Raw genomic sequence first — 95640 nt, 5'->3', positions numbered from 1 at the left:
TAAGCTATTCAGAAGACTTGAAACACCACTATCAGATCTATCAACTCTTACTTTTTCACTTTCAGAACAAAGACCCTGAGAAATTTTTCGGACTCATTGAGGACAATCTGAAGCAGGTTCATCCTATTTTTCAGACTGTCTTTAAAACCTTTCTAAAGAACAAAGAGAAAATCATCAACTCTCTTCAATTACCTTATTCCAACGCAAAATTGGAGGCGACCAATAATCTCATCAAACTTATCAAACGAAGCGCCTTTGGACTTTCGGAACTTTGAAAACTTCAAAAAAAGGATTTTTATAGCTCTGAACATCAAAAAAGAAAAGACAAAATTTGTCCTTTCTCGATCCTAGCTTACTTCAACCCACTATAGTTGACAAAGAGCCATTATTTTACAAAGTCAAGCAAAGCCAAGAAGCTTTCTGCTTCAAGTGACGCACCACCTACAAGGGCACCGTCAACGTCTGGACAAGCCATGTATTCTGCAACGTTTTCAGGTTTCACTGAACCACCGTATTGAACACGAACTTTGTCAGCAACTTCTTGACCGAAGTCAGCAGCTACAACGTCACGAACCACTTTACACATTTTTTGTGCATCGTCTTGTGAAGCTGATTTACCAGTACCGATAGCCCAGATTGGCTCATAAGCGATAACTGAGGCAGCAACTTGTTCAGCAGTCAATCCAGCCAATGCAGCAGATACTTGGGCACCTACAAACTCAGCTGCTTTTCCAGCTTCGTAAGTTTCAAGTGACTCACCACAACAGATGATTGGAACCATACCGTTTGCAAAGATTGCTTTTGCTTTTTTGTTGATATCTTCGTCTGTTTCATGGAAGTAGTCACGGCGTTCTGAGTGACCAATAACAACGTAGTCAGTACCGATTTCTTTCAAAACTTGTGGGCTAGTTTCACCAGTGAAAGCACCAGCATTTTCAAAGTAACAGTTTTGAGCAGCAACTTTAAGGTTTGAACCTTTAGCTGCAGCAAGAACAGTTGTCAAATCAACTGCAGGAGCTGCGATACCTGCTTCAACAAGATCTGATGAAGGAAGTTTTGATGCTACAGCTTCAACGAATGCTTTTGCTTCTTCTGGGTTTTTGTTCATTTTCCAGTTACCAGCGATAAATGGTTTACGTGACATTTCACATACCTCTTTTTTCATTTTATTTTCTATTTATTTTATCACAATTATACACAGCTTGCAAATCTTACTCGGATTTCAAGCCTGCTTACATGGATTAATCCTTCCATAGATCCATGGCATTTTTGAAATCTGCCGATACCTGTGTCAACTGAGGATTACTTGCTTCTCTTTCTGCCCGCTTAGCCTCCACTTGAGCCACACTTTTGATACCTTCATGGCGCCAGTTTCTCAAAATCGCCTGGATGTACTTCCAGTTTGGTTTTCCATTCAAAACAGCTTCACGAAGAGCTTCCTTAATCAAGTCAGCACTGGTCCCATCTTCCTTTAGTGTCTTGGTCAAATCCTCAATCTCAAAAGGAGTCAACAAGCGCCCTAATTCCTGCTGGAAGATTTCCACCAAATCCTTGAGCTGATTTTGAGATGTTAGCTGGTCTGAACTCGAATGAGCTGCTCCAAGCAGGTCATCCAAACGTTCCAATGCCAAACTAGCATCAAAAAGCAATTCAATTTCACCATTTAATTCAATCGTTCGATACTGAAGCAGTCCCCTCTCTGTCAAATTGGAAATAGCCTGATTGACATCCGAAATTTCCTTGCCAATCCTTTCAGCAATCTGGCTTGGTGACATTTCTTCCAAACCCGTCGTATTTTGCAAATAGAAAAATTGCCAGACTAGAAAATCATCGCTAGAAGGAAAGAGTTCCTTAAAATGCAAGAGCAGGGCACTCGGTAAAACCAAGTTCCCTGATTTAAAAGCGTCTAAATATGTCATAATTCCTCTTATAAATAACCAAATGCAGATACATCATCTTCTATTTTTCTCCAGTCAAAAGGCGTTTCTTGATAGACCGCATAATTCACCCAGTTACTGAAAAAGAGGGCTGCTGATGAAGACCAACAAAGACAAGGAGTCTGATTGACATCATCATCCTTAAAGTAATTTTCTGGAATATGTGGGTCTAAACCTGCATCACGATCCCTAAAATACTCTTTTGCCAAGGTATCTCGGTCATATTCCAAATGCCCAAAACTATAAATTTCTCGTAAATCACGACTGGCCAAAATCGAAACCCCAACCTGAGGACCCTCTGATAAAATCTCAAGATTGGTTTTGTTTAAAATCTCATCCTTAGAAATCTCCGTATGTCGAGAATGAGGGGATACATAGCTATCGTCAAATCCTCTAAAGAGAAGGTGCCCCTCCTTTAAAGTATCCTGAGGATAGATACCCGATAACTTACTGTCCATTTGACGTTTTTCCACCCCATAGCGCAGATAAAGTCCAGCCTGAGCACCCCAACAGATATGAAGGGTAGAATAAACATGGGTCTTGGACCACTCAATCACCTGACTGAATTCCTCCCAATAGTCCACTTCCTCAAATGATAAATGCTCAACCGGAGCGCCTGTGATAATCATCCCATCAAAATACTCATCCTTGACTTCAGGAAAGGTTTTATAAAAGGTCTCCATGTGTTCTGAACGAGTTGTTTTAGAACGATGGCTTTCCATATAGAGAAAATCAATATCTAGTTGCAGAGGCGTATTGGCCAAATGACGTAGCAACTGGGTCTCTGTAACCATTTTCTGTGGCATGAGATTTAAAATTAAAATTTTTAAGGGACGGATATCTTGATGGGCAGCACGTTGATCGTCCATGACAAAGATGTTCTCTGTACGTAAAATCTCAACAGCTGGCAATTTTTTATCAATTCGAATCGGCATAGCCCTCTCCTAACTGTATACTTTCAGAAATAATTGCATGTATTTGAAATCAAATCCCAAACACTTAGTCCTTTTATTATACTGCAAGAAGATATAGTTTTCAATTATACTTTTTCTCTAACTAGCTATAGTCTATTTTTATATCCTAATGTAGAGAAAACAGTCCTAGGGACTGTTTTTCATTAATAATGCATCAAAACTTTGTAGTCGTAGTCACCGATTTTTTCACGACCGTTCAATTCATCCAATTCAACAAGGAAGGCACAACCTGCCACAACACCGCCAAGTTTCTCAATCATCTCGATGGTTGCCTTAACAGTTCCACCTGTTGCCAAAAGGTCATCTACGATAAGAACACGTTGACCTGGCTTGATGGCATCCGCGTGCATAGTCAAGGTATCAACACCATACTCTTTTTCATAGTCAGCAGAAATGACTTCGCGTGGTAATTTACCTGGCTTACGAACAGGCGCAAAACCAATTCCTAACTCAAAGGCAACTGGACAACCCACGATAAAGCCACGAGCCTCAGGCCCTACAACCATGTCAATTTTCTTGTCAGTAGCATACTGAACAATTTCACGAACAGCGTAGCTATAAGCGTTTCCATCAGCCATCAAAGGACTGATATCACGGAAGGTAATACCCTCCTTTGGATAATTTTCAATTGTTGCAATGTAATCTTTTAAGTTCATCTTTTTCTTTCTTTCAAAGTTTTTACTCTCTATTATAGCATATTTTCTCCAAAAGAAGAAAGCAAAACTCCATTTCCTTTTTCAAATCAAGAGCAAAATAGCTCAGTTCTTCCTTCTTTGGTTGCAAAACCAAGCAAAAAACGAGCACTTTCGCACTCGTTCTCTGGTATAAACTACTGATTAAAGTGAGTTTACGTCAACTTTGATACCAACACCTTGAGTAGTTGTGATAGTCAAGTTTGTTACGTAAGTTCCCTTAGCTGTAGCTGGTTTTGCTTTTTGGATTGTTTCGTTGAAAGCTTTGAAGTTTTCAACCAATTTTTCAGCTTCAAATGATACTTTACCGATGATTGCTTGAACGTTACCTGCACGGTCAGCACGGTAAGTAATTTTACCACCTTTAGACTCTTCAACTGCTTTAGCAACATCCATAGTTACAGTACCAGTTTTAGGGTTTGGCATCAAGTTACGTGGTCCAAGGACACGTCCAAGACGTCCAACAAGAGCCATCATGTCAGGTGTAGCGATAACTACGTCGAAGTCCAACCAACCGTCGTTGATTTTAGCAACAAGGTCATCTTCACCAACAAAATCTGCACCAGCAGCTTTTGCTTCTTCAGCTTTTGCACCACGTGCGAAAACAAGAACGCGTGAAGTTTTACCAGTACCGTTTGGCAATACCATTGCTCCACGGATTTGTTGGTCAGCTTTTTTAACGTCGATGTTCAAGTTGTAAGCAACTTCTACAGTTGCGTCAAATTTTGCAAAGTTAGTTTCTTTTGCAAGTGCTACAGCTTCTTCTACGCTGTATGCTTTTGTGCTGTCGATTTTCTCAAGAGCAGCACGAAGTTGTTTGCTTTTTTTAGCCATTTTCTATTCTCCTTGTAAGTGGTTCAATCGATTTTCATCTCCCACGTCACTTCTCGAAATGATGAAGTCTTGCGGGTTTTCAGTCTATTAGATTCTTTTCCTACTTTGTTAAGCTCCCTTGCTGTACCCAAGTACAAGCTTCAGTCACTTGCCTAGTAAGAAAAGCAACTAATAGACTGCTGTGAGATTTTCTACTGTGTTATTGATTAGTCAACAACAGTGAATCCCATAGAACGAGCAGTACCTTCGATCATACGCATTGCAGACTCTACGTTTGCTGCGTTCAAATCTGGCATCTTAGTTTCTGCAATTTCTTGTACTTGTGCACGAGTAACTGTAGCAACTTTAGTTTTGTTAGGTGTACCTGATCCTTTTTCAACACCTGCAGCTTTTTTCAAAAGAACAGCAGCTGGTGGTGTTTTTGTAACGAAAGTAAATGATTTGTCTTCGTAAACTGAGATAACAACTGGAATGATCATACCAGCTTGGTCAGCAGTACGAGCGTTGAACTCTTTTGTGAATCCCATGATGTTGATACCAGCTTGACCAAGAGCAGGTCCAACTGGTGGAGCTGGTGTAGCTTTACCAGCAGGGATTTGCAATTTTACAAGTTTTTCGACTTTTTTAGCCATTTTTAAATCCTCCTTTGTGGTTTTGGCGGTAATTTAGAGTTTTTTACCTCCCACAAGTATGCTTTACACATACTCATCTATTATACACTATTTATCTAGAATTGCAAGAGAAAAGTTTATTTTTATACTCAATGAAAATCAAAGAGCAAACTAAAAAGCTAGCCGCAGGCTGCTCAAAGTACAGCTTTGAGATTGCAGATAAAACTGACGAAGTCAGCTCAAAGCACTGCTTTGAGGTTGCGGATAGAACTGACAAAGTCAGTAACCATACCTGTGGCAAGGCGACGCTGACGTGGTTTGAAGAGATTTTCGAAGAGTATTAATCGACGTAATCTCCGCCTTCAAATCCATAGTATTCTTCCAAACTGAGACCACTCTCAGCAATTTCTTTTGCTTCTTTTCCGACATAACGAAGATGCCATTCTTCAGCCATATAGCCGGTTTCTTTTTCCTTACCTTTGAGATAACGGACAACAAAGCCATAATCAGCCGCATGATCCAAAAGCCATTGAGCTGCTTTTTCTTCTGTCACCAATTCTCCATTTGTGCTAATCACATCAAAGGCTAAACCTGTTTGGTGTTCGCTATAGCCAGGACGGGCAGAGTAACGGTCAGCTGCTGCCTTCCCATCTTGGTTGACATAATCTTGATAGAGCTTGGTCTGAGTTTCATAACTTCTAAAACCACTGTACTGATCGCTAATCGGGAAACCTGCCTCTTGCATTGCTTTGATAAGTTTGACCAACTCTGCCTTGGCTGTTGGATTTTCCCCTGGATTATAGTCTTTAGACAAGGGATAGTGTTTATTTGCTACGACGATTTCATCGTATTTCCCTTGGATGCTGTAGTAGTCTCCTTTGTTGACCACTTCTGCTTTTTTCTGGGTAGCTTCTTGAGACTTACTTCCGACTGTTCCATCAGCTTTAGCAGTTTGCTCTGTCTTAGCTGCGCCATCTTCATTTTTTGCTTTTTCTTGTGAACAAGCTGCTAGACTCAAGGCTAGCAAGGCTGTCAAGACAAGGTATCTTTTTTTCATTTCTACTCCTTTATTTCTAATAGGTTATCTACTTCTGACAATAAACATTTAATTAGTTTTTTAATCTCATCCGTTTTTGCTTGGTAGGGTTCTGCTGTCATTTCTTCAAAGGGAACCCACCAGACTGGTCCACGTCCCTTGAGACCGTGACCATTCATATCACCTCTTCGTCTAGGAAACAGATGCCAGTGAAGATGGGCATCGCCATTTCCTAGCTGTTCGATATTCATTTTCTCAGCAGCAAAAGCCTTAGCAATTGCCTCTTGGACTATACTCATTTCCTCTAGAAAACGGATTCTAGTTTCCTTCTCTAAATGATGCAATTCGGTGACATGTTCCTTGGCTAGAAAGAGACTATAGCCTGCAAAATACTGGTGATCTCCAATCACAAGATAGCCTGTTTCCAACTCTTTAACAAAATAGGGATTTTCTCTCTTCTTGATGAGCTCAATTCTCTGGCAAATCAAACACATATTAGTCTACCAATGCACTCTTAAGATAAGCATCAACCATACGTTCCGTTGCGACCACCGAGTCAATATGAGTACGCTCATAAGAATGACTAGACTCGATACCAGCACCTAGAAGGGCGTGTTTGACTTCTGCACCTGCAGACATGGCCGCTGAAGCATCCGAACCATAAAATGGATAGATATCCAGCTTAAATGGAATATCTTGCCCTTTAGCCAAAGCAACCAAATGTTGACGGAAGTCATAGTGATACGGTCCAGAAGCATCCTTGACACAGATAGACACTGTATATTCGTCTGTTTGCTGGTCATCACCCATAGCTCCCATGTCCACAGCCAGATATTCTACTACCTGAGCAGGGATATTAGAGTTAGCTCCATGCCCCACTTCTTCAAAAACTGAAAAAGCAAAATGGGTTGTTACAGGCAACTCAATCTTCTCTTCCATATAAATACGAAGCAGATTAAGCAAAATCGCTGCGCTGACCTTATCGTCCAAGTGACGAGACTTGATAAAACCTGTCTCTGTCACGACGGTTCGTGGATCAAAGCTGATAAAATCACCGACCTCAATGCCAAGAGCACGAGTTTCTTTTTCACTGGTTACTTTTGCATCCAAACGCACTTCCATATTGTCTTGCGTGCGTTCTGCAGTTCCTGCATCCTTGTAGACATGGCAAGAGGTTTGGTGGATGAGGATGGTTCCGGATACTTTTTCACCTGTGCTAGCCACATGAACGGTACAGTTTTCTCCTTCAATCATGTTCCAAGGAAAACCACCGATACGGTCCATTTTGAGACGACCGTCTGGTTTGACAGCACGGACAATGGCACCCAGCGTATCCACATGGGCAGTCACATAGCGATGCTCCTCATCATTTTGACCTTTGATGGTCACATTGACACCACCCTTGGCTGTGCGAACTGGCTGATAACCAAAACCTTCTAGAGTTTTGACTAAATAGTCCGAAATCTCCCGAGTAAAGCCAGTTGGCGATGCGATGGCTGTCAGTTCTTTGATATATTCTACTGTTTGATTCATTTCTTCACCTCTTTTGCTACCTATTATAACACATTTATCCTCGGATAAAAAAAGAAAATCACTCCTGTAGACTTGGCTACAAAAGTGATTTTAATGATTATTCCATTTCAAAAACATCGCTTTCTTGCTTGTTTGGTAGAACCAATGAGAGCAGGATTCCGACAATAGCTGGCACCAACCATGGGAGAGATGCCTTAGCAAAAGGAAGAGCGTTGACAAGATTTGCAAGAAACTCAACCTTAAACGAGCTTCCTAATACGCTTGCAATGGCAATAGCTGTAACCACAGTAATTGTCAATTGCATACCTGGTTTTGAAAGAGCCACAAATTTGTTGACAATGACAATCATAACGATGGCAATCGTGATTGGGTACAAGACAACCAATACTGGAATGGAGTACTTGATAATCGCATCAAGTCCCAAATTGGCAATAGCAAATCCAATCAAGGTAAAGGCTGTCGCATAAACCTTGTAACTGATTTGTGGGAAGCGTTCATTAAAGAACTCAGCTGTTGACACAATCAGACCAACTGTTGTTGTGAAGCAGGTTACGGTAACCATAGCTGCGAGGAAGAGTTGAGCTGTTGAACCAAAGATTTCTTGAGTAGCTTGTGACAAGATGTAAACACCTGGTGTTCCACCCTTCATCGCCTCAGCTGGTACTGGGAAATGATTTCCAAGGAAACCTAAACCGATGTAAAGAGCGCTGAAAGCAAGAGCTACAACTATACCAACCACCCAAATAGTTGAGATGTATTCTTTCTTGCTTGAGAATCCAAGTTGTTTCAAGGTTTGAACTGCAATCACACTAAAGGCAACTGAAGCAAGAGCATCCAAGGTATTATATCCTTCTAGGAAACCTGTCCCAAAGGCAGAAGCTTGATAAGCAGCTGAAGCTGTTTGAGGACTTGTTCCACCGTATTTGATAGCTCCTAAAACTACCAAGATAACGATCAAAATCGCAAAGATTGGCGTTAAAATACGGCCGATACGATCCAAGATTTTTGATGGATTAAGCGAAATCAGATACGCTGCTGCAAAGTAAAGCACCGTAAAGACAATCAAGCCAAGCCCTTTATTGGCATCCGACAAAAGAGGACTAATCCCTACTTCGTAAGCTGTTGTAGCAGTACGTGGAATAGCAAAGAATGGACCGATTGACAAGTAAAGAACCGAGAGGTAAAGAGTCGCAAACCAAGGTGCTATCTTTGTTGAAATCTCGTAGATATATCCTTTAGGATTTAGCGTTCCAATAATAAGAGTCAAGACGGCGATACCGACACCTGAAAAGACAAAACCTGCGATGGCAGGAAGAAAATGTTCTCCAGACAGAGCACCTAGAGAAGGCGGAAAAATCAAGTTCCCCGCACCAAAAAATATTCCAAACAGGAGTAAACCTGTTAGGGCACCTTTTTTAGCCATAAAAATCTCCTTCATATTTATAAAATACTGACCTAGTATATCATGAATAGGAGTATGAAAAAAGTTTCACGAAGTAAATATTGAATGTTTTCAATATTCTTAAAAATGTGAATTATCTAAAAATAAAATTCTCCTACATAGTCCAAACCAAGTAGGAGAAATGCAAACTTTTAAAGTTCTTCAAAGGCCGTCATACCACCTTGGACATTGATAACCTCATAACCTTGTTCTGATAGGAATTGGCAAGCACGCGCCGATCTCATTCCAGATTTACAAATAACATAATGTAACTTGTCCTTGTCCAACTGATCATAGATATCGGCCAATTGACTCAGAGGAAGATTCTGAGCACCTTCTAAATGAAGAGCTTCAAACTCATCCTCTTCTCTCACGTCCACTAAAGAAAGTTGCTCATTTTGGTAAAGCTGGTAAAATGCGTCAAAGGTAATTTCTTTCATTCTTTTTCTCCTAAAATAGTTTTAATTCTTTTTTTCAAATCTGGCATCACTTCTGATTCAAACCAAGGATTTTTAGCCATCCAGATTTGATTTCGCGGTGAGGGGTGTACCAGTGGAAAATAGGTTGGCAGATAGTTCTGGTAATGTTTTACCCGTTCTGTCACCTTGCCACTGATTTTCTCCTGTAAATAGTAGGCTTGGGCATACTGGCCAATTAAGAGAGTTAATTGGATATCGGGCAACTCTTGCAAGAGTTGCGGATGCCATTTTTCGGCAAAGCCTTTACGAGGTGGAAGGTCGCCAGACTTGCCATGTCCTGGAAAGTAAAAATCCATTGGCAAAACTGCAAAATAACCTGAATTGTAAAAGGTATCTTCATCCACACCTAGCCAGTCTCGCAAGCGATCGCCACTTTTGTCCTTCCAGTAAAGGCCTGCTTCTTGGGTTTTAAGACCAGGCGCTTGACCGATGATATTGATGCGAGCAGTCTTTGGCGCTGCAAAGAGAGGCTCAATGCCACGCTCTGTATAGCTGGCATTCTGTGGATCCACCATGATGGCTTGCTTGATTCTTTCGATTTGAGACATCTGTTTTCCCTCCAAAAAGAAGTCTAAGCATACAATCTCAGACTTCTATCGTTTTATTTGATCAATTCGTAAATAGCTTCGGCATAGATCGCTGCTGCTCGGAAGAGATCATCCAAGGCGATAAATTCATTAGCTTGGTGCATGGTATCAATTGAGTCTGGGAACATGGCACCATAGGCAACTCCGCGTTCGAGCAAACGACCAAAGGTACCGCCACCAATGACTTGCTCGTGACCTTTCAGTCCAGTTTGTTTTTCATAGACATTCAACAAAGTTTGCACAAGTGGATCTTTCATTGGCACATAGTGAGGGGTATGACCGTGTTCAGAAAGGCTAACAGAAGCAACTGGCAAGTTTTCAAGGATTGACTTGATTTGCTCTGGGCTTGTTCCTTTTGGATAACGGAAGTTAAGGGCAATGGTATTGTCAGCACTTGTTTCATCAAAGCGGAAGACACCGGCATTCATAGAAAGGGCACCCATCTTTTCATCTACATGAGCAACCTTGAGATTTTCACCCTCATGGTCGTTCAAGAGAATCTTACCAGCGATGTCAAGGTAGTCTTTGGCTGGACCAGCAAAGTCAAACTGGCTAAGGAAGAGGGCTAGGTAAGTCGCACCATTGATACCTGAAGCAGGCATAGCACCGTGGGCAGATTTACCAATTACAGTTACCTTGTACTGACCGTTTTCTTCTTGGATTTCTCCTCTAAGTTTGTGCTCTGCAACAAAGGCATCTAATTTCGCTTGCAAGTCAGCCAAATCACCAGAAACAACTGCTGTTGCTGACTCAGGAACCATATTTTCACGCAAACCACCTGTGAAACGGTGAAGACGGGCAGCACCTGCATTTTCACCTGCAAAGTGGAGATATTCAGTGATGTTTCCTTTTTCGCCATTGATGATCGGGAACTCAGCATCAGGAGAGAAACCAAAATCTGGTTTTGCAAGTCCTACGTGCTCGAAATAGTAGTCCATATCTGCCCAACCTGATTCTTCATCTGTTCCAACGATGAAGCGAACTTTTTTAGAAGTTGGAAGGCCCAATTCTTTGATGATTTTCAAGCCATAGTAACAAGCTGTTGTAGGTCCCTTATCATCAGAAGCTCCACGCGCATAAAGGCGACCATCTTTGATAGTTGGTGTGTATGGGTCTGTATCCCAACCGCTACCAGCAGGCACTACGTCCATATGGGCAAAGATTCCGAGAATTTCTTCTCCATCACCAAATTCAAAATGTCCTGCATAGTTATCAACATTTTTAGTTGGGTAGCCATCACGGTCTGCGATTTCAAGGAATTTCTCCAAGGCTTTTACCGGCCCAGGTCCAAATGGATGCTGGGCATCAACCTTGCTATCATCACGTTCAGAGTTGATTTCTAAAAGGCTAAACAAGTCAGCCAAGAGGTCTTCTTTGCGTTTTTCTACTTCTGCTGTAAAATCAATTGCTGTCATTTTTTCTTCCTATCTTTTTTCGATAATTTCATCTACTGGCAAGCGATAGCTTGGTTCTAATTTTTCGTCTGTGTAACCCACGGTAATCAAGAGTTCTGGGCGGAAACGGTCTTCGATATCCAAAACTTCATTGGCTTTTGATTTATCAAATCCAAGGATAATGTTTGATCCAATTCCTTGGTCTGTCAGAGCCAAAACCAAGTTCATAGCAACCAAACCTGCATTAAGGGCTAGGTAGTCACTGATCTGCTGTTCATTGTAACGAGCAAATTCCGCAGGCAGATTTTTCATGAAAAATTGAAGTTGTTCTTCTGAGAAATTATTAGCTCCGCCAATACGGGCAATCTTGCGGGCACGTTTAGCTAGGTCTGTATCGGTAAACAAGGCAATGGTTACAGGTGCTGATGATACCTGCTCAAAGTTCGAACCATAAGCCAATTTTGCTAGTTCAGCATTTTTCTTACGAACTACCACAAATTTCCAAGGCTGGCTGTTGTGGGCACTTGGAGCCAAGGTTGCAATTTCGATAGCCGTACGCACATCTTTTGGATCAACTGGCTTATCAGCGAAATGCTTAGTCGCATGACGTTTTTTGTTTAATTCAAGAAATTTCATAATCGATTTCCTTTTCTAATTCTACTACTTCCATTCTACCATATTTTGAAAGAGCTTGCAGAGATTTTCCATAGAATCATGCCGAACCAACTTTCCTCTGTTTTCTTCTTTCAAATAGCTCCATGTTCCTAACATCAATCTAAACGTATCCATTCTGCTATCTTACAAATTAATGTAAAGAGGATATTATTCGTTATTCATTCTTTTTAAAGAAAGGGAAAATAAAGTTTTTATAAAACCCCAATGTAGCTACAGATAAAAACAAACAAGCAAACACAATAATTGCAACAGATAACCACGGTGATAATGGAATTTTTTGTCCTGCTGTATCAGTAATTCTTTCCAAATGAAAATTTCTAAGAACCAAATAAAGACAATAGCTGTTCAATAAACTTGCCACATAACCGATCAAAACCAGGGATTTTAAGTTTGTAAATATCCATATACCTAATAAGGGAAGAATTATTATCAACAAGGGAATACCCCAGAAAATAAATGTCAAAAGAAGAAACGCTAGACCATTCCACAACCAGAGACAATAAAGAAGACATAGATAAGAGACGATATAGACTGTTCCTAATATTTCATTGCTTATTTTCATCACGATCATTCCATTCTATCATAAATGGTTCCGCCACTTGAGCCAATTCCCCTTCTTCCTGCGGGTTCAACTTTCTTTGCACAGCTTCTGCGACTGTTCTTGGTACTCCAACTTCGACAATCTCATCCACACTGACTTCCTTGATTTTAGTGAGAGACTTGAAATGCTTCATGAGATTCTGCTTGCGTTTAGGTCCCAGCCCTTCAATTCCATCCAGTTGTGATGAAAAAGAATTTTTTGAGCGCAGTTGGCGGTGGAAAGTAATAGCAAAGCGGTGCACCTCATCTTGAATGCGTTGGAGGAGGAAAAATTCCTGAGAATTGCGAGACAACTCCACTACCTCAAGCGGATCTCCAAAGAGCAATTCATGGGTTTGGTGCTTGTCATTCTTTTGCAGACCTGCAATGGGAATATCCAAGCCTAGCTCTTCTTGGATGACTTGCTTTGCGATATTAACCTGACCTTGTCCTCCATCAATAACGATTAAGTCAGGCGGTATCAAACCATCTCGTTGGACTCGTCCATAACGTCTGCGAATAACCTCTCGCATACTTGCGTAGTCATCTGGCCCAACAACTGTTTTTATCTTGTACTTGCGGTAATCCTTCTTGCTCGGTTTGCCGTTAACAAAGACCACCATGGCAGAAACAGGGCTGGTTCCCATGATATTGGAGTTATCGAAGGACTCGATACGAACTGGAGTCGGAATTTGTAGAAGTCGTCCCAGATTTTCAATAGCCCCTTGTGTCTTTTCAACTGATTTCTCTAACAGACTAAACTTCTGCTCTAGACTAACACGCGCATTCTTTATAGCCAAATTGACCAGTTGCTTTTTCTCTCCACGCTGGGGTTTGACAATCTTGGTATCCACCAAGGCTTTGACTGCTTCTTGATCAATATCCTGCGGAATCAGTACCTCATTGGGAACTAGATGAGATTTTTCTTGATAGAATTGTCCCACATAGGTCAAGAAGTCCTCATCCGGATCATTGTAGTAGGGAAAGAGATTGACATCTCGCTCGATGAGCTTGCCCTGACGGACAAAGAAGACCTGGACGCACATCCAGCCCTTATCCACATAGTAGCCAAAGACATCCCGATTTTGGAGATCCTTGGCCATGACCCGTTGCTTGGTTCGAAGCGTTCCAATGGCCTGAATCAGGTCACGATATTCCGCTGCACGTTCAAATTCCATTGTCTGGGCTGCAGATGCCATTTTACCTTTAAGGTCATCGATGATTTTGTCATCCTGTCCTTTTAAGAAATCAGAGACCTCCTGAGCCATGGACTTGAAATAGTCCTCATCCTTCTTACAGATGGTATGGGCCATACATTGACCGATATGGTAGTAAAAACAGACCTTAGAGGGCGGATTGGTGCACTTACGAAAAGGAAAAATCCGATCCAGCAGTCGTTTGATTTCATTGGCTGCCCCCACATCTGGATAGGGTCCAAAGTAGAGACCTCCGTCTTTTTTGACCTGACGGGTGATAATCAAACGAGGATAGCGTTCATTGGTGATTTTGATGAAAGGATAAGACTTATCATCCTTGAGCATGATATTGTACTTGGGCTTATTTTCCTTGATCAGGTTGATTTCTAGGAGAAGTGCCTCGATATTTGACTCCGTAACAATAAATTCAAAATCTACAATTTCAGACACCAATGCCTCTGTTTTGGTATCATGACTCCCACGGAAATAAGACCTCACGCGGTTGCGCAGATTTTTAGCCTTTCCTACATAGATAATGGTGCCGTTTTTATCCTTGTGAATGTAGCAACCAGGGCTGGTCGGCAAGAGCTCTAGTTTTGATTTAATCAAGTTATTCATAGTTCCATTATAGCAAAAAAGTAGGGAAAGATTGTTCCCTACTCACTAGTCTCATATATTTTTCGGAGATTTGCAACATCCTCTTCCTGAATACCATAATAAGAACCTGCTGGCTGCATGACTGACACTTCATTCGTATGCTCCAAACCAATGGCATGTCCTAACTCATGCTCTGCCGTATGCAAGATGCGATCATAGGTATAGCCATAGTTTGGATTGGATAAATAATAATGATTCAAGCGAACTGTTACAGACAAGAATTGCCCCGTTAAGAGATTGGTCTGACTTTCCGCTTCTCCTGCCACAGGAGTGCCTCCATCATTCATCTCCGTAGCTATGATATCTGCCCTGCTGGACTCAGTCACGATTTCAAAGTTAAAAGCACCCGTTTGATTCCAATTCTGAATCGCTTCTACATAGGCCTCTTGAAAACGTGAATCCATCTGGGGATCCAGGTAAATACGAGCAGAAGCCTGCGGCCACCTTCCTTCAGAGTGTTGGTGGCTATCTGTCTGGTTTAACTTAGTCAGTTGCCCTGTTTTTTCCCATTGGTCGATACTTTGTTGACCAATTTTGACTGATCGCTCTGCTTGCTTTAGCGCTCCTTGCAAATCCCCGTTTAGATACCAGAGAAGTCCAAAAGCAAGAGCACATAAGAGTACAACTATCCAAACCAGGCGCCAAAACAAACGCCACACAAAAGAAAAGAAAGCCCCTATCAAACGAAAAATCCAGCGCATGTCTCTCCACCTTTCTAGCAAATAAAGACTATTTTACTAAAACAAGCAAAAAGAAAGCTAAATACTGACTTTTTCATCTTAACGTCCTAATATTTTTTTGAATAACTGGATAGCTTTGTATTTTAAAGGCGATGGATGATAACGGAAAGTACCTGCTTTACGTACAATGTAGCCATTAAAATTTTGTTTAAAACGCAAAACACCATCACTTCCATCAAAAAGCCCTTGAATGCCTAGGAAGTTGTATTTAGGTATTCCACGTTTTATGCTTTCCAACATAATATATTTTTGAAGCAGTGCAGGGGCATAGAATTTATTAAATTCAGTGTAGGAGCCACTAAAGAGGTAAGTCGTTTCCTGAGGCATATAAACAAATAAACTCCCAGCTAAAACAATATCTTCTTCTCCATATTTTTCAATCAATTTACGTGCCTCTACCTTACGGACATCAAAGGTCTCCAATTGTCGAGATAGTTCCCTTAACTCTTTTTTCTTTTTTGCCGAATCTGGATACTTCTCAAGCAAAGATAATAGCGCATCCTTTTGTTTTATTAATTGACTTTGCCTGTTTATTAAATTTGTTAAATACTCTGAAAAATTGAGTATCGCAATCATAAACTCAGCTTGTTCTCCAAAAGCATCATAAAAATGCTCATAGTATTCTAAACTTTTATCACTATATTCTCTACGTTCAGAGGTTTCTTTTGTTATATTCTTAAAAATTGATAGCTCTTCACGTTTTAACTTTTTCAAACGAATACCAAAGGTTTCAGCCTTTTTCACCAAAGGTTTCCCTTTTTTACTAAAACTTTTAAGCAAATTCTTTTCAGTTAATTCAGTCAGGTCCTTATAATATAACCAATCTGGTTCTCCACCTGGATACCCAGTCATCAAACCATCAAATTGAAAACCCAAATCAGTCAAATCTTGAATAATAGTTTTTTTCTCAGCATCTATTGGATTACCTTGGCTATCAAAAGTTTGATAAGTTTCATAAGGTTTTACAAGCAACTCTAATACACCATTTTGCTTGGCATATTCTTTTAACTCCGCATAAAAAACTGGAAGGGCATCTTGTTGAGTATAGATCGGTCCCGAATTGAGCTCCATGTGCAGACCACCCAGCATGGGCAAGCTATAAACCAGGGCTGCAACTTGAATTTCTCCTTCTTGTTTCAAAGCAAGATAAACAATTCGAGCCCCTCTTTTTTCTAACAAGTCCCCCATCTGGACTGATTGCATAAAAGAACGAGAAGAAACCTGATCAGAATAAGCCTGAAATTCTTCTTTTGTTAGTGTAATTAGTGCCATATACTTACTTTCTATGTTTTTTTCTTAATGTTTTACGGAAATCAAGAGCAAGTCTTAACAGAGGATAAAGAAAATGGGTAGGCAGTGTAAATTCACCCAAGTATTCTTCAATTGTTGGATTAAATTTTTCCTTAAAATGATAAAGTCCACCATTGAGAGAGTTTTCAACACCACCTAAATTTTGCCACACCATACCTCGCTCAAATGCATAGCGAGCCGTTTCATACCAAGTTAAAACTGATGCATTGTAACGTTTAAAATCATCATCCATACCAGCATATAGATTGACAGAGGTATTACCAAATTCCAAACTCAAAGTAGCGGCTAAAGGAATGTTTGATTTTCCCATATTCATATATCTCTGTAAGAAATCTATTTCCTCTTCTAAACGTTCTTTTTCTTTTATATTTTCTTGAACTTTTGAAGGTTTGGTTGCATCATTAAATTTTTCTGCAACTGCTCTATTTTTTTCTAACTGTTCTTCTAACTCTCTCAAACGTTTAGAAACATCCAAACTCGTTAGCGTGATATAGGAATCTTCTTTGAAGTTATCTAATAATTTTTTATAATAAGCTTCGTTTCTTAAATGGATCTCTTTTCGCTTCTCAGTTTTTTTCATCAGCTCCGAAAATGAATTTAATAGTTCCAGTCCACCATATTGAATCTCAAGCCCTTTGTTTCGTGCTGTTCGGATAGCTTGCTTCGTTGATTTAGAAAGTTTATCTTCTTCAAAATTTTCCTTGTATATTTTCGCCTGAATACGAGGTTGAATGGTTCTCCCATTTCCTCCGTTTTTCCTGACCACCTTGCCCCCATTTGTTGCAAACAATCAATAATAGCCAGATTTTCAGGAAATTCTGTTTTTTCCTGATTGATTAAACTTTGAGATAGACAAATGCTTGGATCAAAAGTCACAAAAACCGCTCTCTTACTGCGAGCATAGGACTTAATGGACTGAATGACAAAACTCAAGAGTTCTGTATCCCTGTAATCCAATATAGGTCCTCTTGGAATGTAAAACATTTTATAGCCTAGCGGAAGAGTTCTAATCAAAATACTAGCTGTCGCCAGTAACTTTTCTCCCCTGTAGACACCAAACTTCTCATGTTGCCAATCAGACTTAACTGCTTCCCAAGCACTACTTTGTAATATATTGACTAATTCGTGTTCTTTGACAAACTGATCATATTCTAACGTGGGAATGCCAATTTGATAACGGTACATTTCCTATTTTCTCCAGTATTTTATTACTATTCTACTACTTTCGTTTGAAAAGTCTAGTGAAAACTTATTTTATTTTAGTTCTACTACCCTACGCCAAAGTTCAAACTAAATCAATCTCTCTTCTAATTTGAAATCAATTGGTAGGGTTGCTAAGAACCGTTCCAATTGTTTTTCCCAATAATACCATTCGTGAGTTCCAGCGCTATGGCTATAGGTCACATCAAATCCCAGCTTTTTGAGATTTTTCACTGCTAGATTATTGGCTTCGTACAAGAAATCCTGCTCGCCACACCAAGCCCACAGCTTAGTCTTTTTGTCCGATTTTTTAGCCAGACTTTCTAGAGAATAAGGACTAGTTGTCCAGTCTTTAATCTCTCCAAATATACCTCTCCAGTAAGCTGGAGTTCCCAAATCTTGACGCTCAGGAGAAAAATCTTGAAAGCTGAGGGCACCTGAAAAACTAGCTGCATGAGAAAAACGATTTGTAGCGAGAGCCAGTTTAAAGCAGCCGTAACCTCCCATAGAGAGGCCAGCGATAAAGGTCTTTTCACGCTTACTGGTCATGTTAGGGAAGAAGCGTTTCAGAACCTGTGGTGATTCCTCTGCTAGTGCTGTGTAATAGTCAAAACCATATTGGGTATCGGTGTACCAACCGTTGCTGGTATTGGGCATAACGACGATGAGATTAGTCCCTCGAAGCAAGCGTTCTACATTGGTCCGCTTAAGCCAACTATTATGATTACCAGACATTCCGTGCAAGAGGTACAAGACGGGAATATCTGTACAATCTGGTTCTTCCACTCGATTAGCATCAGGATAGAGGACATTAACCCCCCACTCCATATCCAAGACTTGTGAGTAATACTCAATTTTCATTACTGCCATAATTTTTTCCTCTATGTTTCTATAAGAAAAAGCCAAAACTCGGCTTTCTCTCTACTTATTTCAACGATTATTTTGCTTCCATGACTACTGGTAAAATAGCTGGACGACGCTTGGTTTGATCAAAGAGGTACTTGGTCAGATTATCACGAACCTTCCCTTTAAGATCTGCCCAGTCAAAGTCATCTCCTTGAAGATAGTCTTCTACCGTTTGGTTAATCAATTCTGAACTTTCACGGAGAATATCGCGACTCTTCTTGAGATAAACAAATCCACGAGTATGAACACGGGCCTTGGCCACAATTTTCTTTTCACGACGGTTAACGGTAATTGCTACGATGAAAATACCGTCTTCTGACAAGACCTTACGGTCACGAAGGACCACATTCCCAATATCACCAATGGCATTTCCGTCAATCAAGACATCGCCTGCCGAAACTGCGCCAGCTGGGACAAAGTCCCCATGCTCATAAGCCATGCTTGTTCCCTTCTTAGGGATGAAAATGCGTTCCGGCAACATCCCAACTGCCATAGCAGCCTTAGCATGGGCATCCAATTCACGGTATTCGCCTTGAATTGGGAATAGATACTTAGGTTGCAAGAGATTGATCATCAACTGCAAATCACGCGCATTCCCGTGACCTGACACTCTCAAGCTTTGATTGATCAGTTTGACAACCCCACCAGCTTGGTAAATCATGTTTTCCACACGCGCCATGACTGCTTCTTTGGCGATAGACGGAGTCGTTACGATATAAACTAGGTCACCGTCCTTAATTTCCACATAACGGTGGCGACCAATCGACATCTTACGCAGACCGTTGATGGGCTCACCCATACGACCTGTCTCAAGGATAATCAACTCATGGTCTTCAAAGCGAGACATATCTTTTGGCTTAATCAAAAGACTCTCGTTAGCTAGAGATAATTTCTTGAGACGAATAGCAGTGCGGACGATATTTTCAATATCAAATCCTGTCAAGACCACACGACGACCTGTTACATCCGCAGCGTCAAACACCTGCTGAATACGAGAGAGGTTGCTGGCTACTGCTGCAACAATGATACGACCATCCCAGTCCGCTATAGTTTGGGTAATTTCATCCCCAACTTCACTTTCGCTAGCCACTTGAATATTACTGTCCGCATTGGCTGAATCGCTAAGAAGGGCTAGAACTCCATCACGACCGATTTCTGCCAAGCGAGCGAAGTCTGTCGCATAGGATTCACTAGCTGTCTGGTCAAATTTGAAGTCACCTGTATAAACGATACTACCTTCAGCTGTCTTCAAGACAACACCCAGACTTTCTGGGATAGAGTGGGTCGTGCGGAAGAAGGACACCACAGTCCCTCCAAAATCAATCTCCGTATTCTCATCAATGACATGGAAATCATTGAATTTCTTAACTGTGTCATTTCCTTTGACAAAAAGTTTTGCCAACTCAATGGTCAACTCAGAGCCAAATACAGGTACCTTGGCTTCAGCCAAGAGATAAGGCAGAGCACCAATGGCATCCGCATGCCCGTGAGTCAAGAAGACCCCTGCGATACGGTCGCTATTTTCAAAAAGGTAGTCCATATTGGGAATGACCACATCCACTCCTAGTTGTTCATTTTCAGGGTATTTTAGACCTGCATCCAAAACGAAAATAGACCCATCGATTTCAGCGATATACATATTTTTCCCATTTTCACGCACACCACCAAGTGTTGTTAAACTGATATTACTCATTTTTCCTCCGAAAGCTTAATTTATCTTGATTATAGGGTTGCTTGCCCTCTTATTCTAAAAGCACTATAACTTTTAGCCGAATCTTTTCCTACCATTATACCATTTTTTTGATGATTTTCAAAATGAAGATTTGTTTTCAAAAAAGAGCTGGTTGCCCAACTCTTTCCTATCTGCTATTCTTTTTCCATTAAAAAGTCATAAATTTCTTGCACGGTACCCAGCGCCATCATTTCTTGGACTTTGACGGTTTGTTTAAGATTTTGGTAAATCTGACTTTCTCCGATTTCCCGCTTTGGTGCCTCTTTATTGACGGTCATGACCCCATCTTTGATGGTCACAAAGCCTAGTTCTTCAAATACTTGAATCATCTTGACCAGCAAGATTTGTTGAATATTGAGATAAGCAGCTAAATCCTTCAGCTTATAGCGAATATCAAACTCTGGAAACTGGTAGATGGTCTTGTACAATTTGGCAAACTGCTCTCTAATCCCATAACCTGTTAGATAGTAGGCCTTGTCAATGTCATTTTTAAAATAAACAGCAGAAAAATTTTGTTCTTGAAAAATAGTCTTCAGCTGAGTAATATCCTCAGGAATGGTTTTTACGACCACAGCATCACTATTTACTAGATTTGGCAGTTCTCCAGCAAAATCCAAGACTGGAACTCCTTCTGGCAAGATTGCATTTTTCCCACGAATGTTAAAGAGTTGAACACCCTCCACACGCGCATCCACCATCATCAATTGGAGGGCAGTTTGACCATTCCATTGGTTGACAGACAATTTGACTGCCAGCTCTAGATTCTTGGTTTGAGAAAACTCTGTCGCCCATCTACCTTGGCCAAAGGCTACCACTTCAAAACTCGCCTCACCTTTGGATATTTTCAACTTGAGATGGGCATTGCCCGCCCCCATAGTACGGGCACTTTCGACTTGAAAATCCTTGATATAAAAGACAGGTTTCTGATTGTCCATGCCAAAAGGTGCCAAACGGTCAAAACTTTTGACCGTTTCCAAGTTAAGTGTCTCCAAATCCAGCTCTTCATCTAGATTTAACCTGTTCTTGCCAGCAGCATCTGCGCCTTTTTCACGGACATAATCTTCCAAGACCTGAGATAAATCTGAAAGTTTCTCAACTTCCAGCGTCATGCCAGCTGCGCCAGCATGGCCTCCGAAAGCGATAAAAAGGTCTCGATGAGGATCCAGGGCTTCAAAAATATCCACTGCTTCCACACTACGAGCACTACCCTTAGCACGACTGTCCTCTATATTAAGAACAATGACTGTCTGCCCCAATTCTTCCAACAAACGACCAGCCACGATCCCTAGAACCCCAGGATTCCAGCCTTCCTTGGCCAAGACTTGGACCTTCTTCTCAGGGTCCGCCATAGTCTTAGCTTCTTCATAGATAGACTGGACGATTTCCTTGCGCTCTTCATTTTTCTGATGAATCATAAGGGCGATCTCGTGCGCTTCCTCATCATCAAACCCAGTCAGCAAATCAATGGCAGGATTAGGATCATCCAAACGCCCCAAGGCATTCAAACGAGGGGCAATCTGAAAACCAACCGTTTCTTCTGTTACTTCGTTGGCAGCAATCCCAGCCATATCCAGCATTTCTTGCAGACCAATTCGTTGAGTATGCCCCAGCATTTCTAGACCATACTGAACCAAGATACGGTTTTCATCCGTCAAACTCACCATATCCGCAATAGTTCCGATAGCGACCAAATCAAGCAGTTCCACTTGTACTTCTTCTAACAGGGCACAAGCCAACTTGAAAGCCACTCCGCAACCAGCCAAATATTTGAAAGGATAGTCCGCATCTGGATGCTCAGGATGGACAATAGCATAGGCATCTGGTAAGGTTTCAGGCATGGAATGGTGGTCAGTCACAATGACATCTACTCCCATAGATTGGGCCAATTCAATAGCCTCGTGACCCGCAACTCCATTATCCACCGTCACAATCAAGGAGATTCCTTCTTGCTCTATAAAGTATTTGTAAACACTAGCATTAGGCCCATAGCCATCAGTAAAACGATTAGGCAAGTAAACACGGCACTCAGCGCCAAGCTGTTCCAAACTTTCCTTCACAATCGAAGCCGAAGTCATACCATCCGCATCGTAATCTCCATAGATGAGAATATTTTCCCCTTCTTCAATGGCCTGCCGAATCCGCTCCACTGCCTTGTCCATATCATGGAGCAGATAAGGGTCGTGCAAGTCCTCCAAGGAAGGTTCCAAAAACTTTTTCAGACTTTCTTGGTCTTGAATCCCTCTCTCAAATAATAACCGAGCCACCTCAGGACCCAGTCCAGCCTTCTTGGCTATCTTTGTAAAATCCGCATCTTCTACCTGCGGGGCAAACTGCCATTCATAAGTAGGTGTTATCAAAAAGACATCCACTCTTTCTAAGAATTCTATTGCTTCATTATAACATGATTTAGGCTTTTTCTCTATCCTGATTGCTTTTTTATAAGATTTTAGTGAATTTTTTCAGATATGATTTGACAAGACAAATCTTTTGGTGTAGAATCATGTAATAAAATCTAACACAAAGGAAATTCCTTACCAGCAGGAATGTCGCAAGGATTTACCTCTGCCCAAATCCTCTACCACATCATTCTCCCACAAGCCATCCGCAAAATGTTGCCAGCCATCATTTCTCAGTTTGTGACCGTGATTAAGGATACCAGTCTCCTCTACTCTGTTATTGCCCTACAAGAACTCTTTGGAACCAGCCAAATTCTCATGGGCCGTTATTTCGAACCAGAGCAGGTCTTCAGTTTGTATATCCTGATTGCCCTCATCTACTTCAGCTTTAACCTAGCCATTTCTAGCCTATCTCATATGCTAGCCAAACGTTGGCAACAAGCTGCAGAATAAACAGCCACTCTCCAGTTCATTGGAGAGTTTTTTCTACGCCATCTCAAAAAACACTACCAGATTTCTAGCAGTGTTTTGAGTTTCATTTATCTTATACTCAATGAAAATCAAAGAGCAAACTAGGAAACTAGCCGCAGGCTGTACTTGAGTACGGCAAGGCGACGTTGACGTGGTTTGAATTTGATTTTCGAAGAGTATTAGTAGACTGTTTTTTCAGTTTCTACATCAAAGAAGTGTGCTTTGTTCAAGTCAAATCCAAGTTCAACTGTTGCACCTGTTTGCAAGTAGTCACGAGCGTCAACTTTGGCAACAAATTCATCTTTACCAACTTGGCAGTAAAGGTGAGATTCTGAACCAAGTAATTCTGATACAGAGATAGTAGCTTTGACAACTGATTCTGGGAATGTTTCAAGGAAAGCAGGTTCTGCATTCACATCTTCTGGACGGATACCGAAGATCAATTCTTTACCTTCGTAACCTTTTTCACGAAGAACTTTCAATGCTCCTTCTGGAACTTTCAAGCGGAAACCGTCAGATACAATTTCGCTACCAACCAATTTCACGTTGATAAAGTTCATAGCTGGGCTTCCGATGAATCCTGCTACGAATTTGTTAACTGGGTTTTTGTAAACTTCTTGAGGAGTACCGATTTGTTCTACACGTCCGATAGTACCTGTACCAGCAGGGTTCTTAGTTGCTGACATGATAACGATACGGTCTGCAAGTGTCATCGCTTCTGTTTGGTCGTGCGTTACGTAGATAGTTGTAGCTCCAATACGACGGTGAATCTTCGCAATTTCAGCACGCATTGATACACGAAGTTTGGCATCCAAGTTTGACAAAGGTTCGTCCATCAAGAATACTTTGGCATCACGGACGATTGCACGACCCATGGCAACACGTTGACGTTGACCACCTGAAAGGTCAGCTGGTTTACGATCCAAGAATTCTTTCAAACCAAGAATTTCTGCTGCTTCTTGTACACGTTTGTCGATGTCTTCTTTGCTGTATTTACGCAATTTCAAACCGAAAGCCATGTTGTCATAAACAGTCATGTGTGGGTAAAGAGCGTAGTTTTGGAATACCATGGCGATATCACGGTCTTTTGGAGCCACGTCGTTGACAACCACGCCATCGATAGATGCAGTTCCTTCTGTGATGTCTTCAAGACCAGCAATCATACGGAGTGTAGTTGATTTACCACATCCTGAAGGACCTACGAAAACGATAAATTCTTTGTCTTTGATGTTCAAGTTGAAATCTTCAACTGAATAGTGTTCGCTGTTTGGATATTTTTTGTAAATATTTTTAAGATTCAATTCTACCATGAGGTGAACTCCTTTTGTCTTTTGATAGTTTTATTATAAATGAAAACGCTTTACATTTCTATGGCAAGGTGACCAAAAAAATAAAAAAGTTCTGTGCAACTTGCACAAAACTTTAGAGAATATCTGGTAAAATCAATTGATAACACAGGGTTAGATCCGTTAACTCCTTCAACTGAAGTCCTGTCAATTCCTCCCATTTATCAATCTTGTATTGGAGAGAATTACGGTGCAGATAGAGTTGCTGGGCTGTTTTAGTGAGAACAGCACTATTTTCCCATAATGAGAGAATGATTTCCTGAATCTGATCTTGATCCAAGATTATCTGGTGCAGGCATTCCTTAATTACTCTCAAATCCACAAGCCTTTCTCCTATACTCCACAGATAGAGCTGAGAAAATGTATGAACACCTTGGTGGCCCTGACGCCACCAAGTCTTAAACAAATCGCGCTCCGCTTTGATTAAGTCTGATAGGGCATGATGTCCAGTCTGAGACCAAACCTGGCCTAACATGATGGACAGACGAAGACCAAAGTCATACTCAACTGCTTCAATCGTATCAGATAAAATTGATCGAACAGAGCTGTATTTATCTTGTTGAAGCACAAATACATAATCCTGAGCTCCGACCTGAAGGACGGTCTGACAATTCGGAAAAAGAGTTCGCATCATATCTAACCAAGAAGGTAGATTCTCTTGTTGGAAATAAGAAAGATGACAATAAACCAACTGAATCTTTTTAAAAGTTTGCGGTGCCTGCCCCTTGCCCTCAATCAGAAAAGAATACCAAGGATTGAGGGAAATGGTTTGCTCCTGCTTGGTTAAAAGAGCCACCAGTTGTTTTTCACGCTCGCTGAGTCCAGCTTCCTCCAGCAAAATCCACTGCTGAGAAGCTAAAGGGAGTGTGAGATAACCTTCTTTCTCTACTGGTTGGTCTGAAATCTGAGCCTCAGGAAACCAGTCTTGTAGTTCTTTTGCTATCATGTCCTAGCCCTCCACTTTTTGGATGCACCACGAAATCAAGCTCTCAAGACGTTTCAGATTTTCAGTCATATGAAGATAGCCCATGACTGCTTCAAAACCTGTAGACATACGATAAGTCACCACATCGGCATTTTTAGCCTTTGTGTGGCTATTGGTATTGCGACCACGTTTGTAGATTTCTTCTTCTTTTTCCGTTAGAACCTGCTCATCCAACATAAGGGAAATCAGGCGGGCCTGAGCCTTAGCTGAGACATACTTGGTCGCTTCTTGGTGGAGTTTATTGGGCTTGGTCATACCTTTGAGAATGAGGTGGCGCCGAATATACATAGAGTAAACGGCGTCCCCCTCAAAAGCTAACGCAATCCCGTTAATGAGATTGACATCAATCACGAGTCCACCTCACTCCATCCTTGGTGTCAAGGAGTTTAATTCCTTGAGCAGCCAGTTGGTCACGGATTTGGTCCGCTGTCGCAAAGTCACGATTGGCACGCGCTTCTTGGCGTTTTTGGATTAAGGCTTCAATCTCTTCATCCAAAACTTCCTCAACAAAGACAATTCCAAAGACCTCTAACATAGCTGCAAGAGCTTCCTTGACACTTGCATCATAGTTGCCTGAGTTGATCCACTTAGCCATTTCAAAGACAACTGTGATACCGTTGGCGGAGTTAAAGTCTTCATCCATAGCCGCCACAAACTTGTCTTTAAATGCTTGCAACTCCCCCGCATCTACAGTTCCAGTAAATGGTTGCGCGTAAGTGTTCTTTAGATACTTAAGATTAGTCTCTGCATCACGCACGGCCTTTTCAGTAAAATTGATTGGCTTGCGGTAATGTTGAGTCGCAAAGAAGAACCGAAGCACTTGCCCATCAAGTGTTTTAAGAGCGTCGTGAACTGTAATAAAGTTACCCAAGGACTTGGACATCTTGACATTGTCGATATTGACAAAACCGTTGTGCATCCAGTAGTTGGCAAAGGTCTTGCCTGTTTTGGCTTCTGACTGGGCAATCTCGTTGGTGTGGTGTGGAAATTCTAGGTCGGCTCCACCGCCGTGGATATCAATAGTATCACCTAAAATCTCTGTCGACATAACTGAACACTCGATGTGCCAGCCTGGACGACCAGGTCCCCAAGGACTATCCCAAGAAATCTCTCCTGATTTGGCAGATTTCCAGAGGGCAAAGTCCACAGGATTTTCCTTACGAGCCGTTTCTTCATCAGTACGACCTGAAGCTCCCAGCTCCAAATCTTCTAAAGTTTTATTAGCCAATTTGGCATAGTTGTGGGATTTTTCCACACGGAAGTAAACATCTCCTTGACTCTCATAGGCAAAGCCTTTTTCAATCAAATCTTCCACAAAGCGGATAATGTCCGCCATAAACTCCACTACACGCGGATGGCGAGTCGCAGGTTTGACGCCCAAGGCTGTCACATCCTCACGAAAGGCAGCGATGTACTTGTCCGCAACCTCCTGAGGCGTGATACCTTCTTCCTTGGCACGGTTGATAATCTTATCATCCACATCCGTAAAATTGGAAATATAGGCAACCTCATACCCACGGTACTCAAAATAACGACGAATCGTATCAAAAGCTACCGTCGAACGGGCATTCCCCACATGGATATAGTTGTACACCGTTGGCCCACAAACATACATCTTAACTTTGCCGTCCTCAATCGGGACAAATTCTCGCAATTCACGAGTCATGGTATCATAGATTTTAATCATAAATCTTAATCAGGAAAGCTAAAATCCAAGATTAGTTCATTACATCACTAAAATTTCAATTGAATTTCAGTCCGAATATCTCTACACTTCGGAATCCCTTGCTCCTTTCTCATTCAGATAAACCACCTGAGTCTGTTTGACAAAGCCAATTTTTTCATACAAACGCTTGGCACCTACATTGCTATCTTCCACTGCAATCTGAAATTCCTTGTCATTTTGCTCAATCAATTGGTTGACAAGGGATTTTGCTAAGTAGCTTCCATAGCCTTTCCCACGTTCAAGTTCTGATATTGCTAAACCGTAGAAGTAATTCGTATTAGTCGATAAATCTACCGTGCAAGTCCCAATAACCTGACCGTCTTTTAATAAAACATATAGGCGACTTTCTGGATCTTTCAGAGCTTCAGCGACATATCTATCCTCAACTTCTCTAGATTCATGTTCCCCTAAAAATGCCTGAAATTTCAACTGACTAATTTGATCCTGATACGAGCTATCTGCTAACAAAACTTCAAGATTGGAAACATTTGCTAACGGATAAGGTTTTCTATCCTTACCTAACCAAGTTTCTGTCTCTTCATCCTCGACCAATCCCCAGTTGCTGACAAAATCAGGATGGCGGTCTAGAAAAACACGCTCTGTCCGAAAAGTAACTGAATGAATCGGAAAAGAAGCTGTTTCTCTCTCAAAACTAGTAAACAATGCACGCGCAACCCCCTGACGGCGATGATCTGGATGAACCAGTATCGTCACTTCCACATCTTGGTCATCTGCATAGACAGTTAATAAACCAACAAGTTCGCCTTTTTCATAATAAAGGAAAAAGGCGGGCATGTTTGGGTCAAAATTAAGCATGTTAGAGAGATAGGGATCTCGATAGGTACCGTCATAGTTTTGGCAATAGTTAATTAGTTTTTTCGCCTCAGATAACTCCTCTTGGCTCAACTTGTTTCTTGCTTGAATCATATAGATATCCTCTACAAACCAGACGATCTGTGACTGGCTTCTTTAGCCTGCTCGAGTTTATTAACGTAGTACTCTCGTTTTTCTTCGACTTCGTGAATGACGGGCTCATCTTTCTTACCATGTACACGGACAATCTTGGCAGGAATACCGACAACTGTCACATCACTAGGAACATCTGCTACGACAACTGCTGCAGCACCAATCTTGGCATTTTCACCGATTTCTACTGGTCCAATAACTTGGGCATGGGCTGATATGAGAGCTCCTTTACGAACGGTCGGATGGCGTTTGCCAACATCCTTCCCAGTCCCACCAAGAGTTACCCCGTGGTAGAGAAGAACCCCTTTTTCAACGATAGCCGTCTCCCCAATCACCAAACCAGAGCCATGGTCGATAAAGACACCTGATTCAATCTGAGCTCCAGGGTGAATCTCAATCTGAGTCCAAAAACGCCAAAACTGGCTATGCATACGAGCCAGGAGTTTGAAGCCGTGCTTCCAGAGAAAATGGGAGAGACGGTGGGCCGCCAAGGCCTTAACACCTGGATAAGTCAGCAAAACCTCCAAAGTGGTACGGGCCGCTGGATCATTTTCTTTTACAATATCAATGGTTTCGCGCCACCATCCCATATATTTCTCCTTTTCTTATTCTGAATCTTTTGGTGTTTCTGCAGTTTCTTTCTTAGGTTTGTGGTCCTTGTGATGACGTGGGCGGTGAGGACGCTCTGATTTTTCATCTTTTTCATCACGTTCAGGTTTTGGCGGACGAGGAAGAAGAGCTTTCATAGAAGCATCTACACGTCCTTTTTCGTCAATTTTGATAACCTTAACATCGACTTCATCTCCGATTTCTACCAAGTCTTCAACACGATTAGTACGAGTCCAAGCCATTTCAGAGATGTGAACGAGGGCATCTGTCTTGTCAAAGAGGTTGACAAAGGCACCGAATTTCTCAATGCGAACAACCTTAGCATGGTAAACTTCGTCCACCTTGGCTTCACGAACCAAACTAGCAATGATTTCTTTGGCGCGGTCGATAGCATCTTGGTCGCTAGAGTAGATAGATACGTTTCCTTCTTCGTCGATATCAATCTTAACGCCTGTTTCAGCGATGATCTTATCGATGGTTTCTCCACCTTTACCGATGACAATCTTGATTTTATCCACATCAATCTTAATGGTATCAATTTTCGGAGCAGTTGGAGCCAATTCTGGACGAACTTCAGGTATAGTTGCTTCGATCACATCAAGGATTTCAAAACGCGCTTTCTTGGCTTGAGCAAGAGCCTTCGTCAAGATTTCTGCAGTAATCCCTTGGATCTTGATATCCATTTGAAGAGCTGTAATCCCGTCACGAGTACCTGCAACCTTGAAGTCCATGTCTCCAAAGTGATCTTCCAAACCTTGAATGTCTGTCAAGACTGTGTAGTTGTTTCCATCTGAAATGAGACCCATCGCAATACCTGCTACTGGCGCCTTGATTGGAACACCACCAGCCATAAGGGCAAGCGTTCCCGCACAGATAGAAGCCTGAGAGGAAGAACCGTTTGATTCCAAGACCTCTGCTACCAAGCGGATAGCATATGGAAATTCTTCCAAGCTTGGCAATACTTGAGCAAGGGCACGCTCACCAAGAGCACCGTGACCAATTTCACGACGACCTGGCGCACCGTAACGACCAGTTTCCCCTACAGAGTATTGTGGGAAGTTATAGTGGTGCATAAAGCGTTTCTTGTACTCTAGATCCAAACCATCGATGATTTGAGTTTCTCCCATTGGCGCCAAGGTCAAGACTGAAAGAGCCTGAGTTTGCCCACGAGTGAAGAGACCTGAACCGTGCACACGAGGAAGAAAGTCAACAGCTGCATCCAAAGGACGAATTTCATCAACCTTACGACCATCTGGGCGAACCTTGTCTTCTGTAATCAAACGGCGTACTTCTGCGTGTTCCATTTGTTCCAAGATTTCAGCCACATCACGCATGATACGGTCAAATTCTTCATAATCTGCATATTTTTCTTCGTAAACAGCAGTCACTTGGTCCTTAACTGCTTGAGTAGCAGCTTCACGCGCCAATTTTTCTTCTACTTGGACCGCTTTTTGGAGGTCGCTGTTGTAGGCTGCGATGATTTCAGCTTGCAAGTCAGCGTCTACATGAAGCAATTCCACTTCTGCTTTTTCTTTCCCAACAGCTGCAACAATTTCTTCTTGGAAGGCGATCAATTCTTTGACTGCTTCGTGCCCTTTAAGAAGGGCTTCCAACATGATTTCTTCTGACAACTCTTTAGCACCAGACTCTACCATGTTGATAGCGTGCTTGCTACCAGCTACTGTCAATTCAAGAAGTGAGCGCTCTGCTTGTTCTAGACTTGGGTTGATGATGATTTGGCCATCTACATAACCCACTTGTACCCCAGCGATTGGTCCGTCAAATGGAATATCTGAGATAGAAAGCGCTAAAGATGAACCAAACATAGCTGCCATTGGTGCCGATGCATTTTCATCATAAGAAAGCACAGTGTTAATCACTTGCACTTCGTTACGGAAACCTTCCGCAAACATAGGACGGATTGGACGGTCAATCAAACGCGCTGTCAAAGTCGCATCTGTTGAAGGACGTCCTTCACGTTTCATAAAGCCACCAGGAAACTTCCCAGCTGCATACATTTTTTCTTCGTAGTTGACTTGAAGAGGGAAAAAATCCCCAGTTGCCATCTTCTTAGACATAACGGCAGCAGTCAAGACAGTTGACTCACCGTATCGCACGACAACAGCGCCATTTGCTTGTTTAGCAACCTGACCAGTCTCTACAATTAACTCACGACCCGCAAAAGTCGTTTGAAACACTTGTTTTGTCATGTTAATCCCCTTTGGATTGATGAAATTATACGCCTTGCCTACAAAGATCAAGACACTAAGGACGTCAAAAGCAAAGTAAAAATAGGAAACTGACGAAGTCTTCGATGAAGACAAGACAGTTTATCTTTTTTACACAGCTTTTCGGCCGTGTTCAATTACACAAGATACTAAGCCGTTAAGCAACTCAAAGGAAAATAGGAAATTGAACGACGGAGCGACTGCTCCTAGGCAGATTTATCTTTTTCCAAAGAGTTGTAGGCGTGTTCAATTCTCAAGATACAAATCATTAGAAAGGTTTGATACTAAAGTATCTAAACCTTTCACGCTAATCGCTATCAGGCGATTAGCTAAATGCTTTACTAACTCCCTCATTAAATAAAATCGATTTGACTCAATCGTGTCGCTCTTTCCCAAAATCAGTAAGAGTCGTTTAGGAAAAATTGCTATCAAAAAATCGAGAATTAGAAGATCCTAAATACCCTCATCTTTGTATCAAGTACGTACAGAGTCTATTTTATCATATTTTTCTTAAAAAGTGCGGGCTTTTCTATTAAAAAGGAACCACTCCCCTCAGCTGAGAAGAATGGTTTGCTTTTTATTATCCTAGAGACTGATGATTAAACAAGGCATGGGTTGCTTGGTGGATGTAGTTTGCTGTTTCAGCACTGTTCATAGTGTAGAGATGGACACCTGCAACATCCTGAGTTACCAAGTCCACGATTTGGTCCACGGCATAGGCAAGTCCTGCTGTTCTGAGCGACTCAGGGTCATGCTCATACTTGTCTAAGATGGCTTTAAATTTGCGTGGAAGATGGATATTCTCACAAGTCTTCAAGAGACGAAGAGCTTGGTTACGGTTAAGAATTGGCATAATCCCTGCATGAATGGGAACATCAATCCCTGCCAAGATACATTTATCTTGGAAATCGTAGAAACGCTCATTGTCAAAGAAAAGTTGAGTTACAAGGCTTGAACAGCCTGCATCCACTTTCTTCTTAAGATTTTGAATATCTGAAATCTGATTTTGTGAGTCTGGATGCCCTTCTGGATAACAAGCTCCAATAATATCAAAATGTGGGGCCTGCTCCTTGATAAACTCGATCAGGTCTGTGGCGTAGCGAAAATCCTTTTGCGGTTCCACATCTGGAATAATATCCCCACGAAGAGCCAAGATTTTCTGCACCCCAACCTTGTCCAAGTCTGCAATCGTTTCAGCAACCTTGTCCTTAGTCAAATAGATAGCTGGCAAGTGAGCAATGGTTGGAATCTCCAAGTCATTTTGGATAAAATCAGCCAAACGAACCGTCGTCTCTTTGATATTAAATTTATTATTACTAGCAGTCACACTGATGAAGTGTGGTGCCAAGCCCTGCATGTCTTTCAGGGCTGAGATAATTTTGTCATTGCCTACTGCTGGGTTTGGAGGGAAAACTTCAAATGAGAGGGACGGTGTTTGACGTGACATATGTATAAACCTTTTCTAGTTGATTTCTTACTGATCACCCGTGTAGAGAGAACTGTCTTTTCTTACAATTTCTCACGCGCAGCTTTCGCAGCTTCTACAAGGCGGATCAAGCTTTCTTTCGTTTCTGGAATACCACGTGTTTTCAAACCACAGTCAGGGTTGATCCATACTTTCTTGCTTGGAACTTTTGCAAGGATGGCTTCGATGGTGTGGTCGATTTCGCCTTCGTTAGGCACACGAGGTGAGTGGATATCGTAAACCCCAGGTCCAACTTCTGTTTGGAAGTTTTTCGCTTTGAGTTCGTCCAATATTTCAAGGTTTGAACGGCTAGCCTCAAATGAGATAACGTCTGCATCCATGTTGTCGATAGCTGGGATGATATCTGTAAATTCTGAGTAACACATGTGAGTGTGGATTTGTGTGTCTGGTGCTACTGTTGAGTGTACCAAGCGGAAGGCAGGAATTGCCCAGTCAAGGTAGTCTTCGTACCAGTCGCTACGACGAAGTGGCAATTTTTCACGAAGAGCAGCCTCGTCGATTTGGATGATTTTCACACCAGCAGCTTCAAGGTCAAGTACTTCATCCTTGATAGCAAGGGCGATTTGAAGAGTAGAATCCTTGATAGAGATATCTTCACGTGGGAATGACCAGTTGAGGATGGTAACCGGTCCAGTCAACATACCTTTAACAGGTTTGTCAGTACGGCTTTGTGCATAGCTAGACCATTTAACAGTGATAGGGTTGAGACGAGTCACATCACCCCAGATGATTGGTGGTTTCACCCCACGCATACCGTATGATTGTACCCAACCATTTTTAGAGAAGAGGTAACCTGACAAGTTTTGACCGAAATACTCAACCATGTCATTACGCTCAAATTCACCGTGAACAAGGACATCAAAGTCAATATCTTCTTGCCATTTGATCCATTCATCGATCGTTTCAGCAAGGAAAGCGTCGTACTCTTCTTGAGACAATTCACCTTTACGGTAAGCCAAACGCTTCGCACGAACTTCCTTAGTTTGAGGGAATGAACCGATAGTTGTTGTTGGAAGAGCTGGAAGTTTGAAAGCTTCTTCTTGGATAGCTTCACGTTCTGCAAAGGCTGGCAAACGAGTGTAGTCAGCGTCTGTCAAGCCAGCAATACGCGCACGAAGTTCAGCATTCTCACCCACACGCTCAGTCGCAAAGAGTTCTTTGTTGGCTGCAAGAGCTACTTCACCTTGACCGTTGCGGATAGCATCCAAGTCACGGATCTCATCCAATTTTTCAACTGCAAATGCAAAGTGGTTCAAGATAGCTGGTTCAAATTCTTCATTAGCAGTTGTAAATGGCACATGAAGAAGTGAACATGAGCTTGTCAAGACAATGTTTTCAGCTGGAATTTGCTCAAGAATCGCCAAGCTCTTTTCGTAGTTGTTGCGCCAGATATTCTTACCATTGACAATACCTGCATAAAGAGTTTTGTCGGCTGGGAAGCCACCTTTGACCAATTCAAGCGTTTTCTTACCTTCAACGAAGTCAAGACCGATGGCATCTACTGGCAATTTGATAAGGTCAGCGTAAACGTCACGAACGTCACCGAAGTAAGTTTGAAGCAAGACTTCAAGACCTTTTTTGTCAGACAACAATTTGTTGTAGAGGTTTAAGAAGAGCGCTTTTTCTTCTTCTGTCAAGTCTTTGACAAGAGCAGCTTCGTCGAGTTGGATACGGGTTGCACCAAGTTCAGACAATTTTGCAAAAACGTCTTGGTAAGCAGCTACCAAGCTATCTACGAAGTCTTCTGCTTTCACGCCTTCTTCAAAGTCTGACAATTGAAGGAAAGTGAATGGTCCTACAAGGACTGGACGAGTGTTCAATCCAAGTTCTTTGGCTTCTTGGTACTCATCAAAGATCTTGTGACCAGCCAATTTGACTTGAGTGTCTTTTTCAAATTTAGGAACGATGTAGTGGTAGTTAGTGTTGAACCATTTCTTCATTGGAAGGGCACGAACATCCCCTTTTTCTCCTTGGTAACCACGTCCCAAAGCAAAGTAACGTTCAAGGTCAGACAATTCCAAGTTTTGAACAGATGCAGGAACTACGTTGAAAAGGAAAGCAGCATCTAGGAAGTTGTCATAGTGAGAAAAGTCATTTGATGGGATTTCAGTGATGCCTTTTTCTTTGACAATGTTCCAGTGTTTTGCACGCAATTCTTTAGCAGAAGCCAAGAGTTCTTCTTCTGAGATTTCTTTTCTAAAGTATTTTTCAGTTGTAAATTTTAATTCGCGGAATTCACCCAAACGAGGGAAACCGATGATTGTAGTTGACATGTTTTGTCCTCCAAAATTTGTTGTTGAAACTATCTTAACAGAAAAGAAATCACCTGTATAATTGTAAAAAATTAGGCTTTGATATAGTTTGAAACTATATCTCTATTTTAAACAAAAGAAAAAGACCTGAGACAAATGCCTCAAATCTTTTGTGTAGCTTGTTTTATAGCTTTATTTCAGTTAGACGGTTCAAACGCGTTATTAGTAATTCTTATAAGTAACTATGGCTTGTTATTAGAAAAGACTATAGGTCAATCCCCTTCTCTCGAAGGTTAGCCAGGCACTCCTCAAAGTAGGCAGCATCGTGCTCCTTGTAAATAGGACTCGTTAAAGTCTCCTCAGGTAAATCCTCATAAGAAGGACAAATCTTACCACGGTAGTTCTTGTCCAGCCACTCTGGACTAACCTTGTAGCCACGGTCAGCCATCTCCTTCATGATCATGCGATGATAGGCATAGAGGTGATAGGGCGAGTGGGTAAAGACATAGTCCACCGTCGCATGCTTTCTGCCCCAGCCATTGCCACGAAGGGCGCAGCACTCTCGATGTTGCCCCAAAAGTTGAGGACGGGGAAGTTGTGAAATCAAAGCCTCATGCCAAAGTCTCATGGGAATCTCCTTTCAATAAAGTAGAATTTTGTAAATAGCTATTTGGGTAACGCTCAAGCAACACTCGAGTCTTAACAATCAAGTCTTCCTTGGAAGCTTGACCAAAGCGATAGCGATCCAGCAAGAGCATATAATCTTTGCGCTCATCAAGGCTGGCTTGCTTTTTAAAATAGCCCCAAATATGTTGAAAGGCATTGCAAACCTGACCCCTGTGTTCTGGAATCTGGCAGGCACGGTCGATCAGTTCTTGAACATGACTTACCTCCACCACTTCTTGCTTGAGATACTGGCGAATATCCTTGTAAATATTGCTGGAATGGCTCAAAACAAGGTATTTGTTTTCCGCCCAGATTTGCTGACAAAGGGCACGTTGATTGTTATTTTCCATATTTCTCCTAACATTCTACTAGTTTCCAGGAAATATGGAAACAAAGTTATATCTTAAAAATGAGCGAATAAAGAGTGTTTTTTGTCGAGTCTGATTTTTCTAATAAACCTTGTTTGACAATCTTTAAATACCTGAATAAGTCTCTACTAACAACTGAATCTTACGTAAAACTTCTTGCTTTTTCCGTTCACGCGCTCCATGTCTACGAGAAGTTGGTGGAATAATCGAATCCAAATCAATCCCACTGTTTTCAGCATAACCTTGTTGAATTGATTTGTCTATGAATAATTGGTAATCAGCTACAAGTTTCTCAGACTCAGCTAGGTCATGGATTGCGATTTTCTTGCGCTCCTTGCCATATGCGTAGAAAGCATTGATAATCCCATCATGATCTTTCAATTTTTGCAAATCGGTATCATTGATGAAGCCGATAACCAACTCTTCTTTGGCACGAATATCGATACTAGAACGAATCACACGACTAACTTCTGCTTTCATTACTTCTTTAGACTCAGAATTCTTAGATTTTTCAACAATCAATGCCAGAATGTAGTCTAGATTAATCTCATCCGTTTTTAAGAGTTCGATTTCAAATTCAACATCTGAAAGATCAACATCCAAATCCTTGGTCTTTTCATAATTTTTAAGGTTCAAAAATTCATCTCGGATTTCCACATAAGTGCTTCTTAAATCCTGAAGATAACCTTCAGAAATAGGTTTGTCGATTTCTTGGAATTCGTCATAATTTCGAAGAACATTATCAAGCTTCAACAACTCGCCAAACAACTTAACAAATTCTTTTTTCTCATGTTCTGTTTCAATTTCCTGAGGATTTGGGAATTTCTCAAGAATTTCCTGACAGACTGCTGTATAGCCTTTTACCTCAATACCTGTTACCTGATCGACAAAACCATCCATGTATTCACTAAAGCTTTTTTCTAATATAATTTCAAGCTTATTTGTATCTCCAAAAGTCTTAATAGCTTCTTGCGTAGCTTTTTCTAAATCACGGAAACAAACAATATTCCCAAACGGTTTAACTTTGTTAAAAATCCGATTGGTTCTCGAGAATGCCTGAATCAAACCATGATAACGTAGATTTTTATCGACAAATAGCGTATTCATAGTCGGAGCATCAAATCCCGTCAAGAACATACCCACTACAATCAGAAGATCCACTTCTTTAGACTTAACTCTCTTAGAAAGGTCTCGATAGTAATTTTGGAACTCCTTCCCATCAGTCGAGAAGTTGGTCTTGAACATTCGATTATAGTCATCAATCGCTTTTTCCAGAAACTCTTTAGAAGATTGAGGCATTTGAGTAGTTTGCAGTTCCAGCTCTTCGTCTTGAATTTCTCCATAAGCAGACTGTTCTTCGTTAGGTGCAAAGCTAAAGATGGTTGCAACCTTTAAGCGCTTGGCTTCGGGTAGTGTCGCCTGTTGTCTCTGGAGTTCGTCATAGTATAACTTTGCTGCTTCAATACTTTGTACAGCCAGCATGGCGTTAAAACCTTGCATCTTCTTTTGTTTATGAGTGTAATATTTACTCCGACGCGTCTTGTCGTTATAAACTCTCAACATGTACTCTGTGATGGTTGCTATCCGTTCTGGATGGAGAAGTAGTTCCTTCTCCATCTTTTTGAGTTTCTTCTCATCAAGCTCTTGACCAACTGCTTTTTCTGCTTCTCTATATTTATTGATTTCAGGCTTGATATAGTTATAGTCAACCTTGAACTTCAATACTTTTTTATCTCGAATAGCATCTGTGATAACGTAGTTATGAAGTTGTTCTCCAAAAACTTCTTGTGTCGTTTCACCCGTCAAGCTATTTTCTGGGAAAATCGGTGTTCCTGTAAATCCAAACAAGGCGTACTGTTTAAAGGCCTTCTTAATTCGCTTTTGCGCCTTCCCAAACTGGGAACGGTGACATTCATCAAAGATTAAAGCACATTTTTTATTATAGGTTTCATGATTTGGATTTGCTGTTATAAACTTGTTTAACTTTTGAATGGTTGTGACAACGATTCGATCATCCTTTTCTTCGATACTTCGTTGGAGTTCTTTTGTATTATTGCTACCATTGACTGAATTTGGCTGGAATTTTTGATACTCCTTCATGGTCTGATAGTCAAGGTCTTTTCTATCAACCACAAAAATCACTTTGTCAATGTAGTCCAACTCTGTTGCCAAGCGCGCAGTCTTAAAGCTGGTCAAAGTTTTTCCTGACCCCGTTGTATGCCAGATATAGCCACAAGCATTGATAGTGCCAAAGTTCTTCATTTCATTGGAAGAATGAATCTTGCGCAAGATACTCTCAGTTGCTGCTATCTGATAAGGACGCATGATGAGCAAGGTATTATCCACATCAAAAACACAATACTTGGTCAAGACTTCCAAGAGGACACGCTTACTTAAGAAAGTAACAGTAAAATCTTCCAATTCATGAATAGTCTTATTCTTACGGTCTGCCCACTCACAGGTAAACTCATAGTGATTTTTATTTTGAGCTGTCGTATTTGCAAAGTAGCGTGTATAAGTGCCATTCGAAATCACAAAAATCTGAACATACTTATACAAAGAATTTTCGCTGTTAAAGCTTTCCTTACTATAACGGTGAACCTGATTAAAAGCTTCTTGTAGACTAACTCCACGCTTCTTCAATTCAATCTGAACTAGTGGAAGACCATTGACTAAAATGGTCACATCATAACGATTGGTATGGCTCCCCACTTGCGTCACTTGGTTGATGACCTGCATGCTGTTGTTGTGAATATTTTTCTTGTCGAGTATGAAAATATTTTTAATTCGTCCGTCATCAAAGACAAAATCATAGATATGATTTTCTTGGATTTTTCGTGTCTTTTCAACCAAACCTTCATTGGGACAGTCTAAATACTCGACTACAAAACGTTGCCATTCAGCATTCGTAAAGATCACCTTATTAAGCTTTTCAATTTGAACCTTTGCATTCGCTAAAAGCTCCGCAGGAGTATGGATATCCAATCGTTCATAATTGAGACCATCGACCAAATCCGTAAGCAATTGTTTTTCTAAATCTGCCTCAGACTGAAATTCTCTATCTGTGCGATACTCTGGTTGATACTCAGCCAAAAGAATCCCTTCATTTGTTTCCGCAATTACTTCATGTACTTTTGAATAATCAACCATAATCATAATCTCTCATTATTCTATCTAAATTCTAGCTCAAATGATTAGGATCTTTGTTAAAATAAAATTTTTCAATAAATGACTTATAAATTTCTTTAAAATGTACTTTATCATCCTCAGTTAACTCTGGAAATTCCTCAGAGGACTGCTTATCATGACTAAATAAATTTAAGTATCTATTATAAATAGCTGTATTTTCGTTAACAGGTAAAAGGCCTTTCCATTCTTTATACCCTAAATAAGTAGAAGTCTTTTCAAAAACTGTCCTTAATAAATTGTAATGATATTTTTCCAATTGATCTTGTTGAATTGCTTCATCGAGAATGTCTATTACCTTCAAATGATAGGCAAATGGAGAATCATTAGTGTCTTTCAGGTAATATGTCTCTTCACCATCAGTTAACGATACTTTGTGTTCTAATACAAATTTCGCGAGCGAATCTTTTCTGTTTAGCTCGTTGTACAATACATTAAAAAATAAAGGATGGTGTGTTGTAATAATGAATTTTAAACCTGTTGGATTAGCGGCTTTATCTGTCGCTTTTGTAAAGTTACTTTTCTTAATTAAACTAGCTAAATCAACAGCTATTTCAATGATTCTTCTGTCATCCAGCGAGGATACAGGATCATCAATAAAAATATATTTAAGTTCCGGAAAAGAATCTGGATCATCATTTTTACTTTCAATAACTTCATTTATAAAAGTATAGAAAAGACTCCATATGAAATTTGTTTCCTCCCCCTTAGAAATTTTTATATCGTTCTCTGTAATTCTTGTAGGCGTTCCATCCTCATTTTTGTCAGTATAAGTTTTTGAAAAAGTAACATTTGTATAATCGTTAAATCTTGGCTCTATTATCTGTTGGTGACTCCTTCTATCCTGGCCTACTGGGTAAATACCTAGATAAGCTTGAAATAAATCAATTATCTCATTTCCCTTTCCCTGATCTTTAAGAATATACCTTACAAATGTTGATTCCTGATTGATATTTAATTTTCTATTCAAATCGTGTCGTAAATCATTATCCCAATAAAATAAATCTTCTGTAAATGCATTAAAATAAAACATTTTCTTTTCGTCTATCAACCTATTCTGAACTTGATTAGACTTATTGCCATCCAATTTTTTCTTAACAGCCATGGATAGTCTAGTTTTTCCACTTCCATTAAAAGCATATAAAAGGGAAGTCTTTGATTTTTTTGAAATAAGATTATCCGCAAGTTCTTCCAATGTTTTGAATTCTGTCATAGTATACTTTCTCCTTTTTTATCAAAATTGAACATCATATTTCTCCAATATTCATATTGTTTTTGGCGTAGTTCAATCTCCTTGGGTAGTCCGATGTTGAGGTCATGACAAACCGTATCAAAGTTGTCTAGAACTTGAACAATCCGAGATTGGATTTCTAGAGAAGGAACTGGGATTTTCAATGATGAAAATGTAGATAAATTAAGATTATCCTGTGCGCTACCATAACTCTTATTTGCAAGATAATCTTTTATTGAATTTAAATAGTAGTAAACATATTCTGTAATGGCAAATTCTGGATTTGCAACAAACCCTATAATACTATCAGGGAAACATGCATCAAATCCTAATAATCCAGTTTCCGCTATATTAGCAGCAATTGTGATACATAATGTTCCCTTTTCCCACTGCTTACTTTGTTGTAATCCAAATTCACTATAAGTTTGAGAATAGTTTTCAATCCATTTACCAGCCTCTCTTATATCTCCAGTCTGTATGAACGGTATATCACCACCATATAGTCTTACGTCATTTCTAGGCCGATGTTTCGATTTTCCACGACCAAAATCTTTTGCTATTTCCGAGAGTGTCTTCCACTCAACCTGATAAACCTCATCCTCAAAGGACAAAAGTTTATCTCGATAATAAGAATATTGCTTTTTACGTGAGGTCAATTCCGAGGTCAATTCCGAGGTCAATTCCATAACACACTCAGTCATTTTGTCAAGTATTTGCACGATTTTTTCTTGAATTTCTATTGGTGGGATAGGAATAGGAAATGATTTTAAAGTTGAAATGACAATGTAAGACATAGCCGCCTTATTTGTATTATTCTCTAAATAAGATTTTAGCCCCTGTTTGATAATGTGTAACAAAAATCGAGCTTTCACATTATGTGAGAAATTTGTCAAAACATATGTTCTTTGATATGCTTCAAATTTTCCTGAATAATATTTAACATCTCCAACATTTGCATTTCCAGCAATCAATAATGCCTCTGTATTCCACCGAAAAGAATTTATTCGACTTATTTCTTTTGCTGTTGTAAAAAAAGGATACTTCCCATCTTCGACAGATTCATTGGCATTCAATTTACCTGTTTCTATTTCACACACTTCCCCCAACTCTTTCCACTCAACGGGACAGTTCTGGATTTCTTCTAGGATGTTCATCAGTTACCTCCTTCCTTGGCTATATTTTCAATGCTTTTAATTTCTTTGAGGTAATCTTTTTCAACTTGACTGAGGGTCTTGGCTTGGTAGCTCTTATATTCCTTATCTACCTTCTGCTTCATCTGTTCACGAGAGATAGAACCACTATTGTCCAGTAAGTCTTCTCCAGTAGCCTGAAGGATACGATCTACATGAGTCACCCAGTCAGCCATAGTCATCACTTCTTCACGCTCTGCCTGTCTTTCCGCAAAGTCTAGATATCCTGAAACAAGCTGATTAAGCCCACGAAGTTCCTTCTCTGTCAGATAGTTCTTGGCAACTTTTGCTTCAGATAGAGTGGGAAGGTCTCCCTTAAAAGTGGTCAATCCCATAAACTCCTTTTCGCTATCGACACGATGATAAATGAGTTCACTGGCAGTATTGTGGTGAATAGCATAATGCATCTTGTTTTGAACCGTCGCAAAGAATTTCTTTGCCTCTGGTGAATTTGCATTGTAGTCACTTGATGTCGCAAAAAGATCTAAAACCTGACGGTAAAAGACTTTTTCACTTGAGCGAATGTCTCGAATTCTTTCCAAGAGTTCTTTAAAGTAGGAGCCTCCACCCAAGTTTTTCAAGCGCTCATCATCCATAGCAAAGCCCTTAATCAGATACTCTTTCAAGACTGTCGAAGCATAGTGTCTAAACTGGACTCCACGAGGGGAGCGCACACGATAGCCAATCGACAAAATCATGTCGAGATTATAATAGGCGACTTTTTTTGACTGGGTTTTACCTGCTATTGCACCGTGACGAGTGGTTGTCAACTGATAGTTGACAACCACTGTTTCATCTAATTCACCATCCTCAAATATTGCCTTGATATGTTTACTAATGTTTTGCTTGGAAGTCTGAAAGAGCTCAGCTAGCTCCTGTTGTGTCAGCCAGACCGTTCCATTATCCAAGTGAAGCTCAATAGCGGACTCACCGTCATCAGTTCTGTAAAGAATCACATCATTTGCCATGGCTCAATTCCTCTACAATCTTGTCTATCTCTGCACGCAAGTAATCAATCTTAGTAACAGTCTCAGCAATTTCTTTATTGAGCACATCAATATCAATCTTCTCACGAGTATCTTCTTGTTCAACATAAGTTGAAACAGACAGGTTATAATCCTGCTCTGAACCAATCACCTCATTATCAACAAGAGCAGATTTATAGTCAACATTTTGATAATTAGAGAATAATTCAACTATATGCTCGATATTGCTATTCGTCAAGACGTTGTTATTGGTTTCTTTTTTGAATTCTTTACTCGCATCAATAAAGAGTGTTTTATTTTCAAGTTTATTCTTCGCCAGAACTAAAATCGTAGTTGCGATAGAAGTTCCAAAGAAGAGATTGTCTGGAAGAGCAATCACTGCTTCAACAAAGTTGTTATCTACTAGATACTGACGAATGGTCTTTTCAGCACCTCCACGATAGAAAATGCCTGGGAAACAAACAATGGCTGCCCGACCTTTATTGGACAAGTGGTTGAGACTATGCATGATAAAGGCAAAGTCAGCTTTTGACTTAGGTGCTAGTTTCCCTGCTGGCGCAAAACGGTCATCGTTTATCAGAGTTGGATCCCCGTCCCCCACCCATTTGACAGAGTAAGGAGGGTTAGATACGATGGCATCAAAAGGCTTTTCTTCCAAATGTTGAGGATTTAAAAGGGTGTCCCCTCGCTTAATGTCAAAGTTATTGTAATTGATATTATGCAAGAACATGTTCATACGAGCCAAGTTATAGTTGGTCATGTTGATTTCTTGACCAAAGAAACCATCTTCTAGGATATGCTCTTCATATTGTTTTTTCATTTGAAGAAGGAGTGACCCTGAACCACATGTTGGGTCATAGACCTTGTTAATCTTGTCTTTACCGACCATGACTAGTCGAGCTAGTAATTTAGAAACCGTCTGAGGTGTGAAAAATTCACCCCCGCTTTTTCCTGCATTACTGGCATAGTTAGAAATCAAGAATTCATAGGCATCACCAAAAGCATCAATATCATTTTCCTCAAAGTTGCCAAAGTTAATACTATTGATACCATTAAGAATATCAGATAGGCGTTTATTTTTTTCTGGTACAGTCCCACCAAGGATGTTGCTTCGTGTATCCAAGTTATCAAACAGACCTTTGATATCATCTTCTGATTTGAAGCCAATCGCTGACTTCTCAATAGCTTGGAAAATATTGGCCAATTCTTCGTTTAAATTTTCATTTTGTGAAGCGTTCTCGACAACATTTTCAAACAGTTGACTTGGAAGAATAAAGAATCCCTTATCCTCAACTGTCCCTGGTTTAAAATCTTGCTCAGCTTCTTGGTCACTTAAGCCAGCATAACGAAATTATAGATCCCCAGCCTCATGCTCAGCACGGTCAAAATAGTCTGACATGTGCTCTGAAATAAATCGATAGAAAAGGATTCCCAATATGTATTGCTTAAAATCCCAACCATCTACAGCCCCACGCACATCGTCCGCAATCGCCCAAATTTTACGATGCAGCTCCTTGCGTTCTGCATTTTCTTTACTTGCCATTTTTACTTTCCTTATTTAATGTATTATCTTTTCTATTTTATCATATTTCAAGAAAAACCACTCGACCTAGGGAGGACGAGTGGGCTATAAACTATTCTTAACTTTATTAAGGTAGTAGAACATCTTCCATACCATCCTTATCATCACTTTTTACAAATACAACATTTCGTTTCCCTGTTAACTCTATCAGTTTTTCCTTACCAAGAATGATTGCGAGATTCTTAACAATTGAACGTTTAGCTGCATCATCGTAATAAGTAAAAATAAATCTATAATCATACTTTCCATTTTCTGCTGATTCTGCTAATGCAAAACATTTTTGAAATATTTCTTTATCCAATGGATCTACTGAATGACCAAAAATAACAATGTTTTTCGAAACTAGAACTCTAGTCGGAACAGCACGCCCTGCAACAGAAGTATTTTTTACCGTATAATTTCTCTTAATAAAAAATTCTTCAAATTTATTCCCTGTTTCTTTGACAACTCGTTGATAATATTTCTGATAAGGTATCAAATCACTGTTGACATCATTTTCCTTATCCTCAATTCCAAAAACCATGGTATTGATTGTTCTATCTAAATCAATTCGCCCATGTATAAAATGAGTTTTCTCCTCAAAAGTTCCAAAGAGATGGCCCGATGTATTGGTGTAATTAAAATTTAGGACAGAGGAATTTGATATATTCGATACTGCATCTAAAGCTGTTGGCTTAGCTTTAATCTTGCTAACTTCAAAATCAAAATAATCTAAATACGATAGATAGATTTCTAACAATTCAATCAATAGATCAAGTTGATTGATAAATTTATTATTCAACTTTTCCAGTGCGACTTCTCTTTCTAAAGAACTCCAACTTTTTTCATGAAATAGTGAAGAAAACATATTTGCAATATATAATTTTGACCTATAATTTTTTTCTTGTAACAATTTCTCTTCCAATAACCAAATTCGTCCTGTAGCAGCAACTTTGAATATTAAATCATTATTTTCTTTGAAATACATTATCGCATCTGCAAGTTGAGAAATCATGATTTCAAGATTAGACCAATTTTCTCCAAGAGTATTTTTATTTTCATTAATAAATTTCAAATACAAATTATCTCTGTATTTCTCAATTCTTATATTTTTAACTTTTAGAAACTCCAGCAACTTCTCATCTGGATTAGAAAATAATTGTTTTTCAAACTCAATAAAATCAGTATACTTTGTTTTTCGATCCATAGCAATATCAAAGCCATTTCCTAGAATTAGAATAGTATCTGCCATGAATTTTTCTCCTCTACATAATAGATAATTACTAAAATTATACCACGAATCAACCAAAAAACGAGTCTGGGACAAAAGTCTAATCATAAATATAAAAAGCGAACAAAATAAGTTATCTGATACTCAGAATTCTGTCTTGTTCGCTTTTTTTCAAATCTATCGATTTTAAAAATTTATAATAAAGAATTCCTAAAATCAAAATCTTTTTGTCCCAGCCTCATTTAGTTTTAGCCAACTATTTCTTCTGCTTTAACTTTTTTCTCATTCTTGTTCGAACCAATCAATCGGCGCTTACTATCAAAGACTCATTCCCCCTTTCTCCTCCAAAATATGGTATAGTAGAATTATACTATCTATGAGGAGTTTACATGGCACAGGTTAAACAAATGAAAGCTGTTTCTCCCCTTTTACAGCAAGTTATCAATATCTCATCAATTGTCGGTGGGGTTGGGAGTTTGATTTTCTGTATTTGGGCTTATCAGGCTGGGGTTTTACAGTCTAAAGAAACCCTCTCTGCTTTTATTCAGCAGGCAGGTATCTGGGGTCCACCCCTCTTTATCTTTTTACAGATTTTACAGACGGTCGTTCCTATCATTCCTGGGGCCTTGACCTCGGTGGCTGGGGTCTTTATTTACGGCCACATCATCGGAACTATCTATAACTATATCGGCATCGTGATTGGCTGTGCCATTATCTTCTATCTGGTGCGCCTCTACGGAGCTGCTTTTGTCCAGTCTGTCGTCAGCAAGCGCACCTATGACAAGTACATCGGCTGGTTGGATAAGGGCAATCGTTTTGACCGTTTCTTTATCTTTATGATGATTTGGCCCATTAGTCCAGCTGACTTTCTCTGTATGCTGGCTGCCCTGACCAAGATGAGCTTCAAGCGCTATATGACTATCATCATTCTGACCAAGCCCTTTACCCTCGTGGTTTATACCTACGGTCTGACCTATATTATCGACTTTTTCTGGCAAATGCTTTGACATGTAAAAAATCCGTTTGGTTTCCCGAGCGGATTTTGTGCTTTATTTTGAAACTTCTTTTGCAAGGACAAAGTTTCCAAGAGTTGCAGAACCATTTCCTGCAACTGCTGGCGTTACAATGTAATCACGTACATCTGGTACTGGTAGATAACCATTGAGAAGAGATGTGAATTTCTCACGCACACGATCCAGCATGTGTTGTTGAGCCATAACCCCACCACCAAAGACAATCACGTCTGGACGGAAAGTAACAGTCGCATTGACCGCAGCTTGAGCGATGTAGTATGCTTGCACATCCCAAACAGGGTTGTTGAGTTCAATATTTTCTCCACGAACACCTGTACGAGCTTCCAAACTTGGACCAGCTGCATAACCTTCCAAACAGCCCTTGTGGAAAGGACAAACACCGTTGAATTCTTTTTCAATATCCATTGGGTGTCTAGCAACATAGTAGTGACCCATTTCAGGGTGACCCACACCGCCGATAAACTCACCACGTTGGATAACACCTGCACCGATACCTGTACCGATTGTGTAGTAAACCAAGTTTTCGATACGACCACCAGCATTATTACGGGCAACCACTTCACCATAAGCAGAGCTGTTTACGTCTGTTGTGAAGTACATTGGCACGTTTAGAGCGCGACGAAGGGCACCAAGCAAGTCCACATTTGCCCAGTTTGGTTTTGGAGTCGTTGTGATAAAGCCATAAGTTTTTGAGTTTTTATCAATATCAATGGGACCAAATGAACCAACTGCAAGACCAGCAAGGTTGTCGAATTTCGAGAAGAACTCTATGGTTTTATCGATTGTTTCGATTGGAGTTGTTGTTGGAAATTGTGTTTTTTCTACAACATTAAAGTTTTCATCACCGACAGCACAGACAAACTTTGTACCGCCCGCTTCCAAGCTTCCATATAATTTTGTCATGATAAACCTCTTGTTTTTATTTTCTTTATTATAGCATATTTTGAAAATCTAAATTTCTCTATTTTTTAGATTTTCCTCTGTAAATCTTACCATTCAAGCAAAAACGAACAAACATGTCATTTGTTCGTTTTCATTTTGAGAGGGAATATTGTACTCAATGAAAATCAAAGAGCAAACTAGGAAGCTAGCCGAGGGTTGCTCAAAGCAATGCTTTGAGGTTGTAGATAAGACTGACGAAGTCAGTTACATATATCTACGGCAAGGCGAAGCTGACGTGGTTTGAATTTGATTTTCGAAGAGTATTAAGCTTTCACTTCGATCACAGCATCACCCTTCGCAACTGAACCTGCTGCGACTGGAGCTACTGAAGCGTAGTCAGCTGTATTAGTAACGATAACCATTGTTGTATCATCAAGTCCAGCTGCAGCGATTTTGTTTGAGTCAAATGTTCCAAGAACATCGCCCGCTTTCACCTTGTCACCTTGAGCAACTTTTGCTTCAAAACCTTCACCATCCATAGATACAGTGTCAATACCAACGTGGATCAAAACTTCAGCACCATTAGCTGTTTTCAAACCAAAAGCGTGTCCTGTTGGAAAGGCAATTGAAACTTCCGCATCAGCTGGTGCGTAGACCACACCTTGACTTGGTTTCACAGCGATACCTTGTCCCATAGCTCCACTCGAGAAGACTGGGTCATTGACATCAGCAAGAGCAACAACATCACCGACGATAGGAGTTACAAGTGTTTCATTTTGAAGAGTATCAGTCTCTTCCACTACTGGTGCTTCTACTGTAGGTTCTGTAACTGTTTCTGCGGTTGCTGTAGCAGCTTCATCAGCAAAGACACTGGCTGCTTTTGTTTTCCCGTAGAAATAAGTGAAAGCAAAAGCGGCAACAAAGGATACGATTTCCGCAATTATATACATAGGGATTGAACCAGCCTTAATAGAAAGGAATCCAATAAATCCAGCCGCTCCCAATGAAACCGCAATAACGTGACTTAAACCTGCTACGAAGGCACCAATTGCTGAACCAGCAAGGGCGCAGAAGAATGGGAATTTGTATTTCAAGTTTACCCCAAAGAGAGCAGGTTCTGTAATACCAAGGAAGGCAGAGACAGCAGCCGAACTTGACAATCCTTTTGTTTTAGCATTTTTTGTCAAGAAGTAGATTGCGAGAGTAGCAGCACCTTGTGCTACGTTTGCCATTGAAGCAACAACAAAGATGTAGTCTCCAAATCCAGTACCGTTATTATTGTAAGCAGACAACAATTGTGTTTCGATTGCTGGGAATGATTGGTGAAGACCTGTCATAACGATTAATGAGTAAGTTCCACCAAATAGACCCATACCAAAGGCACCTGTTGTGTTGTACAACCATACAATCGCATTTGTAATCGCATCAGACACAACCAACATAACAGGACCAATAACTGTAAAGGTAAGGAATCCTGTAATCATCACTGATAAAAGCGGTGTGAAAGTGAAGTCAACTGCAGATGGCAATTTCTTGTGGAAGAATTTTTCCAAATTAGCTAACAACCAGACTGCAACAAGGACTGGAATAACTTGATAAGCATAGTTAGTTTGTGTAACATGGAAACCTAAGATGTCCCAGAAGGCTTCTTTCCCACCCAAATCTGGAGTGGTCATGATCATACCAATTGCCGCACCAAGGAATTGGTTTGCTCCAAAGCGTTTGGCTGCTGAAATACCAACCAAAACAGGGAGGAACATAAATGGAGCAGCAGACATCAATTGAATCATAGCTGAGAAGCCTTTGATTGCAGGATACATATCTTCAATTGATTGAGGTCCAAACAAGTCTGGTGATGTCAAGAAGTTACGTAAAGCCATCAAGAGACCACCTGCAACTAAGGCAGGGATAATAGGAACAAAGATGTCTGACAAAAGTTTAATCAAGTCCATCAATGGATTGAACTTTTTGTCTTTATTAGCAATCTCTTTCAAATCATCTGTCGAAACTTCTTTCAAACCAGTTTTCTTAATAATTTCCGCATATACGAAGTTAACATCACCAGGACCAATGATAATTTGATATTGTCCGTTAGTACTAAAAGTTCCCTTCACATCCGCATTATTATCTAGAGCTGCTTGATTCACTTTTGATTCGTCTTTTAATACCAAACGAAGACGAGTTGCACAGTGGGCTGCAGCTACAAGATTATCCTTACCGACAGCCTCAATGACCTCGGCAGCAACTTTACTATAATCCATAGCAAAAATCTCCTTATATAAAATTTTGTTCTTGTTTGAAAGCGATTTTATCCGCCCTACGACTATTATTTTATCATGTTTTAAAAATATGTCAAGCGTTTTGCAGAAAAAATATTTGTTTCTACTTAGTATCCTTAGCTTTGTTTGATTGGTTTTGACTGTTTTAACAGATATTCCTTAAAAAGGTAAGTTTAACATCTTTTTTATCAGGAATTCATTTCATTATCTTTCATATTTTTGTGAAAATTTGATTGATTTCCTACATTTATTTTATAACAATCGTTTGACAGTTTTTTCTCTTTTTTAACATAAAAGACTTGCTTTTTTAACCGAAAACGGTTACTATTAAAAGTGATAAGATTTTTGGAGGAATAAAATAAATGGAATGGACAACTGAGCGTCGTTACAGACTTTATCAAGATTGGACGCAAGAAGAAATTCAACATATAAAAGAAAATATGGCACAATCTCCATGGCATACTCATTACCATGTTGAGCCAAAAACAGGACTTCTCAATGACCCAAATGGTTTTTCTTACTTTGATGGTAAGTGGATTGTTTTTTATCAGAACTTTCCTTTTGGTGCAGCACACGGTTTGAAATCTTGGGTTCAATTGGAAAGCGAGGACTTGGTTCACTTCACAGAAACTGGAGTCAAAGTTTTGCCTGATACTCCATTAGATAGCCACGGTGCCTACTCTGGTTCTGCCATGCAGTTTGGCGAAAACTTGTTCCTATTTTATACAGGAAATGTTCGCGATGAAAATTGGACCCGTCACCCATACCAGATTGGAGCTTTGATGGATAAGGATGGCAAGATTACAAAGATTGACAAGATCTTGATTGACCAGCCAGCTGACTCTACTGATCACTTCCGTGATCCGCAAATTTTTAACTTCAAGGGGCAATATTATGCCATCGTGGGGGGGCAAGACTTGGAGAAAAAAGGCTTCGTCCGTCTCTACAAGGCTGTTGACAACGACTATACAAACTGGCAAGCAGTTGGCGACCTCGACTTTGCTAACGACCGTACTGCCTACATGATGGAATGCCCAAATCTGGTCTTTGTAGGGGAGCAACCTGTCCTCCTCTATTGTCCACAAGGATTGGATAAGAAAGTTCTAGACTACGATAATATCTTTCCAAATATGTATAAGATTGGGGCTTCTTTTGACCCTGAAAATGCCAAAATGGTAGATGTGTCTCAACTTCAAAACATGGATTATGGTTTCGAAGCTTATGCAACTCAAGCCTTCAACGCTCCTGATGGGCGTGCTCTGGCTATCAGCTGGCTTGGTTTGCCTGATGTTTCATATCCATCTGATCGTTTTGACCACCAAGGAACCTTCTCTTTGGTCAAGGAGCTCACTATCAAAGACGACAAACTCTATCAATACCCAGTCGCAGCTATCAAGGACCTTCGTGCTACTGAAGAAGCCTTCTCAAACCGTGCTCAAACCAAGAACACTTACGAACTCGAACTCAACTTGGAAGCTAATAGTCAGATCGAGATTGTCTTACTTGCTGATAAAGAAGGCAAGGGACTTTCCATCAACTTTGACCTTGTAAATGGTCAAGTGACAGTAGATCGTGGCCAGGCTGGTGAGCAGTATGCCCAAGAATTTGGAACTACTCGTTCTTGCCCTATCGACAATCAAACTACTACTGCTACAATCTTCATCGATAACTCTGTCTTTGAAATTTTCATCAATAAAGGAGAAAAAGTATTTTCTGGTCGTGTCTTCCCACATGCGGACCAAAATGGCATCCTAATCAAATCTGGAAACCCAACCGGAACTTACTATGAATTAGATTATGGTCGCAAAACTAACTGATGTCGCCAAAATTGCAGGCGTCAGCCCTACTACTGTTTCTCGAGTTATCAATAAAAAAGGGTATCTCTCTGAGAAAACCATTCAAAAAGTCAATGAAGCCATGCGAGAATTGGGCTATAAACCCAACAACCTAGCTCGCAGTCTACAAGGAAAATCAGCTAAGTTAATCGGCCTGATTTTCCCAAATATTTCTAACGTTTTCTACGCAGAATTGATTGATAAACTGGAACACCAACTTTTTAAGAATGGTTACAAGACCATCATCTGCAATAGCGAGCATGACTCTGAGAAGGAACGCGAATACATCGAAATGTTGGAAGCCAATCAGGTGGACGGCATCATTTCGGGTAGTCACAACTTGGGAATCGAAGACTATAATCGCGTGACAGCACCGATTATTTCCTTTGACCGAAACCTGTCTCCAGACATCCCTGTCGTTTCCTCTGACAACTATGCTGGTGGGGTTCTTGCGGCCCAGACCTTGGTTAAGACAGGTTCCCAGTCTATCATTATGATTACCGGGAACGACAATTCTAACTCGCCAACTGGACTGCGTCATGCTGGTTTTGCATCCGTACTCCCAAAAGCTCCTATTATTAATATTTCCAGTGACTTTTCGCCTGTCAGAAAAGAAATGGAAATCAAGAATATCTTGACCCGACAAAAACCAGATGCTATCTTTGCTTCAGATGACTTAACAGCTATTCTGGTCATTAAAATCGCTCAAGAACTGGGCATTTCTGTCCCGGAAGAGCTCAAGGTCATCGGCTATGATGGAACTTACTTTATCGAGAATTACTATCCTCATTTGACGACTGTGAAGCAACCTATGGAAGAGATTGCCAGCCTCACTGTTGACCTCCTCTTGCAGAAAATCGAAGGCAAGGCAGTCGCGACAACAGGCTACTTCTTACCAGTTACCTTATTACCAGGAAAAAGTATTTAAGCATAAAAAAACTCAGACTGTCCTCGTCTGAGTTTTTTTATGATCTTAAGTTTTCTAGATAACGCTGAGCTGTCTCTAAGTTAAAGGTTTTATCTGCGATGAGGCGCTCAACTAGGGGAGCTACCTCGGATTCACTAGCACCTGCGAGAAGTGCCAAGGATTTGGCCTGCAATTTCATGTGGCCTTGCTGGATTCCTGTACTGACCAAGGCTTTGAGCGCTGCAAAGTTTTGGGCAAGTCCGATAGACACGATAAGCTGGGCCAATTCTTTAGCAGAAGGATTTCTCAGTAGTTCATGACTAAGGGCTACACGAGGGTTGAGGCCGATAGAACCACCCTTGGTCGCTACAGGCATGGGTAAGGTCATCTCACCGACCAATTCTTCTCTTTCAACATCCAGTGTCCAGCGACTAAGACCTTGATAGCGCCCGTCTCGACTAGCAAAGGCATGGGCCCCCGCCTCAATGGCACGCCAGTCATTACCTGTGGCGATTAAAATAGCATCAATACCGTTAAAAATTCCTTTGTTATGGGTAGCAGCTCGGTAAGGATCAGCTTGCGCAAACTGGCTGGCCAAGACCAATTTTTCTGCCAGTTCACGCGCCTCATCTTTTTGGCGACTCAAGTAGCGAAAAGCGATGCGACAGTTTACAGTCACCAGAGAATCGGTCGCGTAATTAGATAGGATTCCCATGAGACTTTGTCCCTGACTGAGTTCTTCTAAGACTGATTTTAAAGCCTCCAGCATAGTGTTGAGCATATTGGCTCCCATGGCTTCCTGGGTATCGACATGAAGATAAACGACGAGAAAGTCTGTTTCGCCTTTTATCTGCTCGACATGCAGATCGCGCGCCCCGCCCCCGCGTTTAACAATGGAAGGGTAGGCTTGATTGGCAAGTTCCAAGAGCTCAGCCTTTTTCTTTACAATCTTCTCTTGCGCTTGTTCAGGATCAGTAACTTGATAAAGGGCTACCTGCCCAATCATCTGGCGCTTATGCACTTGTGCAGTAAAACCGCCTGCACGCTTGATGATTTTACTGGCATAGCTGGCTGCAGCAACAACAGACGGTTCTTCTGTCACATAGGGAACTGTATATTCCTGACCATTGACAAGAACCTCTGGAACCAGCGAATAAGGCAGAGAAAAAGTTCCCACTACATTCTCACTCAGCTGGTCTGCAACAGCCACACTCATCTGTTCATCCTGATCCAAGCTAATTTGCTTTTCAGGACTAAGGAGCGCCTGAGCTTTTAACAACTCAAGGCGCTCTTGGTATGATTTTTTAGAAAATCCATTCCAACTTATCTTCATTCTTTTTCAACCTTGCTATAACGGCGTTGGTGGTCGAGAATTTCAACCAAGGCAAAATCTTGATTTTCATAGCTAGCAAACTGGACAGAGTTGGTTTCATCCAAGTCTACTTCTTCAAAGAAGACCTTTTCGTATTCTGCGACGGATAAGGCAGTACGTTGGTTGAGCTTGTTCAAGCGTTCTTTATCCAGATAAGCTTCATAACCTTCAACCAATTCCCCACTGAAAAACTCAGCTACAGCACCACTTCCATAACTATAAAGGGCAATTTTATCCCCAGCCTTTAGGCTATCTGCATTTTCTAAGAGGGACAAAAGTCCAAGGAAAAGTGAACCTGTATAGATATTCCCTACCTTTTGACTGTAGAGAATAGACTGGTCAAAATGTTTTTGCAAGAGGTCTTTTTTCTCTTGAGGCAGGCTCTTATCCATAATTTTTTTCAAGCCTTTTAGCGCTAATTTAGGGTAAGGCAAGTGGAAGCAAATAGCCGCAAAATCATCCAAAGTAAGCTGGTAGCGTTTTTGGTATTCAAGCCAAGTCGTTTTCAAGCTATCCAAGTATTGCTGAGTAGAATAAACACCATTTACATAAGGAGTTGTCGAGTAATTTGGACGCCAGAAATCCATGATATCACGGGTTTGAGCAACGTTATCATTATTAAAGGCCATAATACGTGGATTTTGTGTAATCAACATTGCTACACTTCCAGCACCCTGAGTTGGTTCTCCCGGTGTTTCAATTCCATATTTGGCAATATCACTAGCGATGACCAAGACCTTGGACTCTGGAGAATTTTCCACATGCAATTTAGCATAATGAAGGGCAGCTGTCGCTCCATAGCAGGCTTCTTTAATCTCAAAACTACGAGCAAAGGGCTGGATGCCAAGCAAGCCATGCACAAAGACGGCCGCAGCCTTACTCTGGTCAATTCCTGACTCGGTAGCCACGATGACCATATCAATTTCTGCTCTTTCTTGCTCAGTTAAAATAGAGTCACTTGCACTAGCCGCCAAGGTCACGATGTCCTCAGTTAGGGGCGCAATACTCAATTCTTTGAGCAAGAGTCCTTTACTTAATTTTTCAGGGTCAATTCCCCTCGCTTCTGCTAAGTCTTGTAATTTCAAGACATATTGACTGGTCGCAAAACCAATCTTATCAATACCGATTGTCATATTTACCTCTGTTTTATCATTCATTGTAAAAAATCGTTCTATACTATTTTATCACAAATGGCAGTAAAAGAGAGAAAAAAGACTTGATTCACCAAATCAAGTCTTTTATTATTCTAACTTTTATGCTGGTTTCTTAAGTAGGTATAAAGTCTGAGAATTACTGTTCCACTAGCCATTCCAATAGAGATTACCAAAGCCAACATGACAACCAAGGCAGCACTGGCAATGGCATGGCTATAATCCCCTGTCACAAAAAAGGCAGTTGTTCGATAGGAGAGATATCCTGGAACCAGTGGTGCCAAGATGGCCAAGATAAAGACCACAGCAGGTGTCTTGTAAAGAATACTTAAAATCTGACTGATACAAGAACCAATAACGGCCGCAATGAAGGTTGCTACGATGACATTGGTTGGTTCCTTGAGCAAGAGATAAATCAGCCAGACAAACATGCCTAAAATCCCACTAGGTAAGAGCATGGACCGTTGAACATTGAGTACAATTAAAAAAGTGATAATGGCAAGAAGACTTGCTATGGCTTGTAATAAAAAGGTTGTTAGTGTCATATTAGTTCATTAATATCAAGGCGACAGAAGTTCCCGCCCCTAAAGCTAGGGTAATGAGCAAGGATTCAAATATCTTGCTCATACCAGAGTTTATATGGTTAGTCATAATATCACGAACCGCATTCGTCAAGGCAATCCCTGGTACAAACGGCATGACCGCACCAGCTATAATCAAATCTGCCGTTGAAGGAAAGCCTGTGTAGCGAACCCAAAACTGAGCAATTATCCCAAAGACAAAAGCTCCAGCAAAGACCGTCACAAAAGGAATTCGGATAAACTTCTCTACATAAAGAGAAAAGGTAAAACCAAATAAGGTAGCCACTCCTGCCCCAAGTGCATCGTAGATATTCCCACTAAACATAATCGAAAAGAAAGGAGCACTAAAGGTCGCAGCCAGAGTTACCTGCAACTTGGTATAGGGAAGGGGTTGAGCTTGTAAGTCCGTCAATTGCTTGAAGGCTGTCTCTAAATCAATCTGCCCCCCAACCAGTTGACGAGAAATCTGATTCACATCGCAGACTTTTTCAATATTATAAGACGAGGAAGTCACGCGCTTCATACGCGAAATATTTGTCTTTTCAATGGAGAAAAAGATAGCGGCTGGCATGGCAAGAACATTGCAATCCACAATCCCCTGTGAATGCGCAATACGAATCATGGTATCTTCTACACGATGAATCTCTGAACCACTTTTGAGGAGAATCGTTCCTGCTAGCATAATCACATCGATAACGGTATTTAGTTCTCTTAATTCTTCCATGCTTTCCTCCTTTTATCAACTCCCTCTATTTTATCACAAATCTGGAGTCAAAAAAAATCTTTGCCATGAAATCATGACAAAGATTCTAGTATCACTATTGATTTTCTCGGGAAGTATCTCCTCGTTGTGAATTGCCTTGTGAATTTCCCTGTGTTGGAGTGGATTCTGCATCCCCTTGTTCGTTAGGTTTCCGAGAAGAACTTGAGGACGAAGATGATGAGGATGAGGATGAAGAAGTTGAAGAAGAATGAGTTTGTTTCGCTTTATAAATAGAAATTTTAACACGAGTAGTGCTCAAATCTACCTTTTCACCTGCTTTTGGACTTTGCTCTACAACAGTCTCATCAGCTGTTCCATCTGGAGCTGTAGTCACTTCTATAACTTCAATATTCGCCTTTTTAACTTCGTATATCTGAGTAAGATTATTGACTGTAAATTCTCGGCTAGAACCAATATAACTTGGCATTGAAATAGAATTTCCTTTTTTAGCAACAGTCAGAACTATTTGAGTTGCCTTGCTAAGATCGTAGGTTGTCCCTTCCGGTAAACTTTGTTTCATGATTGTACCGGCTTCGATTTCATTGGATTTTTCTTCTTCAATCTTAATCAAATTTTCTGGAACCTTCTTGCCTTTCAATTCTGCCACTACATCACTGGATTTTCTTCCAAGATAATTTCCAAGTTGGAAAGATTGCGGACCAGAAGACACAATCAAATTAATTTTTGTTCCTTCTTTGCGTGTCGTACCTGCGTCAGGATCGGTACGAATAACCCGACCTTCTTCAACCTTATCACTGGCCTCTGATTTTTCTTCACCAACCTCAAAATTGGCTTTTTTAAGAGCTTCTTTGGCCTCTGCAACCGTCTGACCTGCCACCTTTGGAATGGCAATGGTAGCGGGCGTTCTATATAAAATCCATACCAAAGATGCCACAATCAACAAGAAGGTCGCAAATAGAATTGGATAACGTGCTTTCATGCGACGCCGCTTGACTGGTTTTGCACTAGTTACCGGTTTTTCTGTCTGAGGAGGCTGAGGTTGAGGCCTGTCCTCTTTTACCGGGGTTTTAGGAATAGAAGTCAAGGTACTTTGTGGAACTTTTGGAAGAGTCTTAGTGTCTGCCTTAGTCGTTTCGTCAAAGACTAGCTTTGGTTCATTACGACGATTATAAGACAAACAACTAGACAAATCCACATACATTTCCGCGACTGATTTGTAGCGGTCTGTCAATTTCTTGGCAGTTGCCTTGATAACAACATTTTCTAAAGCCTGAGGCACAGATGGATTTTCAGCAATAACCGATGGCAATGGCTTCTGAAAATGTTGGAGGGCGATGGTCACCGCACTATCCCCATCGTAAGGAATATGACCTGTCAGCATCTCATAGAAAATAATCCCCATGGCATAGATATCACTCTGTACAGTCGCTTTAGAACCACGAGCCTGCTCTGGTGACAAATAATGAACTGAACCTAGCATTGAGTTAGTCTGAGTCAGACTCGTCTCTGCAAAGGCTACTGCGATCCCAAAGTCTGTGACCTTGGCCGTCCCATCTGATGTCAAGAGAATATTTTGAGGTTTCAAATCCCTGTGAACAATCCCTCGAGTATGAGCTAAGCGCATAGCTAAGAGGATTTGTCCCATGATTCGAACCGCTTCTTCATTTGATAGAGGATGATGTTCCTTGATATAGCGTTTGAGGTCTAATCCAGCAACATATTCCATTGCAAGATACTGTTGTCCCTCTTCTTCACCGATATCTGTAATCCGAACGATATGAGGATGATCCAGATCTGCCATAGCTCTTGCTTCACGCTGAAAACGCGCCACTGCAATAGGATCTGTCTGGTAGTTGGTCCGCAGAACCTTGACTGCCACTTCTTCACCGTCTAAAATCAAATCCTTGGCTAAATAGACATCTGCCATGCCTCCTCGACCAATTTGTTTGATAATCCGATACCGCCCGGCAAAAATTTTGCCGATTTGGATCATTCTATTGCCTCCTCATTAACAGCAATAAGGGCAACTGTGATATTGTCCAAACCACCCGCATTGTTGGCAAAACGAATCAAGGTTGCTGCCTTATCTGCCAAAGAAATATCGCTGGTTACAATATCATAGATTTCACTTCCTGAAATCATATTTGTCAAGCCATCACTATTAAGTAGGAGATAGTCTCCCGGCTCAAGGGTAATGATCCCAAAATCAGGTTGAATTTCATCTTTTTGACCGATAGATTGAGTAATAATATTTTTCTGTGGGTGGCTGGCTGCTTCTTCCGGCGTCAATTGACCCGCCTTGAGCAATTCATTGACCAAAGAATGGTCGCTCGTTAACTGGTGATATTCTTCTCCACGAATCAAACTGATACGAGAATCTCCAATGTGAGCATAAATAGCCTGATTATCAATAATGGCTACAGCCTCAAGGGTTGTCCCCATTCCTTTATAGACTTCAGCCTGCCCAAGTTGGTGAATCTTTTGATTTTCAATCTCAAGGTTGTTAGCAAACCATTCACGCACTTCATTAACTGTATCAATTTGAGTATCTACCCAAGCTACACCAAGATCTGTTACCGCCATCTCACTAGCGATATTCCCCGCACGATGACCTCCCATACCATCAGCTAGAATAATCATGGTACGCCCAACTCTATTGACATAGTGGTTGACATAGTCTTGGTTATTTGTTCGTTTCTGACCAACATCTGTTAATAATGAAATTTCCATGTGTTAGTTCCTTCCTAATCCGATATCTTGCGAAATTGACTGATGAAGAATCCATCACTTCCATACAATTCAGGTGTAATGAGGATACAGCCGTCTTTCATGATATCCTTACATTCATGTTCTAGTTTTACCTGCTCGAACTCAGGATGACTTTCTAAAAACGCCTCAACGACTTGAAAATTCTCCTCTGAGACAATAGTACAGGTACTATACGTTATTATACCACCTTTGCGTAGTGTTTGACAAACACTACCTAATATTTCTAGCTGAATTTCCTGTAAGGACGCGAAATCTACCGTTTCTTTATTGTATTTGATATCTGGTTTGCGGCGCAAAAGACCGATTCCTGAACAGGGAGCATCCACCAAAATCTTATCAAATGAATTCTGACCAAAAAACTCATGCACCTTTCTGGCATCCAATTTTTTCGTTTGAACCCGATCTGCAACTCCTAGACGTTGAGCGTTTTCTTGGATTAAGTCCAATTTGTGGTCGTACAAGTCCAGCGCAGTAACCTGGCCTGTCGTCAGATAAGATGCCATATGGGCGGTCTTTCCGCCAGGAGCTGCACAGGCATCAAGCACTCGTTCATCACCTTGCAAATCAAGCATCGGAGCAACCAGCTGGCTGGACTCGTCTTGGATGGTAATGGATCCATCCGCAAACAAATCATGGCTAGCAAAATGTCCCTGTTCCTTAACCAGTCCAGCAGGAGATAAATGAGAATCACTTGCACCAAGCAGATCTTTGATTTCCGCTTTTCGGCTCAAATCTCTTACACGAATACTGGCCTTGTTGCGCAACAAAAGACTTTCAAAAATTGCTTGTGCTCGCTCTTCCCCGTACTCTTCCTTGAGCTTAGAAACCAACCAAACTGGCAAAGAGTAGGCAATGGAATCACGCTTATTTTTACGTTTGATACTGGCAATATCTGGCAAGCCCTCACGCAAGATACGACGAAGGACTGCATTGACCAGTTTTTCGCTACCTTTTTTACGAAGTTTAGCTAGTTCCACCGCTTCATTGACCACTGCATGATCTGGAATCTTATCCAGATAGCACAGTTGGTAGACACTCATAAGAAGAAGGACATAAAGCCAACTGTCTAACTGGTCTCTATCCTCAATAAAGTGAGACAGGTACCATTCTAAAGTTAGTTTACGGGCTACGGTTCCGTAAACAAGCTCTGTCACCAAGCCCTTATCTGCCGCTGACAGTTGACTTTCCTTAAGATGTTTATTTAAGGCGATATTGGAGTAGGCTTGATTGATAAAGACATCCTCTAGCACCTTTAAGGCTAAACTTCTAGCCGTTTCTACTTTAGTCACCAAATCGTTCTCCTACTGCCAAAGTTCGTCCCACACCGTTGAGGAAGGAAGTAATGTCCATCTTAGGTTTTCCTGCTGGTTGAACCTGTTTGAGAGACAGGGCTCCTTCTTCTGTTGCGACAATCAATTCCTTCTTACCAATGGAAAGAATCTCACCTGGAGTTCCATGGCCTTCTACAGGGAGTGCTTCATAAATCTTAAAGCGGTCACCCTTAAGGAAAGTATGAGCAACAGGCCAGGGATTCATTCCACGGATTTGGTTAAAGAGTTGATGATTGCTCTTGTTCCAGTCCAACTTTTCTTCTTCAGGTTTGATATTAGGAGAAAATGTAACCTGGCTTGGATCTTGCGGCTCTGGCTGAATCTCACCAGCAATGTATGCAGGCAAAGTGTCCAAAAGCAAATCACGACCGACAATGGCCAATTTTTCAAACAAAGTTCCAACATTGTCCTCATCAGTAATAGGAATACTGCGACGAGAAATCATGTCTCCTGCGTCCATCTCCTTAACCATCTCCATAATGGTTACTCCTGCCTCCTCATCACCCTGAATCAAGGCATAATGGATAGGAGCACCACCACGGTGTTTAGGAAGGAGGGAAGCATGAACATTGACTGCAAAATCCATGCTATCAAGGAGTTTACTTGGGAGGAATTGTCCAAAAGCTGCTGTTACAATCCCATCAGCTCCCAAATTCATGATGGCTTCCATTTCTGGGCTACCCGATAATTTTTCAGGTTGGTAGATAGGTAGGCCTGCCTCTTTGGCTGCTTGTTTCACTGGAGTTTCTTGGATGATTTTTTTACGTCCAACCGCACGATCTGGCTGAGTTACAACTGCAACAATCTCGTAGCGGTCATCTGTCAAAAGTCCCTTTAAAACAGTCGCTGAAAATTCAGGCGTTCCCATAAATATTAGTTTTGTCATATCTGCTCCTTCTTATAAAAATTGTTGCGGTTCGTGGTCAATACTGAGACGAAGTTCGCTATTTTCTCGTTCTTGTGACAAGGCCAAGACCTGGTTGAGGGTCGGACCTAGCTCATCTTCTAAACGGTATTTAATTAAAATCTGATAATGATAGAGGTTATGAGTGCGGGCGATAGGCTTAGGGGTCGGACCTAGTATTTTACTAGTCTCTGATAATCCTGACCGCAAAATGTTCATGACTTCATAGGCACGTTTGACCACCTTTTCTTCTTTCTTATGAGAAAGAGTAATGCCAATCGTGAAATAGTAAGGTGGATAGCCAAGTTGTCGTCTGATACCCATTTCATAGGCATAGAAACCTTCGTAATCCTGATCCTTGGCAAATCGAATAGCATAGTGCTGCGGATTGTAAGACTGGATCAAGACCTGACCAGCTTTTTCAGCCCGGCCTGCACGGCCCGCAACCTGAGTCAAAAGCTGAAAGGTCCTTTCAGAAGAACGGAAATCAGGCAGATTCAAAGCTGTATCCGCATTTAGAACTCCGACTAAAGTTACATTTGGAAAATCCAAGCCCTTGGCAATCATCTGGGTTCCCAGAAGAATATCCGCTTCACCCTTGCCAAACTGCTCAAGAAGTGCTTGGTGACTACCTTTCTTACGAGTCGTATCCACATCCATCCGTAAAATCCGGGCCTGAGGAAAGAGTTCACTTAGCTCATCGTAGGCTTTCTGTGTCCCCGTCCCATAGTAACGAATACTGCGGCTCTTACAGTTAGGACAGACCTGAGGAATTTCCTTAGAAAAGCCACAGTAATGGCAGTTCATGGTCTTGGTATCCATGTGCAAGGTCAAGGATATGTCACAGTTGGGACAAGTATCCACTGTCCCACACTCCCGACACATAACAAAGCTAGAATAACCACGGCGATTGAGCATGAGAACGACCTGCTCTTTTTTAGTCAGACGGTCCTGAATAGCTTCTAGCAAAGGAGGTGTAAAGTTTGACGTCTCATTTTGTCCAATATAGTCCCGAAAGTCAATTACTTGAACCTCAGGGATCCTAGCCAAAGGATTGGCCCGTTGGGTTAGACGTAAGTGTTGATAAACACCCTTACCAGCACGCGCACGACTTTCTAGACTCGGAGTTGCTGAACCAAGTACCAGAGCTGCTTGATTATACTGGGCTCGTAAAATAGCTACCTCTCTGGCATGGTAACGGGGATTGCTGTCCTGCTTATAAGTCGCTTCATGCTCTTCATCGATAATGATAACACCCAGATTTTTCAGCGGGGCAAAGATAGCTGATCTAGCACCAACAACAACTTGGGCATCCCCACGCTCTACCTTGCGCCATTCATCATACTTTTCACCATTAGACAAGCCTGAGTGGAGGATGGCCACTTTCTCACCAAAACGAGCAATAAAGCGCTCGGTCATTTGAGGTGTCAGAGAAATCTCAGGCACTAGAACAATCGCTGTTTTTCCCATATCCAAGGCACCTTGTATAATCTGCAAGTAAACCTCAGTTTTCCCACTTCCAGTGATTCCTTGAAGCAGGAAGGGAGGCTGATGACTGCCAATCGCACTAACAACCGCATCTCGCGCCTGTCTTTGTTCTGGATTCAATTCCAGAGACTGACTTGCCTCAATGCCTTCAAAATAAGCAGCCGAGCGTTGAACTTCCTTTTGGACTATGGTAACAGCACCTTGTTCTACAAAGAAATTGACTTGTTCCCGTGAGTAATTTTCTAATAAGGCTGACAAAGGAGTACTTTCAGGATGAGTTAATAAATAATCTCGCAATTCCAATTTCTTCTTGGCACGATTTGAAATTTCTAACTTTTCTAATTTGTCAAGATAAATTTCAACCCAGGACTGAGTCTTGACCTTCTTTTGATCGACTGCCTGATATTCCAGACCAAGCAAGCCTTTTCTAGTCAAACGCATCATTTCAGCTTGCTTCGCGATGTCTAGTGAAGAAAAGGCAAGCGAATCTTCTGAACCAAACAAGCGCTCTCGATCTTCCCGACTCAGACCTGCCAGAGGATAGAGGATCTTGTCATAGCTAGAGTTAAGAAATCCCGGTAACATAGCCTTGAGGATGGAGATCTTATAGGAGAAGACGGATTTACGTAACTCCTCAGCCAGCCAGAGTTGTTCTTGCGTGAGAACAGGTGAAAAATCCAGCACCTCCGCAATATTTTTTAAATCTTGCTCCATCTCTTCTTCATCCGATTGGAACTCCAAACCAAGAACAATCCCTTGAATCAGGCGATTTCCTTTACCAAAAGGTACATGGACCCGCATCCCAACCTCTAGCATTCCCAGAAATTCCTCCGGAATCCTATAAGTATAAGGCTGGTCCGTCTGCATCAAAGGTACATCTACGATAATGTTAGCTACGGCCATCTTCTCACCTCCTCCTTGTCCGTACGTTTTTGCAATAGAAAAAATAAGATTGAGTCCCCCCAACCTTAAATTTTTTCACCATCTTCTTTTTCTTTAGCGATTTGCTCTTTGATTTTCTTTTCTTCTTCTTCTTTGCGGCGTTTTTCTTCTTCGATACGGCGACGCACCGCTTCACGTTTTCCTTCTGGATCTGGGTGAATTGTAACGTTTCCTGCTTCGATTTCTTCTAAAGCGCAAAGAGTTGACTTTTCAGATTTGAAACCTTGAGTTGCTGGCGCACCTGCTGTCAATTCGTGGGCACGTTTTGCTTCCAAAATTACGAGTGAATATTTTGATGGAACCTTGTCGAGCAAGGTATCAATAGAGGGTTTTGACATCATTTGCTTGTTCCTATTTTCTAAATTTTATCGGGTAGTTGGAGATTTTGGTAACATCTCCTGATAGTGACCAATGACACGATCCACACGGAAGTGTTCTGCTTCGATAACACGTTTAACACGCTCAGCAGCTAGGGGCACCTGATCGTTGACAATCGCATAATCATACTCACGCATGAGGGCAATTTCTTCCTTGGCTTTTTCGATTCGTTGGGCAATCACTTCTGCACTGTCTGTTCCACGTCCTACCAAACGATCTTGCAATTCATCCAAATCTGGTGGTGTCAGGAAAATAAAGACAGCATCTGGAACCTTTTTCTTGACCTGAAGAGCACCCTGAACTTCAATTTCAAGGAAAACATCGATTCCCTTGTCCAAGGTTTCATTGACATAGGTCAGAGGAGTTCCATAGTAGTTGCCGACATATTCTGCGTATTCCAACATCTGTCCTTGACGAATCAACTCTTCAAACTCTTCGCGAGTCCGAAAGAAATAGTCAACACTATCCACTTCTCCAGGACGTTGTGCGCGTGTCGTCATCGATACAGAGTATTGAAATTGGTTTTCAGAACTCTCAAAAATCTCTCTTCTAACCGTTCCTTTTCCAACCCCTGAGGGACCAGAAAAAACGATTAGTAAGCCTCGGTCTGCCATTGTGTCTCCTTTAGTTAGTCTGTGAAATAACATTTCTCTAGAATAATGGCAAAAGCCAGATTATCCTTAACAGTCTTTCTATCTAGTGTAACAAAAAAGCAGTAATTTTTCAACTGCTCTTTCTTATTTATTTAGCATAATCTACTGCACGAAGCTCGCTAATCACCGTTACCTTGATATTTCCTGGGTAATCGAGATTGTTTTCAATTTTTTCACGAACTTTGTGAGCCAAGATTGTGACTTTGTCGTCCTTGATTTTTCCTGGATTGACCATGATACGGATTTCACGTCCTGCTTGAAGGGCAAAGCTATTTTGTACTCCTTCAAAGCCGTTAGCAATTTCTTCCAAATCATGAAGACGCTTGATGTAGTTTTCAAGAGACTCACTACGAGCACCTGGACGGGCTGCGCTCAAGGCATCTGCCGCAGCTACGATTACTGCAATGACACTTTCAGCTTCAACATCACCGTGGTGGCTAGCAATCGTATTGACCACAACTGGGTGTTCCTTGTACTTACGTGCCAATTCCATACCGATTTCAACGTGGCTACCTTCAACCTCGCGGTCAATGGCTTTCCCAATATCGTGAAGGAAACCAGCACGACGGGCAAGAGCCGCATTTTCACCAAGTTCGCTCGCCATGATACCAGCCAACTTAGCAACCTCAATCGAATGACGCAAGACATTTTGTCCATAAGAAGTACGGAATTGCAAACGTCCCATAATCTTCATCAAGTCTGGATGAAGGTTTGGCGCACCAATCTCATAGGCTGCCGCCTCACCGTATTCACGAATCTTATTGTCAATCTCTTGACGGTTTTTCTCAACCAACTCTTCGATACGAGCTGGGTGGATACGGCCATCCTTGAGCAACATTTCCATAGTCATACGGGCAATCTCACGACGGATCGGATCAAAACCTGACAAGGTCACCACTTCTGGTGTATCGTCGATAATCACATCGACCCCTGTCAAACTTTCAAAGGTACGAATGTTACGACCTTCACGACCAATAATGCGCCCCTTCATAGTATCGTCTGACAGATGAACTGTTGAGTTTGTTGACTCCGCTACATATTCACCAGCGATACGTTGCATAGCTTGAACCAGGATATCCTTGGCCATTTTGTCAGAACGTTCCTTGACCTCTTGCTCAGCTTCGCGAATACGGCTAGCAATCTCCTTGGTCAAGTTTTCCTCTGTCTGAGCCAAGATAATATCTCGTGCTTCTGCCTGAGACAGGGCACCAATACGCTCTAACTCTGCTTCTTTTTGTCTTTCGACTTCCTCTAATTGCTCTTCACGCGCATCAAGGTTTTTCGCTCTATCAGAAATACTTTGTTCTTTTTGTTCAAGTGTTTGTTCTTTACTCGTCAAATTGTCGTCCTTACGGTCGAGGCTAGTAGCTCTCTCTGTCAAACGACTTTCGATTTGTTTGAGTTCTTGACGTTCTGATTTGAATTCAGCGTCCACTTCTTCACGGTATTTTCTGGCTTCTTCTTTGGCCTCCAATAGTGCTTCTTTTTTAAGAGACTTGCTTTCACGTTTAGCTTCATTAACAAGTAAATCCGCTTCACGCTCAGCTTGTCCTCGTAAATTAGTTGCTTCTTGTTCAGCATTTAAAAGCATCAACTCTGCAGCTTCCTGAGATGATTTCATCTTAGCTGAGATGCTGACATATCCAATGACTAAACCAATGATGACGGCAAAAACAGCAATCGCAATCGACATGATTTCCATGTTTTTACCTCATTTTATTGTTATTCCGAATGACATACATTCTTTAACATTCTACCATAAAAAAGTGATTTTCACAAACCTTAAATAAAATATGTTTTGGGGAATTTAGGTCACAATCACTAAAATAAACTTGTTATTTAAAAAGCCTACCTTTCAGTAGACTTACTTTGTTTCTATTCTAATCGGTACTCTTCCAAAATTCTGCTCTGCTATACTTGGATTTCCAAGTTGGTAAATCTGGTCTGCCTTTTGGGTCATGGCATCCCAGGGTTCTTTGCCAATTCGGCTGACTAGATTGACCTGCCCTTTCAAAGACTTGAGATGCTGTCTACCTTTTTCGGTAAAACCAAGAATATGAATGGCTTCTGGTAAGGCACTTTCTCTAGCTTGCACCAAGATATAAGTCAAAAGGCGTCTGACACGCGCTTTGGTATAACGCTTGGTTGCAACTACCTCGACCAATTCGTCAACAGACTGGGCTGTCTTGATAGCTTCCTTAATACGCACTGCCATTTCTTGATTGACCTGATAGATGGCGGTTAGGTCTGGATTTGACAAGATTTGATAGCGTATCAAAGAAAAATAATCTTCCCAGTTTACCTTACACGCCTGATCAAAGAGTTCAACAGAAGGCATAAAGCGTTCTAAGAATTTTTGGTCACTTTGGTGCCGACGGAGAGCTGTCGCCGAGGCAAAGTCTACATCCTTGTCCACAGAATGGTAACCTGCTCCCTGACGCTGAATCGGATGGAGTTTGATGTTGCGTCCCGCAACTGCCTTGGCATAGGCAAGAGCAAGGACATGATTGGGGGTATTGCCTGAAAAATCAAGACCAGCAAATTCCTTCCACATGGCTTGAGTTTTCTGTGGATAGGAGAGAGAGTCAGGTAGATTATCCACAAATTGCTCCATCTCAGCACCTTTCTCTGTGTATAAGTCAGCGATTTTCTGGTAATCTAGAACTTCCTCTGTCCCAAAGGCTAGAGTATCAATGCCTAATAGGGCTAAGATATCCACAGCTCCTTGGCCGAAGAAATCCGCCGCCTGAACACTGACTAAAAAGGGCAATTCTATCACTAAGTCCGCCCCATTTTCCAGCGCCATCTGGGCTCGTGTCCACTTGTCCACGATAGCTGGTTCTCCTCGCTGCATGAAATTCCCAGACATGGCAACAATTTTCAGCCCCTCCGCCTGTTCCAGCAGGTATTTATGCCCATTATGAAAAGGATTGAACTCCGCGATAATACCTGTGATGGTCATGCTAATCTCCTACGTCTATATTTCCTTTTTGTTCTATAGGGGTATCGTTTAGCCTTCATTGACACATTATTACTTTTAACAACTATTAATCTAACAATTATCTTGGATGTGACAATACAACTAGCAATAAATATCGGTATAATCGTATATGGATCTAAATTAGAACTAGAATTTTTTATTTCGTCTAAAAGGAGAACATAAGATCCACCGATTAAAATAAATAGTAATGCAACTATAATAATTTTAATCCAGATCAAAAAATACTCAAACAATTCTTTAATAAAATCTGTATCGTTTTTTAATGACAATTTGATCACATAACATACAACTAAAATGGAAAACAAAGCGTTTGGAATAATTGAATATTCACTGATCAATTTTATAATTTTATCTCCAAAACAAATTATCATATTTACAGATGTATCACTTATATTCACAGTTTTGGAATACCCTATAAATAAATACGCCAAACTCATAGGAAGTATGACATATTTAAAAAATTCAAACTTATTATCAGTTTCATAAATTACAATCTTCTTCAAAAATAATAATGGTATTTTTAAAACTAATAGTAACAGATGTAACGTCAATACAAATACAACAATAACACTTGCTATTAAAATCCAGAAAATCGATTTTATTCCTTTTTCCCAACTTTTAAAAGATATATGTTCACGAAAGAAATCAATATCACTCTGAAACTCAGCTTTACTAACAGCAATTGATTTAAATCTAATACTATCTCTAAATTTTATACAATAAGCAGCAAAATAAATTAATATAAATACTAACAGCCAAACTAGTCCTTTTATCATGCTAATCTCCTACTTCTGCGCCACAAAAAACCAACGGGTACTGGTTTCTGTTGGCTCCTTGTCTTCAAAGTCTGCATAGAGTTTGAAGGATTTGAAACCAGCCTGTTCCAGCAAGATATCATAGGTCAAGATCTCGTAAGTCCGTTCCTCATGTACCTCATCATGACGGCTAAAGGAACCATCTGCCTCCTTGACAAAGAAGGTCAGTTCATGCACGATGGAGTGAGGAGCATCGTCCTCATAGGTATCCCAAAGCATGGCAAAGTCTTCGGCGTTTTCATGGTAGGAATAGCCCGGGAAGACCTCATCTGTCTGGTAAGTCGAATGCACATCAAAGATAAAGATTCCGTCCTCATTGAGAGCATTATAGACTTCCTTAAAGACGTCCCCGACTTCCACCTCATCCTGCATGTAGCAGATTGAGTCCGAATAACAAGTGACAAAGTCGTATTGACCAACCTTGGATAAATCCAGCATATTGCCTTCAATGAAATCAATCTTTTGCTTGGCTGAAGCCGCTCTCTTTTCGGCAATCTTCAACATATCCGCACTCAAATCAAGTCCAGTCACATTAAAACCAGCCTGAGAAAAGCGCACAGACTGGATGCCTGTCCCACAAGCCAATTCCAAGAGTTTCTTTCTCTCCTTAGTCTTGGGCAAATGCCGGAGGGAAAAATCCGTCCATTTATCGTATAAACTATCATCCATCACAGCATCGTAAACAGCCGCAAAAGTTTCATAAGTTGCCATAAAACATGATACCAAGAGCCTCCATGGCAAACACCACTCGCCCTTTACCTTTCTATCAATTTTTCTAAAATAAGCAAAGAAACCCAGTTGACTACAACTGAGTTCATCTTCTAAGCAAGAGCTTCTGAAATATCTACTGAATTTGCCTCATGCCATAGTTTTTCGAGGTTATAGTGGGCACGCATTTCTTCTGAGAAGATATGCACTACGACACTACCGAAGTCTAATAGGACCCAGCCTCCAGCCGCATCACCTTCGACATGGCTGCCTTTAAAACCTGCTTCCGCTACTTTTTCACGGATGTTATCAGCGATAGCGTCCAACTGACGGCTATTCATTGAGCTAGTGATGACAAAGTAGTCCGTCACACTAGTCAAATCTTGTACATCAAGTGCGAGGATATCCTCTGCACGTTTCTCATCAGCCGCTTTCACGACTAGTTCTAGTAATTCTTTTTCGTTCATTTAGTCCTCTTTCAAATAGTGCACAAAGGCGTTATAGGTTTCAAGGGTTTGGGGATAGATGGGAAATCCTTGGTGAGCCAAATGTTCCACAGTACGAGCTGTTTCGTAAGCAACTGCCTTATTGAGCGATAAACTTGCAATCTCACGAGCCTCATCCACATCTGGAAAGGTACGATTGTGCTCGATATAGTCTGCGACGTAGATAACCTTATCAAGGTCTGTCATCTGACTTGCTCCGACTGTATGAATTTCAATAGCTCGTAGGATTTCAGAATCTTGTAAATCCAAATCTTCCTGAATTTTATAAATCCCAACCATACCATGCCAGACATTGTTACCCCAATTTTTAAGGTCAGGGTCTAGCTGATAACGATCAATCAAGTCTAGGAATTCCTGATCGAACAGTTTTTTTGCATAGTCATGAAGGAGACCTGCTAAACCAGCTTTTTCAACATCCACGCCAAAGCGCTGAGCCAATTCCATGGCTGCACGCTCCACACCTAAGCAATGGGTTAAACGTTTCTCGGGTAGAAGCTCTGCCATTTTTTCCAACAAAGCCTCACGGGTGCAGTTAATATAGTCTTGATAGCCCATCAGTAAAGCCTTTCTTTCTCAATATAGTCTAGCACTGGTTTTGGCAAGAGAAAGTTAGGTGTGCGTCCTTGGGCGATGAAATCACGTACCATGCTGGACGAGATATCCATGAGAGGCACATCCACCCAGATAACTGGGTAAGAAGTCCCTGCCTTGTAGCGTGGGCGCTGAACCCCCACAAACTGAACCATGTCAACCAGCTCGTCAATTCGATACCACTTAGGCAGATAGTCCACCATGTCGGCTCCGATAATGAAATAATAATCGGTATCTGGATTCTTCCCTGTTAAAAGCTTCATGGTGTCGTAGGTATAGGAAATGCCCTTGCGCTCTAGCTCAATGGTTTCAATAGCCAGACCTTCACTTCCCTCAATAGCCAACTCAAGCATCTTAAGACGATGGTGTTCAGGGATGGTTTCCTTTTTATCTACATGAGGAGGTTGGTATTCAGGCATGAGCAGAACCTGGTCCAGTCCCAACTGCTGGCGCACTTGATCCGCAACAATGAGATGGGCATTGTGAACAGGATTAAAATTCCCCCCTAAAATCCCAACTTGTTTGCGTTTTTTCTCCTTGATTTCTGGCTCCAACTCTACCTTGGTAAAGGGAGTCAATAATTCGATTGCCATAGGCTAGTCTCCTTTATTTCTCTGTAAAAATAGTTGTTTGGAGTAGGTTTTTTAGATTTCTTTAACTTTTTTAGAAATCTTGCGATTCTCTTTCTTGCTTGATTGTTTATACAAAATCAAGATACGACCGATTTTTTGGACAGTATCCACACCAATTTCTTCTTCCAAGATTTCAGCTACTTCGTGGATGTTTTCATCAGTGTTTTGCAAGAGCGTTACTTTAATCAATTCGCGGGCATCAAGAGCTTGACGGACGCTGGTTTTGATTTGGTCGTTAAGTCCATTTTTCCCGATTTGAATGATGGGCTTGAGGGTGTGTGCCTGACTGTTGAGGAAGGCACGTTGTTTCGATGTTAATGACATATTTTTTCTTCCTTTTTTGATAGTTATTTTAGGTGGTGAGGGACGGTCGGAACTAATTTTCCAAAGATCTCATCTTTGAAAAATGGATTTCCTGACCTCACAATTGAGCCTTGGTCTCAATTGCGCCCCTTGCCAATCTAACGATTGGCAATCACACCACAGCAATAACTATCTTTTTATGAGCTCACTTTGTTCGCTCAGTGATTTTATTTTAAATAATTGCTTTTCGTGTGACAACTGCGACGCCTTCTGGTGCCCAGACGGCGACTTTGGCACTTCCTGTCACACGGATCCAGCCTAGTCCTGAGATAACTAAGTCAGTCTTATCCTTGATAGTAAAGACATGTTGGACCAGTTTTGGAAAATCTTCTTTTTCCTTGCTATTTGGTGGCGTTAAAAGGGTTCCGAGATGCTTGTCGTAAAAGGCACTCGCTCCTTCGAGCTTGGTACGGTGGAGTTTTAGTTCATTGTCAAAGAAGGCTGTAAAACCTTGCTTTTCACCCGCAATGAAGTCAAAGCGTCCGAGACCACCTAGAAATAGGGTTTGTTCAGGATTGAGCTGGTAGGTTTTAGGTTTGATTTCCTTTTTAGGGCTGACATACTTAAGGTTTTTAGCCGTCAAGTAGTGGGCCATCTGGTGACGGTGGATAATTCCCGGTGTATCGTAGATATAAGATCCGTCGTCAAGTGGAATCTCAATCTTGTCCAAGGTTGTCCCTGGGAAGCGCGAAGTCGTGATAACATTCTGGTCACCCGTGATTTCTTGGATAATAGCATTGATAAGGGTTGATTTTCCAACGTTGGTCACACCGACCACGTAGACATCACGGCCCATACGATACTGCTCGATTTTGTCAATGACTTCCTTAATGGCATGTTTGTTTTGAGCTGAAGTTAGGACGACATCAACAGGACGAAGTCCTTCTTCGTGGGCACGTTCCATCAGCCACTGGCTAATCTTGCCCGGTTTAACTGACTTGGGCAGAATATCTTTTTTATTTCCAACCAAGAGGACATCATTGCCCGATACAAAGCGTGGCAAGCCTGGGATGACAGACCCATTAAAATCAAAGATATCAATGACATTAACCACTAAAGCATCACTGTCTCCCACCTCGTGCAAGAGTCTTAGGAAATCATCGTCCGTCAACTGAACATCTGTGATTTCATTATAATGACGAAGACGGAAACAACGCTGGCAATAAACTTCGCCAGTCTCCAAACCTTTTTCAAGTGCCGACTGGGGAGTAAAACCTAAACCAGTCTTATCTTCCGTCTGAATGATTGCTCCACAACCAATACAGAGAATTTCTTCCATAATTAGATTCCTTTTTTATAAGTGATAGGGCCATACTTTTCAGCGATTTTTTTCATGACACGACGCTCACGCGCTCGGTTAATCTGAGTCTTAATAGAGTCTTGCTGAACCAAGGGTTTAACCAAAATCGAACGAATACCTGCACGATGGGCTGCCCGAATATCCGTCATAAGCTGGTCGCCTACCATGACCACTTGGTCTTTTTCATAGTGGAAATGTTTCATGGCACGGTCAATCCCAAATGTGAAAGGCTTTAAAGCCCAATAAACATAGTCAATCCCAAATTTTTCAACTGCTCGTTGGACCCGTTTTTTAGTGTTATTTGAAACTACGATAATGCGAATACCCGCGTCTCGAAGGTCATGTAGCCATTGCTTCATCTCTTCTGTTCCATCTGGATTATTCCAAGCAATGAGGGTATTGTCCAAATCGACCAAAACAGCCTTGATTCCCTGCGCCTGCAGGCTTGGGACTGTCAGATCATAGACTGCTTCCACAGCAAAATCTGGCATGTAATTTTCAATCGCCATTTTGGCTCCTTTTCTTAACTTTTTTTCGCAATTTTCCTTAATAACGATGACAAAACAATCCACAACCCAGCACTGGCTAAACTAATGTAGACCCAAGCATAGGGCTCATCTGTGAAGGGAAGGGGAACATTCATCCCAAAAAAGCCCGTCACTACTGCCAAAACTGCTAGTAAAACTGAAATAATGGTCAAGGTTGTCAAGTTATCATTCAGGTTGTTGTTTAGGATGTTGTTGTAAGATGCTGATAGTTGTTGAAGGACTTGTGAAATCAAGTCTGTCATGGACACCAACTGATGAGCCTCAATCATGGCGTCATCAAACTGCTCTCTCTCAATTTCGTTAAAACCGCGATAAAGAGCATGTTCTTGGATATACTCAAGCAACATGCGATTTTGCTTGGCAGCCACTGTCAGATAGACCATACCAGTCTCCAAGTCGGAAAGGGCAAAGAGATTTTTCTTTGTCGTCCGCTGACGCAAGAGCCCATTGACTTCATCCTTACTCTTGTCCATCTGCTCGATGATAGGATAGTAGGCGTTGCTAATGATTTCTAGACTGGCAAAGAGAAACTTGTAAATCGAAAGCATATCATGATTCTCCAGATAACGTGTCATCTGTTCAATAATATAGGCGTTCTTAGTATTACTAATGGTAATCAGGCGACGATGTTCCACGATAAAAGTCATAGGAAAGGCTTCATAGTAGGTCTTATCCTTTTTCAAGTCCAAGACATTGTAGATAAAGGTCACCGTCCCATTTTCACGGTGATAATCCATGTGAGCACGTTCATTTCTATCCAGTGCGTATTCAATGGTTTCTTGGTCCAAACCGTAGATTTCAGAAAGGTCCTCTAGTTTTTTCAACCTGTCCAAATCTAAGTTAATCCAGATACAACCATTACCCAACTGTTTTTCTAAAAACATCTTCTCTCCTTTACAAAACTCTTTCTATTGTACCATAAATCTGCTAGAATTTCAGACCTGGTCTGTCCGAGAGAAATTGCTGACAACGGTGATATTCCGATTGGGAACGAAGTGCAGAACCTGGTCTTCTCCTCTGAGTTGAGTAGTTCGAATACCGACGCTGACAACCTTGCCCGATACAGTGATAGGGCCATTTGTCAGAACAACCTCATCTCCTACATCCAGTTGACGTTCAAAAAGGATGAAAAAGCCATTGATGACATCAGACAGAAAACCTTGAGCTCCCATTCCAATAGCTACCCCAGCAATCCCAGCCCCAGCAAGTAAACTAGAGACTGGCAAACCTAAAATCGACAAAATGCAATAGAGTAAAAAGAAATAGAGAGTATAATTAAACACATTCTCTAATAAACGTGAAATGGTTTTCTGACGTCCAACATCATGACGAGACATTTTTAGAGAAGGTTTGACAATTCTCTGCACCATGGTATGGAGCAATTTCTTAGCTATATAAAAAAGCAAAACTAGGAATAACAGAGAAATTAACTTGGTTAAGATATTTTCAATAATCGTTGTAACATCAAGCTTATTGAGGTAGGTTTGAATAAATTCTTTCATAGAAAACTCCTTTCATCTATTATACCATACTTTTACAAGTGATGAGTCTCCATAAATATTCAAAAATAACAGCAAAAATAGACAGAAAATTCTTGATTTTAGTTCATCTTTATACTATAATCATAAACATTACACAACAAAGGAGATTGTTATGAAAAAATGCATCCATGCTTGGAATAAGACAAGCCTGATCAAACGGATTTTGATTGGTATGCTTATTGGAGGAAGCCTAGGACTGACACTTCCTAATATTTCAGGAATTGGTTTACTCGGAGATCTCTTTGTTGGCGGCCTAAAAGCCATCGCACCTATTCTAGTCTTTGCCCTCGTTGCTAACGCCCTTTCCCAACATCAAAAAGGGCAAGATAGCAACATGAAAACAGTTATCTTCCTTTACTTGCTAGGAACTTTTGCTGCCGCTCTTGTTGCTGTCTTAGCAAGTTTCATCGTCCCTGTTGAGATTACCTTAAATAGTGCCAATACAGAAATTGCACCACCAGATGGAATTGGACAGGTCCTCAGCAACCTCTTGCTCAAACTGGTTGACAATCCAGTCAATGCCCTCGTTACTGCTAACTACATCGGTATCCTATCTTGGGCAGTTGTTTTCGGAATTGCTATGAGAGAGGCCAGCAAAAATAGTAAAGAATTGCTGAAAACCATGGCTGATGTAACTTCTAAGATTGTCGAATGGATCATTAACCTAGCTCCATTTGGAATCCTTGGCCTTGTCTTTAAAACTATCTCTGATAAGGGAATCGGAAGTCTAGCGAACTATGGAATCTTACTTGCACTCTTGGTGACAACCATGCTCTTTGTAGCGCTGGTAGTCAATCCACTAATCGCCTTTTTCTTTATAAAGAGAAATCCTTATCCCCTCGTTTGGAAATGTTTGCGTGTCAGCGGTGTGACAGCCTTCTTCACTCGTAGTTCTGCAGCTAACATCCCTGTCAACATGAAACTTTGTCACGACCTCGGTCTAAATCCAGACACCTATTCTGTTTCTATCCCACTTGGTTCTACTATCAACATGGCCGGGGCAGCGATTACTATTAACATTTTGACCCTTGCTGCAGTTAATACTCTTGGAATCCCTGTTGACTTTGCGACAGCCTTTATCCTCAGTTTGATAGCAGCTATCTCAGCCTGTGGTGCTTCTGGTATTGCCGGAGGATCCCTCCTTCTTATCCCAGTTGCTTGTAGCCTTTTCGGTATTTCTAACGATATTGCCATGCAAGTTGTTGGGGTTGGATTTGTGATTGGGGTCATCCAGGACTCATGTGAAACAGCCCTCAACTCTTCTACAGATGTCCTCTTTACTGCCGTTGCCGAATATGCGACAGCCCGTAAAAAATAACTCATAAAGGCAAGCCTACTCAGGTCTTGTCTTTTCCGCTTTTATTCTAACTTACTAGGAAATTCTTATGTCTATTAGCCAACGTACGACAAAACTCATCTTAGCTACCTGTCTTGCCTGTCTTCTTGCTTATTTTTTCAATCTCTCCTCAGCTGTCTCGGCTGGAATCATCGCCCTCTTGAGCCTATCCGATACTCGTAGAAGTACCTTAAAACTGGCCCGCAATCGACTCTTTTCCATGCTCCTAGCTCTAGCTATCGGTGTTCTGGTTTTTCACTTGAGCGGATTTCATATCTGGAGCCTCGGCCTCTACCTAGCCCTTTATGTGCCTCTAGCCTATAAGATGGGCTGGGAAATTGGCATCACACCAAGTAGCGTTTTGGTTAGCCATCTCTTGGTGCAAGAGTCAACCTCTCCAGACCTTCTAGTCAATGAATTCCTTCTCTTTGCTATTGGTACAGGATTTGCCTTGCTTGTCAATCTCTACATGCCTTCACGAGAAGAGGAAATTCATCACTACCACGCATTGGTAGAAGAAAAGTTAAAAGATATTCTCCAGCGCTTCAAATATTATTTATCAAGAGGGGACGGACGCAACCAAGCACAGCTAGTAGAAGAATTAGACACTCTTTTGGAAGAAGCCCTCAGACTGGTCTATTTGGACCACTCAGACCACCTCTTTCACCAGACTGATTACCATATTCACTACTTTGAGATGAGACAGCGACAAAGTCGCATCCTGCGAAATATGGCTCAGCAGATCAACACCTGTCACCTAGCTGCCAGTGAAAGCCTAATTTTGGCCCAACTCTTTTCAAAAATTGCCGGTCAATTGAGCCAGACCAATCCTGCTTCTGATTTGCTCGATGAAATTGAACGTTATCTGGAAGTCTTCCGGAACCGCAGTCTGCCTAAGACCAGAGAAGAATTTGAAACCCGCGCCACGCTTCTTCAACTCCTACGTGAAGCAAAAAGCTTCATCCAAGTAAAAGTTGACTTTTACCAAAAATATGGACAGTAATACTCTTCGTAAATCTCTTCAACCTAGGTCAGCTCTATCCACAACCTCAAAACCGTGTAAAAAAGAAAACTTCAGATTTTCACTTTTTGTGATTGGTCTGAAGTTTTCTTTTATTTGTAGGTTAGTACCATAAAGGTTAATAGTAAAAAGAATAAGGCCAAACTCACCAATAAGGTGAGCACCTTGACCAAGGTGTTGCTCTGCCAGTAGCTCGGCTTACCAATATTACTAGTCGCATCCATGGAAAATAGTTGATTTTGTCGGGGTTGTATGGTTACCAGTACAATCAAAGCAAGAGAGAGGACAATAGCTAAAACAATCAGTATGTCAATCATAGGCCTACCTCAAAATTCTCAGCAAGGTAAAGAGTAAACCAATTAGAATCACTAATCCCAGTAAAAGTGAAAAAGTCTTACTAATCTTTTCCCCTCGGGTTTCTTTTTCCTTCTTAATCGGCTTTTGTTTCAACTCTTCCATGCGACCTTCAACGTCTTTGTAAAATAAATCTTTGTCTGACATGTTAGCCTCCTAAAACAGTTTGCATAGTTTCCTGATATCGCACCAAGTCAACATAATTTGCATGTTGTCCTTGCTTCCCAAGTGCCAGATTCATTTGATTCACATCTGAAAGGGCCAGTTTGATGGTCTCAACCAAAGAAGAAACTTCACTACTTTCAAATAGATGATCTGGAGCGATATAAAGTCTATTGTGGACCGTTTGATTGAAGCCCAGAATCAAGAGATTGTGCTCAAAGGCTTGACGCACTGCCTGCAGCAACTCATTGCTGTGATTGATATCCAAATAAATATCCGACAATTGATAGAGCTCCTGAATCTTTTGTGGGCTAGCATTCTGGTAAAGTACCACATTAGGATAGCGAAGCATGTCTAAGAGCTTAGAAGACATCTCTGTTACTGCTGCGATACGGAAAGTGACATCAGGCAAGGCTTCTACAATTGCTTCCACTTGCTCAATCTGATCTGAATTAGTCAAGATCAAGGCGTCTCGTCTTAGGAAATTATCACGTTTAAACTGATAATGGTAACCTACATGCACAAACTGATCATGGTATCTCTCTTCAGTCAACTCTAAAGCACGCTCATAAGTCGCCTTGTTTGGAATGATGATTTTTTTGGTACGCACAGCATCACTGTCCAAAATCAACTGCATATTACCTGGAATGGCATCATAGAGAGGTTCCTGCCAAACCAAGACATCTGAGCCAGATTTATCTGGATGATGGAAGGAAACCAAGAAAGCAGTCGCTAAGCTATTAAAGACAATCTGATGCTTAGCTAGCCCCAAATCTTGTAAAAAGAAGGTGATAAATTCAACTTTATTTGCAAAGTAACGAATGGACTGACTAGGTAAAGTCAATAAGATATCACCTGTCACATGGTTTTCAAGTAACAGCTCCTGACCATTGACATCTTGGTAAACCGTCATAATTGGCTCACTATCAGCACTATAGGTCGTTGTGGCAAAGCAAGCTCCAAAGCGATTATAATGATCAACTTGACGGACTCGACCTTCCAGGTCTTTCCAATCTACTTGCTTAACCAAGCGCGCCTGCATTCCATCAGCATAATGAATAACGGCCCTCTCCTGTGTCATATCTTCAATACGAGCAGACTGATTATTTCCTGAAATTTCCCAAAAAGCTGGAACAGGAACTTGATTAAAATAAAGAGGTTTTCCCTTTTCATATCCTAGATAATAAGTAAAAGGAGATACCAGACCATCAGGCAGAAAACCATCTGCATCGATGACCACTCCAAGTTGAGAAAGACCAGTAGCTACTAGACTTTCATGTAAATCTCGACTTTCTTGACCATAACGATCATAAAGTTCAATCATGGAGCACCTCCTCTACTGTTTTCTTCCACTTTTCTAAAATTTCTTCGGTTAAGAAGCCTTTTGCAATTTGATAAGAATGGGCACGCATGGTTTCCAAACGATTTTCTTGATATAATTGACAAATCTTAGCTGCATAAGCTTGCTTGATTTTATCTTCCACATGGTCAGATGAACTTGGAATCAGATAACCATTTTGCCCATCTTCTATAAAAGTCTGATTGCCATAAGGCACATCAAAACCAATTAGAGGTAGACCGGAGCCAATTGCCTCCATCAGAGTCAAACCAAATCCTTCGCTGGTTGAAGCCGTCAAGTAAACCTCATACTGGCTATAAATCTGCGAAAGTTCCGCATGTCCCTTGAGTTGGATATAGTCCTCAGCCTGATGAGTTGCAATAATCTCTCTAAGCAGAGAATCTTCACCACCGCTACCATAAATATCAAAGGTTAATTCAGGTATTTCCTTACGCGCCTCAATGACCGCCTTGACCAACCAATCGATGTGTTTTTCTTTGGCAAGACGTGAAGCCGTAATCAATGAAAATGGCTTGCGTCCCTGACTTGACTCAGTCAAGGAATCAATACTACCTACAGGAATGGTAACAATCTTTGGTTGGTGCTGGGTGTATTTAGCAAATTGCTCTTGCAACACTTCATTTTGTCTGTCAGTGGATACGATGAAGAAGTCAACCTTATCTGCATTGGTAAACTGATAGTCATAATAGTTGTTCCATAGGATATAGTCCTCGTTTGTAGCATTTTCACTATAATGCTCCGCATGAACAACTACCGCTAAATGCGCTGCCTGCGCTTCCTCAAACACAACCTGTCCAATGCCTGTCTCTCTATCGAGAATGACCAAATCAGACTTGTTCAAATTCAAGGACTTCATAAAGGCACGCATAAAAGCTGGCTTCCCATAGAAAATCTTATCCTTGAAACGGTAAACTTCTTCCTTGCCTTGATTCATCAAGATATCATAGGCTGGAGTCCCGTCTTCATTGTAAAAAGTTCGTTGGTATAGGACTGCGACATTATCCTTGGGAGCAAAGTACTCGCTACAATAACGTGTATAAGAAAAGTAATCCTTACGAATCAAATTTCCTTTAAAAACATACTCTACATATTGGACCAAGTCCTTGTTCTCATCAACCAAATAACAGGTGACAAACTTATCTTGGTCAGAAAAGAAGACACGCAATACCTTACCATTCTTTTCTCTACGACTTTCAACACCGTCAAAAGTAGCTAAGACATCATCCACTGTCACACTAGTCGGTGCAATCTTGATATCTGTAAAGTAATTATAAAGCCAAATCACTTGCTCATCATCAAAACCAATATTGGCTGTCAAATGCTGAATATTATCAGCTAAAATCATATCTGTAAAGATAAATTTAGAGGGTAAATTCAAACTTCGAAAAATACCAGCACGATAGGCTTGAGCGTATTCTACACCGCTACTAGCCCAACCAATTCCTAAATTTATATTGTAAATTGTCATATTTTCTCCTCTTATGGAAAATGAGTCACAATTTCTCCTTTTGGAGTGATCTCAACCAGCCCCATCAGGAGATTTCGTACCATATCCGCACGGATTTGTTCTTTCATCGTTTCAAAGCCAGCATAGGCTTCTTGATAATATTCTACAATTGGATTTTTCTGTGCAGTAGATTGCCTACCGATAGCCATAGATAACTGTTGGAGATAGTCTACTTGCTCCACCCAGTTATCATCAATAGCCTTAAGTAGAGAGAGTCGTAAATACTGTTCATACAAGTCATGTTGTTCCAGTAATTCCTTCTTTTCAGAAAGTTCTCTATTCACAACTTGTCGAATAAAGGAGCGGACTTGTTTCTGATTAGATAGGTCTAGATTATCTGGAATTTCCTTTACATGGAAACTGATATTGGTAACGATAAAGTGAAACAGCAATTCACGACTGGCATAGTGTTCAGCTGCTACCTCTTCTGTATATCTCTCAATGATATCCACAACTACATCTTCTAAGTTACGAGAGCCATCTATTAGACGATTGCGTTCCTTGTAAACCATATCGCGTTGGATATTCATACTCTCAGCGTACTCTAAGGTCTGACGACGGGCAGTTCGACCAGCGCTATCACTGGCATGTTGCGCCCTTTCAACCAGATTACGATACTTACGACCTTTGAGAACTTTTGGTTGTGTCATATCTTGAACTTGATAATCTTTATACTTCTTGTGAACCCAAGATGGACCAAATTTCTTGATAACATCATCTTCCAGAGATACAAAAAACTTACTCATACCTGGATCTCCCTGACGGCCAGAACGTCCACGGATTTGAAGGTCAATCCGCTGACTCTCCATCCGCTCTGTTCCAATGACAATCAAACCACCAAGTTCAGCAACGCCCTTACCGAGTTTAATATCCGTCCCACGTCCGGCCATTGAGGTTGCAACTGTTACGGCCCCCATCTGACCTGATTCAGCGATAATTTGGGCCTCACGCGCAGCATTATTGGCATTTAGGACATTGTGGGCAATCCCTTCACGAAGCAAGAGTGATGAATAAAGCTGAGACATCTCCACTGAACCTACAAAAACGAGTAAGGGGTTGCCTTTAGCATGATAATCTTTAATATACTCCAAAGATGCATACACTTTCTCCGGTAAAGTCACATAGAGATTATCTGGATAATCAATCCGTTGCTTAGGACGATTGGTTGGAATCCGGATAACAGCCATATTATAAGTCTCAAGAAATTCTTTTTCTGCTACCTTTCCTGTCCCCGTCATCCCAGATATTTTTTTAAACATCTTAAAGAGACTCTGATAGGTGATGGAAGCCATGGCTCTCGTTTCAGGAGACAACTTCACGTGTTCCTTTGCTTCAATGGCCTGATGGAGACCTCCCTGCAGTTTAGTCAGTTCCATTAGACGTCCTGTTCCCTTATCAACCAGTACCATTTCATTCTCACGAATGATATAGTCCTTATCTTTGGTAAAGAGCTTATGAGCTCGAATAGCATAGACTAAGTGACGAGCAAAGGACGCATGTTCTTCCTTATATAAATTGTCAATTCCTAGGAAACTTTCAGCAGACTTGGCACCCTTAGTCGTAAGCCAAACCTCTTCTTTCTCCTCTTTGAAAATATAATCTTCTCCTTCGACCAATGTTGTTACCAGTGTATCAATAATCGCATAGTAATTAGACTGAACACGAGGAGAACCCGCAATAATCAAAGGAGTTTGTGCACTATCTAGCAAGATATCATCAATTTCATCAATAATGACATAGTTAAAAGGTCGTAAAAATTTACCTTCTTTATCCGAGGCTAGATTTTCATTTAAGTAATCAAAACCTAAATTACTATTGGTCGTATAAATGATATCCGAAGTATAGATTAGTTTCTTTTCTTCAGCTTTCATTTCTTCCTTTGGATCTCCTGTAAATGGTACCCCAATGGTTAATCCTAGGAAACGATAAACTTGGCCCATTTCCTCTGCATCACGCTTTGATAAATACTCATTAGGCGTAACAACCATCACACCTTCTCCTGAAAGAGCGTTCAAATAGACAGGCATGGTGGCTGTTAGGGTTTTACCTTCACCTGTATTCATCTCAGCAACATTTCCATAGTGCATGACAATAGCTCCCATAACCTGAACATCATAGGGGAACATCCCTAAAATCCGCTTGTCTGCTTCACGCACCACTGCAAAAGCTTCTACTAAAAGGTCATCTAGACTTTCTCCCTTGGAAAGACGCTGACGGAACTCCACTGTTTTAGCGACTAATTCTTGATCCGAAAGAGAGGACATCTTGCCTTTTAAGCTATTAATCCTCTTTAAAATCTTTTTCACTTTCCTAAGCTGGAAATCTTGACCTAAACGTCTAAACACTTCTAATCTCCTTGATAGAAAAATGATAAAAAGTTAAGGATTCAAAACCAGCACTTAAAAGAGAAACTTGATAAGTATAACTATCTTCTGGATAAGTAAATATAAAATCTTTCACTTTTTCTACCTTTTCTTCTAAAATATCACCATAGCGGTCAAAAAAAGTTATCTTAGTATAAACCCCATTTTCAGGCTGACAATCAAAAACCAGTGATAGTTGATACTCCTGATTTCTTTTTAGTAAGGGAAGCTGGGGCTGAGTCCGTGCAGCCTGGTAATTGACACTAGAAAGCCAAGTCTTGAGAATCTCCCCAGATGGCAATAGAGGATTATAGAGCCGAATACTTTTGTCAGGGTAATAAGATACAGTTGATCCGTACATATACGTCCCACCAACTTCTCCCCAATGAATAGACTGTCTCTGTGTGATAATCATTCTTTCTCCCTTCCAAAACCACTTGCTAGTACCATTCGATAAAAGTGAAGAAACCAAGCAATATTGGTATCTGTATCATCATTGTGTCGTCCAGCAGTTCCTTTAGATAAAATCTTGGCACCTGTATTACATAAATAAGTAACTAGATTCTCATAAGCCTGAGGATCCATATCTTCATCCTTCATGTAGGACAAACCAAAGGTTGTCTTTGAAAAATTTGCTTGTTTAAATACTTTCCAAAAACGCTGGTCTAACTCCAACATGTGATTAAGACTTACTCCTCCAGTTTGATGTTTTAAAACATCAAAACTCGTAGGAAAAACTCTAGGACTTGCTAAACGTCCGCGGCTAGCTATGGTTCCTAAGTTTGCCAAGGGCTTACCAACTATAATAGCATGAGGTTCAAAAGAAGCACCATAATAGAGAGCCGGAAACGTTCCCATAGAGAGGCCTGATAAAATCAAATCCTTGCGATCAAAGCCTAAATAATCAAGATAATGAGCAATCGTCTCTGTGACCTTTCCCTCTAGCTCATCAGTTCCTAGATAAAAAGCTCCCCCCTCTAAACGTGGATCAGAAAATAAAATGAAGGGACATCCTAGAGTTTTCATCATAAAGTAACCCTCGAATCCTTCCGCTGGGCGAAAACCTGCAAAATAAACAGCCAAAGGCGGTTTAAAGTCACCCGGATGGAAGAAATAGTTTATTTCATCACGTTTGGAATCATGTAGGATATTTCCACCCAGTACAAACTTACCAAATTGTTTTCGACTCCAACGTTTATGAAGATTACCTAGTTTGATTGTTCCATGACCTCTTGCCTCAATAGATACCGAGAGAAAGTAGTCTCCGTCTCGACTATCCATAATAAGCGCTTGCTCCAAATCCTTTTCAGACACTATTGTCTCTTCGAAAAAATCATCAACAGAGCCACTCCATATTTTACGAATAACCAAACGAAAGTCACAATTTCCTTGCTTCTCATACTCGAGCCACAACTCAATAGGAAGTGTTTTTTGAACTACTATATTATAAGACCAAAAGGCAAGTTGGGAAAAATCTTGTCCAAAATCCCCTTCCAAACTGACATAATCAAATCCTTGATAAGAAATAGCCCCTGTAAAATTTGGATTCATTTGGATTGTAGAAGGAGAAAATTTATCGCCATATCCACCGCTAAAAAGAGATTTACTCAAATCATTGATTAATTGTTGGGGATTTGAAAAATCAATTGCTTGTGCACATCTTTTTTTTAAAAAATCCAAAACCTCTCTATCATTTATTTGTAGATTCTGGTTATAAAATAAAGTATAAGGTTCAAAATATTTCACAAAGGAAAATAAGTCTTTGGCATACTGACCATCTTCTATTAAAACGGCATGAAAACGGCTAATATCCTCTTTTTCTATTATTTCACGAAGGGCTACTGATGAGTTGGGATAAAAATGATACCAATTCATATTTTCGGGAATGTCATACTGATTTCCCCAATTGGTAAGTCCTATCTGTAAAATATTAAGTTCCTTTGACATTTTTAACCTCCTCTATCCATTTCTCTAATTTTTCAAGAAATTGTTGTCCTGTGTGCTCCTTAATCTTATCAATCGAATAAATCAAGGACTCATTCCACTCTTTCAACCTATCTGTGTAATAATGTGCAGCCTTAGAAAATTCTGTCACATCTGCTAACAAGTAACCATTTTTTAAATGTTCAACATAGACGGTTTCAACTAAGTTGATTTGAGGAATCCCTGCACTAATACCAGCTATCTGTGTGTAGAGATGAGGCTGTCTATTTAAATCTACAATCAAACGGACAAATTCTAGTGTTTTTATCAAATCTAACTCATCATTCAAGTTGACAAACTGCAAGCGTAAGTCCTGGTGTTGATTTTCTTCCAGAGGATTTTCTGCATCACCATAATCAATCGCCTTCCCCAGATTTTTAAATTGAATGTTTTCTTGGATGATAGACTCAACAATTCCTTCAACCTCATTCATTTGCTCCTGACTAGCAGCAAAAGCGCCAAAAATCACCTCAGTATCTTTATTTTTAGCAACAAAGGACAAGACTTGAAGTAGAGCTTGGTTATCAATCCCCTGCTCAAAATCCAGTTGATAATAAATGATGGATTCTTTCTTAGTTTGGCTTCGTCCCAATCGTAAACGGGTGTCAAAAGATGATAAATGATAAAATTGATGCATTCGTTCAGGATACAACTCCTGCAATAATCGTAAACTATCCTCTCTATCCACCAAAATCAAATCTGATTTTTCAAAAGTTAATTCTAAATCCCTAAAGGTATTTTGAGGATTACGTCCAATGAAAAGACTCAACAGTTTAGGATTTTTTCTAGGTAAACGGTCTAATACCAACTGGTCGTGATGAGAATGAGAAGGAAGCATAAAAATATCCTGATACTTCACACACTTTTGCAGATAATTCTCAAAAAATTCTGCCACTAGGTCTCCCATATTTTGATAGATAAGCGCTTTAAAGCGATAACCAAAAATTGGATTGATTTCTACCTGTCCGCCTTCTTTTAAATACTCTCTAAATTGCCATACTCCCTTGGGATTCAGATATTCTTGATAGGCCGCTTGCCCATCTTCAAAAAAGATAACACTTGATACAAACCCACGATCATCCATGATATAGTGCGTATCTACTTGACCATTCGGTTCAAAATACTGTATATCACTAATGAAGCCTTCAACTCCATGTTCAACCTTAGCAAATTTCTTCCCATTTTTTTGAACGATAATCGCAAAGGGACTATAAATAAATTCACAGTCATTATCCCACTCAATGTCTCGAATGCTTAAAAGTTGGGTATGGGGATTATGAAAATCTTGCATAACATCAAAAACGGAATAAGTATCCGTTTCTAACACACCATGTCTATGTAAAAAATAACGTAGATGTGGCTGATAAGCCAATACTAATAGACGAGAATCTATATCTTGATCTTGAAAGAGTCGAATCTGGTGAAAGGTATCATCAAACTCTAGACGAAAGTGAGAAAAATACCATGGAGTGATATCTGCATGCCATTTCCTCTCAGAACCATACCAAGCTGGAATAAAATAATACATAAAAGTCTCCTAAATCAAGGGTTTATAGGTTTCATTTAATCTTAAAGCCTTGACTTCGTCTCTAATCGTAAAAATCATGCCCCCAAACATCATAAACAAGCCTGGAATCATTGCTAATCTTAATAACTTTTCATCATACAAAACAAAAAGCATGGGGGCACCTGCCATAATCACATTAAAGAGACCGCCTATAACTGAGAAACGAAGGACCAATCGATTAATAAATCGACTAGTATCCTCTCCTGGATAAATACCATAAATGTATTCTCCAGATTTTTTCATGCGGTCTGCAATCTCTTCACCATTCATAGTAACAAATGCAAAAATAATACTAAATAAAAATAAGACCGAAATATAAACATAGACCCACAAAGGCTTTCCAATCATAAATTCTTTAGATAAGCCCGTCAGTCCTGAAGCGTTAGGGAAAAGAAAGCCTAATAGGGTGAATAGATAGGTTGGTAATCCCAAAAAGCTTGTGACATACATAAAAGGCATCCCCCCTGCAGGATTCAACATGATTTCAAGGTAAGAATAGCGTTTAAAACGATTGTGAAGTCCTATCTTATTGACTGGCACTAGATAACGCGCACGATACATAATAGCAAGTAAGTAAGAAAAGATAATGGTCACAAAAACAAGTAAGACCATAATCCCTTTTGGAATATGAACCAGTTTAAAAGTTTCAATAACATCCTGGGGAATATTGATGATAATACTAGATAAGAGAATGACAATGAATCCACCCACCCCCATACTGGCATTCAAATCTGACAACCACACCAGAAAAAAAGTCCCTGCTATTAGTAATAAGGTATTCATAAGTATAACCAAGACCGAAGAATAGGATGCTTGTATCGGTAAACTTAGAGAAATTGCTAAGGATTGAATAACAGCAATCAGTAGGGTCAGATACATTTTTCGACGATCTTGAATTTCAATCGCTGTAGAACTTAGCCCCAATTTTTTAGAATAAGAAAACATCTGCCACAAAATCATTGCAGACATCCAAGGTGATAATCCTATAGAAAAAATCGATAAACTTCTTAGATTTCCACCTGTTAGGGCAGCTGAGAAGGCTAGGTAGGCCGTTGAACCACCTAAGAAATCTTTGGAATTCAAATCAACAAAAGGGAGAGTAATCCTGCTTCCCAATACATAGATAAACAGTAGAAATAAGGTAGCTAGGCCTTTTTTTACTGCTATTGATGAGTAAATTTTTTTCACTAAATACTCCTTTATGAAATCTTAATTTGAATATCGTCATAATACAAACTTGTACTCAATTTAAGACTAGTTTTTCAAACTAATTATAGCTGTCACCATTTCCGCAGGACTTTCTACAGAAAAAATACCATCGTAAATACTATCATCTGAGGATTTCCTAGTATTATCAAATGCAAAGATTTTTACCCTTTATCTCTGGCCTTTGACAAGACATCCAGAACCTCTGCTCCGTAATTAATATCTAAATAAACCGTTGCATCACCTAAGAGCCATTCAATCCTATTATGAATGATACTCTGACAAAGAGTTACATTTCCATAAACTGATAGATTAGTTAAAGCAGGAGCACAATCTACTAGAGCTCCGATATGGAAATGCCATTCTGGTAAAGACTTTATTAAATATTCTAAATGCTCTACTTCTAAAACCCATGTTACTATGAAGGCGGTCTTCTTAGACTGATTACAAGGTTCAAAATAATTAAGATTTGCTTTTCCTGATAGCATTTCAGACCAATCTAAATCTCTATAGGTCTACCACAGCTCTCGAAGTCGCGATACACTATCAGTGTTCCAAGGTTTATCATGACTTGCAAAATGCGTAATTACTGGCCACTTCTTATCTAAATTTTCTAAATCCCCTGATATATGTAGAAAATCAAGACCAGTTAATTGATTGAACTTGCAATCTAATTGTAACCATCTATTCTCAAAATAGATATTTAAAATACTCTGGTCTGCCATTTGAACCTGGTCTTGCTTTTCTTCTGTCAATACCAATAAATCATGTGTAATATTTTGTTCTCTCCACATATCATTATTGATTAATAAAACTCCAGCATTAAAACCATTTATAGATAGTTCTCAACCATAGTTATCCTGTACTGCTGCTATCGGATAAGCATTAACATCCAACTCAAATAGAGGACCTATATCACCACTTACAATTAAATCGATACTGATTGATCGTTTCCACACTTTTATTTGAAAGCAAGCGGATAATTTGAGATTCACTACTTCAATCAGTCAAGATAAACAAACAATCATTTTTAACTCTTATTAGTAGCACTGAATCAATCTCATAATCACAATTTCTCATCACAAATTGATAGGAGGCTGGATTAGGCAATACAGAACTACATTCTTTGGATAAATTCTTTGTTTAACTTTAGGGAAAGTTTATAATTCTCTAATTGATAATATGATCTAGTTTTAAAGATTCTATTTTATGTTCCAATTTTTGTCTTTCTTCCAAATATCCATGATTTGACAATTCTGTCAACATACGCCTCAAAACATAGTCATACATTTTATAAGTTTTCCCCATATCAATCCCATCTAAATGTCTAGTCTTCTCAATCCGTTCTTCTAGTGCTTCAATGTAATCCAGATGAGACAAATCAAAATTACTTGATAGGCCTGAATAATTGATACGATAGGAATAGATAACATGATTACAAATAGATATTGTAGAAGCCTTCATGTATAATTTCCAAGTTGTAAACTGATCTTCTGCATATTTTCCATAAGGAAAACGAATCCCCTCAAATAAACTACGCTTGTAAAGTTTTCCCCAAGCAGTTGAATACATAATAAATGGGAAGTCTATAAGTTCATCCATTTGATTTATAGCAAATCTTTTATCCACAAAAGTAACAGGTAAACTCGGTAAATTTTCTTTTGAATATAAGAGAAAATTTGGTTCATCAAATCTACAATAAGCTCCCACAACTAGATCTGAGTCTCCTAATAGTGCTGTAGCATATAATTTTTCTATAGCATTATCCATTAAAAAATCATCCGAATCTATAAAAGTAATATACTCCCCTTCTGAACGATCTAAGCCATAATTTCTCGCATCTGAAAGACCTCCATTTTCCTTTTCAAAATAGCGACATCGGTTATCATATTCCGCAAATTCTTGACAAATTATTCCAGAAGAATCGGTTGAACCATCATTTATGAGCAACACTTCTATTTCTCGATAAGATTGTTTTAAAATGCTTTCAATACAGTGTCGTAAATACTGTTCTACATTATATACTGGAACAATCACACTAATCAATGGTCTCATAAATAAATTTTCCTAACTTTCTAACCTAATTTTCAATACAACAACACTAACTAAATTTTTCATTTCTACTCCTTTTCATACTTACTCTCATTCCCTCAACTTCGCTTAACTACCGCAAGTGGAGAAGCACAATATCCAATCATGATCTGAGAAATCCATGAATTTATATGCTATGTTTTGATACTACCACATTCTATCTTTATACCTCAACTAAAACAACTCCCTAAACTAACTCACTCTCACAAAAATAGCATTCAAAGCAATTATATCAGGTAAGAAATAAATGTTAAAAATTAGCTCTATTAGAACTGATTTTATAACTATCTAGTTCTGAGTATGTATTATCTTAAAACTGAACTACTAGAAATTACTCTCATTTTGTAAAACAGACAATAGTCCAAATTATTTTAACGGTATCAGGAGAGAGTTGAGCATTCATTGCTTGTCTGATGAGTTGAACTAACCAAACCAGCTGTCGTGCCCGCCGATTAAACCGACTTCTTTCAAGGAGACGAGCACAAGGAAAGAGTTGATAGATGCGATAGGAATGACGTTGTGCCTTAATACCTAGCTCAGCTTGCAAGAGAAGCAAGACTAATAGAGATTGGTCTGAAACCTTATATAGGTTCACATTTCGACGATGTTTGAAGGATTCAGGACAATAATCACGATATAGCTGATGGCAAAGTTTGGATAATTGGCTGATGTTCCATTGTAAGTGATGATTTTTGCGGTATACTGTAAGTAGCTCATTGGGACTAACCTCCTGTTTGTTTGCTCACTTACAGTATAGTCCTTTTGAGCTTATTATGGTATTTTGAAATTAACTAGCACCACGGGTTATCTATACATTGTCGTAAATACTATTCAACATTGTTACAGGTACAATTATACTAATTAAAGGGTATTTCTTCATTTTATTTTTCCAATACTTATCAACTAAATAAGCTTCTTATTTTTTCAACCATCTTTTCAGGTTTGTCCTTTTTACAAATATAGCTTGCTTTCCCTGCAGTTTGATCTGTACTATCAAAAGTCAATATTGGTTTTCCAAGATTATCAACTTCTTCTTCATAATTAATATCCAAATCAATTTCTTCCACAACTTTTCTAAAATTTTGCAAACAAAACTAGTACTCTGGTTTTCAGTATTCTGTTTTACACATTTTTACATCTAATTTAGCAGTGACAACCATTATATCTGAAATGAAAATCATTAGAAAAATAGATTACTTCAATAAGTTTAACCATTTTTCTGCAATAACCTCATCCAAATAAGAGGCTGCAATTCGATATGAATATTGCGATACATCATTTTGATTCAAATCAAAAAACTCCAATACTGCCTTCGTCATTCTTTTAACACTTTCTTCTTTATCTTGACCTTCAGAATAGGGAACTAAATAACCATTCTTCCCATTTTGAATAAAGGTAGGCGCTCCATAAGGGACATCTAAACCTACTAACCCCATACCAGAAGCCACCCCTTCAAGTAAGGTTAGCCCCAAGGTTTCCCAAGAAGAAGTTGAGAGATACAGCTGGTGTTTTTTATACTCTTCTTTTAAATTTTGATAACCACGTAACCTTATATAATCTTCAGCATTTAGCTCTGAAATTAGTTGGTTCAATTTATGATAATCTTCCCCTTGACCATAGATATCCAAAGTGAATCCTGGTATTTTCTCTTTGATCTTTGCTCCTACCTTAATCGCTATATCGACTTGTTTGCGATAGTTTAATCGAGCTGCAAGCATAGCCGAATAAGGAACCATCGTCTCTACATTGCTCTCGAGACTTTCGACACTAGCAGCTGGTATCACACAAATCGGACAGCTAGGTAAGTCCATCTCTCTTAGATAGGTTTCCAAGTCTGTTTTTTGTGCTTCTGTCGAAACAATCATAAAGTCAAAAGAAGTTGCATATTGGAATAAATAATGATATTCATTATTCATCGCGCCCGTCTTATATTGATGGAGAGAGTGCAGGAAAACTCCTATTTTTGCACGATTTCCATATTCTAAAATTGCCTGTGAAAAGGAAAATCTAGAGACCCTGTCCATAAGGACGACATCAGCAGAAGAAAGGGACAAGGATTTGACAAAATATTGCATCAAGTCGTATTCGCCTTCAAGCCATTCTGAGCCAAATCGATACCGTGTTTTTCCTAAAGTTTGGAAACCTTCATAGACCACTTCTCGTTTAGAATTATAAAAACACCTTTTATTCCACTGATAAGTCCCTTGATTAAACCACTCTCTACATATCAAATGAGAAGTATAATGATCTCTCTGATAGAGTGTATCTTGATAAAAATGATCAACCTGATAAACTATCCCATCCTCATATTTCAGAAATAGCATATGATTTTCAGATATTTGATAAACGAGTTGATGCTGATTTCTCTCAACAATTGTACCATTCTCTAGACGCAATCTACTAATCATCTCTTCAATAGTGATTGTGGATTGTACACCTCTTTCTCCTGCTAAGTAAAAGGGAGCAATCATCATTTTATCTAGAGGAATCCCAATATGTTGAAAATAAAGAAAATCTTCTCTTGGAGGAATGACAGAAAATATGTAACGAACATCTAAATCTATCTTTTCAAAGATTCGAGCACGATTGGCCTGAGAACGATCCACACCATTTGGTTCGTACCCTACTAGTAAGTCAAATAGATATACTGTCACTTAATTTTCCACCTTTCGAAAAGCTCTATTGTAATCTTCTTTAGTCGAAGATTCAAGCCACTTCCATTGCTTTTGCAAAGCCGAATGATACATTTCCTCTGAAACGACAACTTTCTTTATATAATCAATCAAACCAGCCGCATCTTGACTTGAAGATAGATGCTCAGGACAGATAAAACCTCTCCTATGCTGAGTCTCTTGAAAAGCAAATAAAAGCAACCCTTTTTCCAAGGATTCTTCCACAGCATTCAATATTTCTATACTATGGTTAATATCTAAATACAAACTACACTGTTCTAGCAAACTTTCATACTCTACCTGGCTAATCCCTGGATGTAAATAGACATTTTCACTTCGTCCAAGATTCAATAGTCTAGGTCCCATACTCGTAAGAGCAGCAATATGAAAATCAACCATCGGCAGCTTCTCAATAATTTCCTCTATTTTTTCAATTTCTTGTGTGTGAGTCATGATGAGCGCACGATGATGATTTACATTCATTTTTGAAGGATACAAGGGACTGATATGATGAATTTTATCGTTTGGAGTAAGAGATTCAAATACTGAATAATGATAAATATAGAGTCTATCTACTCTTGATAGGTACTCCTCTACTTCTTTGGCTTGAATCGGTTCTTTAGAAGAATAAACTGCAGAAACTTTTTGACTATCTAAATAATCTGCTATTTCTAAATCTCCAACAACTAGCACTTCATTTTCTAAATCAAATATCTCTAAACAGGCCTGCCATAATTCACCTTCAGTATAAATATGGGTGATTTCATCTTTAAATAAAGTAAACAAGCCTCGCTCCACATTTTTAATCATTAATAGAGCATTTTGAGCATCATAATAATGAACAGAGATACTTTTTTCTAATTCATCCATTATTTCCTGTTTATAACGCCAACCATTTTCTAAATAGTAATCGCAGCTTATAACTTTTCCCTGACTATCCCACCATTCAACCCTGTCTACTGTATATAATTCTCTATGACGGTAGAAAATCTGACCTCGTTGAATATCTTTATCCCATATGGTTGCGCAATCTTCTTCCATACAAATTTCCCAATATTTAGGAACCGCCACCTTCAAAGCTATCAATGATTCATTTTTATATTGATTTAATGATGATTTCCCAGCAAGTAGCATCGGTAAAAAATGAATATAGTCTTGAGTCTGTTCTACATACTCCATGGTTATAACATGAACCTCAATACCAGAAGAAAGTGCATTTTCTACAAATTGTTGCTCATCCAGATTATACTGCTTTGTTAGATAAAGCATCGATATCTCCCTTTGATTGCTCCACAATCATAAACTAATTAAAACGAAAAATCCTATAAAGATAGAATGTAGTCACACATCTTTTGAGGTTCTGAACTAGAGAATACCTGATCCACATGATAGGGATTCACTACTGTATCAAATGTTAGGATTGGTTTTCCTTTTTGTTTTGCAGTATCAATTACTTGTTGATTTTTTTCCTCGTAGTTAATGTCTAAATAAATATCACACTCATCAACTAACCGATGGCGATGCCAATCTAAAATAGCTGGATATAATCTCACATTTTCATATTTTCTCAAACAATTCAGAACATCACCCATTAGCGTATTTGCTGCTATATGAAACATGAAATTTGGTAAATGAGTAACTAGATAATCAATCTGTTCCAATGACTGACTAGCTGTCATAATAAATATGTCACGTTTTTTTATAGGTGTTTTATGACTCGTAATCTCTGACCAGTCCATCATTGAATATCTCCACCATACTTCTCTTAAACGAGAGAAAGACATTAAATTCCAAGGCTTATCTCCTGAAAGATAATGAATAATCGCTGGCAATGGGTCTGTCGACATTTCTAAAATAAAATACTGCTGTCTCTCCTCTGCAATTCGGTCATAACCAACTTGGAAATTGTAAGTATCGTCTAATACGATATAGCGTTCCCCTGCCACTCGATTAAAGACAGTTTGATCTGACTCTGGCAATGTTTCATGATCCCTATCAGTAATTTCAATTAAAGTCGCTTGAATATTTTCTTCTTTCCACAACTTATTATTAACTAGCAAGACACCCGAATTAAATCTATCTGCTAATCCATAAACAACTCTGGCCGCTGCCAAAAGTTTATCACCAAGTTCGATTTCAAATAACTCATTTAGCGATCTCGTTACAATCGTATCACTATCCAAATACAGCACCTTATCTTCTTCCACAAATTGTGGGATAAAGTATCTAGCAAAAGACATATGGTTCATATGAGCTCCAAACGGAGGTAGCTTCCATGTTTTTGAGACCAAGCCACTTGTCAACTTCACATCAACTAACTCACTCTGTTTATGCCCCATTTTTTCACGAACACTAATAAACCATTCCTGAGGAATATCTTGATTCAAAATATACACTTTACAATTATCATGATGATAGCAAATTGACTTTAATGTTGCTTCTATATATCGAATATAACCATAATCACCAGCTAAAACAAATGTTAATTTTTCCATTGTATTTACCTATTTCCATTTATTTTTCTATTAATTTACAAACTCAATAAACATCAAATTGGTGGTTTAATTTTTTAAAATCAAACATAGAAAATACTAGAATTCAATTAAATTCTAATACGTTTTTTCCTTTATGAAAGATAATTAATACTCTTCAAACTACGTCAGTTTCACCTTATCGTATAACTGTGTTTCGACCTGATTTCGTCAGTTCTATATGCAACTTCAAAGTAATGCTTTGAGCAACTTGTGTCTCGTTTGCTATTTGATTTTCATTGAGTATAAACTTCGTTTTGATTTTTTGATACTATAAACTAAATTTGCAAAACAGTTAAAAAATATCCCTATTTTAAATTATAACATTATTTTTCCCTACAATACAATAGAAACCCCTTGAAAAGTTTAACTTTTCAAGGGGTTTCTTTCAGCATTTCTAATCAATAAGAAAACTTTTTAGATAGTAGTCTTATTAATCTTCCTGATCATTTTTACGGCGTTTCGCAAACAGACCTAAACCAGTCACAGCTGCCAAAGCTCCTAAAAGTACAGATGATTTAGAAGCTTCTGTACCAGTATTTGGCAATTGCTGTCTTGAGTTACTTGCTGACTCTGATGTGCTTGCTGACTCTGATGCACTTGTTGATGCAGATTCAGAAGCTGATGTACTTGCTGATTCTGATGCACTTGTTGATGTAGATTCAGAAGCCGATGTGCTTGCTGACTCAGACGCACTTGTTGATGCAGATTCAGAAGCTGATGTACTTGCTGACTCTGATGCACTTGTTGATGTAGATTCTGATGCACTTGTTGATGCTGATTCAGAAGCTGATGTCGATGCAGACTCAGATGCACTTGTGCTTGCTGATTCAGAGGCGCTTGTTGATGTAGAT

General features: G+C 40.2%; 85 protein-coding genes and 6 pseudogenes. 8 read left to right on the top strand and 83 right to left on the bottom strand.

The features are described 5' to 3' along the window. Positions 1 to 351 (top strand): annotated as a pseudogene (locus tag D2908_RS09290) (transposase); the annotation flags it as partial. A gap of 34 nt (positions 352 to 385) precedes the next feature. On the opposite strand, the gene tpiA reads toward D2908_RS09290, so the two are convergent. From tpiA to rplK, 6 genes are all read right to left on the bottom strand, one after another. Next, a complete protein-coding gene (gene tpiA / locus D2908_RS09285) occupies positions 386 to 1144 on the bottom strand; it encodes a triose-phosphate isomerase (RefSeq protein ID WP_117306605.1) in 759 nt (252 codons plus the stop codon). A 97-nt stretch (positions 1145 to 1241) separates the two neighbouring features. After that, positions 1242 to 1919, bottom strand: coding sequence for a DnaD domain-containing protein (locus D2908_RS09280; RefSeq protein WP_117306603.1), 678 nt, complete (start codon positions 1917 to 1919; stop codon positions 1242 to 1244). Positions 1920 to 1927: 8 nt separating this feature from the next. Then, complete coding sequence (gene metA / locus D2908_RS09275) at positions 1928 to 2872, bottom strand: homoserine O-succinyltransferase (protein WP_117306602.1); 945 nt, start codon at positions 2870 to 2872, stop codon at positions 1928 to 1930. Between the two features lie 182 nt (positions 2873 to 3054). Beyond that, on the bottom strand, positions 3055 to 3567 hold the full coding sequence (locus D2908_RS09270) for an adenine phosphoribosyltransferase (RefSeq protein ID WP_001049320.1): 513 nt from the start codon (positions 3565 to 3567) through the stop codon (positions 3055 to 3057). A gap of 180 nt (positions 3568 to 3747) precedes the next feature. Further along, positions 3748 to 4437, bottom strand: coding sequence for a 50S ribosomal protein L1 (gene rplA, locus D2908_RS09265; protein ID WP_001085675.1), 690 nt, complete (start codon positions 4435 to 4437; stop codon positions 3748 to 3750). Between the two features lie 206 nt (positions 4438 to 4643). Next, positions 4644 to 5069 carry a 50S ribosomal protein L11 gene (gene rplK, locus D2908_RS09260; protein WP_001085809.1) on the bottom strand — a complete coding sequence of 142 codons (426 nt, stop codon included), beginning with the start codon at positions 5067 to 5069 and terminating at the stop codon, positions 4644 to 4646. Between the two features lie 131 nt (positions 5070 to 5200). On the opposite strand from rplK, the gene D2908_RS10185 reads away from it, so the two are divergent. Beyond that, positions 5201 to 5392, top strand: a complete 192-nt coding sequence (locus D2908_RS10185; RefSeq protein WP_240628283.1) for a hypothetical protein — start codon at positions 5201 to 5203, stop codon at positions 5390 to 5392. On the opposite strand, the gene ldcB is transcribed toward D2908_RS10185, so the two are convergent. From ldcB to recJ, 16 genes and pseudogenes are all read right to left on the bottom strand, one after another. Continuing rightward, complete coding sequence (ldcB, locus tag D2908_RS09250) at positions 5389 to 6105, bottom strand: LD-carboxypeptidase LdcB/DacB (RefSeq protein ID WP_117306600.1); 717 nt, start codon at positions 6103 to 6105, stop codon at positions 5389 to 5391. The genes D2908_RS10185 and ldcB overlap by 4 nt on opposite strands. 2 nt (positions 6106 to 6107) lie before the next feature. Next, a complete protein-coding gene (locus D2908_RS09245; RefSeq protein WP_117306598.1) occupies positions 6108 to 6578 on the bottom strand; it encodes an HIT family protein in 471 nt (156 codons plus the stop codon). 1 nt (position 6579) lies between these two features. Next, positions 6580 to 7617: a M42 family metallopeptidase gene (locus D2908_RS09240; protein WP_117306596.1), complete on the bottom strand. Its 1038-nt coding sequence runs from the start codon at positions 7615 to 7617 to the stop codon at positions 6580 to 6582. A gap of 97 nt (positions 7618 to 7714) precedes the next feature. Then, a complete protein-coding gene (gene brnQ / locus D2908_RS09235; protein ID WP_165847493.1) occupies positions 7715 to 9040 on the bottom strand; it encodes a branched-chain amino acid transport system II carrier protein in 1326 nt (441 codons plus the stop codon). 170 nt (positions 9041 to 9210) lie between these two features. Further along, positions 9211 to 9498 carry a rhodanese-like domain-containing protein gene (locus tag D2908_RS09230; protein WP_117306593.1) on the bottom strand — a complete coding sequence of 96 codons (288 nt, stop codon included), beginning with the start codon at positions 9496 to 9498 and terminating at the stop codon, positions 9211 to 9213. Continuing rightward, a complete protein-coding gene (locus D2908_RS09225; protein ID WP_117306591.1) occupies positions 9495 to 10085 on the bottom strand; it encodes a uracil-DNA glycosylase family protein in 591 nt (196 codons plus the stop codon). Before D2908_RS09225 ends, D2908_RS09230 begins: the two co-directional genes overlap by 4 nt. Positions 10086 to 10138: 53 nt before the next feature. After that, the gene (gene pepV / locus D2908_RS09220; protein ID WP_117306590.1) at positions 10139 to 11539 is read right to left on the bottom strand and encodes a dipeptidase PepV; all 1401 of its coding nucleotides are present in this window, start codon (positions 11537 to 11539) and stop codon (positions 10139 to 10141) included. Between the two features lie 9 nt (positions 11540 to 11548). Further along, positions 11549 to 12154 (bottom strand): nitroreductase family protein, encoded by a 606-nt coding sequence (locus D2908_RS09215; RefSeq protein ID WP_117306588.1) that lies wholly within the window; start codon positions 12152 to 12154, stop codon positions 11549 to 11551. A 193-nt stretch (positions 12155 to 12347) separates the two neighbouring features. Next, positions 12348 to 12764: a hypothetical protein gene (locus D2908_RS09210; protein WP_240628282.1), complete on the bottom strand. Its 417-nt coding sequence runs from the start codon at positions 12762 to 12764 to the stop codon at positions 12348 to 12350. Continuing rightward, positions 12739 to 14586, bottom strand: a complete 1848-nt coding sequence (uvrC, locus tag D2908_RS09205) for an excinuclease ABC subunit UvrC (RefSeq protein WP_117306584.1) — start codon at positions 14584 to 14586, stop codon at positions 12739 to 12741. Before uvrC ends, D2908_RS09210 begins: the two co-directional genes overlap by 26 nt. A gap of 38 nt (positions 14587 to 14624) precedes the next feature. Continuing rightward, the gene (locus D2908_RS09200; protein WP_117306582.1) at positions 14625 to 15326 is read right to left on the bottom strand and encodes a M57 family metalloprotease; all 702 of its coding nucleotides are present in this window, start codon (positions 15324 to 15326) and stop codon (positions 14625 to 14627) included. A gap of 78 nt (positions 15327 to 15404) precedes the next feature. Further along, the gene (locus D2908_RS09195) at positions 15405 to 16637 is read right to left on the bottom strand and encodes an aminoacyltransferase (RefSeq protein ID WP_117306580.1); all 1233 of its coding nucleotides are present in this window, start codon (positions 16635 to 16637) and stop codon (positions 15405 to 15407) included. Positions 16638 to 16641: 4 nt separating this feature from the next. Then, positions 16642 to 17861, bottom strand: a pseudogene (locus tag D2908_RS09190) (aminoacyltransferase). Positions 17862 to 17966: 105 nt separating this feature from the next. Further along, positions 17967 to 18746, bottom strand: a complete 780-nt coding sequence (locus D2908_RS09185) for an alpha/beta hydrolase family protein (RefSeq protein ID WP_117306578.1) — start codon at positions 18744 to 18746, stop codon at positions 17967 to 17969. A 67-nt stretch (positions 18747 to 18813) separates the two neighbouring features. Beyond that, positions 18814 to 20475, bottom strand: coding sequence for a ribonuclease J (locus tag D2908_RS09180; protein WP_117306576.1), 1662 nt, complete (start codon positions 20473 to 20475; stop codon positions 18814 to 18816). A 173-nt stretch (positions 20476 to 20648) separates the two neighbouring features. Next, positions 20649 to 22871, bottom strand: a complete 2223-nt coding sequence (gene recJ, locus D2908_RS09175; RefSeq protein ID WP_165847492.1) for a single-stranded-DNA-specific exonuclease RecJ — start codon at positions 22869 to 22871, stop codon at positions 20649 to 20651. A 180-nt stretch (positions 22872 to 23051) separates the two neighbouring features. On the opposite strand from recJ, the pseudogene D2908_RS09170 reads away from it, so the two are divergent. After that, a pseudogene (locus tag D2908_RS09170) lies at positions 23052 to 23363 on the top strand (ABC transporter permease subunit); the annotation flags it as partial. Between the two features lie 197 nt (positions 23364 to 23560). On the opposite strand, the gene ugpC reads toward D2908_RS09170, so the two are convergent. The 17 genes and pseudogenes from ugpC to D2908_RS09070 form a co-directional block, all read right to left on the bottom strand. Then, positions 23561 to 24691 carry a sn-glycerol-3-phosphate ABC transporter ATP-binding protein UgpC gene (gene ugpC / locus D2908_RS09160; protein WP_049496807.1) on the bottom strand — a complete coding sequence of 377 codons (1131 nt, stop codon included), beginning with the start codon at positions 24689 to 24691 and terminating at the stop codon, positions 23561 to 23563. A 112-nt stretch (positions 24692 to 24803) separates the two neighbouring features. Continuing rightward, the gene (locus D2908_RS09155; protein WP_117306572.1) at positions 24804 to 25673 is read right to left on the bottom strand and encodes a PucR family transcriptional regulator; all 870 of its coding nucleotides are present in this window, start codon (positions 25671 to 25673) and stop codon (positions 24804 to 24806) included. Positions 25674 to 25676: 3 nt separating this feature from the next. Continuing rightward, on the bottom strand, positions 25677 to 26063 hold the full coding sequence (locus tag D2908_RS09150; RefSeq protein WP_117306570.1) for a Mini-ribonuclease 3: 387 nt from the start codon (positions 26061 to 26063) through the stop codon (positions 25677 to 25679). Continuing rightward, positions 26056 to 27399, bottom strand: coding sequence for a cysteine--tRNA ligase (gene cysS, locus D2908_RS09145; protein WP_117306569.1), 1344 nt, complete (start codon positions 27397 to 27399; stop codon positions 26056 to 26058). Before cysS ends, D2908_RS09150 begins: the two co-directional genes overlap by 8 nt. 81 nt (positions 27400 to 27480) lie before the next feature. Beyond that, on the bottom strand, positions 27481 to 28365 hold the full coding sequence (locus D2908_RS09135) for a GNAT family N-acetyltransferase (RefSeq protein ID WP_117306567.1): 885 nt from the start codon (positions 28363 to 28365) through the stop codon (positions 27481 to 27483). Between the two features lie 11 nt (positions 28366 to 28376). Beyond that, the gene (gene cysE, locus D2908_RS09130; RefSeq protein ID WP_117306565.1) at positions 28377 to 28994 is read right to left on the bottom strand and encodes a serine O-acetyltransferase; all 618 of its coding nucleotides are present in this window, start codon (positions 28992 to 28994) and stop codon (positions 28377 to 28379) included. A gap of 15 nt (positions 28995 to 29009) precedes the next feature. After that, positions 29010 to 31223, bottom strand: a complete 2214-nt coding sequence (gene pnp / locus D2908_RS09125; protein ID WP_117306563.1) for a polyribonucleotide nucleotidyltransferase — start codon at positions 31221 to 31223, stop codon at positions 29010 to 29012. A gap of 598 nt (positions 31224 to 31821) precedes the next feature. Further along, positions 31822 to 32688: a methylenetetrahydrofolate reductase [NAD(P)H] gene (metF, locus tag D2908_RS09115; protein ID WP_117306561.1), complete on the bottom strand. Its 867-nt coding sequence runs from the start codon at positions 32686 to 32688 to the stop codon at positions 31822 to 31824. Positions 32689 to 32750: 62 nt separating this feature from the next. After that, positions 32751 to 35000, bottom strand: coding sequence for a 5-methyltetrahydropteroyltriglutamate--homocysteine S-methyltransferase (metE, locus tag D2908_RS09110; RefSeq protein ID WP_117306559.1), 2250 nt, complete (start codon positions 34998 to 35000; stop codon positions 32751 to 32753). A gap of 244 nt (positions 35001 to 35244) precedes the next feature. Then, entirely contained in the window at positions 35245 to 35607 is a 363-nt protein-coding gene (locus D2908_RS09105) for a TIGR02328 family protein (RefSeq protein ID WP_117306557.1), read from the bottom strand. Further along, entirely contained in the window at positions 35591 to 35995 is a 405-nt protein-coding gene (locus D2908_RS09100) for a YbgA family protein (protein ID WP_117306555.1), read from the bottom strand. The genes D2908_RS09105 and D2908_RS09100 overlap by 17 nt, the downstream gene beginning before the upstream one ends. Positions 35996 to 36118: 123 nt before the next feature. Then, positions 36119 to 39163, bottom strand: coding sequence for a type I restriction endonuclease subunit R (locus tag D2908_RS09095; protein ID WP_117306608.1), 3045 nt, complete (start codon positions 39161 to 39163; stop codon positions 36119 to 36121). A 31-nt stretch (positions 39164 to 39194) separates the two neighbouring features. After that, complete coding sequence (locus tag D2908_RS09090) at positions 39195 to 40412, bottom strand: anticodon nuclease (RefSeq protein WP_117306553.1); 1218 nt, start codon at positions 40410 to 40412, stop codon at positions 39195 to 39197. Continuing rightward, positions 40409 to 41584 carry a restriction endonuclease subunit S gene (locus D2908_RS09085; protein ID WP_117306551.1) on the bottom strand — a complete coding sequence of 392 codons (1176 nt, stop codon included), beginning with the start codon at positions 41582 to 41584 and terminating at the stop codon, positions 40409 to 40411. The genes D2908_RS09090 and D2908_RS09085 overlap by 4 nt, the downstream gene beginning before the upstream one ends. Beyond that, entirely contained in the window at positions 41584 to 42588 is a 1005-nt protein-coding gene (locus D2908_RS09080) for a virulence RhuM family protein (RefSeq protein WP_117306549.1), read from the bottom strand. Before D2908_RS09080 ends, D2908_RS09085 begins: the two co-directional genes overlap by 1 nt. Continuing rightward, positions 42578 to 44149 (bottom strand): annotated as a pseudogene (locus D2908_RS09075) (type I restriction-modification system subunit M). Before D2908_RS09075 ends, D2908_RS09080 begins: the two are co-directional and overlap by 11 nt. Positions 44150 to 44255: 106 nt before the next feature. After that, positions 44256 to 45419, bottom strand: a complete 1164-nt coding sequence (locus D2908_RS09070; RefSeq protein ID WP_117306547.1) for an AbiH family protein — start codon at positions 45417 to 45419, stop codon at positions 44256 to 44258. A 368-nt stretch (positions 45420 to 45787) separates the two neighbouring features. On the opposite strand from D2908_RS09070, the gene D2908_RS09065 reads away from it, so the two are divergent. After that, positions 45788 to 46405, top strand: a complete 618-nt coding sequence (locus D2908_RS09065; protein ID WP_117306545.1) for a TVP38/TMEM64 family protein — start codon at positions 45788 to 45790, stop codon at positions 46403 to 46405. A gap of 42 nt (positions 46406 to 46447) precedes the next feature. On the opposite strand, the gene scrK is transcribed toward D2908_RS09065, so the two are convergent. Next, a complete protein-coding gene (gene scrK / locus D2908_RS09060; protein ID WP_000164316.1) occupies positions 46448 to 47335 on the bottom strand; it encodes a fructokinase ScrK in 888 nt (295 codons plus the stop codon). 302 nt (positions 47336 to 47637) lie between these two features. Beyond that, on the bottom strand, positions 47638 to 49575 hold the full coding sequence (locus D2908_RS09050; RefSeq protein WP_117306543.1) for a sucrose-specific PTS transporter subunit IIBC: 1938 nt from the start codon (positions 49573 to 49575) through the stop codon (positions 47638 to 47640). A gap of 380 nt (positions 49576 to 49955) precedes the next feature. On the opposite strand from D2908_RS09050, the gene D2908_RS09040 reads away from it, so the two are divergent. Both D2908_RS09040 and D2908_RS09035 read left to right on the top strand, forming a co-directional pair. Beyond that, positions 49956 to 51410, top strand: coding sequence for a glycoside hydrolase family 32 protein (locus D2908_RS09040; protein ID WP_117306539.1), 1455 nt, complete (start codon positions 49956 to 49958; stop codon positions 51408 to 51410). After that, positions 51391 to 52356, top strand: a complete 966-nt coding sequence (locus D2908_RS09035) for a LacI family DNA-binding transcriptional regulator (RefSeq protein WP_117306537.1) — start codon at positions 51391 to 51393, stop codon at positions 52354 to 52356. Before D2908_RS09040 ends, D2908_RS09035 begins: the two co-directional genes overlap by 20 nt. A 37-nt stretch (positions 52357 to 52393) precedes the next feature. Here the strand turns inward: D2908_RS09035 and D2908_RS09030 are convergent, their stop codons facing one another. The 23 genes from D2908_RS09030 to D2908_RS08920 all read right to left on the bottom strand — a co-directional run bounded on the left by D2908_RS09030 (position 52394) and on the right by D2908_RS08920 (position 74594). Continuing rightward, entirely contained in the window at positions 52394 to 53668 is a 1275-nt protein-coding gene (locus D2908_RS09030; RefSeq protein WP_117306535.1) for a hydroxymethylglutaryl-CoA reductase, degradative, read from the bottom strand. Then, positions 53665 to 54840: a hydroxymethylglutaryl-CoA synthase gene (locus tag D2908_RS09025; protein ID WP_165847494.1), complete on the bottom strand. Its 1176-nt coding sequence runs from the start codon at positions 54838 to 54840 to the stop codon at positions 53665 to 53667. Before D2908_RS09025 ends, D2908_RS09030 begins: the two co-directional genes overlap by 4 nt. 113 nt (positions 54841 to 54953) lie before the next feature. Continuing rightward, positions 54954 to 55403, bottom strand: a complete 450-nt coding sequence (locus D2908_RS09020; RefSeq protein WP_117306531.1) for a threonine/serine exporter family protein — start codon at positions 55401 to 55403, stop codon at positions 54954 to 54956. A gap of 1 nt (position 55404) precedes the next feature. Then, positions 55405 to 56163 (bottom strand): threonine/serine exporter family protein, encoded by a 759-nt coding sequence (locus D2908_RS09015; protein WP_117306529.1) that lies wholly within the window; start codon positions 56161 to 56163, stop codon positions 55405 to 55407. A 94-nt stretch (positions 56164 to 56257) separates the two neighbouring features. Next, entirely contained in the window at positions 56258 to 58156 is a 1899-nt protein-coding gene (pknB, locus tag D2908_RS09010; RefSeq protein WP_117306527.1) for a Stk1 family PASTA domain-containing Ser/Thr kinase, read from the bottom strand. Continuing rightward, entirely contained in the window at positions 58153 to 58893 is a 741-nt protein-coding gene (locus D2908_RS09005; RefSeq protein WP_117306525.1) for a Stp1/IreP family PP2C-type Ser/Thr phosphatase, read from the bottom strand. Before D2908_RS09005 ends, pknB begins: the two co-directional genes overlap by 4 nt. Before the next feature lie 14 nt (positions 58894 to 58907). After that, entirely contained in the window at positions 58908 to 60221 is a 1314-nt protein-coding gene (gene rsmB / locus D2908_RS09000; RefSeq protein WP_165847491.1) for a 16S rRNA (cytosine(967)-C(5))-methyltransferase RsmB, read from the bottom strand. Beyond that, positions 60214 to 61149 carry a methionyl-tRNA formyltransferase gene (fmt, locus tag D2908_RS08995; protein WP_117306521.1) on the bottom strand — a complete coding sequence of 312 codons (936 nt, stop codon included), beginning with the start codon at positions 61147 to 61149 and terminating at the stop codon, positions 60214 to 60216. The genes rsmB and fmt overlap by 8 nt, the downstream gene beginning before the upstream one ends. Before the next feature lie 12 nt (positions 61150 to 61161). Next, positions 61162 to 63558 carry a primosomal protein N' gene (locus tag D2908_RS08990; RefSeq protein ID WP_117306519.1) on the bottom strand — a complete coding sequence of 799 codons (2397 nt, stop codon included), beginning with the start codon at positions 63556 to 63558 and terminating at the stop codon, positions 61162 to 61164. Positions 63559 to 63623: 65 nt separating this feature from the next. Next, positions 63624 to 63938: a DNA-directed RNA polymerase subunit omega gene (gene rpoZ, locus D2908_RS08985; RefSeq protein WP_117306517.1), complete on the bottom strand. Its 315-nt coding sequence runs from the start codon at positions 63936 to 63938 to the stop codon at positions 63624 to 63626. Between the two features lie 24 nt (positions 63939 to 63962). Further along, on the bottom strand, positions 63963 to 64589 hold the full coding sequence (gene gmk, locus D2908_RS08980) for a guanylate kinase (RefSeq protein WP_117306515.1): 627 nt from the start codon (positions 64587 to 64589) through the stop codon (positions 63963 to 63965). A gap of 127 nt (positions 64590 to 64716) precedes the next feature. Continuing rightward, entirely contained in the window at positions 64717 to 66330 is a 1614-nt protein-coding gene (locus D2908_RS08975) for a ribonuclease Y (protein WP_117306513.1), read from the bottom strand. A 162-nt stretch (positions 66331 to 66492) separates the two neighbouring features. Further along, the gene (locus D2908_RS08970; protein ID WP_117306511.1) at positions 66493 to 67590 is read right to left on the bottom strand and encodes a nucleotidyltransferase; all 1098 of its coding nucleotides are present in this window, start codon (positions 67588 to 67590) and stop codon (positions 66493 to 66495) included. Continuing rightward, positions 67587 to 68405, bottom strand: a complete 819-nt coding sequence (locus D2908_RS08965; RefSeq protein WP_117306509.1) for a hypothetical protein — start codon at positions 68403 to 68405, stop codon at positions 67587 to 67589. Before D2908_RS08965 ends, D2908_RS08970 begins: the two co-directional genes overlap by 4 nt. Positions 68406 to 68414: 9 nt before the next feature. Beyond that, the gene (locus D2908_RS08960) at positions 68415 to 69155 is read right to left on the bottom strand and encodes a class I SAM-dependent methyltransferase (protein ID WP_117306507.1); all 741 of its coding nucleotides are present in this window, start codon (positions 69153 to 69155) and stop codon (positions 68415 to 68417) included. 110 nt (positions 69156 to 69265) lie between these two features. Further along, positions 69266 to 69619, bottom strand: a complete 354-nt coding sequence (rsfS, locus tag D2908_RS08955; RefSeq protein ID WP_117306505.1) for a ribosome silencing factor — start codon at positions 69617 to 69619, stop codon at positions 69266 to 69268. Continuing rightward, positions 69620 to 70213, bottom strand: coding sequence for a bis(5'-nucleosyl)-tetraphosphatase (symmetrical) YqeK (yqeK, locus tag D2908_RS08950; protein WP_117306503.1), 594 nt, complete (start codon positions 70211 to 70213; stop codon positions 69620 to 69622). Continuing rightward, positions 70213 to 70842, bottom strand: coding sequence for a nicotinate-nucleotide adenylyltransferase (locus D2908_RS08945; RefSeq protein WP_117306501.1), 630 nt, complete (start codon positions 70840 to 70842; stop codon positions 70213 to 70215). Before D2908_RS08945 ends, yqeK begins: the two co-directional genes overlap by 1 nt. Before the next feature lie 51 nt (positions 70843 to 70893). After that, positions 70894 to 71205, bottom strand: coding sequence for a ribosome assembly RNA-binding protein YhbY (gene yhbY / locus D2908_RS08940; RefSeq protein ID WP_000060171.1), 312 nt, complete (start codon positions 71203 to 71205; stop codon positions 70894 to 70896). A gap of 211 nt (positions 71206 to 71416) precedes the next feature. Next, positions 71417 to 72523 carry a ribosome biogenesis GTPase YqeH gene (gene yqeH, locus D2908_RS08935; RefSeq protein ID WP_117306499.1) on the bottom strand — a complete coding sequence of 369 codons (1107 nt, stop codon included), beginning with the start codon at positions 72521 to 72523 and terminating at the stop codon, positions 71417 to 71419. Positions 72524 to 72525: 2 nt separating this feature from the next. Beyond that, complete coding sequence (locus tag D2908_RS08930; protein ID WP_117306497.1) at positions 72526 to 73053, bottom strand: YqeG family HAD IIIA-type phosphatase; 528 nt, start codon at positions 73051 to 73053, stop codon at positions 72526 to 72528. A 14-nt stretch (positions 73054 to 73067) separates the two neighbouring features. Next, positions 73068 to 73976, bottom strand: coding sequence for a magnesium transporter CorA family protein (locus D2908_RS08925; RefSeq protein ID WP_117306495.1), 909 nt, complete (start codon positions 73974 to 73976; stop codon positions 73068 to 73070). 51 nt (positions 73977 to 74027) lie between these two features. Next, a complete protein-coding gene (locus D2908_RS08920) occupies positions 74028 to 74594 on the bottom strand; it encodes a mechanosensitive ion channel domain-containing protein (RefSeq protein WP_049495320.1) in 567 nt (188 codons plus the stop codon). Between the two features lie 151 nt (positions 74595 to 74745). Between D2908_RS08920 and sstT the strand changes: the two genes are divergently transcribed. Beyond that, positions 74746 to 75951: a serine/threonine transporter SstT gene (gene sstT / locus D2908_RS08915; RefSeq protein WP_117306493.1), complete on the top strand. Its 1206-nt coding sequence runs from the start codon at positions 74746 to 74748 to the stop codon at positions 75949 to 75951. 67 nt (positions 75952 to 76018) lie between these two features. Further along, positions 76019 to 76972 (top strand): aromatic acid exporter family protein, encoded by a 954-nt coding sequence (locus tag D2908_RS08910; RefSeq protein WP_117306491.1) that lies wholly within the window; start codon positions 76019 to 76021, stop codon positions 76970 to 76972. 110 nt (positions 76973 to 77082) lie between these two features. Here D2908_RS08910 and D2908_RS08905 read toward each other — a convergent pair whose 3' ends face one another. The 19 genes and pseudogenes from D2908_RS08905 to D2908_RS08830 form a co-directional block, all read right to left on the bottom strand. Next, the gene (locus tag D2908_RS08905; RefSeq protein WP_117306489.1) at positions 77083 to 77307 is read right to left on the bottom strand and encodes an accessory secretory protein Asp5; all 225 of its coding nucleotides are present in this window, start codon (positions 77305 to 77307) and stop codon (positions 77083 to 77085) included. Positions 77308 to 77311: 4 nt separating this feature from the next. Next, complete coding sequence (gene asp4, locus D2908_RS08900) at positions 77312 to 77491, bottom strand: accessory secretory system protein Asp4 (protein WP_117306487.1); 180 nt, start codon at positions 77489 to 77491, stop codon at positions 77312 to 77314. A gap of 1 nt (position 77492) precedes the next feature. Then, positions 77493 to 78830 (bottom strand): accessory Sec system glycosylation chaperone GtfB, encoded by a 1338-nt coding sequence (gene gtfB, locus D2908_RS08895; RefSeq protein ID WP_117306485.1) that lies wholly within the window; start codon positions 78828 to 78830, stop codon positions 77493 to 77495. Next, the gene (gene gtfA / locus D2908_RS08890) at positions 78823 to 80334 is read right to left on the bottom strand and encodes an accessory Sec system glycosyltransferase GtfA (protein WP_117306483.1); all 1512 of its coding nucleotides are present in this window, start codon (positions 80332 to 80334) and stop codon (positions 78823 to 78825) included. The genes gtfB and gtfA overlap by 8 nt, the downstream gene beginning before the upstream one ends. A gap of 11 nt (positions 80335 to 80345) precedes the next feature. After that, entirely contained in the window at positions 80346 to 82718 is a 2373-nt protein-coding gene (gene secA2, locus D2908_RS08885; protein WP_117306481.1) for an accessory Sec system translocase SecA2, read from the bottom strand. Then, positions 82711 to 83151: an accessory Sec system protein Asp3 gene (asp3, locus tag D2908_RS08880; RefSeq protein WP_117306479.1), complete on the bottom strand. Its 441-nt coding sequence runs from the start codon at positions 83149 to 83151 to the stop codon at positions 82711 to 82713. The genes secA2 and asp3 overlap by 8 nt, the downstream gene beginning before the upstream one ends. Continuing rightward, positions 83148 to 84683 (bottom strand): accessory Sec system protein Asp2, encoded by a 1536-nt coding sequence (gene asp2, locus D2908_RS08875; RefSeq protein WP_165847490.1) that lies wholly within the window; start codon positions 84681 to 84683, stop codon positions 83148 to 83150. The genes asp3 and asp2 overlap by 4 nt, the downstream gene beginning before the upstream one ends. Beyond that, a complete protein-coding gene (gene asp1 / locus D2908_RS08870) occupies positions 84667 to 86247 on the bottom strand; it encodes an accessory Sec system protein Asp1 (RefSeq protein WP_117306477.1) in 1581 nt (526 codons plus the stop codon). Before asp1 ends, asp2 begins: the two co-directional genes overlap by 17 nt. Before the next feature lie 9 nt (positions 86248 to 86256). After that, on the bottom strand, positions 86257 to 87474 hold the full coding sequence (gene secY2 / locus D2908_RS08865; RefSeq protein ID WP_117306475.1) for an accessory Sec system protein translocase subunit SecY2: 1218 nt from the start codon (positions 87472 to 87474) through the stop codon (positions 86257 to 86259). Positions 87475 to 87656: 182 nt separating this feature from the next. Continuing rightward, the gene (locus D2908_RS10180) at positions 87657 to 87980 is read right to left on the bottom strand and encodes a hypothetical protein (protein WP_240628281.1); all 324 of its coding nucleotides are present in this window, start codon (positions 87978 to 87980) and stop codon (positions 87657 to 87659) included. 27 nt (positions 87981 to 88007) lie between these two features. Then, complete coding sequence (locus D2908_RS10175; RefSeq protein ID WP_240628280.1) at positions 88008 to 88286, bottom strand: glycosyltransferase; 279 nt, start codon at positions 88284 to 88286, stop codon at positions 88008 to 88010. A 145-nt stretch (positions 88287 to 88431) separates the two neighbouring features. Next, positions 88432 to 88557, bottom strand: a pseudogene (locus D2908_RS10170) (IS30 family transposase); the annotation flags it as partial. Positions 88558 to 88662: 105 nt separating this feature from the next. Beyond that, positions 88663 to 89547, bottom strand: coding sequence for a glycosyltransferase family 2 protein (locus D2908_RS08855; RefSeq protein ID WP_117306473.1), 885 nt, complete (start codon positions 89545 to 89547; stop codon positions 88663 to 88665). Between the two features lie 400 nt (positions 89548 to 89947). Then, positions 89948 to 90300: pseudogene (locus D2908_RS08850) on the bottom strand (IS982 family transposase); the annotation flags it as partial. A gap of 182 nt (positions 90301 to 90482) precedes the next feature. Then, positions 90483 to 90650, bottom strand: a complete 168-nt coding sequence (locus tag D2908_RS09975) for a hypothetical protein (protein ID WP_165847489.1) — start codon at positions 90648 to 90650, stop codon at positions 90483 to 90485. Positions 90651 to 90776: 126 nt separating this feature from the next. Continuing rightward, on the bottom strand, positions 90777 to 92237 hold the full coding sequence (locus tag D2908_RS08845) for a glycosyltransferase (RefSeq protein ID WP_117306471.1): 1461 nt from the start codon (positions 92235 to 92237) through the stop codon (positions 90777 to 90779). Continuing rightward, positions 92238 to 93524, bottom strand: a complete 1287-nt coding sequence (locus D2908_RS08840; protein WP_117306469.1) for a hypothetical protein — start codon at positions 93522 to 93524, stop codon at positions 92238 to 92240. A 53-nt stretch (positions 93525 to 93577) separates the two neighbouring features. Beyond that, positions 93578 to 94750 carry a glycosyltransferase gene (locus D2908_RS08835; RefSeq protein ID WP_117306467.1) on the bottom strand — a complete coding sequence of 391 codons (1173 nt, stop codon included), beginning with the start codon at positions 94748 to 94750 and terminating at the stop codon, positions 93578 to 93580. 469 nt (positions 94751 to 95219) lie between these two features. Further along, positions 95220 to 95640: LPXTG cell wall anchor domain-containing protein (locus tag D2908_RS08830; RefSeq protein WP_133297852.1), on the bottom strand; the 421-nt coding region annotated here is incomplete at its 5' end.

It is taken from the genome of Streptococcus sp. LQJ-218 (genome assembly GCF_003428885.1).
GTDB lineage: Bacteria > Bacillota > Bacilli > Lactobacillales > Streptococcaceae > Streptococcus.
This window is presented reverse-complemented; position numbering and strand designations above follow the sequence as displayed.

Bases quoted from the DNA above. Each gene is read 5' to 3' on its own strand.
- D2908_RS08990 (WP_117306519.1), bottom strand. From the start codon at position 63,558: ATGGCCGTAGCTAACATTATCGTAGATGTACCTTTGATGCAGACGGAC.
- gtfB (WP_117306485.1), bottom strand. From the start codon at position 78,830: ATGATTGAACTTTATGATCGTTATGGTCAAGAAAGTCGAGATTTACAT.
- pnp (WP_117306563.1), bottom strand. From the start codon at position 31,223: ATGACAAAACAAGTGTTTCAAACGACTTTTGCGGGTCGTGAGTTAATT.
- D2908_RS09025 (WP_165847494.1), bottom strand. From the start codon at position 54,840: ATGACAATCGGTATTGATAAGATTGGTTTTGCGACCAGTCAATATGTC.
- D2908_RS09185 (WP_117306578.1), bottom strand. From the start codon at position 18,746: ATGGCAGTAATGAAAATTGAGTATTACTCACAAGTCTTGGATATGGAG.
- D2908_RS08925 (WP_117306495.1), bottom strand. From the start codon at position 73,976: ATGTTTTTAGAAAAACAGTTGGGTAATGGTTGTATCTGGATTAACTTA.
- ldcB (WP_117306600.1), bottom strand. From the start codon at position 6,105: ATGAAAAAAAGATACCTTGTCTTGACAGCCTTGCTAGCCTTGAGTCTA.
- D2908_RS09225 (WP_117306591.1), bottom strand. From the start codon at position 10,085: ATGTCTCAAATCGAAAGAATCAAGCAAGCCATCATGGTGGATCCACAG.
- D2908_RS09135 (WP_117306567.1), bottom strand. From the start codon at position 28,365: ATGATTCAAGCAAGAAACAAGTTGAGCCAAGAGGAGTTATCTGAGGCG.
- D2908_RS09070 (WP_117306547.1), bottom strand. From the start codon at position 45,419: ATGGCAGATACTATTCTAATTCTAGGAAATGGCTTTGATATTGCTATG.
- pepV (WP_117306590.1), bottom strand. From the start codon at position 11,539: ATGACAGCAATTGATTTTACAGCAGAAGTAGAAAAACGCAAAGAAGAC.
- asp3 (WP_117306479.1), bottom strand. From the start codon at position 83,151: ATGATTATCACACAGAGACAGTCTATTCATTGGGGAGAAGTTGGTGGG.
- pknB (WP_117306527.1), bottom strand. From the start codon at position 58,156: ATGATCCAAATCGGCAAAATTTTTGCCGGGCGGTATCGGATTATCAAA.
- D2908_RS09085 (WP_117306551.1), bottom strand. From the start codon at position 41,584: ATGAACATCCTAGAAGAAATCCAGAACTGTCCCGTTGAGTGGAAAGAG.
- D2908_RS09020 (WP_117306531.1), bottom strand. From the start codon at position 55,403: ATGACACTAACAACCTTTTTATTACAAGCCATAGCAAGTCTTCTTGCC.
- cysS (WP_117306569.1), bottom strand. From the start codon at position 27,399: ATGATTAAAATCTATGATACCATGACTCGTGAATTGCGAGAATTTGTC.
- gtfA (WP_117306483.1), bottom strand. From the start codon at position 80,334: ATGACAATTTACAATATAAATTTAGGAATTGGTTGGGCTAGTAGCGGT.
- D2908_RS08920 (WP_049495320.1), bottom strand. From the start codon at position 74,594: ATGAAAGAATTTATTCAAACCTACCTCAATAAGCTTGATGTTACAACG.
- D2908_RS09210 (WP_240628282.1), bottom strand. From the start codon at position 12,764: ATGATCGTGATGAAAATAAGCAATGAAATATTAGGAACAGTCTATATC.
- D2908_RS09030 (WP_117306535.1), bottom strand. From the start codon at position 53,668: ATGAAGATAAGTTGGAATGGATTTTCTAAAAAATCATACCAAGAGCGC.
- D2908_RS09280 (WP_117306603.1), bottom strand. From the start codon at position 1,919: ATGACATATTTAGACGCTTTTAAATCAGGGAACTTGGTTTTACCGAGT.
- D2908_RS09035 (WP_117306537.1), top strand. From the start codon at position 51,391: ATGGTCGCAAAACTAACTGATGTCGCCAAAATTGCAGGCGTCAGCCCT.
- D2908_RS10175 (WP_240628280.1), bottom strand. From the start codon at position 88,286: ATGTGGAGAGAACAAAATATTACACATGATTTATTGGTATTGACAGAA.
- yqeH (WP_117306499.1), bottom strand. From the start codon at position 72,523: ATGGAAGAAATTCTCTGTATTGGTTGTGGAGCAATCATTCAGACGGAA.
- fmt (WP_117306521.1), bottom strand. From the start codon at position 61,149: ATGACAAAACTAATATTTATGGGAACGCCTGAATTTTCAGCGACTGTT.
- yhbY (WP_000060171.1), bottom strand. From the start codon at position 71,205: ATGTCATTAACATCGAAACAACGTGCCTTCCTCAACAGTCAGGCACAC.
- cysE (WP_117306565.1), bottom strand. From the start codon at position 28,994: ATGGGATGGTGGCGCGAAACCATTGATATTGTAAAAGAAAATGATCCA.
- D2908_RS09090 (WP_117306553.1), bottom strand. From the start codon at position 40,412: ATGACAGAATTCAAAACATTGGAAGAACTTGCGGATAATCTTATTTCA.
- ugpC (WP_049496807.1), bottom strand. From the start codon at position 24,691: ATGGTAGAATTGAATCTTAAAAATATTTACAAAAAATATCCAAACAGC.
- scrK (WP_000164316.1), bottom strand. From the start codon at position 47,335: ATGACAAAATTATATGGAAGCTTGGAAGCGGGCGGTACAAAGTTTGTC.
- D2908_RS09015 (WP_117306529.1), bottom strand. From the start codon at position 56,163: ATGGAAGAATTAAGAGAACTAAATACCGTTATCGATGTGATTATGCTA.
- D2908_RS08910 (WP_117306491.1), top strand. From the start codon at position 76,019: ATGTCTATTAGCCAACGTACGACAAAACTCATCTTAGCTACCTGTCTT.
- D2908_RS09200 (WP_117306582.1), bottom strand. From the start codon at position 15,326: ATGCGCTGGATTTTTCGTTTGATAGGGGCTTTCTTTTCTTTTGTGTGG.
- D2908_RS09270 (WP_001049320.1), bottom strand. From the start codon at position 3,567: ATGAACTTAAAAGATTACATTGCAACAATTGAAAATTATCCAAAGGAG.
- D2908_RS08840 (WP_117306469.1), bottom strand. From the start codon at position 93,524: ATGCTTTATCTAACAAAGCAGTATAATCTGGATGAGCAACAATTTGTA.
- asp4 (WP_117306487.1), bottom strand. From the start codon at position 77,491: ATGTCAGACAAAGATTTATTTTACAAAGACGTTGAAGGTCGCATGGAA.
- gmk (WP_117306515.1), bottom strand. From the start codon at position 64,589: ATGGCAGACCGAGGCTTACTAATCGTTTTTTCTGGTCCCTCAGGGGTT.
- D2908_RS09195 (WP_117306580.1), bottom strand. From the start codon at position 16,637: ATGGCACTAATTACACTAACAAAAGAAGAATTTCAGGCTTATTCTGAT.
- rplA (WP_001085675.1), bottom strand. From the start codon at position 4,437: ATGGCTAAAAAAAGCAAACAACTTCGTGCTGCTCTTGAGAAAATCGAC.
- sstT (WP_117306493.1), top strand. From the start codon at position 74,746: ATGAAAAAATGCATCCATGCTTGGAATAAGACAAGCCTGATCAAACGG.
- D2908_RS08965 (WP_117306509.1), bottom strand. From the start codon at position 68,405: ATGATAAAAGGACTAGTTTGGCTGTTAGTATTTATATTAATTTATTTT.
- metA (WP_117306602.1), bottom strand. From the start codon at position 2,872: ATGCCGATTCGAATTGATAAAAAATTGCCAGCTGTTGAGATTTTACGT.
- D2908_RS09105 (WP_117306557.1), bottom strand. From the start codon at position 35,607: ATGAGACTTTGGCATGAGGCTTTGATTTCACAACTTCCCCGTCCTCAA.
- D2908_RS09095 (WP_117306608.1), bottom strand. From the start codon at position 39,163: ATGGTTGATTATTCAAAAGTACATGAAGTAATTGCGGAAACAAATGAA.
- D2908_RS08855 (WP_117306473.1), bottom strand. From the start codon at position 89,547: ATGAGACCATTGATTAGTGTGATTGTTCCAGTATATAATGTAGAACAG.
- yqeK (WP_117306503.1), bottom strand. From the start codon at position 70,213: ATGGGCTATCAAGACTATATTAACTGCACCCGTGAGGCTTTGTTGGAA.
- D2908_RS09065 (WP_117306545.1), top strand. From the start codon at position 45,788: ATGGCACAGGTTAAACAAATGAAAGCTGTTTCTCCCCTTTTACAGCAA.
- rpoZ (WP_117306517.1), bottom strand. From the start codon at position 63,938: ATGATGTCAAAACCCTCTATTGATACCTTGCTCGACAAGGTTCCATCA.
- D2908_RS09230 (WP_117306593.1), bottom strand. From the start codon at position 9,498: ATGAAAGAAATTACCTTTGACGCATTTTACCAGCTTTACCAAAATGAG.
- tpiA (WP_117306605.1), bottom strand. From the start codon at position 1,144: ATGTCACGTAAACCATTTATCGCTGGTAACTGGAAAATGAACAAAAAC.
- rplK (WP_001085809.1), bottom strand. From the start codon at position 5,069: ATGGCTAAAAAAGTCGAAAAACTTGTAAAATTGCAAATCCCTGCTGGT.
- rsfS (WP_117306505.1), bottom strand. From the start codon at position 69,619: ATGAACGAAAAAGAATTACTAGAACTAGTCGTGAAAGCGGCTGATGAG.
- metE (WP_117306559.1), bottom strand. From the start codon at position 35,000: ATGTCAACTACAATCATCGGTTTCCCTCGTTTGGGTGAATTCCGCGAA.
- D2908_RS09100 (WP_117306555.1), bottom strand. From the start codon at position 35,995: ATGGAAAATAACAATCAACGTGCCCTTTGTCAGCAAATCTGGGCGGAA.
- D2908_RS09050 (WP_117306543.1), bottom strand. From the start codon at position 49,575: ATGGATTATAGTAAAGTTGCTGCCGAGGTCATTGAGGCTGTCGGTAAG.
- D2908_RS09040 (WP_117306539.1), top strand. From the start codon at position 49,956: ATGGAATGGACAACTGAGCGTCGTTACAGACTTTATCAAGATTGGACG.
- D2908_RS08930 (WP_117306497.1), bottom strand. From the start codon at position 73,053: ATGGCGATTGAAAATTACATGCCAGATTTTGCTGTGGAAGCAGTCTAT.
- metF (WP_117306561.1), bottom strand. From the start codon at position 32,688: ATGTCACGTCAAACACCGTCCCTCTCATTTGAAGTTTTCCCTCCAAAC.
- D2908_RS09245 (WP_117306598.1), bottom strand. From the start codon at position 6,578: ATGTGTTTGATTTGCCAGAGAATTGAGCTCATCAAGAAGAGAGAAAAT.
- D2908_RS08960 (WP_117306507.1), bottom strand. From the start codon at position 69,155: ATGGCAACTTATGAAACTTTTGCGGCTGTTTACGATGCTGTGATGGAT.
- D2908_RS10180 (WP_240628281.1), bottom strand. From the start codon at position 87,980: ATGCTATCAGGAAAAGCAAATCTTAATTATTTTGAACCTTGTAATCAG.
- D2908_RS10185 (WP_240628283.1), top strand. From the start codon at position 5,201: ATGAAAATCAAAGAGCAAACTAAAAAGCTAGCCGCAGGCTGCTCAAAG.
- asp2 (WP_165847490.1), bottom strand. From the start codon at position 84,683: ATGTCAAAGGAACTTAATATTTTACAGATAGGACTTACCAATTGGGGA.
- uvrC (WP_117306584.1), bottom strand. From the start codon at position 14,586: ATGAATAACTTGATTAAATCAAAACTAGAGCTCTTGCCGACCAGCCCT.
- D2908_RS08835 (WP_117306467.1), bottom strand. From the start codon at position 94,750: ATGGAAAAATTAACATTTGTTTTAGCTGGTGATTATGGTTATATTCGA.
- asp1 (WP_117306477.1), bottom strand. From the start codon at position 86,247: ATGTATTATTTTATTCCAGCTTGGTATGGTTCTGAGAGGAAATGGCAT.
- D2908_RS09180 (WP_117306576.1), bottom strand. From the start codon at position 20,475: ATGAGTAATATCAGTTTAACAACACTTGGTGGTGTGCGTGAAAATGGG.
- D2908_RS09005 (WP_117306525.1), bottom strand. From the start codon at position 58,893: ATGGAAATTTCATTATTAACAGATGTTGGTCAGAAACGAACAAATAAC.
- D2908_RS09155 (WP_117306572.1), bottom strand. From the start codon at position 25,673: ATGATAGCAAAAGAACTACAAGACTGGTTTCCTGAGGCTCAGATTTCA.
- brnQ (WP_165847493.1), bottom strand. From the start codon at position 9,040: ATGGCTAAAAAAGGTGCCCTAACAGGTTTACTCCTGTTTGGAATATTT.
- D2908_RS09080 (WP_117306549.1), bottom strand. From the start codon at position 42,588: ATGGCAAATGATGTGATTCTTTACAGAACTGATGACGGTGAGTCCGCT.
- D2908_RS09215 (WP_117306588.1), bottom strand. From the start codon at position 12,154: ATGAAATTTCTTGAATTAAACAAAAAACGTCATGCGACTAAGCATTTC.
- D2908_RS08975 (WP_117306513.1), bottom strand. From the start codon at position 66,330: ATGGAAATCATGTCGATTGCGATTGCTGTTTTTGCCGTCATCATTGGT.
- D2908_RS08905 (WP_117306489.1), bottom strand. From the start codon at position 77,307: ATGATTGACATACTGATTGTTTTAGCTATTGTCCTCTCTCTTGCTTTG.
- D2908_RS09240 (WP_117306596.1), bottom strand. From the start codon at position 7,617: ATGAATCAAACAGTAGAATATATCAAAGAACTGACAGCCATCGCATCG.
- D2908_RS08945 (WP_117306501.1), bottom strand. From the start codon at position 70,842: ATGGCAATCGAATTATTGACTCCCTTTACCAAGGTAGAGTTGGAGCCA.
- D2908_RS08970 (WP_117306511.1), bottom strand. From the start codon at position 67,590: ATGACCATCACAGGTATTATCGCGGAGTTCAATCCTTTTCATAATGGG.